98 protein-coding genes and 1 pseudogene (2 of these 99 running past the window's edge) are annotated in these 115,343 nt (G+C 61.3%); 63 read left to right on the top strand and 36 right to left on the bottom strand.

Translation table 11 applies throughout. From position 1 onward, the window contains the following. The 5 genes from IE079_RS10070 to nfsA all read left to right on the top strand — a co-directional run. Positions 1-566, top strand: the 3' portion of a protein-coding gene (locus IE079_RS10070) for an ABC transporter substrate-binding protein (protein WP_189575973.1). 370 nt of this gene lie to the left of the window's left edge; only the last 566 of its 936 coding nucleotides appear in the window; the start codon falls outside the window, past its left edge; it ends in the stop codon at positions 564-566. Positions 567-569: 3 nt separating this feature from the next. Next, positions 570-1,592 carry a FecCD family ABC transporter permease gene (locus IE079_RS10065; protein WP_189575971.1) on the top strand — a complete coding sequence of 341 codons (1,023 nt, stop codon included), beginning with the start codon at positions 570-572 and terminating at the stop codon, positions 1,590-1,592. 11 nt (positions 1,593-1,603) lie between these two features. Beyond that, positions 1,604-2,593: a FecCD family ABC transporter permease gene (locus IE079_RS10060; protein WP_189576352.1), complete on the top strand. Its 990-nt coding sequence runs from the start codon at positions 1,604-1,606 to the stop codon at positions 2,591-2,593. Further along, complete coding sequence (locus IE079_RS10055) at positions 2,590-3,390, top strand: ABC transporter ATP-binding protein (protein WP_189575968.1); 801 nt, start codon at positions 2,590-2,592, stop codon at positions 3,388-3,390. The genes IE079_RS10060 and IE079_RS10055 overlap by 4 nt, the downstream gene beginning before the upstream one ends. A gap of 181 nt (positions 3,391-3,571) precedes the next feature. Beyond that, positions 3,572-4,303, top strand: a complete 732-nt coding sequence (gene nfsA, locus IE079_RS10050; protein ID WP_189575966.1) for an oxygen-insensitive NADPH nitroreductase — start codon at positions 3,572-3,574, stop codon at positions 4,301-4,303. A 104-nt stretch (positions 4,304-4,407) separates the two neighbouring features. Here nfsA and IE079_RS10045 read toward each other — a convergent pair whose 3' ends face one another. From IE079_RS10045 to IE079_RS10020, 6 genes are all read right to left on the bottom strand, one after another. Then, the gene (locus tag IE079_RS10045; RefSeq protein ID WP_189575964.1) at positions 4,408-6,042 is read right to left on the bottom strand and encodes a long-chain-fatty-acid--CoA ligase; all 1,635 of its coding nucleotides are present in this window, start codon (positions 6,040-6,042) and stop codon (positions 4,408-4,410) included. Between the two features lie 217 nt (positions 6,043-6,259). Beyond that, entirely contained in the window at positions 6,260-7,147 is an 888-nt protein-coding gene (locus IE079_RS10040) for a crotonase/enoyl-CoA hydratase family protein (RefSeq protein WP_189575962.1), read from the bottom strand. Positions 7,148-7,291: 144 nt separating this feature from the next. Beyond that, positions 7,292-7,624 (bottom strand): hypothetical protein, encoded by a 333-nt coding sequence (locus IE079_RS10035; protein WP_189575960.1) that lies wholly within the window; start codon positions 7,622-7,624, stop codon positions 7,292-7,294. Between the two features lie 57 nt (positions 7,625-7,681). After that, positions 7,682-9,934: an ATP-dependent DNA helicase gene (locus tag IE079_RS10030; RefSeq protein ID WP_189575957.1), complete on the bottom strand. Its 2,253-nt coding sequence runs from the start codon at positions 9,932-9,934 to the stop codon at positions 7,682-7,684. After that, complete coding sequence (locus tag IE079_RS10025; RefSeq protein ID WP_189575955.1) at positions 9,931-11,631, bottom strand: VRR-NUC domain-containing protein; 1,701 nt, start codon at positions 11,629-11,631, stop codon at positions 9,931-9,933. The genes IE079_RS10030 and IE079_RS10025 overlap by 4 nt, the downstream gene beginning before the upstream one ends. A 96-nt stretch (positions 11,632-11,727) precedes the next feature. Next, positions 11,728-12,165 carry a DUF4864 domain-containing protein gene (locus IE079_RS10020; RefSeq protein ID WP_189575953.1) on the bottom strand — a complete coding sequence of 146 codons (438 nt, stop codon included), beginning with the start codon at positions 12,163-12,165 and terminating at the stop codon, positions 11,728-11,730. 238 nt (positions 12,166-12,403) lie between these two features. Between IE079_RS10020 and recC the strand changes: the two genes are divergently transcribed. Genes recC through recD form a run of 3 tightly spaced genes read left to right on the top strand, consistent with a single transcriptional unit; the run spans position 12,404 to position 21,941 of the window. Further along, entirely contained in the window at positions 12,404-15,991 is a 3,588-nt protein-coding gene (recC, locus tag IE079_RS10015; protein ID WP_189575951.1) for an exodeoxyribonuclease V subunit gamma, read from the top strand. Beyond that, the gene (gene recB, locus IE079_RS10010; RefSeq protein ID WP_189575949.1) at positions 15,988-19,695 is read left to right on the top strand and encodes an exodeoxyribonuclease V subunit beta; all 3,708 of its coding nucleotides are present in this window, start codon (positions 15,988-15,990) and stop codon (positions 19,693-19,695) included. The genes recC and recB overlap by 4 nt, the downstream gene beginning before the upstream one ends. Next, complete coding sequence (gene recD / locus IE079_RS10005; RefSeq protein WP_189575947.1) at positions 19,692-21,941, top strand: exodeoxyribonuclease V subunit alpha; 2,250 nt, start codon at positions 19,692-19,694, stop codon at positions 21,939-21,941. Before recB ends, recD begins: the two co-directional genes overlap by 4 nt. A gap of 30 nt (positions 21,942-21,971) precedes the next feature. Here recD and IE079_RS10000 read toward each other — a convergent pair whose 3' ends face one another. Next, a complete protein-coding gene (locus tag IE079_RS10000; protein ID WP_189575945.1) occupies positions 21,972-22,448 on the bottom strand; it encodes a hypothetical protein in 477 nt (158 codons plus the stop codon). Continuing rightward, positions 22,448-23,383, bottom strand: coding sequence for an Ssp4 family T6SS effector (gene ssp4 / locus IE079_RS09995; RefSeq protein WP_189575943.1), 936 nt, complete (start codon positions 23,381-23,383; stop codon positions 22,448-22,450). Before ssp4 ends, IE079_RS10000 begins: the two co-directional genes overlap by 1 nt. Positions 23,384-23,749: 366 nt before the next feature. On the opposite strand from ssp4, the gene IE079_RS09990 reads away from it, so the two are divergent. The 10 genes from IE079_RS09990 (at position 23,750) to IE079_RS09945 (ending at position 35,464) form a co-directional block, all read left to right on the top strand. Further along, positions 23,750-23,998: a helix-turn-helix domain-containing protein gene (locus IE079_RS09990; RefSeq protein ID WP_189575941.1), complete on the top strand. Its 249-nt coding sequence runs from the start codon at positions 23,750-23,752 to the stop codon at positions 23,996-23,998. Between the two features lie 3 nt (positions 23,999-24,001). Continuing rightward, positions 24,002-25,306 (top strand): type II toxin-antitoxin system HipA family toxin, encoded by a 1,305-nt coding sequence (locus IE079_RS09985; RefSeq protein ID WP_189575940.1) that lies wholly within the window; start codon positions 24,002-24,004, stop codon positions 25,304-25,306. A 77-nt stretch (positions 25,307-25,383) separates the two neighbouring features. Beyond that, positions 25,384-26,271 carry an SDR family NAD(P)-dependent oxidoreductase gene (locus IE079_RS09980; protein ID WP_189575938.1) on the top strand — a complete coding sequence of 296 codons (888 nt, stop codon included), beginning with the start codon at positions 25,384-25,386 and terminating at the stop codon, positions 26,269-26,271. A 102-nt stretch (positions 26,272-26,373) separates the two neighbouring features. Next, positions 26,374-29,589 carry a bifunctional cytochrome P450/NADPH--P450 reductase gene (locus IE079_RS09975; protein WP_189575936.1) on the top strand — a complete coding sequence of 1,072 codons (3,216 nt, stop codon included), beginning with the start codon at positions 26,374-26,376 and terminating at the stop codon, positions 29,587-29,589. A 135-nt stretch (positions 29,590-29,724) separates the two neighbouring features. Then, entirely contained in the window at positions 29,725-30,615 is an 891-nt protein-coding gene (locus IE079_RS09970; RefSeq protein WP_189575935.1) for a chemotaxis protein, read from the top strand. A gap of 100 nt (positions 30,616-30,715) precedes the next feature. Beyond that, on the top strand, positions 30,716-31,711 hold the full coding sequence (locus tag IE079_RS09965; protein WP_189575934.1) for a glycosyl transferase family 90: 996 nt from the start codon (positions 30,716-30,718) through the stop codon (positions 31,709-31,711). A gap of 86 nt (positions 31,712-31,797) precedes the next feature. After that, positions 31,798-32,736, top strand: a complete 939-nt coding sequence (locus IE079_RS09960) for a GGDEF domain-containing protein (protein WP_189575933.1) — start codon at positions 31,798-31,800, stop codon at positions 32,734-32,736. A 45-nt stretch (positions 32,737-32,781) separates the two neighbouring features. Beyond that, on the top strand, positions 32,782-33,081 hold the full coding sequence (locus IE079_RS09955) for an Rdx family protein (RefSeq protein WP_189575932.1): 300 nt from the start codon (positions 32,782-32,784) through the stop codon (positions 33,079-33,081). A 141-nt stretch (positions 33,082-33,222) separates the two neighbouring features. Continuing rightward, positions 33,223-34,860 (top strand): methyl-accepting chemotaxis protein, encoded by a 1,638-nt coding sequence (locus tag IE079_RS09950; protein WP_189575931.1) that lies wholly within the window; start codon positions 33,223-33,225, stop codon positions 34,858-34,860. 277 nt (positions 34,861-35,137) lie between these two features. Then, entirely contained in the window at positions 35,138-35,464 is a 327-nt protein-coding gene (locus tag IE079_RS09945; protein WP_189575930.1) for a high-potential iron-sulfur protein, read from the top strand. A gap of 39 nt (positions 35,465-35,503) precedes the next feature. Here the strand turns inward: IE079_RS09945 and IE079_RS09940 are convergent, their stop codons facing one another. Further along, positions 35,504-35,908 (bottom strand): PilZ domain-containing protein, encoded by a 405-nt coding sequence (locus tag IE079_RS09940; protein ID WP_189575929.1) that lies wholly within the window; start codon positions 35,906-35,908, stop codon positions 35,504-35,506. A 273-nt stretch (positions 35,909-36,181) separates the two neighbouring features. Here IE079_RS09940 and IE079_RS09935 point away from each other — a divergent pair, with 273 nt between their 5' ends. The 10 genes from IE079_RS09935 (at position 36,182) to IE079_RS09890 (ending at position 46,864) form a co-directional block, all read left to right on the top strand. Next, positions 36,182-36,970 (top strand): enoyl-CoA hydratase, encoded by a 789-nt coding sequence (locus tag IE079_RS09935; RefSeq protein WP_189575927.1) that lies wholly within the window; start codon positions 36,182-36,184, stop codon positions 36,968-36,970. A gap of 4 nt (positions 36,971-36,974) precedes the next feature. Beyond that, complete coding sequence (locus tag IE079_RS09930) at positions 36,975-38,411, top strand: DHA2 family efflux MFS transporter permease subunit (RefSeq protein WP_189575926.1); 1,437 nt, start codon at positions 36,975-36,977, stop codon at positions 38,409-38,411. 111 nt (positions 38,412-38,522) lie between these two features. Further along, positions 38,523-40,076 (top strand): class I adenylate-forming enzyme family protein, encoded by a 1,554-nt coding sequence (locus IE079_RS09925; RefSeq protein ID WP_189575924.1) that lies wholly within the window; start codon positions 38,523-38,525, stop codon positions 40,074-40,076. Positions 40,077-40,146: 70 nt separating this feature from the next. Continuing rightward, positions 40,147-41,130 carry an MBL fold metallo-hydrolase gene (locus IE079_RS09920; protein ID WP_189575923.1) on the top strand — a complete coding sequence of 328 codons (984 nt, stop codon included), beginning with the start codon at positions 40,147-40,149 and terminating at the stop codon, positions 41,128-41,130. A 138-nt stretch (positions 41,131-41,268) separates the two neighbouring features. Beyond that, positions 41,269-42,351, top strand: a complete 1,083-nt coding sequence (locus IE079_RS09915; protein ID WP_189575922.1) for a TRAP transporter substrate-binding protein — start codon at positions 41,269-41,271, stop codon at positions 42,349-42,351. A 156-nt stretch (positions 42,352-42,507) separates the two neighbouring features. Beyond that, positions 42,508-43,056, top strand: a complete 549-nt coding sequence (locus tag IE079_RS09910; RefSeq protein ID WP_189575921.1) for a TRAP transporter small permease subunit — start codon at positions 42,508-42,510, stop codon at positions 43,054-43,056. Continuing rightward, a complete protein-coding gene (locus IE079_RS09905; RefSeq protein WP_189575920.1) occupies positions 43,053-44,360 on the top strand; it encodes a TRAP transporter large permease in 1,308 nt (435 codons plus the stop codon). Before IE079_RS09910 ends, IE079_RS09905 begins: the two co-directional genes overlap by 4 nt. 218 nt (positions 44,361-44,578) lie before the next feature. Next, positions 44,579-45,361 carry an SDR family NAD(P)-dependent oxidoreductase gene (locus IE079_RS09900; RefSeq protein ID WP_189575919.1) on the top strand — a complete coding sequence of 261 codons (783 nt, stop codon included), beginning with the start codon at positions 44,579-44,581 and terminating at the stop codon, positions 45,359-45,361. Positions 45,362-45,382: 21 nt separating this feature from the next. Continuing rightward, positions 45,383-46,318: a ketopantoate reductase family protein gene (locus IE079_RS09895; RefSeq protein WP_189575917.1), complete on the top strand. Its 936-nt coding sequence runs from the start codon at positions 45,383-45,385 to the stop codon at positions 46,316-46,318. A gap of 90 nt (positions 46,319-46,408) precedes the next feature. Beyond that, entirely contained in the window at positions 46,409-46,864 is a 456-nt protein-coding gene (locus IE079_RS09890; RefSeq protein ID WP_189575916.1) for a gamma-glutamylcyclotransferase family protein, read from the top strand. A 93-nt stretch (positions 46,865-46,957) separates the two neighbouring features. Here the strand turns inward: IE079_RS09890 and IE079_RS09885 are convergent, their stop codons facing one another. After that, a complete protein-coding gene (locus tag IE079_RS09885; protein WP_189575915.1) occupies positions 46,958-47,761 on the bottom strand; it encodes an SDR family NAD(P)-dependent oxidoreductase in 804 nt (267 codons plus the stop codon). A gap of 310 nt (positions 47,762-48,071) precedes the next feature. On the opposite strand from IE079_RS09885, the gene IE079_RS09880 reads away from it, so the two are divergent. Continuing rightward, a complete protein-coding gene (locus IE079_RS09880) occupies positions 48,072-48,695 on the top strand; it encodes a PEP-CTERM sorting domain-containing protein (protein ID WP_189575914.1) in 624 nt (207 codons plus the stop codon). Between the two features lie 114 nt (positions 48,696-48,809). Here IE079_RS09880 and IE079_RS09875 read toward each other — a convergent pair whose 3' ends face one another. After that, the gene (locus tag IE079_RS09875) at positions 48,810-49,883 is read right to left on the bottom strand and encodes a TRAP transporter substrate-binding protein (protein WP_189575913.1); all 1,074 of its coding nucleotides are present in this window, start codon (positions 49,881-49,883) and stop codon (positions 48,810-48,812) included. 191 nt (positions 49,884-50,074) lie between these two features. Between IE079_RS09875 and IE079_RS09870 the strand changes: the two genes are divergently transcribed. Then, complete coding sequence (locus IE079_RS09870) at positions 50,075-51,454, top strand: CHAD domain-containing protein (protein WP_189575912.1); 1,380 nt, start codon at positions 50,075-50,077, stop codon at positions 51,452-51,454. Here the strand turns inward: IE079_RS09870 and IE079_RS09865 are convergent. Beyond that, complete coding sequence (locus IE079_RS09865) at positions 51,448-51,654, bottom strand: hypothetical protein (RefSeq protein ID WP_189575911.1); 207 nt, start codon at positions 51,652-51,654, stop codon at positions 51,448-51,450. The genes IE079_RS09870 and IE079_RS09865 overlap by 7 nt on opposite strands. 188 nt (positions 51,655-51,842) lie before the next feature. Here IE079_RS09865 and IE079_RS09860 point away from each other — a divergent pair, with 188 nt between their 5' ends. Together IE079_RS09860 and IE079_RS09855 are read left to right on the top strand one after the other, a co-directional pair. Continuing rightward, a complete protein-coding gene (locus IE079_RS09860; RefSeq protein WP_189575909.1) occupies positions 51,843-52,223 on the top strand; it encodes a thiol-disulfide oxidoreductase DCC family protein in 381 nt (126 codons plus the stop codon). 82 nt (positions 52,224-52,305) lie between these two features. Further along, positions 52,306-52,986, top strand: a complete 681-nt coding sequence (locus IE079_RS09855) for a type 1 glutamine amidotransferase domain-containing protein (protein WP_189575907.1) — start codon at positions 52,306-52,308, stop codon at positions 52,984-52,986. A 6-nt stretch (positions 52,987-52,992) separates the two neighbouring features. On the opposite strand, the gene IE079_RS09850 is transcribed toward IE079_RS09855, so the two are convergent. Both IE079_RS09850 and IE079_RS09845 read right to left on the bottom strand, forming a co-directional pair. Continuing rightward, complete coding sequence (locus tag IE079_RS09850) at positions 52,993-53,211, bottom strand: DUF3565 domain-containing protein (RefSeq protein WP_189575904.1); 219 nt, start codon at positions 53,209-53,211, stop codon at positions 52,993-52,995. 22 nt (positions 53,212-53,233) lie between these two features. After that, positions 53,234-53,680 (bottom strand): YchJ family protein, encoded by a 447-nt coding sequence (locus IE079_RS09845; RefSeq protein WP_189575902.1) that lies wholly within the window; start codon positions 53,678-53,680, stop codon positions 53,234-53,236. A gap of 125 nt (positions 53,681-53,805) precedes the next feature. Between IE079_RS09845 and IE079_RS09840 the strand changes: the two genes are divergently transcribed. Beyond that, positions 53,806-54,546: a sulfite exporter TauE/SafE family protein gene (locus IE079_RS09840; RefSeq protein ID WP_227712431.1), complete on the top strand. Its 741-nt coding sequence runs from the start codon at positions 53,806-53,808 to the stop codon at positions 54,544-54,546. Here the strand turns inward: IE079_RS09840 and yihG are convergent. Then, a complete protein-coding gene (gene yihG / locus IE079_RS09835; protein ID WP_227712430.1) occupies positions 54,530-55,423 on the bottom strand; it encodes a 1-acylglycerol-3-phosphate O-acyltransferase, YihG family in 894 nt (297 codons plus the stop codon). The genes IE079_RS09840 and yihG overlap by 17 nt on opposite strands. 182 nt (positions 55,424-55,605) lie before the next feature. Here yihG and IE079_RS09830 point away from each other — a divergent pair, with 182 nt between their 5' ends. Further along, positions 55,606-56,367: an SDR family oxidoreductase gene (locus tag IE079_RS09830; protein WP_189575900.1), complete on the top strand. Its 762-nt coding sequence runs from the start codon at positions 55,606-55,608 to the stop codon at positions 56,365-56,367. A gap of 40 nt (positions 56,368-56,407) precedes the next feature. Here IE079_RS09830 and IE079_RS09825 read toward each other — a convergent pair whose 3' ends face one another. From IE079_RS09825 to IE079_RS09805, 5 genes are all read right to left on the bottom strand, one after another. After that, positions 56,408-56,866 carry an ATPase gene (locus tag IE079_RS09825; RefSeq protein WP_189575898.1) on the bottom strand — a complete coding sequence of 153 codons (459 nt, stop codon included), beginning with the start codon at positions 56,864-56,866 and terminating at the stop codon, positions 56,408-56,410. 69 nt (positions 56,867-56,935) lie between these two features. Beyond that, complete coding sequence (locus IE079_RS09820) at positions 56,936-58,615, bottom strand: methyl-accepting chemotaxis protein (RefSeq protein WP_189575896.1); 1,680 nt, start codon at positions 58,613-58,615, stop codon at positions 56,936-56,938. A 69-nt stretch (positions 58,616-58,684) separates the two neighbouring features. Beyond that, entirely contained in the window at positions 58,685-59,779 is a 1,095-nt protein-coding gene (locus IE079_RS09815) for a lipocalin-like domain-containing protein (protein ID WP_189575894.1), read from the bottom strand. After that, a complete protein-coding gene (locus tag IE079_RS09810) occupies positions 59,776-62,013 on the bottom strand; it encodes an ABC transporter permease (protein ID WP_189575891.1) in 2,238 nt (745 codons plus the stop codon). The genes IE079_RS09815 and IE079_RS09810 overlap by 4 nt, the downstream gene beginning before the upstream one ends. After that, on the bottom strand, positions 62,010-62,666 hold the full coding sequence (locus IE079_RS09805) for an ABC transporter ATP-binding protein (RefSeq protein ID WP_227712429.1): 657 nt from the start codon (positions 62,664-62,666) through the stop codon (positions 62,010-62,012). Before IE079_RS09805 ends, IE079_RS09810 begins: the two co-directional genes overlap by 4 nt. 264 nt (positions 62,667-62,930) lie before the next feature. Here IE079_RS09805 and IE079_RS09800 point away from each other — a divergent pair, with 264 nt between their 5' ends. Both IE079_RS09800 and IE079_RS09795 read left to right on the top strand, forming a co-directional pair. Continuing rightward, a complete protein-coding gene (locus IE079_RS09800) occupies positions 62,931-64,139 on the top strand; it encodes an ammonium transporter (RefSeq protein WP_189575887.1) in 1,209 nt (402 codons plus the stop codon). A gap of 61 nt (positions 64,140-64,200) precedes the next feature. Then, complete coding sequence (locus IE079_RS09795) at positions 64,201-64,674, top strand: DUF6231 family protein (protein ID WP_189575885.1); 474 nt, start codon at positions 64,201-64,203, stop codon at positions 64,672-64,674. A 1-nt stretch (position 64,675) separates the two neighbouring features. Here IE079_RS09795 and IE079_RS09790 read toward each other — a convergent pair whose 3' ends face one another. Next, complete coding sequence (locus IE079_RS09790; RefSeq protein WP_189575883.1) at positions 64,676-65,134, bottom strand: META domain-containing protein; 459 nt, start codon at positions 65,132-65,134, stop codon at positions 64,676-64,678. A gap of 194 nt (positions 65,135-65,328) precedes the next feature. Between IE079_RS09790 and IE079_RS09785 the strand changes: the two genes are divergently transcribed. Together IE079_RS09785 and IE079_RS09780 are read left to right on the top strand one after the other, a co-directional pair. After that, positions 65,329-65,760, top strand: coding sequence for a YkvA family protein (locus IE079_RS09785; RefSeq protein WP_189575881.1), 432 nt, complete (start codon positions 65,329-65,331; stop codon positions 65,758-65,760). A gap of 91 nt (positions 65,761-65,851) precedes the next feature. Further along, positions 65,852-67,099 (top strand): acyl-CoA dehydrogenase family protein, encoded by a 1,248-nt coding sequence (locus IE079_RS09780; RefSeq protein WP_189575879.1) that lies wholly within the window; start codon positions 65,852-65,854, stop codon positions 67,097-67,099. Between the two features lie 12 nt (positions 67,100-67,111). On the opposite strand, the gene IE079_RS09775 is transcribed toward IE079_RS09780, so the two are convergent. After that, on the bottom strand, positions 67,112-69,094 hold the full coding sequence (locus IE079_RS09775; protein WP_189575877.1) for an acetoacetate--CoA ligase: 1,983 nt from the start codon (positions 69,092-69,094) through the stop codon (positions 67,112-67,114). 337 nt (positions 69,095-69,431) lie between these two features. On the opposite strand from IE079_RS09775, the gene IE079_RS09770 reads away from it, so the two are divergent. From IE079_RS09770 to IE079_RS09725, 10 genes and pseudogenes are all read left to right on the top strand, one after another. Further along, entirely contained in the window at positions 69,432-70,685 is a 1,254-nt protein-coding gene (locus IE079_RS09770) for a branched-chain amino acid ABC transporter substrate-binding protein (protein ID WP_189575875.1), read from the top strand. A 71-nt stretch (positions 70,686-70,756) separates the two neighbouring features. Next, the gene (locus IE079_RS09765; RefSeq protein WP_189575873.1) at positions 70,757-71,701 is read left to right on the top strand and encodes a branched-chain amino acid ABC transporter permease; all 945 of its coding nucleotides are present in this window, start codon (positions 70,757-70,759) and stop codon (positions 71,699-71,701) included. A gap of 35 nt (positions 71,702-71,736) precedes the next feature. Continuing rightward, entirely contained in the window at positions 71,737-73,011 is a 1,275-nt protein-coding gene (locus IE079_RS09760) for a branched-chain amino acid ABC transporter permease (protein WP_189575872.1), read from the top strand. Next, positions 73,008-73,763: an ABC transporter ATP-binding protein gene (locus IE079_RS09755; protein ID WP_189575871.1), complete on the top strand. Its 756-nt coding sequence runs from the start codon at positions 73,008-73,010 to the stop codon at positions 73,761-73,763. Before IE079_RS09760 ends, IE079_RS09755 begins: the two co-directional genes overlap by 4 nt. Continuing rightward, positions 73,763-74,461, top strand: coding sequence for an ABC transporter ATP-binding protein (locus tag IE079_RS09750; protein ID WP_189575870.1), 699 nt, complete (start codon positions 73,763-73,765; stop codon positions 74,459-74,461). The genes IE079_RS09755 and IE079_RS09750 overlap by 1 nt, the downstream gene beginning before the upstream one ends. A 54-nt stretch (positions 74,462-74,515) precedes the next feature. Continuing rightward, on the top strand, positions 74,516-76,315 hold the full coding sequence (locus tag IE079_RS09745) for an acyl-CoA dehydrogenase (protein WP_189575869.1): 1,800 nt from the start codon (positions 74,516-74,518) through the stop codon (positions 76,313-76,315). A gap of 229 nt (positions 76,316-76,544) precedes the next feature. Continuing rightward, positions 76,545-77,852, top strand: a pseudogene (locus tag IE079_RS09740) (3-hydroxyacyl-CoA dehydrogenase); the annotation flags it as partial. A gap of 110 nt (positions 77,853-77,962) precedes the next feature. Beyond that, positions 77,963-79,147, top strand: a complete 1,185-nt coding sequence (locus IE079_RS09735) for an acetyl-CoA C-acyltransferase (RefSeq protein WP_189575867.1) — start codon at positions 77,963-77,965, stop codon at positions 79,145-79,147. A gap of 214 nt (positions 79,148-79,361) precedes the next feature. Next, positions 79,362-80,543 carry an AI-2E family transporter gene (locus IE079_RS09730; RefSeq protein WP_189575866.1) on the top strand — a complete coding sequence of 394 codons (1,182 nt, stop codon included), beginning with the start codon at positions 79,362-79,364 and terminating at the stop codon, positions 80,541-80,543. A gap of 75 nt (positions 80,544-80,618) precedes the next feature. After that, positions 80,619-81,677 (top strand): GGDEF domain-containing protein, encoded by a 1,059-nt coding sequence (locus IE079_RS09725; RefSeq protein ID WP_189575865.1) that lies wholly within the window; start codon positions 80,619-80,621, stop codon positions 81,675-81,677. Here the strand turns inward: IE079_RS09725 and IE079_RS09720 are convergent. The 3 genes from IE079_RS09720 to IE079_RS18970 are packed head-to-tail and all read right to left on the bottom strand — an operon-like array spanning position 81,646 to position 86,755. Then, positions 81,646-82,404, bottom strand: a complete 759-nt coding sequence (locus IE079_RS09720; protein ID WP_189575863.1) for a ParA family protein — start codon at positions 82,402-82,404, stop codon at positions 81,646-81,648. The two genes, IE079_RS09725 and IE079_RS09720, sit on opposite strands and share 32 nt — an antisense overlap. Next, complete coding sequence (locus IE079_RS09715; protein WP_189575861.1) at positions 82,401-85,517, bottom strand: efflux RND transporter permease subunit; 3,117 nt, start codon at positions 85,515-85,517, stop codon at positions 82,401-82,403. The genes IE079_RS09720 and IE079_RS09715 overlap by 4 nt, the downstream gene beginning before the upstream one ends. Next, positions 85,514-86,755 (bottom strand): efflux RND transporter periplasmic adaptor subunit, encoded by a 1,242-nt coding sequence (locus tag IE079_RS18970; RefSeq protein ID WP_189575859.1) that lies wholly within the window; start codon positions 86,753-86,755, stop codon positions 85,514-85,516. Before IE079_RS18970 ends, IE079_RS09715 begins: the two co-directional genes overlap by 4 nt. Positions 86,756-86,902: 147 nt before the next feature. Between IE079_RS18970 and IE079_RS09705 the strand changes: the two genes are divergently transcribed. The 3 genes from IE079_RS09705 to IE079_RS09695 all read left to right on the top strand — a co-directional run bounded on the left by IE079_RS09705 (position 86,903) and on the right by IE079_RS09695 (position 89,360). Continuing rightward, on the top strand, positions 86,903-87,334 hold the full coding sequence (locus IE079_RS09705; RefSeq protein ID WP_189576346.1) for a potassium channel family protein: 432 nt from the start codon (positions 86,903-86,905) through the stop codon (positions 87,332-87,334). 246 nt (positions 87,335-87,580) lie between these two features. Continuing rightward, positions 87,581-88,837, top strand: a complete 1,257-nt coding sequence (locus IE079_RS09700) for a sensor histidine kinase (RefSeq protein ID WP_189575857.1) — start codon at positions 87,581-87,583, stop codon at positions 88,835-88,837. Next, complete coding sequence (locus IE079_RS09695; RefSeq protein ID WP_189575856.1) at positions 88,830-89,360, top strand: response regulator transcription factor; 531 nt, start codon at positions 88,830-88,832, stop codon at positions 89,358-89,360. The genes IE079_RS09700 and IE079_RS09695 overlap by 8 nt, the downstream gene beginning before the upstream one ends. A gap of 4 nt (positions 89,361-89,364) precedes the next feature. Here IE079_RS09695 and IE079_RS09690 read toward each other — a convergent pair whose 3' ends face one another. Next, positions 89,365-90,420, bottom strand: coding sequence for an NAD(P)-dependent alcohol dehydrogenase (locus tag IE079_RS09690; RefSeq protein WP_189575853.1), 1,056 nt, complete (start codon positions 90,418-90,420; stop codon positions 89,365-89,367). 142 nt (positions 90,421-90,562) lie between these two features. On the opposite strand from IE079_RS09690, the gene IE079_RS09685 reads away from it, so the two are divergent. Further along, on the top strand, positions 90,563-92,668 hold the full coding sequence (locus tag IE079_RS09685) for a putative bifunctional diguanylate cyclase/phosphodiesterase (protein ID WP_189575851.1): 2,106 nt from the start codon (positions 90,563-90,565) through the stop codon (positions 92,666-92,668). On the opposite strand, the gene IE079_RS09680 is transcribed toward IE079_RS09685, so the two are convergent. Beyond that, complete coding sequence (locus IE079_RS09680; RefSeq protein ID WP_189575849.1) at positions 92,633-93,292, bottom strand: energy-coupling factor ABC transporter permease; 660 nt, start codon at positions 93,290-93,292, stop codon at positions 92,633-92,635. The genes IE079_RS09685 and IE079_RS09680 overlap by 36 nt on opposite strands. Before the next feature lie 175 nt (positions 93,293-93,467). Here IE079_RS09680 and gdhA point away from each other — a divergent pair, with 175 nt between their 5' ends. Continuing rightward, on the top strand, positions 93,468-94,817 hold the full coding sequence (gdhA, locus tag IE079_RS09675) for an NADP-specific glutamate dehydrogenase (protein ID WP_189575847.1): 1,350 nt from the start codon (positions 93,468-93,470) through the stop codon (positions 94,815-94,817). 2 nt (positions 94,818-94,819) lie between these two features. Further along, the gene (locus tag IE079_RS09670; protein WP_189575845.1) at positions 94,820-97,429 is read left to right on the top strand and encodes a PEP/pyruvate-binding domain-containing protein; all 2,610 of its coding nucleotides are present in this window, start codon (positions 94,820-94,822) and stop codon (positions 97,427-97,429) included. Here the strand turns inward: IE079_RS09670 and IE079_RS09665 are convergent. From IE079_RS09665 to IE079_RS09630, 8 genes are all read right to left on the bottom strand, one after another. Continuing rightward, complete coding sequence (locus IE079_RS09665; protein ID WP_189575843.1) at positions 97,376-99,136, bottom strand: SulP family inorganic anion transporter; 1,761 nt, start codon at positions 99,134-99,136, stop codon at positions 97,376-97,378. The genes IE079_RS09670 and IE079_RS09665 overlap by 54 nt on opposite strands. 11 nt (positions 99,137-99,147) lie before the next feature. Further along, positions 99,148-100,014, bottom strand: a complete 867-nt coding sequence (locus IE079_RS09660) for an MBL fold metallo-hydrolase (RefSeq protein WP_189575841.1) — start codon at positions 100,012-100,014, stop codon at positions 99,148-99,150. A 75-nt stretch (positions 100,015-100,089) separates the two neighbouring features. Next, positions 100,090-101,604: a sensor domain-containing diguanylate cyclase gene (locus IE079_RS09655; protein WP_189575838.1), complete on the bottom strand. Its 1,515-nt coding sequence runs from the start codon at positions 101,602-101,604 to the stop codon at positions 100,090-100,092. Positions 101,605-101,744: 140 nt separating this feature from the next. After that, entirely contained in the window at positions 101,745-102,467 is a 723-nt protein-coding gene (gene phoU / locus IE079_RS09650) for a phosphate signaling complex protein PhoU (protein ID WP_189575836.1), read from the bottom strand. A gap of 27 nt (positions 102,468-102,494) precedes the next feature. Then, the gene (pstB, locus tag IE079_RS09645) at positions 102,495-103,394 is read right to left on the bottom strand and encodes a phosphate ABC transporter ATP-binding protein PstB (RefSeq protein ID WP_189575834.1); all 900 of its coding nucleotides are present in this window, start codon (positions 103,392-103,394) and stop codon (positions 102,495-102,497) included. Between the two features lie 11 nt (positions 103,395-103,405). Beyond that, a complete protein-coding gene (gene pstA, locus IE079_RS09640) occupies positions 103,406-104,680 on the bottom strand; it encodes a phosphate ABC transporter permease PstA (RefSeq protein WP_189575832.1) in 1,275 nt (424 codons plus the stop codon). Then, positions 104,673-106,061, bottom strand: a complete 1,389-nt coding sequence (gene pstC, locus IE079_RS09635) for a phosphate ABC transporter permease subunit PstC (protein ID WP_189575830.1) — start codon at positions 106,059-106,061, stop codon at positions 104,673-104,675. Before pstC ends, pstA begins: the two co-directional genes overlap by 8 nt. A gap of 140 nt (positions 106,062-106,201) precedes the next feature. Then, positions 106,202-107,245, bottom strand: a complete 1,044-nt coding sequence (locus IE079_RS09630) for a substrate-binding domain-containing protein (protein ID WP_265013638.1) — start codon at positions 107,243-107,245, stop codon at positions 106,202-106,204. 198 nt (positions 107,246-107,443) lie between these two features. Between IE079_RS09630 and IE079_RS09625 the strand changes: the two genes are divergently transcribed. The 7 genes from IE079_RS09625 to IE079_RS09595 all read left to right on the top strand — a co-directional run bounded on the left by IE079_RS09625 (position 107,444) and on the right by IE079_RS09595 (position 113,383). Then, positions 107,444-107,848, top strand: a complete 405-nt coding sequence (locus IE079_RS09625) for an acyl-CoA thioesterase (protein WP_189575826.1) — start codon at positions 107,444-107,446, stop codon at positions 107,846-107,848. Between the two features lie 147 nt (positions 107,849-107,995). Further along, positions 107,996-108,943 (top strand): phosphate/phosphite/phosphonate ABC transporter substrate-binding protein, encoded by a 948-nt coding sequence (gene phnD, locus IE079_RS09620; RefSeq protein WP_189575824.1) that lies wholly within the window; start codon positions 107,996-107,998, stop codon positions 108,941-108,943. 54 nt (positions 108,944-108,997) lie between these two features. Then, positions 108,998-109,813, top strand: a complete 816-nt coding sequence (phnC, locus tag IE079_RS09615; protein ID WP_189575822.1) for a phosphonate ABC transporter ATP-binding protein — start codon at positions 108,998-109,000, stop codon at positions 109,811-109,813. Then, positions 109,814-110,629, top strand: a complete 816-nt coding sequence (phnE, locus tag IE079_RS09610) for a phosphonate ABC transporter, permease protein PhnE (protein ID WP_189575819.1) — start codon at positions 109,814-109,816, stop codon at positions 110,627-110,629. Further along, positions 110,626-111,450 carry a phosphonate ABC transporter, permease protein PhnE gene (gene phnE, locus IE079_RS09605; RefSeq protein ID WP_189575817.1) on the top strand — a complete coding sequence of 275 codons (825 nt, stop codon included), beginning with the start codon at positions 110,626-110,628 and terminating at the stop codon, positions 111,448-111,450. The genes phnE (IE079_RS09610) and phnE (IE079_RS09605) overlap by 4 nt, the downstream gene beginning before the upstream one ends. Before the next feature lie 4 nt (positions 111,451-111,454). Then, complete coding sequence (locus tag IE079_RS09600) at positions 111,455-112,399, top strand: HAD-IIA family hydrolase (RefSeq protein ID WP_189575815.1); 945 nt, start codon at positions 111,455-111,457, stop codon at positions 112,397-112,399. A gap of 18 nt (positions 112,400-112,417) precedes the next feature. Beyond that, complete coding sequence (locus tag IE079_RS09595; RefSeq protein ID WP_189575813.1) at positions 112,418-113,383, top strand: arsenic resistance protein; 966 nt, start codon at positions 112,418-112,420, stop codon at positions 113,381-113,383. Positions 113,384-113,439: 56 nt separating this feature from the next. Here the strand turns inward: IE079_RS09595 and IE079_RS09590 are convergent, their stop codons facing one another. Then, entirely contained in the window at positions 113,440-113,985 is a 546-nt protein-coding gene (locus IE079_RS09590; protein ID WP_189575811.1) for a sigma-70 family RNA polymerase sigma factor, read from the bottom strand. Between the two features lie 167 nt (positions 113,986-114,152). On the opposite strand from IE079_RS09590, the gene IE079_RS09585 reads away from it, so the two are divergent. Together IE079_RS09585 and IE079_RS09580 are read left to right on the top strand one after the other, a co-directional pair. After that, a complete protein-coding gene (locus IE079_RS09585; protein WP_189575809.1) occupies positions 114,153-115,169 on the top strand; it encodes a permease in 1,017 nt (338 codons plus the stop codon). A 32-nt stretch (positions 115,170-115,201) separates the two neighbouring features. Further along, positions 115,202-115,343, top strand: partial view of a thioredoxin family protein gene (locus IE079_RS09580; RefSeq protein WP_189575807.1) — the 5' portion only. The gene runs 95 nt beyond the window's last position; the window shows 142 of its 237 coding nt (coding positions 1-142); it begins with the start codon at positions 115,202-115,204; its stop codon lies off the right edge, out of view.

Below are 115,343 nucleotides of genomic sequence, written 5' to 3'. Positions count from 1 at the left end.
TGCTGTCCCGTATTGCCCCGACCGTCGTGCTGGCTGTTACGCCCTACCAGCATGACACCTGGAAGCGCGAACTGGCCTTGTTTGCCCGCGCCCTCGGTCGTGAAGACCGTGCCCGGGACGTGATTGAGCGGGTGGAACAGCGGGCGGCGGAGGTTCGCCGTCAGGTTGAAACAGTGATTCCCGAAGACCAGCGCGACACTGCGCTGGTGCGCTGGATGCCCCAGGGCCCGCTGGTGATGGCGGAAGGCCTGTTTTCCGCCACCGTGCTGGCGTCCGCGGGCTTTGAGGTGGACGATGCCGGCCTGGTTTCCGAAGGGCGCCCCCACAGCCAGCCCCTGAGCCAGGAAAACCTGTCGCTGATGGACCGTAACTGGATCTTCCTGGCCACCCTGAACGAGGATGGCCGCGAAGCCCTGGAGGCAGCGCGACAGGCCCCGGCCTTCAAGCGGCTGGTCGCCAACGAGTCCGGTCGTATCCTTCCGGTAGACGGCACCCTGTGGACCAGCGCTTCCGGGCCCCTGGCCGCCCTGGCGATACTGGACGAGATTGAGGCTGCCCTGAAGTAATCCATGGCAGCCACTCTTTTCAGAAGCACACTTGCATCTTGTGCCTTTGCACCGCCACTTTCTGTGGCGGTTTTTTTCGTTGTGGTCACTGCCGTCGCCAGCCTGCTGTGGGGCGCCGGACCCGTTTCTGCCGCCGACGCCTTGCCGGTGCTGTTCGGTCAGGGCAGCGAGGAAGCCCGCTTTGTGGTGACCGAATTGCGCCTGCCCCGATTGGTGACCGGTATTGTCACCGGACTGTCCCTTGCCATTGCCGGCGCCCTGCTGCAGGCCCTGACCCGGAATCCGCTGGCGGAACCCGGCTTGCTGGGGGTCAGCGGCGGCAGCGCGTTTGCGGTGGCCGTTGCCATCCTGCTGGGTGCCAGTTCCGCCACCATGACCACACTGGTCTCCCAGACCGGCGCCCTGGCGGGTTGCTCACTGGTGATGCTGGCCACTCGTTCACGGGGGCTGGCCGCCGACCCGGTGCGCCTGGTGCTGGCCGGCGCCACGGTAACGGGCCTGCTGCTGTCGCTGACCTCGGTACTGATGCTGGCGGACCAGCGCGCCGCCGACGAGATCCGTTTCTGGATCACCGGCAGTATCGCCGGCACGCCACTGTCTCACCTGCGGGCCGTGCTGCCGTCACTGGTGGTGGCCGGAATACTCGTGGTCATTGTGGCGTCGCCGCTGGCGGCCCTCTCCCTGGGAGAGCGGACGGCCATGGGGCTGGGCCACAGGCCCGGTCGTATCCGCGTGCTGGTGATCGTCGCAGTGGCGTTGCTGGTGGGTGCAGCCACGGCCCTTGCCGGACCGCTGGTGTTTGTCGGCCTGGTGGTGCCCTATATCGCCCGGGCGGCGGCTGGCCCGGATATCCGCAAGACCCTCTGGCTGTGCCTGCCCATCGGTCCTGCCCTGCTGCTTCTGGCGGACACCCTGGCCCGGGTTATCGCGGCACCATCGGAACTGCCCCTTGGGGTGATCACGGCGCTGATCGGCGCCCCGGTTTTGCTGATCATCGTTCGTTCCGGGCGCATGCCGACACTATGAAAACCTTTGCCATGACCCGCCAACGCAACCTGTACGCCAACCTGGCACTCACTCTGGCCCTGGTGATCGCTGCCACCGCCTCCCTGGCCCTCGGCACGGTGGCCATACCTCCCGGAGCCATCATTGATGTACTGGCCGGCGGTGGCGACACCATCCACCAGTTCGTCATCCGGGAACTGCGACTGCCCCGGGTGCTGGCCGGGGTCCTGACCGGCGCCGCCTTTGCCCTGGCTGGCTGCATGATGCAGACCATAGCCCGCAATCGCCTGGCGACCCCTGGCATTATCGGCATCGACAACGCGGCGACGGCCTTCGCGGTGGCTTCGGTAGTAGGGGCCGGCCTCTCCATCGCCCCGTCCGCCATGGCCCTGAGCGGTGCGGCCGCTGCCACTGCCCTGGCTTTCGGGCTGGCCGGAGCCAATGGTACCCGTGGCTACCGCTTTATTATCGCCGGCCTGGGCATCGGTGCCATCGCCGGAGCCATCACCCAGGTGATGCTCAGCCGGGTGGCCATCGACGCCGCCAATGCCGCCTTCCCCTGGACCGTGGGCAGCCTGAACGCGCGGTCGCAGGACGCCGTGCAGATCCTGGCCATTGGCCTGGTAATCGGCTACGGGCTGGCCATCGCCCTGGGCCCGGCATTGAAGACCCTGCAGTTCTCCGACCCGGTAGCCATTAACCTAGGCACCCGCCTGAAGCGGATCCGCACCCTGAGCCTGGCGTGCGCGGTACTGCTGACCGGGCTGGCGGTGTCCGTCGCCGGACCGGTGGGCATGGTGGCACTGCTGGCGCCGGAGCTGGCCCGGGCCCTGAGCCGGCCCGGCAAGGTGCCGCTGACCGCCTCGGCACTGGCGGGCGCTGCCTTTATGGTGACGGCGGACCTGGCCGGCCGCCTGGTACTGTCGCCCCTGGAGCTGCCGGTGGGGCTGGTCACCGCCATTGCCGGCAGCCCCTACCTGATCTGGATTCTTGTGAAACCCTCTTCCCGGAGCCTGTCATGACTGAAACTGCCGCAACGCCCCGGCTGGAAGCACGGGAGCTGACCCTGGCGCATCGCCATACGCCAGTGATTGATCAACTGGACCTGGCACTGCCACAGGGCCAGGTCACCGCTATTGTCGGCCCCAATGGCTGCGGCAAGTCCACCCTGCTGAACGGTCTGGCGCGGGTGCACACTCCATCCGGTGGGGCGGTATTGCTGGATGGCAGCGACATTCTCAGCCAGCCCAGTCGCGAAGTCGCCCGCAAGCTGGCCCTGCTGCCCCAGGACAACTCGGCCCCGGAAGGCCTCACCGTCACCGACCTGATCCGCTTTGGCCGCCAGCCCCATCAGGGCTGGCTCAAACGCTGGACCCACGACGACCAGGCGATACTTGAGGAAGCACTGACCGCCGCGAACCTGTCCACACTGGCCGACCGCCCCCTGGATACCCTTTCCGGCGGCCAGCGGCAGCGGGCCTGGATTGCCATGAGCATTGCCCAGCAGACGCCGTTGTTGTTGCTGGACGAGCCCACCTCGGCCCTGGACCTTGGCCACCAGATCGAGGTGTTCGAACTGATCCGCCACCTGGCCACCCAGGGCAAGACCGTGGTGATGGTGGTGCACGATCTGGTCAGTGCCTGCCGCTACGCCGACCACCTGATTGCCATGGTGGGCGGCGCCATCCAGGCCCAGGGTGCACCGGCGGATATCCTCAACCAGCAACTGATCCATCGCCTGTATGGCGTTCATTGCGATGTTATACAGGATCCGGTCAGCGGCACCCCGATGCTGGTTAACCTCCGCAAAACGCCATAAGAGACTGGCTGAGGGCGCCGCAAAAACGGAACCACCTCCACCAGGCGGCTATCCACCAACCGGTGGCCCACATAAAGGTGTAGAATTCCCGCTTTACGGAACACAGTGCCGTTCTGTCCACCTGCCTGAACACGGCGGACGGAAAGGCCACATTGCCCATGTATTTCGCGAGAGAGGCACCATGAACGAGGTTATCGATCTACTCAAATCCCACCGCTCGATCCGCAAGTTCACCGACCAGGCCATCCCCCGGGACCTGCTCCTGGAGCTGATCCGCGCCGGCCAGAGCGCCGCCACCTCCAGCCATGTACAGGCCTACTCGATCATTCACGTAAAAAATCCGGAAAACCGGGAAAAGATCGCCGAACTGGCCAGTGGGCAGACCTATATCGCCACCTGTTCGGACTTCCTGGTGTTCTGTGCCGACATGAAGCGCCCCACGGACTCGGCGGAACGCACCGGGGCCGAGGTGGTGCGAGGCATGACCGAACAGTTCCTGGTGGCCAGCGTGGATACCGCGCTGATGGCGCAGAATGTGGTGGTGGCGGCGGAATCCGCCGGGCTGGGCATCTGCTACATCGGCGGTATTCGCAACAATCCTGCGGAAATCAGTGAATTGCTGAAGCTTCCCGACCATGTTTTCCCGGTGTTCGGGCTGTGCCTGGGTTACCCGGATCAGGATCCGGAAGTAAAACCCCGCCTGCCGGTGGAGAGCATCCTCATGGAGGACTACTACCGCGAGGATGAAGACTCGGTTAACCGTTTTGATGACACCATGCACACCTACTACAGCGAGCGCACGGGCGGTAACAAGGACACCAACTGGTCAGAGCAGCTCAGCCCGCTGTTCAACGCCAAGCTGCGCGCCCATATGCGGGACTTCCTGAAAAAACGGGGCTTTGAACTGAAGTAGTCGTTCACGGCCCGAAAGCTTCAAAAAAAAGCCGCTGGTGGTATTCCGGCGGCTCATTCTCATCTGAAGCGGAACAGGCGGGCCCAGGGCCCGCCCGGAACGGCTTACTCTGTCGGCAAGGTGTAGTCCTTGAAGTCCTCGCGCAATTTGGCCTTCTGCAGTTTGCCGGTAGCACCGTGAGGCAATTCCTCCACGAACACTACATCATCCGGCAGCCAGAACTTGGCAACGCGCTCTTCCAGGAACTTGAGCACATCCTCCTTGCTGACGTCGGAGTCCTTTTCGCGCACCGCTACCAGCAGTGGGCGTTCCTGCCACTTCTCGTGACGGACACCGATCACGGCTGCTTCCGCCAGACCCGGATGAGCAACCGCTTCGTTCTCCAGATCAATAGAGCTGATCCACTCGCCACCGGACTTGATCACGTCCTTGACCCGGTCAACGATCTCCATGAACCCGTCCGGTGAAATCACTGATACGTCACCGGTGTGGAACCACCCATCCTCATCGATGGCCTTCTTTGTGGCTTCCGGGTTTTCGTAGTAACCACTGATGACAGCGTTGCCGCGTACCAGCAGTTCGCCCTGGGATTCGCCATCGTGGGGCAGCTCGTTGCCCTCGGCGTCGACGATCTTCATCTCCACCCCGAACATCAGGCGGCCCTGGGTGCCACGAAGCCTGAGCTCCTCCTTCCAGTCACCACCACGCTGGCTCGGGCGCGGTGTGGCCACGGTGCCCAACGGGCTCATTTCGGTCATGCCCCAGCCCTGGATGGCCTCTACATTGTGCTTTTCCTTGAACTCCTCAATCATCGCCTTGGGCAGCGCGGAACCACCGATCAGGGTGCGCTTGAGGGAACTGAAGGTCGTGCCCTGCTTGCGCATGTGACCCAACAGGCCCAGCCATACCGTGGGTACACCCCAGGCGTCGGTGACCTGCTCGTCTTCAATCAGATTGGCGAGGTTCTCGCCGTCCAGGCCCGGTCCCGGGAACACCATTTTGACGCCAGCGATCAGGCCGAAGTACGGCACGCCCCACGCGTTGACGTGGAACATGGGCACCACCGGCAGGATGTTGGAGCGCTCATCAATGGGGACACCGGAGATGCTAAGCACGAACAGCGCGTGCAACACATTGGAGCGATGACTGTAGAGCACGCCCTTGGGGTTGCCGGTGGTACCGGAGGTGTAGCACAGGGATGACGCCGTGTTCTCGTCAAGCTCGGGCCAGTCGAAATGGTCCGATTCATCCTTGATCAGGGTCTCGTAGCAATAGACCCGGGGCAGATCCGTCTCGGGCATGTGTTCTTCATCGGTCATCACGATGAAGCCTTCCACATCCGGGAAATGCTCGTACAGCTTTTCCATCAGCGGCAGGAAGGTCAGGTCAACAAAGATGAACTTGTCTTTGGCGTGATTGACGATGTAAATGAACTGATCCGCCGGCAGGCGCGGGTTCATGGTATGACAGATCGCGCCCATGCCGGAGCTGGCGTAGTAGATTTCCAGGTGTCGGTAGGTGTTCCAGGCAATGGTACCAATCCGGTCTTCATCGGTGGCGCCCAGCTTTTTCAGGGCATTGGCCAGCTTGCGGGTGCGCTGGGCCATTTCCGGGTAGGTGTACCGGTGGATACCTCCTTCGGTAGTGCGGGATACGATTTCCTGGTCGGGGTAGTTACCCGCCGCAAATTCCAGTATCTGGGAAATCAGCAGGGGGCGTTGCATCATCAGACCATGCATCGGCGTGTCTCCTTTGTTCTTATGGTGTAAGGGGTTGAGGGTTTGGCGGCGAGCAACCGCTATATTCGTTTTACAGGTACGATATAGCCACGGATTGGATTGTGGCAAGCCAATTGGGTGCATTTCTCAGATTTTTTGTCCGCCTGAGTCCAGTGTAGTCGAGCATTCTTCGACAGGATGGTAATACCGGCCTTCGAGTGAAAGACCGGCCCATTCCTTACTCGAAAACCGGCTCATCCCACCAGGGGAAGAAAGCGGGCATATCCGTGGAAACCTTGTTGGGGAATTCCGCCGGGCGTTTCTCCAGGAACGAGGTAACACCTTCCTTGGCATCCGCTGATTCGCCGCGAGCCTGGATGGAGCGGCTGTCGATGCGGTGGGCATCCATCGGATGCGGTGCTGCCGACATGCGCCACAGCATCTGGCGAGTCAGGGCAACGGACACCGGCGCTGTGTTGTCGGCAATTTCCCGGGCCACTTCATAGACCGCCGGCAGCAGGTCGTCCGGCTCGTGCAGCGAACGCACCAGGCCTTTTTCCAGCGCTTCATCGGCACCGAAGACGCGGCCTGTCATGCACCACTCCATGGCGGTCTGCATGCCCACCAGCCGGGGCAGGAACCAGGACGAAGCTGCTTCCATGGTGATTCCGCGACGGGCAAACACAAACCCGAACTTGGCCTTGGTGGAGGCCATGCGGATATCCATGGGCAGCTGCATGGTGGCCCCGATGCCTACCGCCGGCCCATTGATGGCGCCGATAACCGGTTTGAGACTCTCAAAGATGCGCAAAGTGTTGGTGCCACCGCCATCGCGGTAGACATCACCAACCTTCAGCGACTGCCGGGACGGGTCGCCGGAGTTCGCATTGCGATCAAAGGTGGAGCCACCGGAAGACAGGTCCGCGCCGGCGCAGAAACCACGGCCGGCGCCGGTAATCACCACCACGCGCACGTTGTCATCGGCATCGGTTTCATCAAACAGCGCCAGCAGTTCCTCGCGCATCCGGGGGTTGTAGGCGTTGAGTTTGTCAGGACGATTCAGGGTAATGGTGGCAATGCCCTGATCGACACTGTAATGGGTGGTTTCAAGGGTGGGTAAAGCCATGGGGCCTCCGGGGATGTGTTGTTGGAATACGGATCAGTGGATATGGAAGACTAAGCAGCCGACCCGGATCTGACAAGTGCATGATACTGATGGGTCGTCATTCGTGCCGTGCATAGCGGGCCAGCGTCAAGGCAGGGAGCCATATCAGGCATCCGGACTGAAATAGCCCTTGATCCAGTCGATCAGCGTGCTCTGACTAACATCCTGCAGAGGCATCCGCTGGAATTCGTCGCCCATTTCGTCCTCCAGCGCAACGAACTGGTACAGCAGCATGCCGGGCTCCGCATCGTGGAGGATCAGCAGAATGCGACGGCGGGTCTGCAGGCAATCGATGGTCATGACGTCTGCCGGGATACCGCCATCGCGCATGCCCCGACGGACTTCCACTACCGGGTTGATATGCTCGTAGGTCTGCTGGATGCGGGCATGGGCATCGCTGGCCATGTCCGACAGGGTTTTCAGGGGATCTTCAGGCATGGGAACTCCTTGGCTGTCACAGTCGAAGCGTAACAGAAACCTGTGGTTGAGGCTGGTTCAATACTTAAACCACCACCCGGGCAACAGCGTCCGGTTTGCCGGTTGCAGGAAGCGGTCGTCGATCAACCAGATCACCCCTTCATCTTCCGGTGTGCGAATCACGCGGCCAGCAGCCTGGGCCACTTTCTGCAGACCGGGAATGCGGTAGGTATAGTCGTAACCGGCACCAAAGCGTTCTTCCAGCCGGGCCTTGAGTACTTCATGCCAGGGGTCGAAAGGCGGCAGACCCAGGGTGGCCACGAAGGCGCCGATCAGCTGGTCACCGGGCAGGTCGATACCTTCACTGAACACGCCGCCCAGTACCGCAAAGGCCACCGCTGGCTGTGGCTCACGGAAGCCGGCCAGGAACGCCGTGCGTCGATCATGACTCATGCCTGGTTGCTGGCAGCGCTGAGGCAGGTCCGGGGCCCGATCGGCCAGGGCCTCCGCCACCTGGCGCATGTACTGGAAGCTGCTGAAGAACGCCAGGTAGTGGCCGGGGTGCTCCCGGAACTGGGTGGCGATCAAGTCGGCAATGGCGCTCAGCGATGCCTCCCGGTCCGGCTTGCGGGTGCTGATGCGGGGCGTGAAGTGCACCTGCAGCTGACCGGCGCTGAAGGGGCTGGGCAATGAGGTGAAGCGGCTATCCTCCGGCAGCCCCAGCAGGTCCCGGTGATAGACGCCGGGGGTCAGGGTGGCGGAGAACAGCAGCACCGAGTCCGCCGCCACAAAACGATCCCGCAGGAAATCCGCCGGGATCAGGTTCTGGATAGTGACAGCCGCTCGGCCCCGCCCCGGCCGGTGGTACTCGCACAGAGAATGATCGCCGAACTGATCCGCCAGCTTCAGGAAGGCCACGCTTTCGAACAGCAATTCCTGCAGTGCCAGATCCGGCGGGTTGTCTGCCAGATAGTCGGTCAGCGCGGACACCAGCCCCTGCAGGGCCGCGGGCAGGCGGTTGGGCATTGAATCGAGGAATACCGGTTCGGTACCCGCAGCTTCCTGCTCCCGCACCACGTCCTGCCAGGCCCGGGCCGCCCGGTTCAGGGGCGATTTCAGAGGTTTTGGCGCTGCCTTCTTCACCCGTAACAACCGCTGCTGGTCCAGCCTTACCGAATACATGCTCCGGGCCCGGTCCACCAGGTTATGGGCCTCATCCACCAGCACACTGGCCTTCCACTGGTTCTGGTTGACCAGGGCATGGAGCAAGGCGCTCTGGTCAAACAGACGGTTAACGTCGGCAATCACCACATCGCACCAGCGGGCCATTTCCTGGGCCAGGAAATAGGGGCAGATATCATGGCCGGCGGCAATGGTTGCCAGCCGCTCGCGGGTCAGGGGCTCGCGCACCTGTGCCGCCTCGGCCCGGGCGTCCGGCAGGCGGTCGAAAAAGCCTTTGGCCAGCGGGCAGGATTCACCGTGACAGGCCTTGTCCGGGTGCTCGCAGGCATCGTCCTTGGAGACCAGCTCCAGGGTGCGCAGGGGCCAGTTGTTCGGCTCCGGCTGTGCCTGTCGCAGGGCATCGACAGCATCGATGGCCATCTGTCGGGTAGTGTTACGGCAGGTCAGGTAGAACAGCCGGTCCTGCTTGCCAGCGGGCAAGGCCATCAGCGCCGGGAACAGTGTGCCCAGGGTTTTGCCCAGACCGGTGGGCGCCTCCAGCAGCAAGGTGCGGGACTGCACGGCATTGCGGTAGACGGTTTCCGCCAGTTGCCGCTGGCCGGTGCGGAAGTCCGCAAACGGAAACCGCAGATGACCCAGCCGCTGGTCCCGTTCGTCCCGATGCTGTTCTTCCTGTTCCGCCCAGGCCCTGTAGGCCAGGCACAGGGCTTCCAGCTCCTGCCACAATTCGTCCGCCGTGGCAGTTTCCGTTACCGGGCTTTCCTTGTCTCTGCTGGTGTCGTAATAGACCAGCGACAGGGTCACCTTTTTCCGCTGTTCCTGCCGGCACAGCAGGGCGCCATAGGCCCGCAACTGGGCCTGGTGCATAGCCCGCTGGTGGCCGCGGATACGGGACAGGTCGCCACGGTGGGTCTTGATCTCTTCCAGCAGCCCCTTGTGGGGGTTGTACAGGTCGGCGCGGCCGGATAGCTCGAGCCCCTGGCACTCGCCGGTGAGCAGGTACTCACTCTGGTAGCCATAGCCGCGCCGGGACTGCACCGACTGGTGGCCGGCAATACCCTCTTCCGATGAGGGGGCCGGCGTGTAACGGAAGTCCAGGTCGCCACGACGGGCGGCAAATTCGCACAGGGTGCGTACCGCTACCTTCACGGGCCGTCATCCTGCCAGCGCACATAACAGACCCGCGCTGCGATGCCCTGGCGGTGGAAGAACGCCAGCCATCGCCGCTGATGGTCCTGCAGGCGGTCACCGGGGCCCTTCACCTCGATCATTTCATAGCGCCGGGCAAGGTCGGGCTCCTCCGGCAGGAAGCGGATCAGGTCCGGAAAGCCGCTGCGGTGCTCCTTCAGGTTATGGAGCAGCCGGCGGAACATCACCTCCAGATGCTCCGGCGGAATGCAGGCCAGTGCCAGCTCCAGCAGTTCATCGGTTATTACCAGCCAGTTGACGAACGGGTTGGCCAGACCCTGCTTGCGCCGGTAGGTGGCCCGTATGATATCGCCGTAATCACCATCATCCAGGCGGGCAAAGCACTGTTCCAGCAGCTCCCGGCGGCGGGGCACGAAATCTTCCCGGGTCAGGTCCGCCGGGCCCACATGGAAGGGGTGGAAGAAAGCCCCCGGCACCGGCGCGAAGATAGCATTCCAGCATAAAAGGCCGAACAGGGCATTGATCAGGGTGTTCTCCACGTAGAAGACCGGCTGATGGTCCTGCCACAGGTGCTGCTGTACCCCCATTTCCACCGGCAGACCGGTACGGGGAAGCGTGAGCAGGAAGTCATCAGTGGCTGGCTCGGCGGGCAGCTCAGGCACCGGCTCACCGACCTTGCGGGCCACACGGCGCAGAATACGGCCCAGCCCCTGGGCCTCGGCATCGCTGAGTTCGGTCGTATGCCAGTCCCGGGCGATGGCCCAGGCCTCGTCGAAGCGCTTCATCCGCTCCAGCAGTCGCAGCTGTTTCAGGCGGGATTCCCGGTGGGTGCTTTCCGCCAGGGCTTTGAGTGCCAGTTCCCGCTCGCCCTGACGTTCCGCCTGCCGGCCCAGCTCCAGCAATAGCCGGTCGCGGCGGCTGGCCAGCCAGGCGTTGCCCACGGGCTCCGGCACCTGCGACCAGACGTCGGCGGCGGAAATCCCCTCATCCAGTTGTTCCCGGCACTGGTGCATGATCAGGTAACAGTCCACTTCGTCACGGTGCTGAAAGGCCCGGGACTCGGGCGTAAAGGTCACCTGCTCATATTGCTGATAGCCCAGCTCCACCAGCACAAAGTCCGGCCAGCTCTGGCGCAGGTTACCGAAGAACATCAGGCGGATACGGTCGAACAGCGGCATGTGGGCCAGATGCATCACAGTGTCACGATGACCCGGCAGCCAGTCCACAAGCGGCACAGTATCGCCCAAATATTCCGACAGCACCGCTTTCATGCGGGCCTTGGGGAGTGCACGGGGATGGCCGAGCTCCGCCAGCACGCCGGCAAAGGCCGGGCGCAATTCCGCCAGCGTGAATAATCGGAACAGATCGTCGACCCTGAGATGCTCCGCTGCATCCACCCAGTCGCTGGCCACTAACTCCGCGAGAGCCTCGCATTCCGGCTCCGGCAATTCCGGGTAGTTCAACTTGTCCGACCGGAACAGGTCACCGGTGCGCATTACCATGCGGGTCAATAAGGCGCGGGCCGAGACGGAAAGATGGCCAAATCCGGCCAGACGCCGGTTTTCCTCGGGCGTCAGCAAATCACCGTGGTGCTGGTGGACCCAGGTCACCACCGTTTCCATGTTTTCCAGGTAGTACAGGGGATTGGCAAGGTCTGCGGCCTGCGGTCGCGGATCCTGTCTGTCGGGAGAGCTCATCACTGACGGAGGCAACCTGTGGCGGAGGACATCGAGGGGCCAACTCTACGATGAGTACCGCTACAGCTCAAGACACAGCGTCTGCCGGCGGAGCTTTCAGATACCCGTATCCGCCGGCTGCAGACTGACGCCACCTACTTTCCACTCGTATTCCCTCTGAACCATGCGATAGTAGGCGTCCCAGAGCTTGCCTTCCGGCCCCTTCAGGCGTACCACCTGGATATCGAACCGTTCGTGGGGAATGCGCTTGCCAAAGCGGATGGAAGCAGCGCGGTGAACCGCCGGATAGCTCAGGCGAACCACGTGCAGCAGCGTCTCCGGTGAGCGGAATTTTTTCTGGATGCCCCGGGAGGCATGAACCCAGGCGCCCAGCTCATCATCGTTGGCGAAGGCCTCGATCTGGCTGAGGATGACATCGCGAATGGCGGCATCCGTGTCATCGGCGCGGGGCGCCACGGTCATCATCGCGGACAGGCCGACCAACACCAGCGCGAGGATTGACCCGACAAGGATCGGACGTCGTGTTTTCGTCATCTTGAAGCCCTCCGCAGTGATCGCCGCTACCGGTACTTTACGGCGGTTCGTCGACGATGGATGGACCAGGCTGACCACTTGTCAAACAATTATAGTCCGCCGGGCCCGGGGACGCTCCCATCGATGGCGATGGTGAACAGCAGGCATCGGTATTCCGTAGGTGAATTCACCAAAAGGGACACTGGTTGCGGTAACCTGTGCAGTCTGGACCAGATGATCGACCCGCACCGGGAGCAAGATGACCACCGCCAGCCTACAACCCGGCTTCCACGCCATCCATGCCAACCACCTGGAAGACCTGCGCCGGGCGGTGGTCTACCTGTGCCGCCAGACGCCAGTGCCACCGCTGGAGAGCGAGGCCTTCCTGGTGCAGAGCAACGGTATCGCCCAGTGGCTGAAGCTGGCCCTGGCGGAAAGGCGTTCCGATGATGGCATTGACGGCGGTCTGGGCATTGCCGCCGGCATGGAATTCCTGTTCCCTGCCCGCTTTATCTGGCAGGCCTACCGGGCCGTGTTGCCGGACGGCGAAGTGCCGGAGCAGTCCCCCTTCGACAAGCGCCGGCTGGTGTGGCGACTGTACCGACTGCTGCCGGAGCTGGTACCCACCGATGAGGTGTTCGCGCCCCTGGCCCGGTTCCTGGAAGGCACCGATCCGGACCTGCGTGCCTTCCAGCTGGCCGAGAAAGTGGCCGACCTGTTCGACCAGTACCAGGTATTCCGTGCCGACTGGCTCAGTGCCTGGGAACAGGGCCGGGAGGTGATGATCACCGCCCGCCAGGAAGAAAAGCCCCTGGATGACGAGACCCGCTGGCAACCCAGGCTCTGGCAGGCGCTGGTGGCGGACGTGGGCGAGCTCTCCCAGACCAGCCGCTCCCGCATCCACACCCGTTTTGTGGAGGAAGGCCAGCGCATCGACCGCCCCGCCAACCCGGAGCGGCTGCCGCAACGCATCGTGGTATTCGGTGTGTCGTCGCTGCCCCGTCAGGCCCTGGAGGCACTGCACGTGCTGAGCTATTTCAGCCAGGTGGTGCTGTGCGTCCATAACCCCTGCCAGTTCTACTGGGCGGATATTATCAGCGACCGGGACCTGCTCAACGCCGAGCGCCGCCGAGGCAGGGATCACCCCACCCTGGCGAAGATCGCCGACCACGAGCAGCTCCACCAGCACGCCAACCCGCTGCTGGCGGCCTGGGGCAAGCAGGGGCGGGACTATATCCGGCTGCTGGATGAATTCGACAATCCGGAGGAATACCAGCACCAGTTCCAGACCCCGGACCACAAGATCGACATCTTCTCGGAGCACGGCGAGCCGGACCAGCCACGGCTGCTGCACCAGCTTCAGAACGACATCTATTACCTGACCCCGTTGCAGGAAATCCGCGACCAGCAACGGACATTGGAACTCGCCGAGGATCACTCGCTGGCCTTTCACGATGCCCACAGCCCCCAACGGGAGGTGGAGGTCCTCCACGACCAGCTGCTGGCCGCCTTCAACGCCGACAGCTCCCTGCGACCCCGTGACGTCATCGTGATGATGCCGGACATCAACGTTTACGCACCCCACATCCAGGCGGTCTTCGGTCGCTACCAGTCGGGCAGTACCCGCTATATTCCGTTCACCATTTCCGACCAGGGTCAGCGCCACCACGAGCCGGTGCTGATTGCCCTGGAAACCCTGATGGGCCTGCCCCGCAGCCGCTTTGCGGTGAGCGAGATCATCAGCCTGCTGGAGGTGCCCGGCATCCGCCAGCGCCTGGATATCAGCGAGGGTGAGATTCCCCTGGCCCGGCGCTGGGTGGAGGGCGCCAATATCCGCTGGGGCCTGCACCGCGAGCAGCGGGAAAGCCTGGAGTTGCCCGGCGACCTGACGCGCAATACCTGGCAGTCCGGCCTGCGGTCCATGCTGCTGGGCTACGGTATGGGTGACGACGAGCCCTGGTCCGGCGTCGAACCCTACGCCGAGATCGGCGGCCTGCAGGCCAGCCTGGCGGGGCGGCTGTCGGATTTTGTGTCCCGGCTCGAGTCCCTGTGGAACGACCTGCAGACACCGCGCACACCGCAGGAGTGGGAAGCCCTGTTCTCCGACATGCTGGAGCAGTTCTTCCGGGACCTGGAAGGCCAGGACCTGCTGTTACTCAGCCGCTTCCGCCGTCAGTTGGAACAGTGGCTGGATGATGCCCTGGCCGCTGGCCTTCAGGACACGCCGCTGCCCCTGAATATCGTCAAGGATGTGCTGCTGGACGGTCTGGATGAAGGCGGCCTCAACCAGCGTTTCCTGGCCGGCAAGGTCAACTTCGCCACCCTGATGCCCATGCGGGCGATTCCTTTCCGTAAGGTGTGCCTGCTGGGCATGAACGATGGTGATTACCCCCGCTCACGACCACCGGTGGACTTCGACCTGATGGCCCATGACTACCGACCCGGTGACCGTTCCCGGCGGGAAGACGACCGCTACCTGTTCCTGGAAGCCCTGCTGTCCGCCCGGGAACAGCTCTACATCAGCTGGGTGGGGCGCAGCATCAAGGATGATTCGGAACGACCACCCTCGGTGCTGGTCAGCCAGTTGCAGGACCACCTGGACAGCCTGTGGCAGGTGGCCGGCAAGCCGGATGAGGTCGTTACTCATGCCCTGACCACCCAACACCCACTGCAGCCCTTCAGCCGGGCCTACTTCCCCGGGGTCAATGGCCTGCAGCCGGAACCGGACAGCCCGCCGCGTCCTCTGGCCGACATCCTGCGGGAGCGCAATCTGTTCACCTACGAGCGGGAATGGCGCAGTGCCCACGGTGCCGGGCCGGAAACGCAGCAAAGCACGGCCCTTCCCTGGCAGCCACCTGAGGAGCCCATCACCTTCAAGGCACTGGCCAGCTTTCTCAAGCAACCCATCGAGACCTTCTTCCAGCGTCGGTTGCAGGTGCGTTTCGAGGGCGTGGAAGAGGATGACACCGACAACGAGAATTTCGACCTCAACGGCCTGGATCGCTGGCGCCTGGACAATGAGCTGATCGGCGAGGCCGTACTCAAGGCCGATGGCGATGACGAACTGCAGGAACGCATCCACACCACCCTGGACCGCATGGCCCGCCGGGGTGACCTGGGCATGGGCCTGACCGAACACCGCCTGCGCTCGGAACTGGCCGAACGACTGCCGGATCTGCACGGCCGCTACCGGACAGCCCTGGCCGAATGGCCGGAGGCGGTGGCGGAACCCATCACCTTCCAGCACAGCGTCACCAGCGAATTGGGCTCGGTGGAACTGCTGGACCTGATCGACGGGCTGCGCACCAGCCCTGACGGCGGCTTCTGCCGGGTGGTGGTGTCCCGCTCCAGCCTGCTGTCCGGCTCCGGCGGCAACCGCAAGGTGCGCTATGCCAACCTGATGACCGACTGGGTCATCCATCTGGCCGGCCAGCTCACGGAGACCCCGTTCACCACCCTGCTCCTGGGCAAGGAGGAGAAGCGGAATATTACCTTCGCGCCCCTGCCGGCGGAACAGGCCCGCAAGCATCTGGAGGCCATGCTCACCGGCTGGATGCACGCCACCACCCGCGCCCTGCCCCTGCATTGCGACGCGGCTTTCGCATGGATCTACAGCTTCTACCAGAGCAAGAAGTTCCGCGCCGACCACGACAAGGCCATCGACGATGCCCGGCAGGTCTACGAAACCGCCCTGCAGCGGGACAATGGCTACCTGCGCAGCGCCTTTGAAACGCCGGAACAACTGGTCAATGAGGCCTTCGAGGGCTGGCTGCACCAGCTTTATGTGCCCCTGTGGGAAGCCGAGCAGGACAAGTCCGCCAGCGAGCAGATCGAGGGGGCGTCATGAGCCAGCAAAGCACCACCCTGAACCCGCTGACCCTGCCCCTCAACGGCAGCACCCTGATCGAGGCCAGTGCCGGCACCGGCAAGACCTTCACCATCGCCATTCTCTATGTGCGGCTGGTACTGGGGCACGGCCAGGCGGCAGACAGCCCCCTGGGCCAGGGCATCGATCCACCCAACCTGCTGGTGGTCACTTTCACCGAAGCCGCCACCAAGGAACTGCGGGACCGCATCCGTGCCCGCCTGACCCAGGCGGCGGAGGTGTTTTCGGATGCACCGGACGACACCAGCCCGCCGCCGGAAACGGCCCTGATCTACGACTTACGGAACGAGAGCTACCCGGACCCGGCCACCTGGCCGGCCTGCCGCAAGCGCCTGCTGCTGGCGGCGGAATGGATGGACGAGGCCGCTGTGTCCACCATCCACAGCTGGTGCCACCGCATGCTCAGCGAGCACGCCTTCGACAGCGGCAGCCTGTTCCGCCTGACTCTGGAAACGGACCAGACCGAACCTCTGGACGAAGTGGTGCGGGATTACTGGCGCACCTTTGCCTACCCCCTGCCACCGGCATTGATGGAAGAGGTGCTCGACCACTGGAAGACCCCGGAAGACCTGCGCAAGTCGGTCCGCAACCTGCTGGCGGACGCGGGCAAGCAGCCCATGCCTGAGAACGACGTTCATGGGGCTATCGAAAGGGCCGTCCAGGCGCGCCGTGACCGGTCGAATCAACTCAAGGCCCTGCCCTGGTCACAGTGGAAAACCGAGGTGACCGACCTGCTGGAAGGCCTGGGCAAGCGCCTTCACGGCAGCAGCCGCAAGTCCATGGTCACCGCCTGGGACAACCTGCTGGCGTGGGCGACATCCGATGACCTGTTGCCGGAAGGGTTGGACAAGGCCGGCCTGAAAAACCAGACCCCCGACGGCCTGGAAAAGATAGTGAAAGGCGACGGCCCGCTGCCGGAACACCCGGCCTTCGCTGCCATAGCCGAGCTGATGGACTTCAGCGCGAACCAGCCCAGCGCCCGTGCGGATATCCTGCGCCATGCCAGCCACTGGATCAGCCAGCGCCTGGAATCGGAGAAACAGAAACGCTCGGAGATGGGCTTCGACGACCTGCTGACCCGCCTCGACGACGCCCTGCAGGGCCCCCGTGGCCCGCAACTGGCCGCCACCATTCGACGCCAGTTTCCGGCGGCGCTGATTGACGAGTTCCAGGACACGGACCCGGTGCAGTACCGCATCTTCGACCGGATCTACCGGGTGGCGGATGCGGATCCGGCCACCTGCCTGCTGATGATCGGCGACCCCAAGCAGGCCATCTACGCCTTTCGGGGCGCCGATATCCACACCTATCTGGAAGCCCGCCGGGGCGTGCAGGACCGCACCTATACCCTGGGCCGCAACTTCCGTTCATCACAAGCCATGGTGGATGCGGTCAACCGGGTCTTCGAGCATGGCGACCAGCATGCCCGGGACGGGGCGTTCCTTTTCGGCAAGGGGGACAGCACACCGCTACCCTTCCAGCCGGTGAAGGCCAACGGCACCGGACGGACCTGGTCGGTGCAGGGCGAGACCCAGCCCAGCCTCCGCTTCTGGACCCTGCAAAGTGACGAAGACAATGGGAAAGGTGAACCTGTGGCTCTCGCCAAAGGGAGAGCCACGGACCAGGTGGCGGACACCTGCGCCAGCGAAGTGGCCCGGTTGCTCACCCTGGGCCAGTCCGGGCAGGCCGGCTTTGCCGCCAACGACAATCCGGACGACCTGGCCCCCGTGCGGCCCGGCGATATCGCCATCCTCGTCAACAACCGCAACGAAGCCTCCGCCGTGCGTGATGCCCTGCGCCAGCGTCGTGTCCGCAGCGTCTACCTGTCAGACCGGGATTCGGTACTTGCCTCGCCGGAAGCCCAGGAAATGCTCTGCTGGCTGCGGGCCTTTGCCGAGCCCCGGCAACTGTCCCTGGCCCGGGCCGCATTGGCCACGCCCACCCTGGGGCTGCCATGGCACTATCTGGATCAGCTGCTCACTGACGAGATCGCCCTGGAGCGGGAAATCGAGCGCTTCATGGGCTATCAACAGCAATGGCAGAGCCAGGGTGTACTGCCCACCCTGCGCCGTTTCCTGATGGACTTCGAGGTGCCTGGCCGCCTGCTACAGCGCCCGGACGGTGAGCGGCGACTCACGGACATTCTCCACATCGCCGAGCTGCTGCAACAGGACAGCCTGCAGCTGGATGGCGAACACGCCCTGGTCCACCACTTCACCCAGATCCTGCGGGACGCCGACAGCGAAGACGAACACCGCACCCTGCGCCTGGAAAGCGATGCCGGGCTGGTAAAGGTGATCACCGTGCACAAGTCCAAGGGCCTGGAATACCCGCTGGTGTTCCTGCCTTTCGGCACCGCTTTCCGCGCCCAGGACCAGAAGCAGGCGTTCGTCCGCTACCACGATGACAGCGGCCAGCTGGTCACGGTGTTCGATCCGGCACCGGAGGACGTGGCCCGGGCCGACCGGGAACGTCTCGGCGAGGACATCCGCAAGCTGTATGTGGCTCTGACCCGGGCCCGCCACGCCACTTGGGTGGGGGCGGCCGCCCTGACCGACTGGCACCTGAGCGGCCTGGGTTACCTGCTGGATGGCCAGGGTGAAGCCAGCGGAGAACTGGATCGTTGCCTGCAGTCGCTGGCCGAAAACCAGCCGGCCATCACCGTCGAGCCGCTGCCCCCGGCCGAGGATACCCAATACCACGAAGACGCCCCGGAAACCCTGGGGCCAGCGCTGGTCTCCACCCGCGAGGCTCGGGAGAACTGGTGGATCGCCAGCTACTCCTCCATCGAATACACCGGCCTGACTGGCACGGGCATCACCTTTGTGGATGAAGTGGAAGACGCCGAAGCCCAGAACCTGCTGGAGGAAAGCCGCCAGACAGCGGAGCAGACCACCGCAACACCCGCGGCCCGCAACCAGCACCATTTCCCCAAAGGTGCCGGCCCCGGTACCTTCCTGCACGAACTGCTGGAATGGTGTACCGCCCAGGGCATGGGCGAGATCGCCAGTGACCCGGCACGGCTGCGGGACCAGCTTGCCCGCCGTTGTCGTACCCGGGGATGGAGTGACTGGGTCGAGCCGCTGGAGCAATGGCTGCTGGCCATTATCCGCCAGCCACTGCCCCTGGATCGTGACGGCACCGAAACCGCCAGCCTGGCATCCCTCACCACCCTGCGCCCGGAACTGGAGTTCTGGTTCGAGAGCTGTCACGTCAGCACCCGCAGGATGGATGCCCTGGTGAGCCAGCACACCCTCAACGGCGCCGATCGCCCAAGGGTGGACGAGCAGGACTTCAACGGTATGGTGAAGGGGTTTATCGACCTGGTGTTCGAGCATAACGGCCGCTATTACGTGCTGGACTACAAGTCCAACACCCTGGGCGAGGACGACAGCGCCTACACCCGCCAGGCCATGGGGGAAGCCATCCTGGAAAAACGCTACGACCTGCAGTACGTGCTCTACCTGCTCGCCCTGCACCGGCTACTCAAGGCCCGCCTACCGGACTACGACTACGATACCCATATCGGCGGCGCCGTGTATCTGTTCCTGCGGGGTATCGAAAGCCCGTCGTCGGGCGTCTTTGCTGACAAGCCACCAAGGCAACTGATTGAGTCTCTGGATGCCCTGTTCGATGGCAACACCGACCGGGGAGAAGCCGCATGAGCCGCCGGAAACCCACCCATGACCACCAGATAACCCTGGATCTGGGAGAGGCAACAGACGAGTCTCCTCCGATGGCCCCGACGCCATCCACAACAACCGTTCCAACAGTCGATGCCGCAGCGCCGTTCGCGGACCCGGACGGCATGGAACAGCTGCTGGCCGGCTGGCAGGAAGAGGGCTGGATCCGCCCCCTGGACCGGGAGTTCGCATGCCTGATCCGCAGCCTCAGCGAGGAGCAGGGCGAGCCCCCCGAACCGCTGCTGATCCTGCTGGCGGCGCTGGTGTCCCATCAGGTGGGCCGGGGCCATGTCTGCATCGACCTCGGTGCACTGCTCGGTGATGCCAGCCAGATCCTGTCGCTGCCCCCGGAAGAACCGGCAACCGCAGTGCCTACAGAGCAACCACCGGCGCTGCCCCGACCGGATCAATTGCTGGCACGGACCAGTCTGGAGGAATGCCGGCGGGTGCTGGAAGCCTCCTGTGCGGCCACTGTCAGCGATCAGGCTACCCCGCTGGTGCTGGATAACAACCGACTCTACCTGCGGCGCTTCTGGCGCTATGAGCAGCGCCTTGCCGAGGGTATCCGGCATCGGCTGGAGCAGTCGTCGCCGCTATCGGATACCGGGACCAGCGAGGCCGGAACCCTGCACTCTGCGCTGGACACCCTGTTTCCCCCGAAGGACGAGGTGGACTACCAGAAACTGGCCTGCGCCCTGGCGGCCCGCAACCGCTTTGCGGTCATCACCGGCGGCCCCGGCACCGGCAAGACCACCACCGTGGTCAACCTGCTGGCTGCCCTGCAGGCGGTGGCTGGCGTATCTCCCGAGCGCCAGGGACGCAAGTACCGCATCCGCCTGGCGGCCCCCACCGGCAAGGCGGCGGCACGACTCAACGAATCCATCGGCGGCGCCGTCAGCCGGCTACCGCTGGAAAACCTGCCTGGCCAGGTCGACCAGCAGGACATTCCCACCCGGGTCACCACTCTGCACCGGCTACTGGGTAGCCGGCCGGATTCCCGCCAGTTCCGACATAACCGGGACAACCCGCTGCTGGTGGATATTCTGGTGATCGACGAAGCCTCCATGGTGGATGTGGACCTGATGGCATCGGTCATCAACGCCCTGCCCGCGCGCGCCCAGCTGATCCTGCTGGGGGACCGGGACCAGCTGGCCTCGGTGGATGCCGGCGCAGTGCTGGGGGAACTCTGCCAGCGTGCCGGTCCGGCCCACTACACCCCTGAAACCGCGAACTGGCTGGCCACCATTACCGGTGCACAGGTACCCGGCACACTGCGGGATGACAACGGCAGCGCCATGGATCAGGCGGTGGCCATGCTGCGCAAGAGCTACCGGTTTCATCAGGACAGCGGCATCCGCAAGCTGGCGGATGCGGTAAACACCAACGCCCTGGATGACAGCCTGCTGGCGAAAGCTCGCCGGGGTGACTTTGAGGATGTGGCCATACTGTCCGCTGGTCCGGGTCTCGAGGACGCGCAGAGGCTGATCTGCCATCACACGGAAACCGGAACACCTGCAGCGTTTCACAACCATGGCGAAGGCCGGCTGGTCAATGGCCAGACCCTGCCACCACCCGTGGGCTATCGCCACTACCTGACCCGCATGCGCGACCACACCCTGAGCACCCACAGCCCACTCGCTGACTGGGACACCCTGGCCCGGCAGGTGCTGGCGGACTTCAGTGATTTCCAGGTCCTCTGCGCCCTGCGCAAGGGCCCCTGGGGCGTGGAAGTCCTCAATGACCTGATCGCCCACCAGCTGCTGGAGCAGAAACTGATCCCCCGGGCGGAGGGCTGGTACGCCGGCCGCCCCGTGCTGGTCACCGGCAACGACTACAACCTGGGCCTGATGAACGGCGACATCGGCATCACCTTCAGCCTGCCCTGGAACACCGACGAGAATGGCCAGCCCAAGCCCACCCTGCGGGTCGCTTTCCCCGCCAGCGACGGCACCGACAACATCCGCTGGATCTCCCCCAGCCGTCTGCAACAGCTGGAAACGGTCTATGCCATGACCGTGCACAAGTCCCAGGGCTCGGAGTTCACCCACACCTGCCTGGTACTGCCGGACCGCCTCAGCCCGGTACTGACCCGGGAACTGGTCTACACCGGCATCACCCGCGCCCGGCACTGGTTCAGCCTGATTGCCGGGGATGAGGCGGTGCTGAAGGAAAGCGTGGCGCAGCGGGTGGTAAGGGCTTCGGGGTTGGCGGAGCGGTTGTGGGATTAGTTGGGGGCGAGAAGGCTATGGAGCCTCTGATCACTTGCCATTTCGCAAATACTCTCTCCTTCGATACTCGTCCTGCCAAATTTGAGCAAAGTGTGCCCTCAGTTTTTCCACGGACTTTGACCTATAGCCCCAAAGCCCGACTACGCCAGCAATCAAGCCTACGAGTCCACCAACATAAATATCCCTTATATCATGGACATACGACCAGACAAGAGTGGCCAGTGTCAGCAAAATACATAACAACAAGAGCACTGACATATAAGTCAGCGGCCATTTCGCCCCCCGGGTTAACCTGAAGTTAGGGTGAACTACAAGAAAGACCCCAATAAAAAAAACCACCAAAATTATCTTCGACAAGAAGTCGCCATCCAACTCCTGGCCGAACACCAAAATAGCCAAAGCACACGCTGAAACCAGGGCAATAACAGAGCAGATTATTGAAAAAATAAGCCTGAAACTCCCGGCCGGGACAAGTGCCCGGAACAACCCACCCCCATCAGAACCCATCAGTCGTACTCCCTGTATATACCGATCATAATCTGAGAAATAACACCAGATGTAGCGCTACCAGTCAGGGACAATGTTCCAGACAACGATTCCTTTATTTTAACAAGAGCTGTTCTCGATATATCTGTGTGGCTATACCTTTTTGGCAGCAAACCGTGTCTTTGGGCATGCTTCCTCATTTTTGCCGAAATACCTGGCTGGTTCATTTCGATGAGCTCTTCGGTAAGACGCTTTCTCTGTTGACGATTAAGCTTATTATAAAGAATTTCTCTTAACGAATGCTGTTGCGACCTCAGCCTCATAACCAACCTCACTGTAACAGCACCACTTACCACCGCACCACCAACCGAAATAACATCGAGGGCGGTTTGGGTATATTGATACCATTCTTGATTATCGAATTCGTCGAGAGCCTCAGGATTCGAATGTTCAGTCCATGAGCGTGCGACACCATTCGCGCACTGAGCAGTTCCAGCAGCTGCTGCCGAATAACTTATTACAGATACGGCCGTGCTGGTGCCACCAGTAACCGGAATCGCCCCGGTTGACACGATAACAGCCGCCCACCCAAGGACCGCAGCACCGCAGGATAGGCCTGCATTCAAAAGTTCCTGGGCAAGCTTCGACTCTCTTTTACCAGCTTTGATGTCACCTATCACTTCAGCAGTTGGCCTGGTACTCATAGGTTCAATCAGAACAACTTTTACCGGCTTAATCTGACATATGGGCTCAAACTCGCGCAGCGTTACCATCGTACCTCTGGAGTCAATATAGACTACACCTGCTCCATGGAGGTCAAAATCCGAGTCAATCGCTTTGAAGAGTTTATTGAGATCGGTTTGATTATCTAACCGGGCTTTTAATCTGCGTTGAAAATAAGTGTTCTGGAACGGCGAGACAAAGGGTTGAGCGTAGAGAGGCAATGAAGCAGACATAACACATCCTTGTTTAATGTAGTGAATTGATACCCATCCGATAGTATCAAGATAGTAGATTACCCAGTTTCTTCCGCACTGGTCAACAGACACATACATGAACAGGAGGAGATTGAGGATGCCATGACACGGGAGCTAGTGTGCCCGGCACTGGTTCAGCCTGATTGCAGGGGATGAGTCCGTGCTGAAGGAAAGCGTGGCGCAGCGGGTAGTGCGGGCGTCGGGATTGGCAGAGCAGTTGTGGCAGCACTGACAACCAGGAGTCTGCGCACAGACGACTAGCACATTTTACCCCCTATAGAGGATAACATTGACTTTACCCTCTGCAGGGGATAATGTTCTGTTTATCCGCTACAGGGGGTAATTATGAAGATCACATCGCCGGAATTGCTGGCCCAGGCCATACGGAATGCCAGGGTAGACCATAACCTTAGCCAGCAGTCAGTGGCTGAGCTGGTCGGCATCAAGCAGAACACAGTGTCCAGTTTCGAAAACCACCCGGAAAAGAGCCGGGTCGAGACCCTGTTCCGGCTACTGTCCGCCCTCAATCTCGAACTGAGTATTACCGAGCGTAATCAGTCACCTGCTGGAACCGGCTGGAAACAGGAGTGGTAACGAATGGCGAGACTCACCGTTGCCATGAACGGCGTGGAGGTTGGTCACCTGACTCTCGAGAGCTCCGGCGCCATGAGCTTCCAGTATCATCCCGGTTGGCTGGAGCAGCCCGGAGCACGGGCCATCTCCCTGTCTCTGCCTCTGTCTTCCAGACTGTATAAGGGCGAACGGGTTTACAACTTCTTTGACAACCTGCTGCCGGACTCCGAGGCCATCCGGACCCGTATGCAGGCCAGGTTCCAGGCGCCCACCAGCCACCCTTTCGATCTGCTGGCCAGTGTTGGCCGTGATTGTATTGGCGCCATCCAGCTCTATCCCGAAAACCAGACAGTGCCCGACGTCACCGCTATAACGTCCGAGCCGGTCAATGACCGTGAGATTGAGCGTATCCTGAAAAGCTATCAGGGGGCCCCGCTGGGTATGGACCGGGACCACGATTTTCGTATCTCCCTGGCCGGCGCTCAGGAAAAAACGGCATTACTATGGCATAAGGGGCAATGGCATCGCCCTACTGGAAGCACACCGACCAGTCATATTTTCAAATTGCCTATCGGCTATCTGGATCACAGCAATATCGACCTGCGGGAAAGCAGCGAAAACGAGTGGCTTTGTCTCCGTCTGCTGGCCGCATTCGGCTTACGGACTACCAACTCCAACCTGGCGCAATTCGGCCAGCAGACCGTGCTGGTCGTGGAGCGCTTTGACAGACGATGGTCGACGGATGGCTCATGGTTAATACGTTTGCCCCAAGAGGACTTTTGTCAGGCCCTTGGCATTGCACCCGCATTCAAATATGAAAACGAAGGTGGTCCCGGCATTCGCGACGGCATGGAGCTCCTGCTGGGTTCCCAGCAACCCAACGGCGACCGTGCGCGGTTCTTCAAGGCACAGATCCTGTTCTGGCTGCTTGCGGCTATTGATGGTCATGCCAAAAACTTCAGCCTGTTTATTGAACCTGGCTCTTCATTCCGTATGACCCCGTTTTACGACGTCATCTCCGCTTACCCATTAATGGCCCATGGGAGCCTGCCTGCCAACAGGGCAAAAATGGCCATGTCTCTTAAGGGCCGGAATCGTCATTATCACTGGTCGCGGATCGAACCACGCCACTTCCTCAGCACCGCACGGCATGTTGGTTTCTCGGAAGTACAGGCCAGGAGACTGATGAATGAAGTCACCGAACAGACCGACCCTGCCATTGAAGCGGTGGTGGCACAATTGCCAGAGGACTTCCCGCCTCATATCAGCGAACCCATTCTGGAAGGCGTGAGAGCCCAGGCAGGGAAACTGCAAATGGCCTTCATATAAGACAGAGTCTTTTCATACCTCTATACTCGACCTTCTTTTCAACCACCCGGAAACACAACAATTCAGGAGTACCAAGCATGACCATCCAACTCAACGACCAGGTCGCCATCGTCACCGGTGCCGGCGGTGGCCTCGGTCGCTGCCACGCCCTCGCACTGGCAGCCCGTGGCGCCAAAATTGTTGTCAATGACCTGGGCGCGGAGCCCGCGGAAGCGGTGGCGGAGGAGATCCGTGCTGCTGGCGGCGAGGCCTTAAGCCACGCCTGTTCCGTGTCGGATTATGCCGCCGTGGAAACCATGGTCAGCAAGGTGATGGACCAGTGGGGCCGGGTGGATATCCTGGTGAACAACGCCGGCATCCTGAAGGACAAGACCTTTGCCAAGATGGAACTGGATGACTTCACCAAGGTGCTGGATGTGCACCTGATTGGCTCGGTGAACTGCACCAGGGCAGTGTGGGAAATCATGCGCAACCAGCAGTATGGCCGCATCGTGATGACCACGTCGTCGTCCGGCCTGTTCGGCAACTTCGGCCAGTCCAACTATGGCGCTGCCAAGCTGGCGGTAGTGGGCCTGATGCAAACGCTGGCTCTGGAAGGGCAGAAGTACAACATCCGGGTAAACTCTCTGGCTCCCACCGCCGCCACCCAGATGACCGAAGGCGTGCTGCCCCAGGAGGTGCTGGACAAGCTGAAGCCGGAGACCGTTTCGCCGGGCGTGGTCTTCCTGTGCTCCGAAGACGCACCGACCCGCACCATCCTGGCCGCGGGTGCCGGTTCCTTTGAAACCGCCCATATCACCCTGACCAAGGGTGTCTATATCGGTGATGACGAGGACGCGGCCGACCAGATCGCCGCCCGTTTTGCCGAGATTTCCGACCGCACCGGCGACCAGGTGCCTGGCATGGGCGGCGCCCAGGGCCAGCAGGAAATCACCAACCTGATGGAAGCCCAGAAAAAGGGTTGATCGTTGTCAGCCAGATCACCGCCACGCCGGTGGTCTGGATTCCTCCCGCCTCAGTAGGGTAGATTTTTCGGAACCCTGCAATGCAAAGCTACCAAAACAAACATGACACAAAGCCCGGACTGCCCCACTACAACGCCGGAAATCACTCTCCAGCCGATCCCCCACCCGCCACGCTGGCCGTTGGTGGGCAACCTGCTGCAGATTCCCACGTCCCGCATGGCCCAGTATTTTCTGGAAGTCTCCCGGGACTTTGACGGCATCTTCGAGATGGACTTTGGCGGGGTGCGCATTCCGTTCGCCTTTTCGGCGGAGCTGGTGGAGGAACTCTGTGACGAGACCCGTTTCCGCAAGGTGATCCGGCCGCCTCTCTCCCTGCTGCGGGACGTCGTGGGGGACGGCCTGTTCACCGCCAAAAGCGATGAAACTCCCTGGGGCAAGGCCCACCGTGTCCTGATGCCCGCTTTCAGCCAGCGGGCCATGAAAGGCCACTTCGATGCCATGGCCGACGTGGCCGGGCAGTTGTGCGACTACTGGGAAGCCCATCAGGGGGAAGACCTGCTGGTGGCGGATGACATGACCCGGCTGACCCTGGATACCATTTCCCTGGCCGGGTTTGACTATCGTTTCAACTCGTTCGAATCCCGTGAACTGCACCCGTTCCTGGGATCCATGGTGCGGGTGCTGGCGGCCAATATGGCCAAGCTTACCCAGCTACCGATGCTGGCCAGACTGCGCAAGGACCCGCCGGACTACCTGGCCGATATCGACACCATGAACAGCCTGGTGGACGAGGTCATCCGCCAGCGCCGGGAAAACCCCACCGACGGCAACGACCTGCTCAACCTGATGCTGACGGCGGAAGACCCGGAAACCGGTGAGCAACTGGACGACCTGAACATTCGCCAACAGGTGCTGACCTTCCTGGTGGCCGGCCATGAAACCACCAGCGGTCTGCTGACCTTCACCCTCTACTTGCTGCTGCGCCATCCTCATGTGCTGGCCCAGGCCTATGCCGAGGTGGACCGGGTGCTGCCGGGCGACACCCTGCCGCAATACCGCGACCTGGCTCAGCTGGATGTGATTGAACGGGTGTTGAAGGAATCCCTGCGCCTGTGGCCGACAGCACCCGCTTTCATGGTGGCACCCTACAAGGACGAAGTGATCGGCGGCAGGTACCGTATTCCCCGTAACCAGGGCATCTCCGTGCACCTGCCCGCCCTGCACCGGGACCCGAAAGTGTGGGACAACCCGGAGGTGTTTGATATCGACCGCTTCCTGCCGGAGAACGAGGCCAACATTCACCCCCACGGCTACAAGCCCTTCGGCAACGGCGAACGGGCCTGCATCGGGCGCCAGTTTGCGCTGACCGAGGCCAAGCTGGCGGTGGCCATGATCCTGCAGCGGTTCGCCCTGTCTGATCCCCACGATTACCAGCTGGATATCAAGGAAACCCTGACCCTCAAACCGGACAACTTCCACCTGCGGGTGCGACGCCGCCGGCCCCATGAACGACTGGTGACCACACCGGCGCCAGTTACCCGTGAACAAGGCAGCGGGCCCGCACCAGCTACGGTCAGCGGCAAGGGTGAAAGGTTCATCGTGGCCTGGGGCTCCAGCCTGGGAACGGCCCGGGATATTGCCGAGGAGCTCGGCGCCCGGGCCACCGACCTGGATTTCAACACCCGGTGTGTGCCGCTGGACGACCTGGCCGGCGAGCTGCCACAAAGTGGCATCCTGGTGGTCGTCACCGCCACCTACAACGGTTACGCCCCGGACAGCGCCAGGGCGTTCGAGGCACTGCTGGACGGTGGTGGGCTGGACGAAACGCAACGGCCGGACCTGCGGTTTGCCGTGCTGGGCTGCGGCAACAGCCAATGGCTGAACTATCAGGCCTTTCCCGGGCGCATGGACGACGCCCTGGGTGCCACCGGTGCCCGGCGTCTGCTGGCGCGCGGAACCGCGGACGGTAATGGCGACTTCGAAGGCGCCGTGGAAGACTGGCTCAGCGACTTCTGGCAAACCCTGGGGGAAGGTGAGGCAGACATCAGCACCAGTATCCATCCGGCCCTGACACGGGTGGACAGCCAGGCCACCCGCACCTCGGTACTGCCAACGGATGCCCGCTCACTGACCGTTACCGGTAACCGCGAACTGGTCTGTGACACGGCCGGGCTGGACGACTTCGCCGGCAGCCAGCCCCGCACTTCCACCCGGGAGATCACCCTGGCCCTGCCCGACGGCATGAGTTATCAGACCGGGGACCACCTGGCGATCTACCCCTCCAATGGCGAGGCGCTGATCCGGCGGGCGAGCAACGCCCTCAGCGTTCACCCCACAGACCTGGTGACCATCAACCGTGAACCTGCGCCCGCCCATCTGCCGGCGGGCGCAACCCTCAGTGTCCACCAGTTACTGGCCCACTTCCTGGAACTGCAGGAACCGGCCAGCCGCCGCGACCTGCGGGTACTGGCAAACCACAGCCCCTGCCCGCACACCCGTGACGAGCTTTTGCAGCTGGCCGGGGACAGTGACCGCTACCACCATGACATCCTGGACAAGCGCCAGTCCGTGGTGGACCTGCTGGAGCACCATCCCGCCATTCAGTTACCGCTGGAAGTCTACGCCACCCTGTGCCCACCCCTGCGGGCCCGGTTCTACTCCATCTCCTCCAGTGCCCTGGTTCACCCTGGCCAGGTTCAGCTGACGGTGGGCACGGTTCAGGCGCCGGCCTGGTCCGGTCAGGGCGAGTACCGGGGCGTGGCGTCCGGCTATCTGCGCTCGCTTGGCGAAGGTGACGAGGTGCTGGCGTATGTTCGCCGCCCCAACCCCGCTTTCGCACCACCAGCCGACCCCGGCCAGCCGATGATCCTGGTGGCGGCGGGCACGGGTATCGCCCCCTTTCGGGCCTTCCTGGAAGAGCGGGCGCATCAGACCGGACAGGACCAACCCGCCACCAGCCGGCTGTTCCCGGGTTGCCGCCATCCGCAACACGACCTGCTGTACCGGGAGGAACTGGAACACTGGCAGCAACAGGGCGTGGTGGAACTGCACCCGGCGTTTTCCGCCCTTGCCGGCTACCCCCACCGCCATGTGCAGGATGCCCTGTGGGCCGACCGCGAACAGGTGTGGCAGCTGCTGGAAAGCGGTGCGCCGGTCTACGTCTGCGGCGATGGCACCCGCATGGCGCCGGCGGTCCGTGACTGCCTGATCCACATGGCCGAAGCCTGCGGCGACATGAACCGGGAGCAGGCCTCGCAATGGCTGCAGACGCTGATGCAACAAGGCCGCTATCAGCAGGATATTTTTGGCACTGGCTAAAGAAATCCGGTCGATTACCGACAACTTGTGTGAAGGCATACCGGAGTACAAACGGAAACAAACCCGGCATGCCGTTTCGGCAGCCTGTGGGCTACCATATCCGTCTACGCTGAATACCCTTAACCCGGAAGGATCATGACTGAAGGCAGCGCTGTTCCCCAGAAACTTCTCCTGTTCCGCCTGGCCGGCAACCGGCTATCGGCGCTGGGCACCCTGAAGATCCGCGAGATCCTCACACTTCAGCGGCTGACCCAGATTCCGCATAGCCACCCGGCGGTGATCGGCACCATGAACTTCCGGGGTTCCGCCGTGCCGGTGATCGACATGGCCGCTGCCGTCGGCTACCCCCCGCTGGATGCCGAGGCACACAAAACAGCCTCCATTATCGTGACCGATATTCAGCGTCAGGAAATCGGGTTCCTGGTGCGCGGTGTGGACAGGATCGTGGAAACCGACTGGAAGCAGGTTCAGGCGCCACCCCGTGCCCTGGGTGACCAGGCCTTTGTCACCGGTCTGTTGCAGATCGACGATGGCCTGGTGCAGTTGATGGACGTGGAACTGCTGCTGGCCCGGGTGTACCCGGAATCCATGCACAGCTCCCCACCCCAGCTCACCGACCTGGAACGGGAAACCCTGCGGGAACAGCACATCCTGCTGGTGGACGATTCCCAGGTCGCCCGCCGCCAGCTCGCCGACGCCCTGGACAGGGAGAACATCCCCTACGAGGTAACCGGCAATGGCCAGACCGCCCTGGATATGATGATGCAGGCGAACCATGACCGGAAACCGGTCAGCATCCTGGTCAGCGATATCGAAATGCCAGGCATGGACGGCTATGAGCTGACGTTCCACCTGCGGGATGATCGCTCTGTACACCAGCCCTATGTGATCCTGCATACCTCCCTGAACAGCGAGATGAGCGTCAGTTACGCGCGACAGGTGGGCGCCAACGAGGCCCTGACCAAGTTTGACGCCGAGGAACTGCTGCAGGCCATGCTCCGCGGCACCCGGACCGAGGCGGTCTGACACTTTTCGGAAATTTTTGTGACAGTTTGCTGAGACACTCACTTGTAACCTTCGTCGTGTGCAATAGGGACAGATCTGGACAATCCCTGGAGACACGACGATGTTCGGCAAACTGTCCAAGCCGCTCTACAAGGCAGGCTTCTACACCCGAAACCAGCTCCGGTCGCTGGTTCCCGGGGAGTTCTGGCGGGCCCGGCGCCGGGCACTGCTTACACGTTACGAGCGCCTGGATCGGCAAAGCCAGGCCGACATCGACACCCGCGTCAGCTACTACAACCGCCTGTCCTGTCCGGCTTCGCCCTCCAGCCACTGGGAACCGGTCAAAGGGTTCAGCAACAAGGGAAAGAGCAGCGCGTACTGTGCGGATTTCCGGCATCTGATCCGGCACTTTCCCGGCTACCTACGGGCAAACTACCGCTTCGGCGATGTCACCGAAGTGCCGGCGGAACCCGCCTTTGTCAAAAGCCGTCCGATTGGTTCCGCCGCGTTCAATGCCAACAGCCTGTTGCTGAAACTCAACTCGGTGCGTCACTACCATTTCCATCAGGACCGGATCGCTTTCCGCGACAAGCGCCCCCTGGCGGTCTGGCGTGGCAAATCCAACCGCGACCACCGCATCCGGTTCGCCCAGCGGTTCATGGACCACCCCCTTTGCGACATCGGCTGCACAATACACAGGGAGAACCAGCCCGCCCCCTGGCACAAACCCTTTATGAGTATCGCGGAACAGCTGGGCTACCAGTTCGTTGTCAGCGTGGAGGGCATCGATGTGGCGACCAACCTGAAATGGATCATGGCGTCCAATTCCCTGTGCCTGATGCGTCGGCCAAGGTTCGAAACCTGGTTCATGGAGGGCACCCTGGTACCGGGCTACCACTATGTGGAACTGAAAGACGACCACTCCGACCTGCCGCAGAAAATCGACTACTATCGCCGGCATCCGGAGCAAGCCGAGGCCATTATCGCCAACGCCAAACGCCATGCCGCCAGGTTCCGCGACACCGACCGCGAAGACCTGATCGGGTTGCTGGTGATGGAACGCTTTTTCCAGCTGTCGGGCCAGCGAACCGCCCACCCGTTGGCGGTGGGCGTCTGACCGGGCAGCCATAGATCGCATACTTCCCTGTTCAAAAATGCTACTATCCGGCGAACAAAAGCGACAACGCCGGCGCCCTCACAGTCATGAACTCATCCGCCAACAATCCCGACATGCCCTCCGTCCCGGAGGATCTCAGCTACCAGGCTATCGCCACCGTCCTCAACAGTCTGGACGCCCTGGTTTATGTAGCCGATATGGAAACCCACGAGCTGATCTTCTTCAACGACTATGGCAGCAACTACTGGGGCAACCCGGGCGGCAGGAAATGCTGGCAGGTGCTGCAGAAGGACCAGGACGGTCCCTGTTCGTTCTGCACCAACCCGCAACTGGTGGATGAACATGGCCAGCCCACCGGTCCCGTAGTGTGGGAATTCCAGAATACCGCCAACCAGCGCTGGTACCAGTGCCGTGATCAGGCCATCCGCTGGATAGACGGCCGCCTCGTGCGCATGGAAATCGCCACGGACATTACCGAGCGCAAGGAGATGGAACAGGCACTGGAAATCGCCAGGGACCGGGCCGAAAAGCTGGCCGAGACCGACGAGCTGACCGGCCTCAAAAACCGCAGGTCTTTTTTCAGCCTTTCCACCCAGGCTATCCATCAGGCCATCCGTGCCGGAGATCCGATAGCGGTTATCATGTTTGACCTGGACCATTTCAAGCAGGTCAATGATCAGTGGGGCCATGCGGCGGGGGACACTGTACTGCGGGGAATGGCGGCGGCTGCACGGCGAACGGTAAGGGATTCCGACATTCTTGCCCGGCTGGGCGGTGAGGAGTTTGCCGTGCTGCTGCCGGCAACCGACCTGCCCAAGGCCCGCTACCTGGCCCAGCGACTCCAGGAGACCTTCTCGAGTCAGCTATTCCCGGTAACGGGAGGAGCCATACGCTGCACCGCCAGCTTTGGCATCGCTGCTGGCACAGGGCCTGGCATGGTTCTGGACCACCTGCTCAGACAGGCAGACGGGGCCCTGTTCCGGGCCAAGGAGGCCGGTCGCAACCAGGTTGCCAGCCGGTACTGAACAACATGACTGCACTTCGAATTTGATGACCAGCGGGATACACCGATGCACCAGGAACGCAACCACACCGTCGACATCCACTACTGTACCGGCTGCCGCTGGTTGCTTCGCTCGGCGTGGATGGCCCAGGAGCTGCTGACCACCTTCGAGGACGAGATCGGCGAGCTGACGCTGCACCCGGGCAGCGGAGGGATTTTCGAGGTCCATGTAGACGGGCAGCGAATCTGGTCCCGCAAGGATATGGGCGGGTTCCCGGACATCACCCGGCTCAAGCAACTGGTACGGGATGTGGTGTCGCCGGACCGGTCACTGGGGCACAGTGATCAAAGAAACAATAACGAGTGATATTATCATCCATTACACCCTGTCATTTTTCCATACAAAAAACGACAAATTACCTCAGTCTATCTAGTTTTACTTTCAACCTGGTTGTCTATACTCCGGATTAAAATAACAACATGTTCTACCAGAGTTCCGGAGTACCGTATGGCTGTCGGCAGGTTGCTGGGTTTCAGAACCAAAATTGCTCTTCCTTTCCTGATCACCGCCCTGGCGGTTATTATCCTGGGCGCCCTGAGCGTCATCACCGCGCGGAGTCTGGTGTCCGGCACGGACTTTCTGGCCGAAAACCTGATGCCGGCCTCCAGCGAAATACTCAACGGTGACCGAGACCTCTACCAGGCCCTGGTAGCCCAGAACAGCTATATCCGCGCCCGGGAAACCAACTCTTCGGCCGATGAATTGCTGGCGGCATTCCACGAAAACTCGGACCAGGCAAGGGACCGCATGCACTCTGCGGCCGGGCGCCTGACCGGCACCGGGTTTGGTGAGGAGATGGAAGGCTTCGATGCCGCGTTCGAACAATGGCGCACGTCCGCCGAAAAGGCCCTGGAGCGGGCCAGAATTGGCGACACCTATGGCGCCCGGGAACTCATCAGGAAGGAGACCGATGATCTGTTCGAATCCGTCCGGGGCTACTTCGATCGCACCGGCCAGGTGGCTGATACACTGGCAGGCGAACAGGCCTCGGCAGCGTCTACGGAAGCTAACCAGGCAGTCACTATCACCGCGGTGGTAACCCTGGCCTCGCTGATCATTGCCATTATTGTGTTTGTCTCTGCCCTGAAGATGATTGTCGCGTCCATTCGCGTACTGCGAGACCAGCTGGACAACATTGCCCAGGGTGAAGGTGACCTGACCCAGCGGGTACCCGTGGAAAACAACGACGACCTGGGTCAGCTGGCGGAGTCGTTCAATGCGGTGCTCGCCAACCTGCAGGGCATGATCCGCACCATTCAGGAGCTGTCCGAGCAACTGGCTGAAGGCGCCCGGGACCTGGAGCAATCCGCCGCCGAGAACCGCGATGGGGTGTCACAGCAGACCGAATCCATCACCATGGTGGCCACCGCCATCAACGAGATGCAGAGCGCCATCGAGGAGGTGGCCGGCAATGCCTCCCGCGCCGCCGAAGTCACCCGCAACGCCCAGGGCAATGCCAACAAGGGCGCCGAGATCGTCCAGGAATCTGCCAGCCAGGTGCGTCGACTGTCACAGCAGATTACCAAGGCAGTGGAGGTCATCCGCAAGCTCTCCACGGATTCCGACAACATTACTTCGGTACTTGATGTGATCCGGGGCATTGCCGAGCAGACCAACCTGCTGGCGCTGAATGCTGCCATTGAGGCCGCCAGAGCCGGGGAACAGGGCCGAGGCTTTGCCGTGGTGGCCGACGAGGTTCGAACCCTGGCACAACGCACCCAGCAGTCCACGGAAAACATTCAGGAAATGATCACCACCCTGCAGTCCGGGGTGTCGGACATTGTCTCGGTCATGGAGACCGGCAGCGAACAGGCCAGCTCCACGGAATCCCTGGCCTCGGAAGCCGAAGGCGAGCTGTCATCGATTCTGAAGGCCATGAACGATATCAGCGACGTCAACTCCAGTGTGGCGTCCGCGACCGAGGAACAGACCCAGGTCATCGACGAGATCAACCGGAGCATCACCCAGATCAATGACCTGGCCAATGAAAGCGACAAGCGGTCGGCGGACCTGAACACCATCAGCGAGTCCATGGCCGGTTACGCCGGCAGCCTGAAGGAGCAGGCCGGGCGCTTCAAAGTCTGATGCGCAAATGAAACGGCAGCCCTGATCCGAAGCCGGGGCTGCCGCCTGGCACTGTTAGCCGCTGACGAATACCGGCAAGAAATCGCTCATTTCTCTTCCTACCCGGTCATACCCCGACCATCCCGATGATCCAGATCAACACAATGTCATCTGTTCATGATTCCGGAACGAATGATCCGGTAGGGTGGTACTGCTGGCGACAACAACAAATCACATCAGCCTGAGCGCCATGAAAGGCACTATCTGAATGAAAAACAGTGATGAGAGGAGTTGACCAATGAGCGAACATAATCCAAGCCGCCGCGTTTTCCTGAGAACGGCCGCTCTCGGCCTTGCCGCCGTTCCCCTGGCACGCTTTGCGACCCATAGCAGCAGGGCACAGGCCCAGGATCTGCCCAAAGCAGAAGACGGGCATGCCCTTGACTACGTCAACAATGCTGCCGATTCGGAGCATGAGAAGTATCAGTCCGGCCAGAAGTGCGAATCCTGTGCTTTCTGGGCCGGAGAGGAAGCTGATGGCTGGGGCAAGTGTCGCCATCCCCAGTTTAGCGATGTGCTGGTGAACGCCGAGGGCTGGTGTAACACCTACGCGCCAAAAGGGTAATGCAGGAGCCGTGCAACCATAGCCCGGCTCACCCGCTCGTCAGACAACCTTACGCTCGGTACGGTGCCTGAAAATACGGGAGCTCAGCTCCTTGTAGCGTTTGACGATGCCCTCGATGCGATCAAGGCTCTCGCGGGTTGCTGTCGGGTTGTCATCGGAAAAGCGGGCGCGATAGATGCGGCGTTCTTCCAGGTCGCGAACACTGGAGATGGAAGCGTTGGCCTTCTCGACCACGAAATCGCCGGTCTCGGTGCTCAAACGCAGGCTCATCTGGAAATTGTCGCCCTGCTCCAGGGGGACGTCTCCGGTAAAGGCCACACTTCCGGTGCTGAAGTCCAGAACTCTCACAGTCAGCCAGTCCCTGCCGATAATGCCACGCCTGATGCCAACTCTGGCGGTCACGCGAATGGATGGTAATCGCTGACGACTGCGACGCTCTTGCATACCTACACCCCTGCACAGCTTTTGTCGTTATTGTGGGACCTTTCGTCCAAGGGTCTCAATTAACCAAACGGGACACTAGCCCAAATAATCAGGTTTTCACGGATACACGTCACGATTCCCGAAAGTCGCTGCAGGAACGCCCACGCACCGGGTCATGGAGCCATTGACGCAATTCCCGACTTTGCGACGGGCCGCACAAGTGGCAAACTGATCCACTTAGCATCATAACGAATGCCTGACAATCCAATAACAAACCGAACAAGGAACCACACGATGACTGATTCCGTGCTTCTGGAAAAACGCGACAACGGCGTGGCTGTGGTCACTCTCAACCGACCGGATGCCATGAATGCGTTGTCCGGCGAACTACGTCGCCGCCTGTACGATGTCATGCAGGAAGTCCGCGCTGACGACAACATTCGCGCCGTGGTCTTCACCGGCGCCGGCCAGAAAGCCTTTACCGCCGGCCTCGATCTCAAGGAACTGGGTGCCGACACCAGTGGTATGGATGCGGCTACCGACCCTGACCCCGCGTCCCACCCGGTGAACGCCATCCGCAGTTGCGGCAAGCCCGTGGTGGGTGCCATCAATGGCGTCGCCATTACCGGTGGCTTTGAAGTGGCGCTGGCCTGCGACATTCTGATCGCTTCCGAGAACGCCCGCTTTGCCGATACCCATGCCCTGGTGGGCATCATGCCGGGCTGGGGCCTGTCCCAGAAACTGCAGCGCATCATCGGCCAGTCCCGGGCCAAGGAACTGTCCTTTACCGGGCGCTTCCTGAATGCGGAAACGGCCTGTCAGTGGGGGCTGGTGAACCGCGTGGTGCCGGCGGACAAGCTGATGGACGAAGCCCTGGCCCTGGCCGACGACATCACCATGGTGGAGCCACCCTTCCTCGCCAGATACCAGCATCTGATCGAGCACGGCGCCAACCTTGCCATGGATGATGCCCTCAACTACGAAACGCTGTTTTCCACCATCGAAAACAGCGGGGTAACACCGGACGATATCAAACGTCGCCGTGACGCCGTCATGGAGCGTAGTCGCGCCCGCAAGGGATAACGCCATGACGACTTCCATGGAGCAGCTGCAGGAGCGCTACGGACAGCGCTATAAATGGTGGGTGATGATCACCGTGATGATCGGCACCATGACCATGTCGCTGTCGTCCACCATCGTCAACGTCGCGCTGCCGGACATCATGGCCACCTTTGATGTCAGCCATACCGTGGGTCAGTGGCTGGTCACCGCTTTCCTGGCCAGCATGGCCATCGGTATGCTGCTGAACGTGTGGATGGTGGACCGGTTTGGTCCGCGCACCACCTATATGGGCGCGCTGCTGATATTCATCGTGGCAGCCCTGGTCGGTGGCTTTGCCATGAATTTCGGCATGCTGGTGGTGGTGCGCATCGTGCAGGGGCTGATCGCCGGAATGGTGCAACCTCTGGCCATGCTGATGCTCTACGCCGTGTTCCCGCTCAACCAGCGCGGCCAGGCCATGGGCCTCTACGCCATGGGCGTGGTGCTGGGGCCCACGGTGGGCCCGGTGGTCGGTGGCGTGCTGGTGGACTGGTGGTCCTGGCGGGCAGTGTTCCTGGTGGTGCTGCCCTTCTGCCTGGTCGCCTTCTATATGGGCAGCACCTTCCTGTCACGGCCTGCCTCATCGCCGCCGGTTAACCGGCGGCTCGATACCCCGGGCATCCTGTTGCTGTGCGGCTGGATGGTGGCCCTGTTGTGGGGGCTCTCCGAAGGCCCGCACCAGGGCTGGACCAGCCCCGTGGTACTGGCAGCCATGGTAACCGCCATTGCGCTGTTTATCGCCTTTGCCGTACGCCAGCTCAAGAGTCGCTCGCCCCTGCTGGCGCTGGGGATCTTTCGCTACCCCGGCTTCGCTCCGGCCTTTATGGTGGCCATGCTCACCGGCGCCGGATTGTTCGGCTCGGTCTACCTGCTGCCAATGCTGGTGCAGACCGCCATGGGCAAGTCCGCCTCCGCAGCGGGCATGCTGCTGATGCCTGCGGGTCTGGCCATGGCGTTGTCGTTCCCGGTCATCGGCCGGCTCACCGACCGCATACTGCCAAAGATTCTGGTCGCCGGCGGACTGGTCATCTTCGCCATCTCCTGCCTGGTACTCAGTGAGACCGGAGCCGGCACCTCATTGGTCCTGGTGGCGCTGATGGCCGCCCTCGGCCGGGTCGGCCTTGCCATGACCATGCCGCCGGTGGTGATCGGAGCGGTCAGCATCGTGCCACCGGAACTGGTCAACCAGGCCACCGGGCTGGTCAGTTTCGCCCGCCAGTTCGGCGGTTCCCTGGGGGTTACCCTGTCTGCGGTCCTGCTGCAGGAAAGCACCCACTGGACCGCCAATCTGGGCATTCCGCTGACCTTTCCCGGATTCCAGGACGCGTTCATGCTGATGGCGCTGTTCTACCTGCTGGGGCTCTATCCCATGGCACGAATGAAGTCACCGCCGGAGGAACACCATCAGCCCGAGCCGGCCTGATACCGGTATCAGGCATGGTTCCGTATCAGGGAAGCTTTATTGTAAGGTTGCAAAACAGATTTCAAAAACGACTCAAAAAATCGCCTCATTCTTCATGAAGGAACAATAACAATGATCCTCACTGATCTGCCTGAAAAAAGCCTCGAACGCTTTGGCGAGTACCCCATGCTCTATGCCGGTGACCGGCAAGTCACCAACCTCGAGCTGCAGGACAGTGCCAACCGGCTCGCCAACGGCCTGCGCGACCTGGGCGTGGAGCCCGGCGACCGGGTGGTGGTGTGCATGCCCAACTGCCCGGAAGTCTTCATAGCCTACCAGGGCATCCTGCGAGCGGAAGCCATAGTGCTGCCGGTGATGTCTGTGCTGCACCCGCGGGAGATCGGCTATATCCTGCAGGCCTCCGGCGCCAGCGCCATCATTACCAGCGAGGCGCTGCTACCCGCCATGGAGCAGGCCACCTCCGGCATGGAGACACCACCGAAACTGGTGGTGGCCGGTATCGCCCAGAACCAGCCCAGCCCCAACGCCGGCATTCCCTGCCAGAGCCTTTGCTCGCTGATGGCTGCAGCCGACCCCGAGGCTCCCGGCCCCCGACTCCGGGAAGACGATATCGCCGTCATCCTGTTCACCTCGGGCACCACCGGGCAGCCCAAAGGGGTCACACTGACCCACCGCAACCTGTACAGCAACGCCGCTTCCGCCGTGCAGCTTGCGGAGGCCTCCGGTGACGAACCCGGCACCACCCTTGGGGTACTGCCGCTGGCCCATATCTATGGCTTCACCATGGCCAACACTCTGTTCCTCCGTGGTGGCAGCATGGTCATTCTTCCCAGGTTCGACGTACGGGAAGTGTGTGAAGCCATCCAGAAGTACCGGGTGGAAGCCTTCAGCGCTGTACCCGCCATGATCTACGCCCTGACCATGTCACCGGAGGTGGACGAATACGACGTCTCATCGCTGGAATCGGTGGGGTCCGGCTCCGCCCCTCTGCCGGTGTCGCTGATCGAGGCATTCCGCAAGCGCTTCAACGCCGAGATCTACGAGGGTTATGGGCTCTCCGAGGCGGCGCCGACAGTCTCGGCTCACCGCAAGAATGAAACCATCAAACCGGGCTCTGTCGGTCGCGCCTTCCCCGGTGTCGAATTGCGGATTGCCGACGACGCCGGCAATCCGCTTGCCACCGGCGAAGTGGGCGAACTGCTGGTGCGGGGCGAGAACATTACCCCCGGCTACTACAACAATGAGGAAGCCACCAGAGCGGCACTGAGGGATGGCTGGCTGCACACGGGCGATGTCGCCAGGCTCGACGAGGATGGCTACCTCTATATTGTTGACCGCAAGAAAGACCTGATCCTGCGGGGTGGCTTCAACATCTACCCCCGGGATCTGGAAGAGCTGATTTCCCGGCACCCCGCTGTGGCCGAGGTGGCTGTGGTGGGCGTACCGTCCGAGCGCATGGGCGAGGAAGTGGTGGCTGTGGTGGTCCGCAACCCGGACTCGGAGATCAGCGAGGAAGAACTGCTGGCGTTCTGCCAGGAACGCCTTGCCAAATACAAGACGCCACGCCGGGTGGTGTTCATGGAGGCCATGCCCCGCAATGGCGTCGGCAAGATCCTCAAGAAATCCCTGCGGGACCAGGTTGCGGAACAGGTGGAGATCGAGTAAACCATAACCGTGACGCCCCTGCTGCCGTCATGGCAGGAGCCATTATCAAGAACAATAAGCGGACAGTCCCATGAGTACCGAAACCCCCACCATCATTCCCTTTGATAACGGCGTATACGCCATCGATACCGAATTCGCCGGCACCACCCTGATGGATGCCAGCCACCTGATTGTGGACAATGGCGAAGCCGCCTTCGTGGATGTGGGCAGCAATTTCTCAATACCGGTGTTGCTGAGCGCCCTCGACCGCTTGGGCATCGACCGCGAGCAGGTGCGTTACGTGTGTATCACCCATGTTCACCTGGACCATGCCGGTGGCGCCGGGCAGATCATGCAGGACCTGCCCCGGGCCATGTTGGTGGTCCACCCCCGGGGCACGCGGCACATGATCGACCCCAGCGCCCTCTACGAAGGTGCCCGACAGGTCTATGGCACCGAAACCATGAAACAGCACTACGGCGAGCTGATCCCGGTACCGGCGGACAGGATCCTGGAAGTTCACGACGGTGACACCCTGACTCTTGGCAACCGTACCCTCACGTTTCTGGACACCCCGGGGCACGCCCTGCACCACTACTGCATCCATGACGGCACCGCCGGGGTGGTGTTTGCCGGCGATACCTTCGGCATTTCCTATCGCTCACTCGACACCGACAAGGGGCCGTTCATCTTCCCTGCGGCGACGCCGGTACAGTTTGATCCCGACGCGGCCCATGAGTCCGTCGACCGCCTGAGCGCCCTGAAACCCAACGCCGTCTACCTGACCCATTTCAGCCGGGTAACCGGGCTCGACAGGCTGGTTCCCCAGCTCCACGCCGACCTGGACGCCTATGCCGACATCGGGCGCCGCCACATGGCGGAAAAGCCGGACCCGGAGTCGATTCGACGGGACCTCAAGGCACTGTTCTCCAGGCGACTCGCAGACCATGGCCACGCCCTGGACGACAAGGCCCTGGAGCAACAACTGGGCATGGATATCTCCCTGAACACCCAGGGCATTGCGGTCTGGTCCGCGAGGCAGTTTCGGCAATCGCCGTCTACGACCAAAGTCTAGGTAGGTTACTGAACTAATTCACCCTTTCGTCAATCCATGCTACGTTATCAGCGTAAGAATCGTTGTGCCCCGTGTCAGAGCTGACCCGTGGCAACGAATCCGTATTCTGAACAACAACAAGACAGAGGAAAGCGCACTATGAAACGTCGTTCGTTATTCAAACGTGCCGCTACCGCGGTTACCCTCTCGGCGCTGATTGCCTCCCCGCTGGCATCGGCCCAGGAAAACTTCACCCTCCGTCTGGCGGAAACCTGGGGACCCAATTTCCCGATTTTTGGTGAAGCCACCAAAAACATGGCCAAGATGGCCAAGGAAATGTCCGACGGCCGCCTGCGTATCCGCATCGATTCCGCCAACAAGCACAAGGCCCCCTTCGGCGTCTTCGACATGGTCAAGGCCGGCCAGTACGACATGGGGCACTCTGCTTCCTACTACTGGAAGGGCAAGGTTCCCAATACCCTGTTCTTTACCAGCATGCCCTTTGGCATGACCGCTCAGGAGCAGTACGCCTGGTTCTACTACGGCGACGGCATGGACCTGATGCAGGAAGTCTACGAGCCTCACAACATGCTCTCCTTCCCCGGCGGCAACACCGGCATCCAGATGGGTGGCTGGTTCCGTGACGAGATCACTTCACTGGAAGACCTGGAAGGCCTGAAGATGCGGATTCCCGGCTTTGCCGGCGAGGTATTCGCGGAAGTGGGCGTGAACCCCACCAACATTCCGCCGGGTGAGCTCTATACCGCCCTGGAGCGTGGCACCATCGACGCCGTGGAGTGGGTGGGCCCGGCCCTGGACCTGCGCCTGGGCTTCCAGCAGATTGCCGACTACTATTACACCGGCTGGCATGAACCCGCCACCGAGCTGCAGTTCCTGGTCAACCAGGACACCTGGGACGAACTGCCGGCAGACCTGCAGCAGATCCTCCGCATATCCATGCGTACCGCTGCCTACGATATGCTGATCCAGTCTGTTCACGAGAACGCCAAGGCCTGGGCCTCCATCAAGGAGGAACACCCCAATATCGAGGTCAAGAACTTCCCGGACGAAGTGTTCAGGGCCATGGTGGAAGCCAACGAAAAACTGTTGGAAGAAGCCGCCGAGGGTGATGAACTGGCCGCGAAGATCATCGAATCCCAGGAAAAATACCTGGAGAATGCCCGCGCCTATATCAACATTGCCGACCGGGCCTATCTGAACAACATGGCCGAAGTCGAATAATCCTTAACCGCAACGATCCGCGCCGGAGCTCCTGACGGGGGGCTCCGGCGCTTCTATCTGCGGGAAGCTTGTGAAAAAAACACCGCATTCGAGTACACTGGCGGCGTTTTTTCCACAGGCTTGCCCTGAACCGCAACACCAGACCGGGGACTCACCATGCGATGGCTCAGATTGATCGATAACGGGCTGGGACGCATTTCCTATTTCTGTGGCTGGATAGCCAGCGTGGCATTTCTTCTTTTGACGCTGAATGTCTTCTACGACGTGATGGCACGCTACGTGTTCAGCGATGTTTCCATCGGCATGCAGGAAATGGAATGGCACCTGTATTCGGTGGTGTTCCTCATGGGCATCCCCTTTGCCCTGCGCACTGACGGGCATGTGCGGGTGGATGTGTTTTACGCCCGCTGGAGCGAAACCTTCAAGGCCTGGGTCAACCTTATCGGCGCGCTGGTGCTGGTTATTCCCTTTGCAGCCTTCATTGCCTGGCTGGGCATTGATTTCGCCAGAGAATCCTGGGAACTCGGTGAAAGCAGCGGCGACCCGGGCGGCCTGCCCTTCCGCTGGATTATCAAAAGCCTGATTTCCTTCTCCTCCTTCTTCACCGCCATTGCCGGAATCAACATGGTCACCTACGCCATTCGCGTCATCAAGAAGGACGCCCACTATCTGAACAGCGAGCACAGCGCCGGAGGCCTGGCATGATCGGTATCTGGATGTTCGGAGTCTGCCTGCTGATGCTGCTGTGGGGCTTCCCCGTGGCTTTCACTTTTGGCGGCGTGGCATTGATTTTCGGCCTGATCGCCGAGGGGCCACAGCTTTTTGCGTTCATGCCGTACCGCATCTGGAGCATCATGACCAACACCACGCTGATGGCAGTTCCGCTGTTCATCTTCATGGGGTTGGTACTGCAGCGCACCAAACTGGCGGAACAGTTACTGGAGTCCATGGGCAAACTGTTCGGCGGTGTCCGTGGCGGCCTGGCCATCTCCACCATCCTGGTAGGCGCGCTGCTGGCGGCCTCCACTGGCGTGGTGGGCGCCAGCGTGGTCGCCATGGGGCTGATTTCCCTGCCCGTCATGTTGCACCACGGCTACAAAACGGAACTGGCCACCGGAACCATCTGCGCCTCGGGCACCCTCGGGCAGATCATCCCGCCTTCCATCATCCTGATTATTCTGGGTGACGTGATCGGGTTACCGGTGGGCGACCTGTTCCGGGCCGCCGTGATTCCGGGGCTTGTGCTGATTGGCCTGTATGTAGGCTATATTCTTATCGTGGCCTTCCTCAAGCCGGAGGTTGCACCGGCCATGCCCTCGGACGACAGCCAGACCCGGGGCCAGGAGATACGCCGGGCGTTGCTTGCGGTCATACCGCCGCTGGCGCTGATCATTGTGGTACTGGGATCCATCTTCACCGGTATCGCGACCCCCACCGAGTCATCCGCCCTGGGCGGCGTTGGCTCGGTGATTCTGGCGCTGCTCTACCGCCAGTTCTCCTGGCAGGTCATCTGGGAGTCGGCCAGGGATACCGTCAAGGTCACCGCCATGGTCTTTGCCATCCTGGTAGGCGCTACCGCCTTCTCCATGGTGTTCAGTTACACCGGCGGTGACTACCTGCTGGAAGAGTGGATGATGGCCCTGCCCGGCGAGAAATGGGGCTTCCTGATCCTGTCGATGCTGATCATCCTGTTTCTGGGCTTCTTCATCGACTTCGTGGAAATATCCTTCATCGTGGTGCCCATCCTGGCGCCGATTGCCGAACTGCTGGGCATCAACATGCTGTGGTTCGCGATCCTGATTGCCATGAACCTGCAGACCAGCTTCCTGACGCCACCCTTCGGCTTCAGTCTGTTCTACCTCAAGGGGGTGGCACCACCGGGCGTGGCCACCACGCAGATCTACAAGGGGGTAATACCCTTTATCCTGATTCAGGCTGCGGTGGTGATTACCCTGCTGGTGATGCCGGAGTGGTTCGGGCTCTCGGCTACAGGCTCACCCGGATATTGACCCGTTGCCACTATACAAGGGCCGGCACCTCGCCGGTCCTTGGCGTTCTGGCTCCTTCCTGTACTGCCCCGGGGCCGGGCACCCGCAAACGGATCGGCCGCGATCGGGCCACAATGATTGATGTGTTCCGCAGGACGGGAGAAGATACCGAATTCAGCCGTCAGGGATGAGGCTCGTTATCCTCAGTTCAAGCCAACAATCACAAGAAGGGCCATTCCATGAAGCTAAAAGATTCCGTCGCCATTGTTACCGGCTCCTCCTCCGGTATTGGCGCTGCCATCGCGCGCCTGTTTGCCGAACACGGCTGTCATGTTGTCATCAACTATAGCAACAATGAAGACGGCGCCCGGGCCGTGGCCGCCGAGTGCGAGAAGCACGGTGTGAACACCCTGGTGATGCGGGCCAACGTGGCGGAAGATGCCGACTGCCGAGCCCTGGTGGACGCGACCCTGGACCAGTTCGGCCGTGTCGATATCCTGGTGAACAACGCCGGCACCACCAAATTCTGTGATCATGCCAACCTCGACGGCCTCGACAAGCAGGACTTCCTGGACCTTTACGCGGTCAACACCGTGGGCCCCTACCAGATGACTCGCGCCGCCGAGAAAGCCCTGAAAGCCAATGGCTCCGGGCATATCATCAACATGGCCTCCATCGCCGGTCTCGCCGGTATTGGCAGCTCCATCGCCTATGCGGCGTCCAAGGGCGCCCTGGTGACCATGACCCGCTCCCTCGCCCGCATCATGGGTCCCGAGGTGCGGGTCAATGCGGTCTGTCCCGGTTTTGTCCAGGGCGAATGGCTGAAGAAAGGCCTGGGCGAGGACAAGTACGACGCCTTGCTGGAGAAGACCAGGGCCGCCTCGCCGCTGCACGACGCCGCCTCCCCGGAAACCGTTGCCGACGTCTGCCTGGGCCTGATTGTCGGTGGTGACCTGACCACCGGGGAAACCATTCTCATCGATGGCGGCGCCCACCTGGGCATGGCCCCGGTCCGTCGTTGATCGCAAGGAGAAACAACTGATATGAGCAACAAACCCAGCATCCTGATCGTCGGCGCCGGTGCCATTGGCAGCTTCTATGGCGCCATCCTGAAAAAGGCCGGGTGCAGCGTCAGCACCGTGCTGCGCTCCGAGTATGATGCGGTGAAAGCCAACGGCATAAAGATCTCCAGCCCCCTGGGGGACCTGTCCTACCGGCCAGACCAGGTCTACCGTGACGATGACACCCCCACAGAAGAGCCGGATTACCTGATCCTCTGCGTGAAGGTACTGCCCGGGGTGGACCGCGCTGCCCTGGTAAAACCCTGGATGGGCCGCAACACCCGCCTGGTACTGATCGAGAACGGCCTGGACATCGAACGGGAGCTGGCCGACGCCTACCCTGACAACCCGATTATCAGTTGCCTTGCGTTCATCGCCGCCAGCCGCACCGAACCAGGCGTGGTGGAGCACAAGGCCTATGGCAAGCTGGTGATGGGTCGTTACCCGGAAGGCATCGATGACAACTGCAGGGAGCTGTCACAGCTGTTCATCGACGGCGGCATCAACATCGACCTGACCGAACAGGTGGTGGCTGAGCGCTGGCGCAAGTGCCTGTGGAACACCCCGTTCAACCCCCTGTCGGTCATCGCCAACGGTGCCGACACCCGGACCATCCTTGACACCGACGGGGGCGAGGAACTGATTCGCGCCATGATCCGGGAAGTCATGGACGTGGCCGCTGCCGAGGGCTACCCCATGGAGGAGAAGGTGATCGAGCAGAACATTGCCGGCACCCGCAAGATGCCGCCCTACAAGAACAGCATGGCCCTGGACTATCTCAATGGCCGGCCCATTGAGCGCGATGCCGTGCTGGGCAATGTGGTGGCCATCGCAAAGCGCCATGGCATTCCCTTGCCTCACCTGAACACCGTGCTGGTGACACTGAAGATGCGGGCAACCCTCGAAGGCAGGGACTGACCGCTACTTGCCGGTCCCACCTCTACCGGGTGCGGGGTTCGCCGTCGTGTTATGGTCACGGCGGTTCCGATAACTCTGGCAGGGCAGACCATGGCGACACCACGCACAACAGCTCAGCGCCTGAAACTGGTCCTGCTGGCCGTTCTTGCCACGCTGCTGGTCAGTTTCACCGCGCTGCTGTTCTACCTCTGGTTCGCCCTGCTAAGCCCGTACGGCTACGAGCGACCCGAAACCCTGTCACCGATAGACCCTTCCCGGGATCACGAGCTCTTTGTTTTCGGCACCCTGCAGCAACCCTGGATTCGCTATATCGTCATGGGGCGCGCCGGTGATACCGAGCCGGCGGTACTCGAAGACTACCGGAAGGAAGCGCTGGATATCGAACCCGAGAAGGGAGCGGAAGTGGAAGGAAAGCTTCTTCAGGTCACCCCGGAAGAACTGGCACGGCTCGACCGCTATGAACGGCTGGGAATCCGCTATGAACGGGTAAGAATGACGCTGGCGGATGGCACCAGCGCCTGGGTCTACCGGCTTCTGCCTCCATAGCGGCCTCCCCGGCCGCCCACAAAATAACTGTCCGAATTCTTTACACAGCTATAACGGAAGGCCCCGGCCTTCCCGTTCCCTTTCATCTGCTGGTCAGCCTGACTTTTCATTGAACATGGATATCCGGCCGCCATCCACCACCAGGTCATGGCTGTTGATAAAGGAGCCTTCGTCGCTGGCCAGGAATACGGCCGCGTTGGCAATATCCAGCGCCAGCCCCGCCCGGGGCAGCGGCGTCGCCTTCGCCAGGTTCTTCTCGAGCTTTTCCAGCTTGGCCTGATTTTCCTCTTCACTCAGGGTGTTGGCCCGCTCGGAACCACCCCAGAAGATGGGCGTGGCCACGGCGCCCGGTGAAATGGCATTCACCCGGATGCCATCAGCCCCCAGCTCGACACCGGCGAGCCGGGTCAGGTGGCTGACCGCCGCCTTGGCACCGGAATAGAGATAGCCGCCCTGCCCCAGGCGATGGGCCGCAATGCTGGAATTGTTGATGATGCAACCGGAGCCCTGCTCCCGCATCACCCGGGCGGCATGTTTGATACCAAACACCACACTGCCGGTCAGCAGGCGCATGATATGGCCGAACTCGTCTTCGGTAACCGAGTCCAGGGTGGTGCGATCGCCGGCACCGGCGTTGTTGAACAGGCAGTCCAGGCGACCGAACTTCTCAACGGCCCCGTCCACCAGGGCCGCAATGTCAGCCTCGTTCATGACGTCCGCTTGCTGGAAAACGGCGTTCGACCCCAGATCTGCCGCCAGCTTCTCGCCCTTGTCCACACTGCGACCCGCGATGATCACCGTGGCGCCTTCTTCCACGAAACGGCGGGCCGTGGCTTCGCCGATGCCACTGGTGCCACCGGTAATTATGGCGATTTTTCCATTTAGGCGATCAGACATGGTTTTGCTCCCATTGTGATTATTGGTGAAGCATAACCCGGGACCATAGACCGGCAAAAGCTCACAGGCCTCCTTCCTTATTGCCTGAATTTTCTACAAGCCTTGAATCGAGGCGTCGCCCTATCACCGGAGTCGGCCGAAAAACGTCGATATTCTTTACATTCCAAGCATTCTAAGCATCTTTTACCCTTTAAAATTCAATAAAATACACCGATGGCATGAACCATGCTTATAAAGATGTCAGATAGTCTGCGCAAATGGAGCGTAGCACGCGACATCCGATGTCAATGTACATCGTCAGGAGAGAAAAATGAGAATACACAGGAATAAAGCAACAGCATTGATATCCGGAAGCATTCTGATGGCTGCCTCCATGGCCGTGCAGGCAGCTCCGGTGGCTTGCATCAACGGTGGTGTCAACGATACTTACAGTGCGAGTGCCAATGGTGCTTACGCCGATGCCTGTCATTATTTTGCAAGCAACATCGCCGACTCTAGCGTTATCACCGCCCATACTAACGGCTTGTGGGGTAGCCCCGGTAATGATTTTACCTATGTAGGCAAGGATAGTGAGGCAGGCGAAATCTCCGGTATTGAGTTGATGGTCTCAGGCTCGGATGATGAGTTCAAATATCTCTACCAGTTGATCGTACCCCAAGCCTGGGAAGGCACCACAGTAGACTGGGTACTGGGCGTCAAACAGGCCAGCAACAGCTACACGAGCTATCTGTTTGAAGACGTCACTCTCGGTATCGACGGCGGTTTCAACAGCTTCTGGCTAAATCCCCAAGGCAAAGAAGGTAATGATTTTTCCTTTGCCGCCGGCTTTATCCGGGTTGTTGATGTGCCAGTCCCCGAACCCGGCTCACTAGCCCTTCTCGGCCTTGGCCTGATCGGTCTCCGGTTTGCCCGCCAGCACAGCAAGTCTGCCTGATTCGGTCATGCTCCGAACAGAAGTGCCCTTTAAGAAACAACAAACCCCGCTCAAGGCGGGGTTTGTTGTTTACGGGAACCGGTCAGTTAACCAGTTCCCTGCGAACACTCAGACTTATTCAATATCCGAGTTATTCAGATAAGCCCGATCAGAAATATTGGTCCACGGGCGGATCTGTTCCAGGTATTCACGCTGGGAATCGATGATTTCCTTGGTCAGCGGATCATCCTCGGCCATCTCCGCCAGCAGCTTCTTGGTGGAAGCACGCAGGGCGTCCATGACTTCATCCGGGAAGGTACGGAACTTCACGTTCGGATAATCTTCCTGAATGCTGCTCCAGGCCTTGCCGCTTTCATGCATGGTCTGGATATACATGTCATAGGCGGCGGTGCGCATGGCCACCCGCAGCACTTCCTGCAGATCTTCCGGCAGCTCGTTCCAGGTATCCTTGTTGATCAGCCACTGCAGTTCCGCGGACGGCTCCTGCCAGCCACCGTAGTAGTAGTCGGCGATCTGGTGGAAGCCCATGGGCAGATCGAGAGCGGGCCCCACCCACTCCAGGGCATCAATGGTGCCGCGCTCCAGGGCGGTATACAGCTCACCCGGGGGCAGGTTGGTAACCGCAACGCCGATGTCTGACATGACCTCACCGGCAAACCCGGGCGTGCGCATCTTCAGGCCCTGCAGGTCTTCCAGGGAAGTGATTTCCTCCCGGAACCAGCCGCCCATCTGCACGCCGGTGTTACCACCGGGGAACGACAGCATGTTGTGTTCACCGTAGACTTTCTGTGCCAGGTCGAAGCCTTCACCATAATAGAACCAGGCGTACTGTTCCGGCGCAGTCATGCCGAATGGTACGGTAGTGAAGAACATGCTGTTGGGAATCTTGCCCTTGTAGTAGTAGGAGGCAGTGTGCCCCATGTCGTACTGGCCTGCCTTGACCATATCAAAGATGCCAAACGGCGCCTTGTGCTTGTTGGAGGAGTCGATACGTATCTTCAGCCGGCCCTCCGACATCTTTTCCACCATGGCCTTCAGGCTGCGGTTGGTATCACCGAGAATGGGATAGTTGGGGCCCCAGGTTTCAGCCAGTTTCAGAGTGTAGGTTTCGTCGGCCAGGGCCGAGGTACTTGCGAAGGAAAGCGTCAACAGCAGCGTTGCTGCCTTGAGCTTGGAGCGTAATGTCATGATGATTACTTCCCGCTTTGGTTTTATTGTTGGGAGCTCGAACCCGCGCTGGCCCGCAAGCTCCTGGAGTGGATTGGGTGGCCGCTATGTTCAAGCGATTCGCATTAAACCGGCTCCACCGGCGACATGATAACTGCCCGCCACCAACGATGCACAGGGGAAAGCTGCAGATTGCACAGAGGATGTCCGCGATGAAAGACCTGTTTCTGATCCGACACGCCAAGTCCAGCTGGACCGACGACTCCCTGCGGGATATGGACCGGCCCCTCAATAATCGCGGTAAACGCCAGGTGGACGCCATGGCCCGGGCCCTGCTCGAGCTGGGCGCGCTGGATGGCCCGGTCCATGCCAGCCATGCCTTCCGGGCCCGTCAGACCATTGAGGGGGTGATGGAACAGTTACCGGAACGGAACCTGGCCTCCCGGGTTCACTTCGACCCGGAACTGTACACCTTCCGCTGGAAGCGACTGTTCAGATGGTTGAAGCACCTGAACAGTGATGCCCCTTCCATCACGGTGATCGGACACAACCCGGCGCTGACGGACCTGGCCGGCATTCTGACCGGCGACGAGGTGCCGGAGCTGGTCACGGGCGCCGTCATGCACCTGAAAATCCCGGTAACGTCCTGGCACCAGCTTGCCAGGGGAAGGGCAAAGCTGGTGCACCACCTGCCCCCGGCGGAAGCCAGCTACCAGCTGTTCCGCCGCAAGGCGCCAAAGGCACCGGAAGCCGGGGATGACCTGCAACAGCAGGTACCCGCGGCGCTGCATCACCAACTGGAGACCATCCGTGCCCTGCAGCCTGGCGTGGCACAGGGCATGGACCCGGAATTCCTGCATCGGTTCAGGGTCAACCTCAGGCGCACCCGGGCCGTTACCGACGCCATCGTCACCATTACCGGCGAGAACGCCCTCCGCAAGGGGATGAAGCCGCTCAAGCGCATGGCCGAGCAGACCAGCCTGTTGCGGGATCTGGACGTATTCCTGCTCTATCTTGAAGGTCAGTCGGCCGCCAACCCACGATTACGCCGCTCCCTGAAAGCCTCCGGCGCCCTGGAGACATACCGCCAGTGGCAGGAGGAGGAACGACAGTCACTGTGCCGGCAAATGGACAGCAAGGCATGGCACAAGGGGCTGAAAAAATGGCAGGCGACGGTTACCGGCAAACCGTTGCAGCGGGCACTGAAGAAAACCACACCCGCGGCCATACACGACACCGTGCAACAGCGTGGCAACCGGTGTCTCGAGCTTTTCCGGGGCCTCTCTCACCAGGCTGCGGACGACGATTTCCATGAGCTGCGCAAGGCACTCAAGCGCCTGCGATATCTGGCGGAACTGGACAAGCCGCACTACCAGACACTGCTGAAGGAACTGAAGGGCCAGCAGTCGCTGTACGGGGAATTCCAGGATCGTCACCAGCAGCTTTCACTACTGGCTTCACTGGCCGACACCAGAAGGGGCCAGCACCTGCCGCCAGCACTGAAGGAGCTGGCGCAACAGGTGGAAAATGAAAAGTACGTCGCCCGTGAAGCCATCCTGGCCCAGCCGCCGTGGATAGTCGGGCGTCAGTAAAACACCCAACCGCCAACGGCCAGAGCCACCACCCCCAGCCCAAGGACGATAAACAGGCCTTTCGGGGAACCGGGGCCATTCTGGCGGCTCGCTTCTTTCCTGGCCCGGGCAATTTCGGCCCAGGTATGCTGGCCCATGTAGGAGACATCAGCGTCCTGCATACCTGGTGCCCAGGTACATTCCTTTTCCTTGTGTTTCATGTACACCCTCCTTGCAAAGTCGGGTATCAGCTTACCGGCTACAGACCCCGATAACCAACCACCATCGCGGAACCGGCACACAGTCCAGTGATCCGGCAGCCGCTGTTGCCGTACATCTTCCACCTGGTGCCCTTGACTGACTCGTCAACCTGTCGCAAACGGACACCACATTACCGGGGAGAGAAGGTATGGATATGCTTTTCTACGATGGCCAGTGCCCGCTCTGCCGTCGTGAAGTCAACACCCTCAGGCGCCTGGAACGGGGCGGGCTCGGCTTTGTCGATATTCACCGGCAACCTGACGACGGCCCACTGGCCCCGGGGCGTGAAGCCCTGCTCCGCAGGCTCCACCTGGTGACCGCCGATGGCACCTGGCACATCGGCCTGGATGCCACGGTTCGTGCCTGGTCCCATACCCCTGCCGGCTGGCTGTTCCGCCCCCTGACCTGGCCTTTGTTCAGGCCTTTGGCACAGGTGGTCTACGAACGCTGGGCCGACCGACGCTATCGGCGTCGGTACGCCTGCGAGTCCTGCGGCCCGGGGGAAGACCGTAAGCCGACAGGGTTGTAATTGACCCCGATCGCACCAACAACTGGTAATAACGGGCGGTGAAAGCGCTCACACTTATTTCGTACCCAAGGGAGGCAATCACATGAAAGTACTGATGGTACTGACATCTCACGATCAGATGGGCGATACCGGCCATAAAACCGGTTTCTGGCTGGAGGAGTTCACCGCTCCCTACTACGTGTTCCGCGACGCCGGCGCCGATATCACCCTGGCCTCCCCCAAAGGCGGGCAGCCGCCGGTCGACCCCAACAGTGAAGCGGAGGACGCCCTGACCGACAGCACCCGCCGGTTCAGTGAAGATGACCAGGCACGACAGGCGCTGGCCAGCACCAAGAAGCTCGGTGATGTAAACATCCATGAGTTTGACGCAGTGTTCTACCCGGGCGGCCATGGTCCGCTGTGGGACCTGGCCGACGATGCCGACTCCATCAAACTGCTGGAAGAAGCCAACAAGGCGGATAAGGTCATTGGCGCGGTCTGTCATGCGCCTGCCATTTTCCGGCACCCGGAATCACCCAACGGCGACTATTTCGTGCGGGGCCGTACGGTGACCGGTTTCACCAACAGTGAGGAAGAAGCGGCAGGCCTGACCAGCGTCGTGCCCTTCCTGGTGGAGGACATGCTGAAAGAAAATGGCGGCAACTACAGCCGTGGTGATGACTGGGCGCCCCATATCGTGGTGGACGGCAACCTGATCACCGGCCAGAACCCGGCCTCCTCCGAAGGCGCCGCCAAGGCGGTTCTGCAGGCGCTACAGGACTGAACCGCTTCAGACGGATCGGGGGCGCTCGTCTTCCGGGGCGCCCTCATCACACTTCACACAATTCAGCTCGAACCCGAGCATGGCACGCCGGCCCTCACAGGACTCCACCCAGGGCCGGTTGACCCAGGGTGGCTGGTGCCGCACATGCTGGTTGTGGCCACAGGCCAGCTGAGCGACCCAGTGATCTTCTTCATCTTTGTGATAGCCGGTGATCGGTTGTTTCATAAACCTCGGTCCTCTACCAAGCTCATACCCGACAGCAGGCCTTGAATTTCTTCCCGCTGCCGCAGGGACAACGGTCATTCCTGCCCGGACTAAGCCGGCCTTCCGTAGTCTTGCCACGGAGGTAGTACCAGCGTCCCTCGTCTTGAACGAAGTCCGACTCCTCTTCCAGGTAGCCGAATCCATCCGGCATACGGTAAAGGGCCCGGAAGTGTACGTGCCCCCGATCGCCCTCAGACCCGGACAACAATACCTGAAGGCCGACCCACTCCGGGGAATCCGCCAGAACCAGCGTGGCGGGCCGGGTATCCGGGTGCCAGGTGGCCAGCAGATAATCCGTCAGGCCCAGCACAAAAGCGCTGTAGCGGGAACGCATCAGGGCTTCGGGGGTCCGGGCAACCGCCTCCTGGCGATGGTATGGCTGGCAGCATTGCGGGTAGGACTGACTGCTGCCACAAGGGCATGAAGACATGGCATAACTCCACTGGAATCCGGGACGTCAATTTACCACATGGCCACAGATAGCAACCTATCAAGCTGTGTGTTATAAATTATTGCCTCAAAGCTGTTATCACTCCACCCGACAAGGCCCGTACCGTGCCGGCAGACATCACCATCTATCACCTTCTTCTGGCCAACCTGGTGGTGCTGGCCGGGTCCTGCCTGCAGGGTGTGGCAGGCTATGGTATCGGCACCCTGGCGGCGCCGTTGCTGTTCCTGATTTCGCCGGTGTTTATCCCGGCGCCACTGACCCTGAACGCGGGGGTGCTGACGGTGCTGATGCTGGTTCGCAACCGAACCAGCCTGCAGGTGCGGGAAGTGCGCTACGCCATTGGCGGTGGCCTGATCGGCGCCGTGCTGGCGGGATTCACGTTGACGGTCATAACCGCCCAGGGCTTTGAGCTGATCTTTGGAGCCTTGATCCTGCTGGCGGTGGTGCTCAGCGTTGCCGGCCTGAAACCCCGCCTCAACCCGCGCAACAGCGTGATTGCCGGCACGGCGTCCGCCTACATGGGCACCATTACCGCCGTTGGCGGCCCGCCCATAGCCATGATCTACCAGAACGAGAAGGGCCCGCTGGTACGCGCCAACATGTCGGCCTTCTTCCTGTTCGCCAATGTCTTCGTACTGGCCACGCTGGTGCTATCGGGGTACCTGGGCGTCACCGAGTTATGGCTGTTCGTGGCCACCATGCCCGGGGTATTCATTGGCTTCTGGCTCTCTGCTGGCCTGGTAAACCGGCTGCCCTTCGAGGCCCTGCGCCCCATCATTCTTGGAATTGCCGCAGTGGCCGGGCTGGCGGCACTGATTCGCGGCCTGATCAACCTTGGCGCCTGATCTCTTCGATGCGGGCATCTTTCTGTTCCCAGAGTTGCCGGACCCAGGCCTGGAAGGTCTCCCGGAAGTCGGGGTCGTTGGCGTAATCCCCCATGAACAGTTCCGGCGGCACGGTGCGGCTGCGAATATCCACAATCACCCGGGACACCTGGCCGCTGAGCAGCTCCCAGAATCCGGGGATCCGCCCCTCCGGGTAGACGATGGTGACATCCAGCAGGTAACGCATCTGCTTGCCAAGGGCGGCCATCACGAAGGCAATGCCACCGGACTTGGGCTTGAGAAGATGCCGGTAGGGTGAAGCCTGCTGGCGATGCTTGGCCGACGTACAGCGAGTGCCCTCCAGGAAGTTCACCACGGTCACCGGCAGGTCATGGAACTTCTCGCAGGCGCGCTGGGTGATCTCCAGGTCCTTGCCCCGGTCTTCCGGGTGCTTTGCCAGATGCTCCTTGCTGTAGCGCTTCATGAAGGGATAGTCCAGCGCCCAGAAGGCCAGCCCCACCAGCGGCACCCAGATCAGCTCCCTCTTGAGGAAGAACTTGAAGAACGGCGCCCGTCGGTTGAACACTTCCACCAGCGCGGGAATATCCACCCAGGACTGGTGATTGCTGATCACCAGGTAGGGTTGGTCCCGCTCCAGGGTGACGTCACTGCGGATATCCCAGACTGTAGGCGTCATCACCCTGAAGATGATTTTCAGGCCCTCGGCCCAGGTTTCGGCGATCCACATCACCCCCAGGGAGCAAAGCTTCTGCAGCCATTTGATGGGCACCAGCACCTTGACCAGCCCCATCAGCATCATCGGGCCAATACCGATCAGCGTCATCGCCAGAATCAGCAGGCAGATAATAATTGCCCTGGCAACCTGTACAACCAGCACCACTAGTGTCCCGTTTGGTTAATTCGTTAATAACGGTTTGCCGGCAGATCATAGCGTTTCACGGCTGGCCCTTCACCTTTTGCCGCCGTTGCGCCGGTACGCCTGACAATGGCCAGCTTCTTCCACTCGCGGAAAAAGGATACCATTGCCCGCCAATACCAATGACAACAGAGGAACAACAAATGACTCAGCCGTTTGAAGGAAAGGTGGCCCTGGTCACCGGTGCCGCCGCGGGTATCGGTGAGGCCACCGCCCGGGCATTTGCCGACGCCGGCGCCAGCGTGATGCTGTCGGACATCAACCAGGAAGCGGGCGAGCAGGTGGCAGCGGCGATCAACGAGGCCGGCGGCAAGGCTGCTTTCATACGCTGTGATGTCATCAAGGCGGGCGACGTGAAACACCTGGTAGACCAGACCGTCGAGCAATTCGGCCGCCTGGACTTTGCCTTCAACAACGCCGGTGTGGAACTGGAGCGCAACAAGCTGGCCGACGGCAACGAGGACGTCTTTGATGCCATCATGGATGTCAACGTCAAGGGTGTCTGGCAATGCATGCGACACGAGATTCCGGTAATGGTGGATGCCGGCAGTGGTGTGATTGTGAACACCGCATCGGTGGCAGGCCTCGGCGCCGCCCCGGCAATGAGCATCTACAGTGCCAGCAAGCATGCCGTGGTCGGTCTGACCAAGTCCGCGGCGGTGGAGTACGGCCGCCGGGGTGTGCGGGTGAACGCCGTCTGCCCCGCCATCATCGACACCGACATGCTGCGCCGGGCCATCGAGGAAGACCCCCGCAAGGAAGAGGTCCACAAGAACATGCACCCCATCGGCCGCATTGGCCAGCCACAGGAAGTGGCCGCCGCCGTGCTGTACCTCTGCTCGGAAGGTGCCGGCTTTACTACCGGCGTCGCCCTGCCCCTGGATGGTGGGTACACCGCCATTTGAGGCAGGGTAATCTCCGGTGGCCGGCCCTCCGGTCGCCGGCTCACATGTCCCGGGTGCTGGCGACCTGCCGCGCCAGGCGCATGGCTTCGTTTTCTTCCATCTTCTTCAGGGAATCCATCAGGTCCTTGGCTTCCATAATTTCCGCCTTGCCCGCCAGGCTGTCATACAGGTCGATAACCTGGTCGTGGAAGCGGAAAATTTCCGCGCAAATTTCCTCAAACCCCAGCGATGCAAAGTGGGTGTCCGCAGGATCGTTCACCTTCACCGGTTTGTGCTTCATATAATCGTACAGCCGGGTTTTCAGCGTCTTTTGCTCCGCCTGACGCTCGAACTCGTCGGTGATACGCACCAGTTCCTGCTCGTGATCCGCCAGGTAGGTGAGCAGCGCACTGGCCTGTTCATCGGTATTGCCGTCCGCGCTTTCATGCATGCTGCGGGCGAGAAACCGGTGCATGTCCCGCACCCAGTCAATAAGGTCTTCAAATGTCTTGATTTCCATCGGCTTTCCTTATTTCAGGATCAGTCTTTGTTGGTTTGTCGGCCATCCTCGGTCTGGTGCCGGTGAACACTATACCCTGAACTGGGATACCAACTCCCGCAGACGCTCGCCGAGACGGGCCAATTCCTGACTGGCCTCGTTGGTTTGCGTAACACCGGTATCACTATTGTGGGCTGCTTCCACAATGCGCACCACATTCTTGTTGATTTCCTCAGCCACCTGACTTTGCTGTTCAGACGCCGTGGCGATCTGGGTGACCTGATCATGGATGTGTTCCACCGACTGCTCGATCGTACTCAAGGCGGAGCTGGCGTGGTTGATTCGCTCCACCGTCTCGTCAGAAAGGCCCTGAGACGACCGCATTCGTTCGACGGCACTGCGGGTTTCACTGGTAAATCCGTCGATCATTTCCCGGATCTGCCCGGCTGATTCACCACTGCGCTTGGCCAACTGTCGCACTTCATCGGCCACTACCGCAAAACCACGACCATGCTCGCCGGCCCGGGCGGCCTCGATAGCCGCATTGAGCGCCAGCAGGTTGGTCTGGTCGGTTACCTCATGGATGACATCCAGCACCTTCTGAATATCATCACTGCGGGCGGCCAGCGATTCAATAGCAGTAGCGCTCTCCAGGATATTCTTCGACAGCTGACCCACCGACTGCTGGGACCCCGCCATGGTCTGCCCCCCGTCCCTGGCCAGCCGGTCGGCATCGGCTCCCGCCTGCTGCACCTCGTTGGCATTTTTCGAAATCTGGTGAATCGTAGCAGCCATTTCGTTAATGGCCGATGCAATCTGGTCGGTTTCCGAGCCCTGGACCTGGACCGACGCCCGGGTTTCTGCGGCAACACGACTCAGTTCCTCCGCCGCCGATGCGACCTGATGGGTGGTTTCATCCACCTCACGGATGGTGCCGTGGATCTTGCCAATAAACGCATTGAAGCGCTGGCAAAGCTCCGCCAGCTCATCATCGCCCTCGTCCGGCAGCCGGTGGGTCAGGTCACCGTCACCTTCCGCCACTTCCCGCATCATGTCACTGACCCGGGCCAGCGGACGGGTCACCGTGCGCCCCACCAGTCCACCCAGTACGGCAGCCAGCACGATCACAACCACGGTAGCCATCAGGATAAACGCCAGCGCCTGGCCGATGTTTTCGTCAATCTCGGCCCTGGCCTCTGCCAGAGTCGCCTCGATGTCAGTAATGTAGACGCCGGCACCAATCATCCAGTCCCAGTCTTCAATCAAGGTGGCATAGGACAGCTTGGGCTCGACGTCACCACCTGCCGCCGGGTTGGGCCAGTCATACGCGTAAAAACCGTTGCCGGCTGCAGCTTCGAACAGGTCACCGATCAGCTCGCGGACTTGCGGGTCTCCGGAAGGACCTTCACTGTCAGGGTCTGGCCGGTAAGCCAGGTTGAACATGTCCCGACGCCAGGCAAACACATAGTTGTTATTGCCGAACTTGATGGACCTGATGCGGCTGCGGGCTTCCTGCCGGGCTTCCTCGTCGCTCAGGGCAGGATCACTCCGGGCTTCACTGATTATTGATTGGGCGGTTTGCACCAGGTCTTTCAGGCCCTCCTTGCGGGCCTCGGTGAGATTCCTCTCCAACCGCTGCAACTCCGCTTCACCGCTCGCCTTCAGTTGCGATGCCGTAAGCCATGCGATGGTAGCGCCAGTCAGGATCACCGGCACCAGAACGGCCAGCAACAGCCGGCTGCGGATTTTCAAACGAGTCAGGATAGTCATGATCGGTACTGCCTTGGCCAGGGACGTAATTCGCCCCGTCACTATAGGCCATGGTCGACATCCATACAGTTACTGAGTGTAGCCGGTAAGTTCCATGTAGCCCTCCCCGTTGGCCGTTCCGGTAACGGTCACCGGGCTTTCCCAGTATGGATACAAACCGGCGTTCCAGTAGTCGCCTTGCGGCGCATTCACAACAAGATCCAGCGCCCGGGACGGCACCTCGATCCGCCAGGTCACCGGAATGTCCCCCCGCTCTGTTTCCCGGTAGCTCTCGGCCGCTAACCGGATCTGGCCCCGGGTAAGGCTGTGTACGCTGCCATCGGCATTTACCAGGGTGCCGGAACGAAAAGCGTCCTCCCCACGACCAACGCGGAACACCATCAGCCTGCTGCCGTCATCCAGCCGCAGGGCAAACCAGTCCCAGCCCTGCTGGTCGGAGCGCAGGAACTGGCTGCTCCACTCCCGGTCCAGCCAGCCGGTACCGGTCACCTGGTGGCCCACGCCATCCACGGTAACGGTACCGCTAATGGCGATGTCAGTGAGGCTGAAATACATGGAACCCTGCCCATTGTCCGCCTTGGCACTGAAGCCCTGGTCACCGTGGCGAATGATCCTGTCATCAGGGACAAGCTCCAATTGGTAGGACCAGCTTTCCCCCGAAGCGGTCAGTTGCCACCGGCCCGGTTCAACCGCTTCCAGTTGCCAGTGGTCCAGCCAGACCTGCAGGGGCTCGGCCCGGGCACCGGCCTGGCCGATATTGCCCCTGGCAAACCGTTCCGAGAACCAGTGATTGCCCTGGAAAGACACCGCCCCGTGAGCCATCCATGCGGACTGCAGCGGCCAGCGGGAGGCCGGAGGTGGTTCTTCAGCCTCCGGCCGCGGCTCCAGCCCCTGCCGGAACTGGGTCCACTGGATGCCCATGGGCTCGCCTTCCGCCGTTTCCAGGTTGGCGGTCAGGTACCACCACTCGATCCGGTGTTCGGGGTGGGGGCCCCAGTCTTCAGGCAACTCTATCCGGTCTTCCGGCGAGGGCTGATGAAAGTCGGACTCCGGTGCCGAGTCCGCCAGGCCGGCAAAGCCCTCCGGTTCCGGCGTCTCTGTGCAACCGGCGGCCATCACCAGCCAGATAGCGGCCAGGGCGTAACGGATCAATGTTCTGGTCATCGTTCCTGCCCTCCATCCAGGCGTGGTGCCTGCACAGGTGCCTCTGTCCGACCGCTGCTGGCCAGCCAGCCCACCACCACCGCAGCCAGGCCAAACAGGAGCAGCAATTCCAGCCAGTACCCGGGGTAGATAGCCATGGGCAGCGTCCAGCCAAAGGCCACCGGGTTGATGCGGTCCACCAGGACCCAGGTCAGGGCGATGCCCACCGGCAATGCCGCCACCCAGATGGCCACCATGAATTCCGCAGTCAGCATGGTGATGGTTTGCCGACGTTGGCGGTGAGTCAGCCCCCACGCAGAGAGCAGACCGAAATACCAGGCCCGGGAGCGCAGCACCACCCAGCCGGTCATCAGCAGGGCCACGCCCGCCAGCAGCAGGGTCAGGTAGCTGATCGACCGGGTCAGGGCGAAGGTCTGGTCGAATATCCGGGTGGCCAGCCGATGGATGGTCTCATTGTCCCGCACCTGCAGGGATCCGACCTGCCAGGCCGCTTCCAGCCCGGCAACCAGATCGCTACGGGAGACACCGCCGCTGCCATCGGCGAGATCAATGGTCAGGGAGCGGAAACCGGACACAAAGCCGTCGGGCAGATGGCGTGTATCCACCAGGACCTCTCCGGCGGGCCGGCCGTAGTCGGCATACACCCCGACGACCTCCACCACTCTCTCTTTATCAGCGATAACCAGTGTCAGCTGGCTGCCCGGTTTCAAATCCTGTCGGCGGGCCAGTTGCTCGTTGACCAGCACATCGCCGTCAGCCAAGGCCTGCCAGGGTTGAGAGACAGAGGCCAGCAGGGACCACTGGCGGATCAGGGTCGATGTTGTGTCTGTTGCCATCAGGTCTACTTGCCGGTTCTCACCGTTCATGCCCAGGCCGGCGGCTCCCCGCAGTACCGGATGCCATTGCGCCACGCCGTCCTGCGACTCCAGCCAGGTAGCCGCCGGCGCCAGAGGCTTGCCCTCCGGAACTTCCACAAACACATCACCGGCCAGTCGCTGGTCAAGCCACTCATGAAAGGTGCCCTCGAAGGTAGACACCAGCGCATGGACCGCAATCACCGTTCCGGCAGCCAGCTGCAGGGCCACCAGTGGCAATGCCAGGCGACCGGCCAGAACACCGAGCTCCCGACGACGCCAGAGTTTCAGGGGTGGCATATGAGGCGACGGTGAAAGACACCAGCCCAGCAACGCCGGCGTCATCAGGCCAGCCCCCGCCAGCACCAGACCCGTTCCCAGAAATACGGTCACCAGGCTCTGCGCCGGCACGACGAGGACCATGCCGGCCAGGATGAGGACCGCTCCCATTACCGGGTGGGCCTTTGAGCGGGTACGGCCTGCATTTCCCCTGAGCAGGTCCAGCCCACACCAGAGCACCACCAGGATCATCATTACCAGCGTCACCAGGAACCCGGTGAGCGACTCGCCGGTGGCCAGCAGGTCGGTTTCAAACAGGTTGCCGAGGGCGGCACCAAAGCCGCCAGCAAGAACATCCGCCAGCCCCTGCCCCAGCAGGTAGCCGGGCACCACACCCAGAGCAGCCAGCACCATCAGTTCCAGCAACAGATGTAACCGTAATCGCCGGCGGGTTACCCCGTAACGCTCCAGCAGGCCCAGGCTCTCCCGGCGCTGGGCCAGACCCAGGGTATAGACACTGCGAATCAGCAATGCCGACACCAGCACCACCAGAAGCCCCAGTGCATCCAGGTTCAGCAGGAAGCTGTCAGACAGCTCACCGGTACTCAGGCCGCCCGGGTCGCCCTGTCGCTGCCAGCCTTCAGGCAACGAGGCGTCTCCCTTGGTGACATACAGACGAAGGGTGGCAGAGTGACCCGAGGCGGCCCGTTCCGCTGCCTCGGCAATATCCACGAACGGCTGGCCATCCATGCTAAATCCGGAGCCCGTGGCCGCCCCCCGGGAGCAGGCCATGGCCAGGGGATCAATGCCCACCACCTGCCCCCTGGCGTCGTCGGTCGCCACCTGCAGCCAGGGGAACACGCAAAGCCCGTGACGCCGCAGGCTGGCAAAGTCGGCCACCGTGACCGGGGCACCATCGCTGCGTACTACCTGCTGACGACCGGACAGCTGGCTGTCACCCGCCGTCATGCTGTCCCGGGCCTGACCAGTGAGGGACCAAACCCCGGACCAGAGCGCTGTTGCCAGGGTCAGGATCAGCCACAGGGCCAGCAATTGCAGCGGGTGGCGCCGGTAATGGCTGAGTACGGCCCGGAGTATCACCCCTGCCCCCCTTCCGCCAGATCAAGGCGCCGGTCGCATCGTTCCGCCAGCGCAAGGTCATGCGTCGCCAGAATCAGGCCGCACCCCTGTGTCCGCTGCCAGTGGAACAACGCATCGGCAACATCGCGGGCTGTGTGCCGGTCCAGGCTGCCGGTGGGCTCGTCCGCCAGCACCAGATCCGGCCCCATGGCAAACACCATGGCCAGGGCCGCCCGCTGCCTCTGCCCGCCGGACACCTGATCCGGATACCGCTGCTCCAACCCCGCCAGGCCCAGGCGCGCCAGCCAGTCCCGGACCGGGCCGAACGACCGGCCAGCCAGGTCGGCACGCAGTTTCACGTTTTCTTCCAGTGTCATGGCAGGCATCAGGTTGCTGTCCTGGAACACCACGCCCACCCGTCGACGGCGCAGACCCGCCCATTGGTCGGCGGTCAGGGTGGCACCGTCGCGGCCAAGCACCTGCATACTGCCGTCATCCACGCCCTCCACCCCACACAGGATATTCAGCAAGGTACTCTTGCCGGACCCCGACGGGCCGGTCAGGGCCAGGGATTCCCCGGCTGCAAGCTGAAAGGACAAATCCAGGAATACCGGCACTGCACCGCTACCGGTGTTGTAGGACTTGCTTAACCCCGACACATTGACACTGGTCACCACTGATCCTCCTGACAGATACCAAGAAAGCTCCACAAACGTGCACAACGAATGTATTTGCACACTTCCTGTGCATATATTCTTCAGGGGCACATAGCCTGAAGGCCTTTCGCACCATCTGAAACCACCTAACCGACCAATAATAAGGCATACGCACCAAATCGGACCGATTATTGCTTAGAAACCCGCCAGGTCGAGCCCGGGACGTGCACCAGCGTGATCCATCGGGCTTATCAAGTCACTAAACCGGGAGCACTCCTGTCCGTGGATATTCCATCAGCCATTCATACCCTGACCGACAGTGCGAACACACTCTTCCTGCTGATCGGTGCCGTCATGGTACTGGCCATGCACGCCGGCTTTGCCTTCCTGGAAGTGGGCACGGTAAGACACAAGAACCAGGTCAACGCACTGGTCAAGATCATGACCGACTTCGGCATTTCCGCCATCGCCTACTTCTTCATCGGCTACTACATCGCCTACGGCAATCATTTCTTCAGTAATGCTACGGCCCTGACACAAAATCAGGGCTACGAACTGGTCAAGTTCTTTTTCCTGCTGACCTTTGCCGCCGCCATACCGGCCATTGTATCCGGTGGCATTGCCGAGCGTGCGCGCTTCTACCCCATGCTGGTGGCTTCGGCACTGGTGGTGGCCTTCCTGTATCCGTTCTTCGAAGGCCTGGTCTGGAACGGCAACCATGGCTTCCAGGCCTGGCTTGAAAACAGCTTTGGCGCGCCTTTCCATGATTTCGCGGGCTCCGTGGTGGTCCATAGTGTTGGTGGCTGGATCGCCCTGGCGGCAGTGCTGCTGCTGGGCGCCCGCCACGGTCGCTATCGTCAGGGCAAGGTGGTAGCGTTCGCCCCCTCCAATATTCCTTTCCTGGGCCTGGGTGCCTGGATTCTTACCGTCGGCTGGTTTGGCTTCAACGTCATGTCCGCCCAGACCCTGGACGGAATCAGCGGGCTGGTGGCGGTCAACAGCCTGATGGCCATGGTGGGCGGCACTATCGTTGCGATGGTGGTGGGGCGTAAGGACCCCGGCTTTATCCACAACGGCCCCCTGGCTGGACTGGTGGCGGTGTGCGCCGGCTCCGACCTGATGCACCCGATCGGCGCCCTGATTACCGGCGGTATTGCCGGCGCCGTCTTCGTATACCTGTTCGAATGGGCCCAGAACCGCATCGAACGGCTGGACGATGTGCTGGGTGTCTGGCCCCTGCACGGGGTCTGCGGGCTGTGGGGCGGTGTGGCCGCCGGGATCTTCGGCCAGGCCTCCCTTGGTGGCCTGGGCGGTGTCAGCCTGATGTCGCAGCTGATTGGCTCCCTCGCGGGCATGATCATCGCCTTTGTGGGCGGCCTGGTGATCTACGGTATCGTGCGACAGTTGGCCGGCCTGCGCCTGAGCCAGGAAGAGGAGTTCAATGGCGCGGATGTGAGCATCCACCGTATTGGCGCCACCTCCTTTGAGTGACAGACCAAACAGCCCCAAAGGGCGTATCATGGTGGAAACTTTTTATCCACAAGGAGCGACCATGGACGCCCGGTCTCTGTTCACATCTGTTATCGAGGACTGCCGGCCAGGCTCACTCCTGGTGGCGGGAGACGCCGCCAGACAGGCTGCCGATAGCTGGCAGGCCGCCCATCCCGACGTTATCGTTGAAGCTCTGGACCCCGGCGCCGGTGAACTGTCGGGCGCCAGTGCCCAACCCCACGACCTGGCCCTTGTCACAGACACCCTGGAGAGCCTGCCCCTGGAGACTGGCCGGATACTGCTCGGGCAGCTTCGCAACCTGGGCAACCACCAGATTGCCGTGCTCGTCAGCAATGCCAGTGAATGGGTCTTCAACGACTTCATCGCCCTGGGCTTCGTGCGCCAGGCCAGTACCGATGGCGACCAGGGCCATACCCTGTACACCTATAACATCAACACCTACAACCACAAACGCACCTGGAACAACCCGAAGTACTGGGCCAATCCCGAAATGTGGGACAAGGCCAGGTGGTAAGTCAGGGCAATGCCACCGCCTCGAAACGCGCCAGCTCGTGGCCCTTCTCGTTCAGCAGTTTCAGCACCTTGCCTTCCAGGAACACGCCGGCGGTTTGCGAGAACACCTCGTACAGGACCGTTTCGTAATCATCGTCGGGACAGGCCATTCTGGTGCTCGCCATGGAGTCGAACAGCAGGTTGGCGCCACTGACGGTGTATTCGCCCACAAACCGGTTACAGCCGCTGAACCCGTTTACCTTGCCATCGTCACGGAAAATCATGTGGGGTTCGCCCTGCGCCCCACGCGGTACGTCGACCCCGGTACCCTGCAGGGACATCAGCTTCCAGTAGGTGTTGGTCAGCGGTGCGGTGGGAATCGGGCCGCCGGACGACTGAGGGCCTGGCGCTGCGCAAGCGCTCAGCATCACAGCGAAGGCCATCAGATAAATGGCCCGGAAAACGGTTGGTGCTCCTTTCATCTCGTAATCTCCCTGGGTCAGTCGCGGCCCGTGGCCGCGGATTGTCGGCAAAGCAGGCCCGTTATCATACCAGTTGCATTTCCCGGCAGCAGGACAGGCTTTATGAAAGTGCGTACAGATTGCCATTGCAGGCCTGTGTTTCCCTCGGGGTTTGATATGCTTCGGGTACATCCCATAGACCAAGGGGGCAGACCATGAGTGCCATCAGCGAACGTCGGGCCGGGCAGGCACTGGACCAGGAAAGCAGCAACGTCCGGGAGGACGACCTGGAACCGCTGCTGGAACGGCAGAAGAAAGTGGAAGAGAAGGTCCAGTCCAGCAGCAAGCTCAGCCGATTTTCCACCGATATCCGTCTGATGTTCTCGCTGCTGCGGGACTTCTGGAACGGCCGCTACCGTCAGATTCCGTGGAAGAGTGTGGCCGCCATTGCCGGCGCCCTGCTCTACGTGCTCAACCCGCTGGACCTGATACCCGACCTGATCGTGGGTGTTGGTCTGCTGGACGATGCCGCAGTGGTGGGTCTTTGCCTGCGGCTGGTGGAATCGGACCTGCACCGTTACGCCGCCTGGAAGGAGCTGGACGACGAAGCCGCCGACCGGGCCCGCGCCGCCCCTGACGGGGCTTGACCTGCATCAACGCCCGGCAAGCGCGGGTGCAGTAGGCTGGCGGCAGACCCGTTCACCGGAACTTTCACCGGACGCCAAGGCCCATCCCATCATGGATTTTGATTATTCGGAAGACTCCCATCAGGTCCAGAACCTGATGCGGCGTTTCATGAAACAACACGTCCTGCCCCGTAACAGCGACTGGCTGAACACCGCCGCATCCGGCCACTATCCCCTCGAAATCGTTGAGCCGCTGAAGACCCAGGCGCGGGAGGATGGCCTGTGGAACCTGTTCCTGCCAGAGCTGAAGGAACAAGAACCCGGCACCCCCATGAGCAACCTGGACTATGCGCCCCTGGCAGAGATCATGGGCCGCCTGCCCTGGGCTGCCGAGATTTTCAACTGCAGTGCGCCGGACACCGGCAACATGGAGTTGCTGCACCGGTTTGCGACGGAGGATCAATACGAAAGCTGGCTGAAACCCCAGCTGGAAGGCACCACCCGCTCCTGCTTTGCCATGAGTGAGCCTGATGCCGCCTCCTCCGATGCCACCAACATCAACACCACCATCCGCCGGGACGGCGATGACTACGTGGTGGACGGCCGCAAGTGGTTCATTACCGGCGCCAACCATCCCAACTGCCGCTTTGCCATCGTGCTGGGGCGCTGCGACGACGGCCATGGGGACAACCGCCATCAGCAGCACTCCATGGTCATCGTGCCCATGGACACACCGGGCCTGGAGGTGGTGCGCAACATTCCCATCATGCAGCACCATTCGCCGGAAGGGCACTGCGAGATCGCCTTCCGCAACGTGCGGGTGCCGGCGGAGAACCTGCTGGGCCAGCCCGGTGAAGGCTTTGCCATGGCCCAGGCACGACTGGGTCCGGGCCGGGTCCACCACTGCATGCGCACCATCGGCCAGTGTGAACTGGCCCTGGAGATGATGACCGAACGGTCGCTGGAGCGCCGCACCTTCGGAAAATTCCTCAGTGAGTATGAAAACGTGCGGGACTGGATCGCCGAATCCCGCCTGGAGATCGACCAGGCCCGTCTGCTGGTGCTGCAGGCGGCCTGGAAGATGGACACCCATGGCAATGCCTCCGCCCGGGTGGACGTATCCGCCATCAAACTGGTGGCCGCCCGGCTGCAGACCCGGGTGGTGGACCGGGCCATGCAGGTGTTTGGCGCCATGGGCCTGACCCCGGATACCCCGCTGGCGTATCTGTGGACCTGGGGGCGGGCGCTGCGCTTCCTCGACGGGCCGGACGAGGTGCATCTGCGCACCGTCGCCCGGGCAGAAATCGAGCGGGCCAAACAGCAGCGAGGATCAACGGCGGCCTACTATAACCTCCGCTGATCTCGCAGGCAGCTATTCAGCCGGGGCCGTCCCCCGCTCTTCGGCAAAGTGGATATAGAACTCCAGGCTGTCCGGATTGGCCATGGCATCCGGACTGGCCACCTGCGCCAGGGGCTGGCCCAGCAGCAGTTTGCGGATCGGCAGCTCCATTTTCTTGCCGGTGAGTGTGTAGGGTATGGCTGCCGTGGGGATGATCTCGTTGGGCACATGGCGGGCCGACAGATTGTCCCGGATGGCGGCACGGATACGACCCTTGAGGTCGTCATCCAGGGTCACCCCTTCACGCAGTACCACGAACAGCGGCATCCAGGACTCCCGTCCGAGATACTCCAGATCCACAATCAGTGAATCCATCACTTCGGGAACCTCTTCCACCACACGGTAGATCTCACCGGTGCCCATACGAACACCCTGGCGGTTGATGGTGGTGTCGGAGCGCCCGTAGATAATAGCGCCACCCCGTGGCGTGATACGGATCCAGTCACCATGGCGCCAGACGCCCGGGTAGGTGTCGAAGTAACTGTCGTGATAACGCTGACCGTCCTCGTCACCCCAGAAGTACAGTGGCATGGAGGGCATGGGTTTGGTGACCACCAGTTCGCCCACCTCGTCGTCCAGCGCGTTCCCTTGCTCATCAAACGCATAGACCGCTGTGCCCAGAGTTCGGCACTGCATCTCGCCGGCGTAAACCGGCATGATGGGGTTGCAGCCCACATAAGACGCCGCCACATCGGTTCCCCCGCTGATGGGGGCCACCAGAACATCGTCCCCGATCTCATTCATGATCCATTTGTAGCCCTCATCCGGCAACGGCGAGCCGGTGGAACCCACGGAATGGATGGCGCTGACATCCGCGTACTCCCGGGGATGGATCTCCGCCTTCTTGCAGTTGAGGAAATAGGCGGCGCCGGCGCCGAAGAAAGTCACCCCGGCCTCACCGGCAAATCGCCACAGGGTGCCCAGATCCGGATAACCCGGGTTGCCGTCGTAGATGCAGATCGTACTGCCCACCAGCAGGCCGGCAATCTGGGCGTTCCACATGATCCAGCCGGTGGTGGTGAACCACAGATAGCGGTCGTCCGGCTGCAGGTCCATATGCAGCCCCTGCCCTTGCAGGCCCTCCAGCATGGCGCCGCCATGGCCGTGCACGATAGGCTTGGGCATGCCGGTGGTGCCCGAGGAGTAAACCACCCACAGGGGATGATCGAACGGCACCTGCTCGAAGGTCATGGGCACATCATGGGTGAGCATGTCGGACCAGGCCGTGCTCCCGTCGAGAGAGGCGCCAGCATCCAGATAGGGCAGCAAAACCACCTGCTCGAGAGTCGGCAGCTCGTCGCGCAACTGGTTTACCACTTCCATGCGACTGAAATCCTTGCCGCCATAGCGATAGCCGTCCACCGCGATCATCACCTTGGGATCAATCTGATGAAAGCGGTCAATCACGCTACGGGTGCCCATATCCGGCGAGCAGCTGGACCAGATCGCGCCGATACTGGCACAGGCGTAAAACGCCACCACGGCTTCCGGAATATTGGGCAGATAGGCAACCACCCGATCGCCGGGCCTGACCCCCATCTGTTGCAAGCTGTGGGCGAAGGATGCCACCTGCGTCTTCATGTCACCCCAGGACAGCGTCTGCAACGGGCGAAGTTCAGAGCGGGAGATAATCGCGGGGCGAGCGGGATTGTCGTCATGGAAGCGCAGGGCCTGCTCGATCATGTTCAGGCGGGTGCCCTCGAACCATTTCGCCCCTGGCATATGATGGCCATCCAGCACACGGCTGTAAGGAACTGAGTAGCGTATCTCGAAGTAGTCCCAGAAAGCGGCCCAGAAGTCTTCCAGCTGGTCCACGGACCACTGCCAGAGGGCGTTGTAGTCCCGGAATTCCAGGCCGCGATGCAACTTCAGCCACTGCATGAAGTCGTGCATGCGGCTGCGCTCAATCCGGTCCTGATCGGGTTGCCAGAGGCACTCGGGGGTCGGGTCTGTCATGTGGGGACTCCGTTTGTTGTTGATTGTCGGACAATGCCTGCATGGGGCCAGGATTGCATTAAGCGGTAACGTGCAAATCCGGCCTTAGCAGCTACAGTAAAAATCCGGTAAACGTGAATTTACCGGTTGAACTGGATGAGTAATTCAACTATACCTTTGATTCGTGGGACGAAACTCAACCAGCTGAATTCACCCAATTTCAGGAGGCAGATCCATAGCAAAAAATTATCGCTCGTCACATTGAATAGAACAAGCGCTCGCTATACAGTTCGAGGCGTTGTCAAACAATTACAAGAAGTCCGTTGCCACAAAAAGCAACGACAATCAGGAGAAAACCATGCAACTAAACAAGAAGGCCGGATTGTTCACCGGCACCATGATTGGTCTTTCCATGGCAGTTTCCACCGTCACCTGGGCAGACAATCATCCGATTCGCATTTCCTACATCGAGCCTCTGTCCGGACCCTTCGCCAACGTGGGTGACGCCGGCCTGAAGCACTTCCGCTTTGCCGCCGAGAAGCTCAACAACGAAGGCGGCATCCTCGGCCGTGATGTGGAAATCGTGGCCATGGACAACAAACAGAGCCCGTCCGAATCCGTATCGCTGGTCCAGCGGTCGGTCGATAATGGCATCAACTTCGTCACCCAGGGTAACGGCTCCAACGTCGCCGGTGCCATCGTCGAGGCGGTGGATCGCAACAACCGCCGCAATGACGACAAGGTGCTCTACCTCAACTACGCCGCCGTAGACCCGGCCCTGACCAATGAGCGTTGCAGCTTCTACCACTTCCGTTTTGATGCCAACAGCGCTATCAAGCTGGAAGCGCTGTCCAACTTCATGACGACCCGGGACGACGAGATCGACAAGATCTTCCTGATCAACCAGGACTATTCCCATGGCCAGTTCATCTCCAAGCGCATGAAGGCACTGGTTGATGAGAAGCTGGACGCCGAAGTGGTTGGTGATGTACTGCACCCGATCGCCCAGGTACGTGACTTCTCGCCCTATGTTTCGCGTATTGAGCAGTCCGGTGCCGACACAGTGGTAACCGGCAACTGGGGCAACGACCTGTCATTGCTGGTCCGCGCTATCGACAGTGCAGGCCTGGATGTCAACACCTACACCTACTACGGTGGCGGTCTGGGCACCCCGGCAGCGGTCGGTCCGCGCGGTGAAGATATTCTGTTCCAGGTTTCCGAATGGCATGCCGACGTGAACGTGGATGAAGGCCTGGAGGAATACGAGAAGTGGTTTGTCGAGTTCAAGGAACGTTACCCGGAAATCGACTGGTACTACCACCGCATCTATAACCAGATGCACATGCTGAAGAACGCCATTGAGGAAGTGGGTGATGCTGACGACGTCGTTGCCATCGCCAAGGCAATGGAAGGTATGGAATTCCAGTCACCCACCGGTACGGTGACCATGCGCGCCAAGGATCACCAGATCCTGCAGCCCATGTACATCTCCGTAATGGATGCCGATGCCAAGTACGATGCTGATAACTCCGGCGTTGGCTTCCGCACCGTGGCCAATATTCCCGTCGAAGAGGCTACGGATACTACAAGCTGCGACATGAGACGTCCGTAAGTCCGAAACAAACTCCGGCGGCGCAACGCCGCCGGAGCCTTTCAGAACAATAACCAGGAATTCGTCTCACCATGTTCGAAACCATCGCTTATTCCATTCTGAATGGCGTGCTGTACGGCACGCTGCTGTTCATGATGTCCAGCGGCCTGACCCTCATTTTCGGGATGATGGGCGTCTTGAACTTCGCCCACGCCAGCTTCTACATGCTGGGCGCCTATTTTGCCTACACTCTTGGCCTGGCTACAGGCTTCTGGGTGGCACTGTTTCTCGCACCAATCCTTGTCGGCGCGGCTGGCGCTTTAGTGGAGCGCTACGGATTGCGACGCGTGCATCAATATGGCCACGTGCCAGAACTATTGTTTACCTTCGGTCTCGCCTACGTGATCGAAGAACTGGTCGCCCTGTTCTGGGGCACCGTACCAGTCCCCTACAAGGCACCTGCCTCACTCGACTTCACGGCATTCAGCCTGATGGGCCTGGACTATTCCATGTTCAAGGTCTTTATCCTCCTGGTGGCCATTGTCATGTTCGTGGGTCTGTGGCTTCTGCTGAAAAAGACCCGGGCCGGCCTGGTTATCCAGGGCGCTCTGTCGCGCCCCGATATGGTTGGTGCACTGGGCCATAATGTGCCAATGGTCTTTACCTTCGTGTTCGCCTTTGGCTGTGCCCTGGCCGGTCTCGGTGGCGTTGTTGGTGGTATTCAGTTTGTGACGGATCCCGGTATGGCCTTCATGATGGGCCCGATCGTGTTCGTAGTGGTGGTACTCGGTGGTCTGGGCTCTGTGCCCGGGGCCCTGGTGGCGTCACTGATCATCGGCATCCTGCAGACATTCTTCCTGTCGATCAATTTCTCCCTGGCGGGTGCCATTGGCTCCCTCGGCATTGAGGATTCCGGCTTCTTCGGGGTGCTCTGGCATATGGAGACCACTCGAATTGCCGCCGTGCTTCCATATCTGCTGCTGGTGCTGACCCTGATCTTCAGACCACGTGGCCTGTTCGGGAAGCGTGAAGCATGACAACCACTACAAAAACGCAACAGGACAACAACTCTATGGCTACTAACACTGCTGCGGGAGGTGCCAGCAACCTGCTGAGGTTCTGGCCCTGGGTCGTGATTCCGCTGTTGGCACTGATACTGCCGCAGATCTTCGACTCACGTCATGGCATCACGCTGCTGAGCCATATGGGCATCGCCATCATTTTCGCGCTGTCCTACAACATGTTGCTGGGCAACACCGGTCTGCTCTCGTTCGGCCACGCGGTCTATTACGGCCTGGGCGCCTATGTCGCCATGCACGTACTGAGAATGGTTAACGATGCCGGCGGGGAAGGCCTGCCACTCGAGTTGATTCCTGTGGTGGGGGCCGCCGCAGGGCTTTTCTTTGGCGTCATCTTTGGCAGCTTTTCGGTACGCCGGGCGGGTGTTGTCTTCGCCATGATCACACTGGGCCTTGGCGCGCTGGTTCACTCCAGCTCGTTGATGTTCAGCGACTTCTTCGGTGGGGAGGCCGGCCTGTTCGGCAACCGTGTCGCCGCGCCGTCATTGTTCGGCGTCGATTACGGCTCCAATACCAACACCTACTACCTGGTGGTCGCCTGGGCACTGATTGCCGCCATCTTCATCTACCTGCTTCGGAAAACGCCTCTGGGCTGGATGGCCAACGCGGTGCGGGACAACCCCGAAAGGGCACAGTTCGTGGGCTACAACCCGACCATCGTGCGTTTTATCCAGTTCGCCCTGGCGGCAATGTTCGCCGGCCTGGCGGGCGGGCTGTTCGTAATCACCGATGAAATCGTCAACGATGAATCCGTCGGCCAGATCCAGTCAGGTATTGTTCTGCTGGGCACCTACATCGGTGGTATCGGTTACTTCATTGGGCCGATGGTTGGCGCCGCACTGGTCACCGTTCTGGAAAGCTCACTGTCTTCCTACACGGAAGCCTGGGTGCTTTACTTCGGCCTGCTGTTCATCTCCATCGTAATGTTCGCGCCCATGGGCCTTGTGGGCATTGTCCATACCCAGTATCTCACCTGGAAAGCCGGCGGCTGGAAAGGCAACACCGGCATCCGCCTGTACATGCTCCTGGCGGGCCTGGTCGGTATTTTCGGTGCCATCTGCGTCATCGAACTGTCCTACCATTATTTCCGCAGCTGGGATCCGAGTGCGCCATTCGGGCTCATGGGCTTCACCGTAAATGCCACCACTGCATTACCCTGGCTGGTCTCCTTCGGTATTGCCATCATCGGCTTCGGCCTGATGTTGTTCCATGGCAAGCCAATGCTCGCCCGTCGTATCAGCGCCACGTCTGAAGGAGGTAACGCATGACCAAGCGCAACGCACTGGAACTCAAGGCCGTCAAGAAAAACTTCGGGCGCGCGGAGATCATTCGGGGGGTCAACCTCGATGTCCATGAACACGAACGTCACGTCATCATCGGCCCCAACGGGGCCGGCAAGTCGACACTGTTCAACCTGATCAGTGGCCGGCTCAAGGTGTCCGACGGCTCCATCAAACTGTTCGACAAAAACATCCACAACATGCCGGCCCACAAGGTCAACCGTATGGGGCTGAGCCGCAGTTTCCAGGTCACCAACCTGTTCCAGAACATGACAGTGATGCAGAACCTGCGCTGCTCCCTGCTCTGGTCGGAAGGGCACAAGTACGCGTTCTGGAAAAGCGTGATGAAGCAGGACAGGGTCACCGAGCACGCCCTGGCCCTGGCAGAAGAGCTTAACCTCTCCAGCCAGGCGGACACACCGGCATCGCTGCTCACCTACGCCGAACAGCGGGCCCTGGAAGTGGGCTGCACGGTGGCGTCCGGCGCCGAGGTGATCCTGTTGGACGAGCCCACGGCGGGCATGAGCCGTACCGAGGCCAACGATGCCATCCAGTTGATCCAGCGTATGACTGGCAAAAACACCCTGGTGGTGGTCGAACACGACCTGAGTGTGGTTTTCGAACTGGCGGACCGTATCTCCGTGCTGGTGTATGGCGAGATCATCGCTACCGGTACGCCGGATGAAATCCGCAATAACGCGGCGGTCCAGGAAGCCTATCTCGGTACGGAGGTCCACTGATGCTCAAGATTCACGATTTGCATGCCTACTATGGCAAGAGTCACGTTCTCCGGGGCGTCAACATGTCTGTCGAGCGCGGCGAGGTGGTCAGCCTGCTGGGCCGCAACGGGGTAGGTCGATCCACTCTCTGCAAGGCGGTAATGGGACTGTTGCCGCCAGTGGGCCACGTGGAATTCGATGGCAAGACCCTCAGCGGGCAGGAGCCCCACCAGATAGCGCACGCCGGCATTGGCTATGTACCGGAAGACCGCGCTATTTTCCCGGGCCTGACGGTCGCCCAGAACCTTGAACTGGGCATGAAGAAAAAAGGTCAGACCGGCGAGAAGTGGACTCTGGAAAAGGTGTTCGAGTGGTTCCCTCGCCTCAAGGAACGTGAGCATACACCAGCGGAGGTACTGTCCGGCGGCGAGCAGCAGATGCTCAGCATGTTCCGGGCCCTGATGGGCGACCCCCAGTGCATCCTGGTGGATGAGCCCACGGAAGGTCTGGCGCCGAAGGTGGTCGCCGATGTGGCTGCCATCCTCAAGCAGATGGCAAACGATGGCCTGGCGGTGTTGCTGGTGGAGCAGAAGCTCTCCATCGCACTGGACGTCGCCGACCGCATCTACATCATGGGTGAGGGGAACATTGTCTTTGAAGGCACCCCCGAAGACCTGCGAAACAACCCTGAAATCCGCAAAGAATGGCTGGAGGTCTAGGAATCAGCCGGCCCGGAGCTTCTTGCTCCGGGCCTTCTGCCCCGGAAACTGTCAATGGCAAAACTGCTTAACGATCGCGATCTCGAATTCCAACTCTACGAAGTCCTCGACACAGAATCCCTGCTGCAACGGCCACGCTACAGCGAGCATGACCGGGCGATTTTCGACGCCACACTGAACACCGCACGGGATATCGCCGCCGAGTACTTTGCCCCCCATAACCAGAAGGGTGACGCCAACGAGCCCACCTTTGATGGCGAAAAGGTCACCCTGATACCGGAAACCCAACCGGCCTGGAATGCCTTTGCCGAAGCCGGCTTTCTGGCGTCGCACCACGATTTCGACGACGGCGGGTCACAACTGCCGGAAGTGGTGCTGCGGGCCAGCATGTCGTATTTTAACGCTGCCAATGTGTCCAGCACCGCCTATTCATTCCTCACCATCGGCGCCGCCAACCTGCTCAGGAGCTTTGGCCGCGACGAATTGAAGGACAAGTATCTGCCAGCCATGCTGGATGGCCGTTTCAGCGGCACCATGGCGCTGACCGAACCGGGCCAGGGCTCTGCCCTGGGCGACCTTCGCACCCTGGCGAAACCGGCGGACGATGGCAGCTACCGTCTGTTCGGCAACAAGATGTACATCTCCGGTGGTGATCACGAGCTGACCGAGAACATTGTGCACATGGTACTGGCCCGCATCGAAGGCGCCCCTGCCGGCGTGAGGGGCATCTCCCTCTTTCTGGTGCCCAAGTTCCACGTCAACGACGACGGCACCCGGGGCGAGCGCAATGACGTCGCCCTGGCCGGCCTGCTCCACAAGATGGGCTACCGCAACACCACCTCCACCGTGCTCAACTTCGGTGAGAAAGATGGCGCTGTCGGCTATCTGGTTGGCGAGGCCAACAAGGGCCTCGGCTATATGTTCCAGATGATGAACGAAGCCCGCATCGGCGTCGGCCTTGGCGCCGCCGCCATGGGCTATCAGAGCTATCTGGAAGCCCTGGACTACGCCCGTGACCGCCCCCAGGGTCGTCTGGTCAGCAACAAACATCCAGAAACACCGCAGGTGAAAATCATCCAGCACGCGGATGTCCGCCGTATGCTGCTGATGCAGAAAGCCTACGCCGAAGGCAGCCTGGCCCTGTGCCTCTACGCCAGCACCCTGGTGGAAGACGCCAACACCGCACCAGACGAAAGTGAACGCAAGGCGGCAGCCGAGCTGCTGGACCTGATCACTCCGATGGTAAAAACCTGGCCATCGAAATACGGCGTCATCGCCTCGGACCTGGGCATCCAGGTACTCGGTGGCGCCGGCTATACCCGTGACTACCCGCTGGAGCAGCTCTACCGGGACAACCGCCTGAATCCAATCCACGAAGGCACCGAAGGCATCCAGGGCATCGACCTGCTGGGCCGGAAACTGGGCCCGAAAGGCGGAGACGGCTACGCCGAATTCCAGCGCCGTATCGTGGCAACCCTGGACGAGGCCGCCGCCATGGATGTCTGCGGGCCGCTGGCGAGTCAGCTCAGAAGCGCGCTGGAGGTACTCCGGACAGCCACCACAGACCTGCAGGAGCAACTGGCGCACGATCCGGACCATGGCCTGTCCAACGCCACCATGTACCTGGACCTGTTTGGCAAGGTACTGGTGGGCTGGATCTGGCTGAAACAGGCCATGGCCGCCGAGCGGGCCCTGTCGTCCGGAGCCTCCGGTTCCGAGGAACAGTTCTACAGGGGCAAGGTTCATACCGCCCGGTATTTCATGGACTGGGAGCTGGCGCCCCTGGAGGGCTACGCCCGACTGCTCAGCGCCGGAAACCGCGACAACCTGGATATGCAGAACGACTGGTTCTGACAGTTGTCTATGGTCTGCCGGAGCCAGGGGGCGGGTAGGTCTTTCCGGGACACACCGTAAATACGTCCATGTAGGCTCGTCGAAAAGGTCCCTCTTTTCGACGGTCCCGGAAAGACCTACCCGCCCCCTGGCTCTCGACCTTGTGCAAGCCTCATCATCGCTCAAGCGTCCCCGCTCGCATATTAAAGGAAAAATCATGACCAGCCCCCAAGACCACTACACTCCCGAACAGCAACAAGCCCTGGAACACGTAAAACAGGCTGAAAAAGAAGCCAGCAACATCCCCGGCATCAGCCCGGACATCCAGCTGCGCCCCATCAACAAGGTGGCCGTCATCGGCGCCGGCACCATGGGCGGTGGCATCGCCATGAACTACGCCAATGCCGGCATCCCGGTTGTAATGCTGGAACTCAAGCAGGAAGCCCTGGACAAGGGGCTGGACATTATTCGCAAGAATTACCAGCGCACGGTCAGCAAGGGCAAGCTCAGCCAGGAGGATATGGACAAGCGCATGGCTCTGCTTTCCGGCACCCTCAGCTACGATGACCTGGGTGACGTCGACCTGGTGATCGAAGCCGTGTTCGAAAGCATGAATGTCAAGCGACAGGTCTTCGGCACCCTCGACAAGGTTTGTAAGCCCGGCGCCATTCTGGCATCCAATACCTCCACCCTGGACGTGGACGAAATCGCTGCCTCCACCAATCGCCCCCAGGACGTTATCGGCCTCCACTTCTTCAGCCCCGCCAACGTGATGCGGCTGCTGGAAATAGTCCGGGGAGAAAAGACCGCTGACGATGCACTGGCCACGTGCCTCAATATGGCCAAAAACATCAAAAAGGTGGCAGTGGTATCCGGTGTCTGTTTCGGCTTTATTGGCAACCGCATGCTCGAACCCTATGCCCGGGAAGCCCACCGCCTGATACTCGAGGGCGCCACGCCGGCCCAGGTGGACGGTGTCATGACCGCCACCGGTCTGGCCATGGGCGTACTGTCCATGTACGACCTGGCCGGCATCGATGTGGGCTACATGGTACGGGAGTCCCGTCGTGACGAAATCAACCACGACCCGGGTTATTGCAGGCTGGCTGACGAGCTTTACCATCTGGGTCGTTATGGCCAGAAGACCGGCCGTGGCTTCTATATCTACGAAGACCGGGAGAAGAAGGAAGACCCGGAAGTAAACCAGTTGGCCGAAAAGATTGCTGCCGACCTGGGCATCCAGCGCCGGGAAATCAGCAACGAGGAAATTCACGACCGCTGTCTGTACATGCTGATCAACGAAGGCATCCAGATCCTCGATGAAGGCATTGCTCTGCGCAGTGGCGACATCGATCTTGTGTGGATCAATGGCTATGGCTTCCCCGCCTGGCTGGGTGGTCCCATGCACTACGCCGAGCAGATCGGCCTGAAAAAGATCCTCGACAGCATCCGCCACTATCGCGATACCCTGGGCGAATACGGCACAATGTGGTTTGAGCCGGCGCCCCTGCTGGAAAAGCTGGTGGCCGAGGGCAAGACCCGAATCGAGAAAATCTGACACGGGTCCGACCCGTTTTTTTCACAGCCAGACACCATTCAAGACCAGGAAACTGGGGTCTGACCCCAATTTCACAGCCACCCATACGTTTACACCAAGAGGAATAGATCATGAGAGAAGCAGTCATTGTATCCACCGCCCGCACGCCCATCGGCAAGGCGTTCAAGGGTCTGTTCAACAACACCAAGTCCCCCACCATGGCCTCCTTCGCCATCCGCGCCGCCGTAGAGCGCGCCAAGGTCGACCCTGCGGAAATCGAAGACCTGGTGATGGGTACCGCCATGCCCGCCGGTACCGCCGGCATGAACCTGGGCCGCCTGTCCGCCCTGGCCTCCGGCCTGCCAGAGAGCGTCAGCGGCATGACCATGGACCGCCAGTGCGCCTCCGGCCTGATGGCTATCGCCACCGCCGCCAAGCAGATCATGCACGACGGCCAGGACGTTGCCATTGGCGCCGGCCACGAGAACATCTCCCGCGTCCAGCAGAAGAACTTCGAATGGATGGCCGCCGAGCGTGACGAAACCGTGATCAAGCACGCGCCCCACGCCTACATGCCGATGCTGGAAACCGCCGAGAACGTCGCCAAGGTCTACGGTATCAGCCGTGACGTGCAGGACGAATACGCCCTGCAGTCCCAGCAGCGCACCGCCGCCGCCCAGGAAAAAGGCCTGTTCGACGACGAAATCGTACCGGTTACCACCACCAAGGCGGTGATGAACAAGGAAACCAAGGAAGTCACCTACGAGGAAGCCACCCTCGACAAGGACGAAGGCAACCGCCCCTCTACCCAGCTCGAAGGCCTGTCCGGGCTCAACCCGGTCATCGAAGGCGGCTGCATCACCGCCGGTAACGCCAGCCAGCTCTCCGACGGCGCCAGCGCCTGTGTACTGATGGACTCCAAGCTGGCCGAACAGCGTGGCCTTCAGCCTCTGGGCGCCTATCGAGGCATGGCCGTGGCCGGCCTGAAACCGGAAGAAATGGGCATCGGTCCTGTCTACGCGGTACCCAAGCTGCTCAAGCAGCATGGCCTGAAAGTTGAAGACATCGGCCTGTGGGAACTCAACGAAGCCTTCGCCGTGCAGGTACTCTACTGCCGCGACAAGCTGGGCATCCCCAATGACCGCCTGAACGTCAACGGCGGTGCCATCTCCATCGGCCATCCCTATGGCATGAGCGGTTCGCGGATGGTCGGCCACGCCCTGCTGGAAGGCAAGCGCCGTGGCGTGAAGTACGTGGTGGTCACCATGTGTGTCGGCGGCGGCATGGGTGCCGCCGGCCTGTTCGAAGTACTGTAAACCCTGCCCCCGGCGACAGTGCCGGCAACGCTGATGCGGGGAGATCAACCTCATCGCATCAGCCGGCATAATCGCTCCCTGCCGGTCGCCCTGCCCCGGGTGACCGGCGCCCTCCAATTCTTACCAAACCATTAATCCGCCACCACCTTCCTGTACCCGACAGCCCCTGATTGCCATCATGTAGGAATAAGACACTCAACGGAGCAGGGATGGAATGACCCGTCGCACGGACAGACGCCACACAAACAGGCGTGATACTGACAGGCACCCCCCTTCCGCTGACCGCCAGCCAGCTTCGCAGGTTGCCACCAGCCCCATCAATTTTCGCTACATCGCCCCCATTGCCATTGCCGGCATGGGCTTTATCGTGTTCCTGGACTGGGCCCAGGCCATATTGCTGCCACTGGTCGCCGGGGTAATGATCAGCTACGCACTGGACCCACTGGTCAGCGGCCTCGACCGGCTGCGTGTTCCCCGCCCCATCAGCGCCGCGCTGGTCCTCAGCGTCCTGGTGGCGATACTGGCCCTGGCGGTCATGCCCCTGCAGAGTGAAGCCGTGAAAATGCTCGAGCGCATTCCCGCCGCCTTACACCAGTTTGAGCGGGAGCAGACCCGCAGCCCCCAGACCGAAGAAGGTATGGTGGAAAAGGCCGATGAAGCCGCCAAGGAAATCCAGCAAAGTGCCAGCCCCGAGGAGGATCAGACGGACGAGCTCAGAGCAACCCGGGTGCAAATTGTGAGAGAGCCCTTCAGCGTCCGTGAATACCTGATAAACCGGGCCGGCGGCGGCATCGTAGTGGTCAGTCAGTTGTTCTCGGTACTGTTCCTGGTGTATTTCGTACTGGCCACTGGCACGCTCTACAAACGCAAGATCGTGCGAATGTCCGGCCCGGGCTTCCACGGTATGCGCAAGGCTGCCCGCATGCTGAAAGAGTTCCACAGCCAGATGCGTCGGTTTATCTTTGTCATGTTCCTGGGCGCCGTGTTTGTCGGGGTACTGACCTGGCTCGCCTTTGTTCTGCTCGGGGTCGAACAGTCGTTGCTGTGGGGGGTTATCGCCGGGGTCGCCAGCGCCATTCCCTACCTGGGGCCCTTCCTGGTGCTGCTGGGCTCCGGTGCCGCCGCCTTTATCCAGTTCGGCTCCGTCGACATGGCCATTCTGGTGTCCGGAACCACCCTGGTCATCACCACTATCCAGGGCAACCTGCTCACTCCCTGGCTGACCAGCCGGGTATCAAGCCTCAATGCCGTGGTCATCTTTATCGGTCTGTTGTTCTGGGGCTGGCTCTGGGGGCCGGTGGGGCTGATTCTGGCAACGCCCCTGCTGATGATGACCAAGACCCTCTGTGATCATGTGGAGAATCTTCAGGGCGTCGGCGAATTGCTGGGGAAATAATCAATCCGGTTATTCAAACGACACGTATTTTGTGATCCAATTCTAACATCGAAATGGAATCAATCAGGTTGTTGTATGGACACTCATCCCGACACGTTGACCCAGCTGGCCAGACCACACCGCAAGGCGGTTTTGGTGGCCCTGTTATGGATCACCATCCTCGCCGGCATCCTGTTCGGCATACTCAATGCCACCAAAGGCGCCCTGGCCCTGTCGATTCTGGAATGGGGCATGAGCCTCTATTCCGTGTTCCTGCTGCTGGCCGTGCGCCGGACCCAGCACCTGGAACGATGGATTCTGGCCTATATCTTCCCGTTCTTTACCGCCATGATGATAGCCATTGCCACACCCACCGCCAGTGTGACGGTGTTCGGCTGGGTGCTGCTGATCCCCCTGGTGAGTCACCTGCTGCTTGGCCGTCGCCTCGGCCTGGGCATTTCCCTGTTCTTTATTGGCGTGGCGCTGGTGATCTTCCTGTACCGTTTCGACGCGGGCGACGCCGTGATGGATGTTCGCTCCGTGGCCAACATGGTGATCCTGACCGCCTGCATCACCGTCTTCTCTCACGTCTACGAGGTCAGCCGGGAACGCAGTGAAATACAGTTGCTGCAAATGGCCCAGACCGACTTCCTGACCGGGCTGCCCAACCGCTCCCGGATCAAGGTCTTCTTCGAACGGGAGAAAAGCCGCGCCGCGCGGGAACAACAGCCCCTGTCTCTGCTGATCATCGACCTGGATCACTTCAAGAAGGTGAATGACCGCTTCGGGCATGAAGCCGGCGACCGGGCCCTGGTGTTCTTCGCCGATCTGCTCAGACAGCGGCTGCGGGCCACCGACCTCGCCGGTCGGCTCGGGGGTGAGGAGTTTGGCGTGATACTGGTGAACACCGCCACCAATACCGCCAGCCAGGTCGCTGAGGATCTTCGCCGGGCGCTGGAAAGCGCCGACCTGCAACACGATGGGCAATCCATACCGCTGTCCATGAGCGTCGGCGTGTCGGAACTGGGGGTGGATGGCCACAACCTCCAGGACCTTCTGGCAGCCGCCGACCAGCGACTCTATGCGGCCAAGGACAATGGCCGCAACCAGGTGGTGCCGGACCCTACAACTTTAGCGACCGCTTCCCTTTGCTGAGGCTGCGCCACAGCAGGCGATAGGCAATGGCAGCCGATGACCGGGGGGCAAACCAGTGAACCGGCTGGCGCTTCTCGCCCATTCTTTCCACGTCGCTGGCATAGGGAATGTACCCGGGCATCAGCTGTTTCAGCTCCCGGGGCGGTGACTCCAGCAGCTCCCGGTGCAGGGTTTTGCGCCGATCCGCCATGGTCCAGAAGGGGTAGAACTTGCTGCTATCAAGCTTCTTGTCGGCAATGAACGCCTGCATCTGGTGCCAGCTGTTCAGTGACAGCCAGGTCGGCACCAATGGCACCAGCACCCGGTCCGCCACCCGGAATACCTGCTCCGCTAGCCTCGACATGGACGGCGGACAGTCCAGCACCACCAGAGCGTAATCCTCCCCCAGCGGCTCCAGCCACTCGGCCAGGGTGTTGTTGTCGCCATGCTTTTCCAGCTGCAGGTCAATATTGCGAAAGCTGACATCCGCCGGAATCAGGTCCAGGTTATCAATTCCCGTGGGCACTATGGTCTTGCCGATGGGGGTTTTTCCCTTCACCAGCCTGCCCGCCTTGGGCGCCCGGGCACCCGACCCGGTGTTGGCGAAATACCAGCTCACGGCACCCTGGGGGTCCAGGTCCCAGAGCAGGGTGGGAATGCCCGCTTCTGCTGCCAGGGCTGCAATGTTGGCCGCAGCGGCGGTCTTGCCCACGCCGCCCTTGAGGTTATGGAACGCGACAATCTTCAAGTCTTACTCCTTTCCATTCGCCACTCATGGAACTGCTCCAGCAGGGACAGTAACGCGGGGATGACCACAAGCACCAGCAGTGTGGCCAGTGCCAGGCCAAAGGTAATAGACGCCGCCATGGGTATCAGGAACTGGGCCTGCAGGGACGTTTCGAACATCAATGGCAGCAGACCGCCAATGGTGGTCAGCGAGGTCAGTATAACCGCCCGCACCCGCTGCACCACAGCTTCATTCAGGGCATCGTTCACCGCCAGGCCCTTGCGCCGCTCGGCCTGGTAGAAGGACACCAGGATAATGGCATTGTTCACCACGATGCCGGACAGACCGAACAGGCCGAACAGCGACAGTACCGTAAGCTTCAGCCCCATCAGCCAGTGCCCCAGCAGGGCACCGATCAGCGCAAAGGGAATGATGCACATGACGATCAGTGGTGTGCTCCAGGACGAGAACACCCATACCAGCACCACATACATCAGGGCGATGCCGGCAATGGCGCCCACCTTCATGTCGTCCAGGGTCTGTCGCTGGTCGGCGGAGCGCCCCTCGAAACTGTAGCGGATGCCCCGGGTATCGGCCAGCTCTGGCAGTACGTCCCGTGACAGCGACGCCAGCACCTCGCCTGCGGTGGTTTGCGCCGTGTCAAGTTGCGCGGTGACTTCCACCGCCAGCTGTCCGTCGGCATGGCGCAGGGCATCAAAGCCCTGCCTCGGGGTCAGCTTGACCACCTGTTCCAGGGGCACGAAGTGCCCGTCCGGCAGGCGGATCGTCAGTTGGGACAGGGTGGCGATGCGCTCGCGCTGCTCGCGGGGCAGCTGAACGCGTACTTCGATCTCGTCGCGGTCGTCCTGGTAGATCTGCACCACGCGCCCGTCAAACGCGGCCCGCAGCTGCCCGCCCACCGCCAGGGTGGTGAGACCCAGGCTTTCACCCCGGGGTGACACCTCGTAGATCAGCTGCTCGCGCCCCCAGGGCAGGTCATCCTCTGCGTCCATGACTCCGGGCAGGGAACGCATGGCCTCAGCCAGGGATTCCGCAGCCCGCTTCAGGTTGACGGTATCCGTCCCGGTCAGGCGCACATTGACATCACGCCCTGGTGGTCCGGCCTGGCGTTCGGTAATGGTGAGGTTCTCCATGCCAGCAGGTGTGTTGATCCGATCCCGCCAGGCCCGCACGAAGTCGGCATTGCGTACCTCACGCTCGTCCGGATCGGCAAGCTCGACCATGATCGAGCCCACGTCATCGCCGCTGCGGGTCGAGCCATCCCCCGCCCGGGCACTGCCGTGGCTGGTGACGGCATGCAGGATCAGGTCGCCGCCGAGGGCCTGGTTGGTGTCGTTAAGGGTCTGCTCCAGGTGGCCGAGAAACCGGTCCACGGTGCCACTGTCAGTGCCCGCCACAAAATTGGCATTGGCATAGAGCACGCTTGGTTCCGGCGTGGGGAAGAAACTGAACCCGATCCGGTCGCCCTTCAACAGGCCATAGGTGCCCGCTGTCAGCGCCACCAGAGTTGCCAGCACCACCGCCCGGTGGGCCAGGGTCCAGCGGGACAGGCGCCGGCAGGGGCCCTGCCGGAAACGCTCGAAGCCCTGGTCGAAGCGCTGCCTGACACGATCCAGGCGCTGCCAGCGGGAGTCGGTCCGCGCCGGTTTGAAGGCATTGCGGAGGTGCGCGGGCAAAACAATGAAACACTCCAGCAACGAGGCCACCAGCACGCAGATCATCACCACGGGGATATCCCCGAGGATATTGCCAATCACACCGCTGACCACCAGCAGCGGCATGAACGCCGCCACCGTGGTCAGCGACGATGCCACCACCGGCCAGACCATGCGCTTTGCAGCACCTTCGGAAGCATAGATCGAATCTTCCCCCAGACGGGCGTGGGCATCGGCGTCCTCCCCCACCACGATGGCATCATCGACAATCACCCCCAGTGCCATGATCAGCGCGAACAGGGAAATCATGTTGATGGAACCGCCATACAGCCAGAGCACACCCAGGGCCCCGAGAAACGCCGTGGGAATACCCACCGCCACCCAGAGGGCCACCCGTCCGGGCAGGAACAGGTACAGCAGGACCAACACCAGTGCCAGGCCACCCAGGCCGTTGCTGATCAGCAAGGTGATGCGCTGATCAATCAGGCTCCAGGTCTCGTCGTAAACCTCCAATTCCACCGTGGAAGGCAGCGTGGGCCGGGTTTCATCCAGCCAGTTTTCCAGTACCTCGGCGGCCCGCAGCGAATGGCCCTGCTCCGCCCTCAGCAGTTGCAACTCCACCGCCGGCCGGCCATCCCGGGTGAGGGTGACCTGGCGGTCCCTGGCTTCCTGCCGGATGATGGCGATGTCCCCCAGGCGTACCCGTTCACGGTTGTCCGCAAGTACCGACAGCTCGGCGAAATCCTGTTCCGAGCGGCCCTGGCTTGTGGCCCGTAATTCGCGAGTGGAATCCTGCTGCCCCATGAGTCCGGCAGGCAGGTCCCGGGACAGGGCCTGTACCCGGTCGGCAATATCGTCCAGCGACAGGCCCAGCGCCTGCAAGCGTTCCGCCGGCACGGCGATACTCATCTGCAGCTCGGGCATGCCACGGATCTCCACCCGGTCGATACCCGCCCGCAGCAACTCGTCCTCATAGCGATAGGCCAGCCGGCGCAGTTCATCTGCTGCCAGGTCGCCGTGGATCAGCAACCGGGCCACCGGCTCATAGCGACCGATCCGGGTCACCCGCGGGGTTTCCGCATCCACCGGCAGATTGCGGAATTCCTCCACCTGCTGACGCACATCATCCACCGCCTGAATGGGCTCGGTGCCCTCACGGAATTCCAGGGTGATGCTGGCCACCCCCTGGGCGGAGGTGGAGGTCATTTTCTTGAGACCGTTGATACTGCGGAAGCGCTGCTCCAGCGGGTCGGTGATGCCCTGTTCCACGTCCTCTGCGGCGGCACCACTCCACACCACCTGAACACTCACCACGTCCAGCTCAAAACTGGGGAAGAACTGGATGTTCATGCGGCTCAGGCCCAAGGCGCCGGCCAGCAACATCAGAATCATCACCAGATGGGCCGCCACCCGGTGATGCACGAAGAACCCGATGACGCCCCGCTGACGATCACTCATTCAGCCAGCGCCTCCGGGGCCTTGGCCACCGAGACCCTGAGGCCCTCGATGGCATTGGGCAGGTGGGTGGTGATGATCCGGACACCCTCGTTCAGGCGATCGCTGCGCACCAGGGCGTCATAGTCGCCGTTCTCACGCAACACCTGGCCAACGCGATCGACCGTCACCCGGTGCATGCGCTTCTCGTCGGTCATCACATAAAGGCTATCGCTACCGTAAAGCGCGCTGTAGGGCACAGCGATCACATCCTCCAGCCGGGGCCGGAACACCACCACCGGCACCATGTCTCCGGGCCTGAGGCCGGCGGCATCATCCTGCAACCGGAAGATGCCCAGCGGCCCCCGGGGATCGCTCTCGCCGGCAAACCGCACCAGCCGAAAACGGTTGCGGCCATCCTCCGATACCGCTTCTACCGATTCGCCCGCTGCCAGGGCGGCTTCCAGGTCCCGTGCAAAGGGCGAAGGAATGCGGGCGCGGATTTCCACGGCCGCGGGCTGGTACAGGGACAGCAGGGGCGTTCCCGCCGTAACCCGGTCGCCCGCCGCAACCTCGACCCGGACAACAATACCGGTAAAGGGCGCCGTAGCCGAGGCCCGCTCAGCATCCCGCCGGGCGGCCGCCAGCGCAGCCTCCGCACGCTGGAGGCGGGCTTCCAGGCTGGCCAGGGTCGCCGGGCGCCCGGCAATCGCCTGCTGCCGCAGGATCACCGCCAGCTCTGCCTGCTCCAGTGCATCCCGGGCATTGTCCACCTCCCGCCGGGAGGTCAGATTATTGCCCTGCAGCGAACGGGTGCGCTCCAGCTGGCGCCGGGCGCTGTCCCGTACCGCCTGTTCCCGGGCCAGGGCCTGGCGGTCGGTTTCCGCACGGATCTGTTCACTGCGGATCTGGGCCTCGATATCGGCCACTTCCGCCCGGGCCTGCTTTAACGGCGGCTGGACATCCGCCGCTGCCATGGCCACCAGCAGGTCACCTTCATTAACGGCCTGCCCCTCGCCCACGGGTCTTTCAGCCACCTGTCCGGATACCGATGCCGTCACCGTCATCAGATCCGGTGCCGTCACCTCGCCGTAGACCGGCAGTGCCGGACGCAGCGAAGCGGGGGCCGCCGCCATGACCTGCACCGGCCAGGCCCGTTCGGTCTGTTCAACGGAGTCAGGTTCCGGGCTGGTCATGCGCAGCAGCTGAAAAACCCCCAGCCCCAAAACAATAATCAGGACAGGTACCAGACGTCTGATCATGATGGCAAGACCTCGCCAGCGCCAAAAAGATGTGGCAGATCACCGGACAAGGGCGCGACCATGGCATTATCATGTTTCATCGGTGACACTTCCTCATAACCTTACCACCGGGAGCGATATACGTTGGAGATCAGCGAACACGCCAGCCTGCTGAACGTGACCATGCTGAATACCCTGATGATCATTGCGGCGGTTCTGATACACCATGAGAGCCTGATCCGCCTCAGTGGTTGGCTGGGACGCATCCCCCATGGCTACAGCGGTCACTTCCGGCTGATCATCGCGGTATTCTGTATCCTGATCGCCCACACCATCGAAGTCTGGCTGTTTGCCAGCGCCTTTTACTTCATGCATCACACCGAGGGCTGGGGCGAGCTGGCCGGGAATTACAGCGGCGAGTTCCTCGACACCGTCTACTTCTCCTTCACCACTTTCACCACCGTGGGCTATGGCGATATCGAACCCCTGGGCGTGCTGCGGTATTTGACCGGCCTTGAGGGCCTGACCGGACTGGTGCTGATTACCTGGAGCGCGTCATTCCTGTTCGTGGAAATGCAGCGTTACTGGCCCACTCGTTAGTGCATCCTTACACGGGACAATAGCAAAGGGCACTGCGGAAATCAGGGTTCGGCCAACACAAGCGGGGAGGGTTTGACGCCGGTCATAAAAAGGCCCCGCGAGGAAATCCTCCCGGGGCCAAAAGGGATGCCTGCCAGCTATGAGGGCGGGCAACCGCCAGAGCCCTCAGTGTACCCGTGGCCGCGCCGGGAGGAATGAGACAGAATGTCGCGCCAACCCAACCTCTGATACAACTATAATCACGACATGAAACTGCACACCATCTCCCAGGCCGGATTTCGCCAGGCTGCCCGCTACCTGTTACTGATGCGGCTGTCCATCGTCAGCATGGAGTGGCTGGCCCTGGCGGCACTGTCGTTCCTGGCCCCGCCCCTGACCGGCCCGGCGCCGTTACTGGTCACCCTGGCCCATGCCCTGTTCGCCGCGGCAAGCTGGCTGTGGCTGACCCGCCATCCACCCCGCAGGGCGTTGCCGGTCACCGTCTCCCTGGGGGCGGACGTGGTGGCTCTGGGCATCTGGCTGGCACTGACCGGCGGCTTCACCAACCCGCTGGTATCATTGCTGCTGTTACCCCTGGTGACCGGCCTGGTGCTGATCCCCCTGAAACACAGTGTGTTCGTGACCCTGCTGGCCATTGCTACCTATACCCTGCTGATCCTGTTCCCTATCCCACCGCCGCAAGGCCTTTCCCGGGCTGACTATGTACATCTGCACCTGATGGGTATGTGGGGCACCTTTGCGCTCACCGCCGCCATCATGCTGGTGGTGGTGGGTTCCCTGGCGGTGCGCTTGAAAGAACAGCAACAGACGCTGGCCCGCAGCCGCGAGGACCGCCTGCGGGATGAACAGGTGATCGCCCTCGGCCTGTCCGCCGCCAACGTGGCCCACCGTCTGGGTACGCCCCTGAACACCATGACGCTGGTGGTGGACGACCTCAGGCACGAGCCCGGTGCGGAACCCTTCCGTGACGACCTGGTGTTGCTGGAACAGCAACTCGGAATCTGCCGTAGCCAGCTGCAGACCATGACCGAAGCAGCGGCCCAGTGCCGCGAGGCGGTAACGGAAGAGGTTCCACTGGACCAGTGGCTGCAACGTTTGCGGGAGTCCGCCACTCTGCTGTGGCCAAACGCTCCCATTCGCTGGCCCTCGCGCCCGCCGACCATTGCCGTGCAGGTGGATGCCATCCTCGACCAGGCGGTTCTGAACCTGCTGGCAAACGCCCTGCGCGCCAGCCCGCAGGGCGTGTCGGTCGGCGCGGTCACGGAGCAGGACCGGGCCCGCTTGCAGATCGTCGACCAGGGCAGCGGTATCGGGGATACACTCCCCGGTCAGCAGCCGGTACCCTCCGAACAGGGTCTCGGTGTGGGCCTGTTCCTGTCCAACGCCACCATCCAGCGCCTCGGTGGCCAGCTCAGTGCGGAATCCCGTGGCGACGGGCCGGACCGGGGCACCACCATGACCATCGACCTTCCCGTTTCCCGTCAGGAGCGACACCATGACTGAACCCTGTTGGCTACTGATTGACGACGACGAGACCTTTGCCAGCACCCTGGCCCGGTCCCTGGCCCGCCGGGGAATCCATACCGAGATCGCCCATACGCCGGCCCGGGCCCTGGAACTGGCTTCCGGTACCAGGGTGACGCGGTGCGTGCTGGATCTTAACCTGGCCGGCGAAAGCGGGCTGCAGCTGTTGCCCGAACTGCTGGCGGCAAAGCCGGAGCTGGACGTGGTCGTACTCACCGGTTATGGCAGCATTGCCACGGCGGTGGAAGCCATGCGAAAAGGCGCGGTGAACTACCTGTGCAAGCCGGTCACAGCGGGTCAGATCATTGAGGGATTCGAGCCCGACCGTCACCAGCCGGCGCTGCGCAGCCAGCCTCCGTCCGTGGAAGAGCTGGAGTGGGAGCATATCCAGCGGGTGCTGGCCGAGCATGACGGCAACATTTCCGCCACCGCCCGGGCCCTGAACATGCACCGCAGGACCCTGCAGCGCAAACTGGGCAAGCACTCCCGCTGGCGGGAGTGACCGGTTAGTCGTTGCTGAGGGTCTGCATATCGATCACGAAGCGGTACTTCACGTCGCCTTTTTTCATGCGCTCGTAGGCTTCGTTGATGTTGTGGATATCCAGCATTTCGATGTCACAGGTGATGTCATGCTCGGCGCAGAAGTCCAGAACTTCCTGGGTTTCCGGCATGCCGCCGATCAGTGACCCGGTGAGAACGCGGCGCCTGCCGATCAGGTTGCGGGAATGCACGGGCGGCTCGATCGGCTCGATCATACCCACCAGGATATGGGTGCCAGCCACTTTCAGGGTGCCCAGATAGGGATTCAGGTCGTGCTGCACCGGAATGGTGTCCAGCAGGAAGTCAAAACTCTCGGCAGCGGCCGCCATCTGTTCCGGGTCGCTGGAGATGATCACGTGGTCGGCCCCCTGCTTGCGGGCCTCCGCCACCTTGGCCTCGGAACGGGTAAAAATGGTGACCTCGGCGCCCATGGCACGGGCGAACTTGACGCCCATGTGGCCCAGGCCGCCCATGCCCAACACCCCCACCTTGTGACCCTTGCCCACGCCGAAGTGCTTCAGGGGCGAATAGGTGGTGATACCGGCGCACAGGATGGGTGCGGCGGCGGCCGGGTCCAGCTTGTCCGGCACCCGTACCACGAAACGCTCGCTGACCACGATGCGCTCGGAATAGCCGCCGTAGGTCCGCAGGCCGTCGATGCGGTCGTCGCCATTGTAGGTGGGTGTCATGCCTTCCCGGCAATACTGCTCCAGGCCCTGCTCGCAGGACCCGCATTTGCGGCAGGAATCCACCATGCAACCCACACCGACACGCTCTCCGACTGTGAATTGATTCACATCATTCCCAACTGCGGTCACACGGCCGATAATCTCGTGCCCCGGAACCACCGGGTATTGTGTGCGCCCCCAGTCGTTCTCGGCAAAGTGAATGTCGGTATGACAAACGCCGCAGTACTCGATCTCGATGGACACATCATCCGGCCGGGGATCACGGCGATGAAAACTGAATGGTGCCAGCCCGGCATTCTCCGATCTGGCTGCGAAACCCTTTACTTCAGACATGGTTTTTACGCCTCACACATTTGGTTATTGTTTCAGTTAGCATACTCAAATATAATCAGCTAACTACCCATTTCAGCAGGGATGTCGTTACTGATCGCAGGGCAGCAATTCAATTGACAGCTTAAAAGCCCGAGCCCCGAGTATGGACCACAGCCCGATACATAACCACAGCTTCCCCGATACCGACCTGCTGGCAGAAGTGGCCCACCAGACCAGTAACGGCGTGGTAATAACCGACAGCGAGCGCCGGGTCCGCTGGGTCAACCGTGCCTTCGAGAGCATGACCGGCCATACCCTGGCCGAGATCGTCGGAAGAAAGCCGGGAGAGCTGCTGCAGGGGCCCGAGACCGACCCGGACACCGTCAGTGACATCCACCAGGCCCTTGTCAGGGGCGAGGGCTTCGACAAGGATATCCTGAACTACCGCAAGGACGGCACTCCACACTGGGTGCGGATCGTGTGCAACCCCATCGATCGCCAGACCGCCCCCGAAGGTGGATTCATGGCCATACAGCTCGATATCACCAAGCGCAAGGAGCTGGAAAAGCGCCTGAAAATCACGTCCAGCGTTTTCGAACGCAGTCAGGACGCCATCATCATTTCCGACGCCAACAACCGGATCATTGACGTCAACCCGGCCTTCACCCGCATCACCGGCTACAGCCGCGAAGAAGCCATCGGCAACACCCCGAGCATGCTGAGCTCGGGACGGCAGGGGCCGGAATTCTACCGCGCCATGTGGCGATCCCTCCAGGAGCAGAATTTCTGGCGGGGCGAAATCTGGAACCGTCGCCGTGACGGCGAGGAGTATCCCGAATTCCTGTCCATTGCCCGCATCCAGATGGACGAACCCGGCGAGTTCTATTTTGTTGCCAGCTTTTCCGACATCACCGCGCTCAAGAGTCATGCCGAAGAGTTGGAACGGGCTGCCTACTACGACGACCTCACCGGCCTGCCCAACCGCCAACTGATGATTGCTCGACTTGAACGGGACATGAGCCATAGCGACATCAGCCAGCAGCCACTGGCTATCTGCTACCTGGACCTGGACGGGTTCAAGGCCATTAACGACCAGGTCGGACAGGGCCTGGGTGACCGGGCCCTGGTCACCATTGCCACCCGCTTGCGGCTGGCGGTGCGCAGTGATGATACGGTGGCCCGGGTTGGTGGTGACGAATTCGTGCTGCTGCTGCGCAATGTCGAGGACGAGCGGGTTTATCAGCGTATCCTCAACGCCGTGCGCGACCCGCTCTCGGTGGGCCCCACCACCGCCAACATCACCGGCAGCATGGGCATTACCCTCTACCCCACCGACACCTCCGATGCCGAGCGTCTGGTCCGCCATGCTGACCAGGCGCTGTATTCCGCCAAGGAGAAAGGACGCAACAACTATCACTTTTTCGACCCGAGTCTGGACAAGCACCTGCAGCAGCGACGCCAGCATCTGACCGAACTGGCACAGGCACTGCGGAACGATGAGTTTCAGCTGTACTATCAGCCCCAGATACAGCTTGATGACTCGTCGGTGATCGGCGCGGAGGCCCTGGTGCGCTGGCAGCACCCGGACAAGGGGCTGCTGGCCCCGGGGCAGTTTCTGCCCTACATCGAAGGCAGCCACCTGGAAGAGAGGTTCGGGCAATGGGTGCTGAGGCACGCCCTGGCACAACAGGCCCAATGGACAGCCGCCGGCCTGACACTGGGCATCAGCATCAATATCAGCGCAGCCCACCTGCTGGCGCCTGGCTTTTCACGCTTCCTGAAACGCTATCTGAAGGAGCATCCCGATCTGAATCCGGCCATGATCACCCTGGAGATTCTGGAATCCACCGCCCTGGATGACATGCAGCGAGCCAGCCAGGTGATCAACGAATGCCGTGAGCTGGGCATCCAGATAGCCCTGGATGACTTTGGCACCGGGTTCTCTTCCCTGAGCTATTTCCGCAGCCTGCCGGTGGATGTGATCAAGATCGACAAGAGTTTCATCTTCCGCATGCTGGAGGATGACAGCGACCGGGCGATAGTCGAGAGCGTGATCTACATGGCCCGGCGCTTCAACCGCACCGTGCTTGCCGAAGGCGTGGAAACCGCCCGTCACGGGGGGGTACTGAAGTCTCTCGAATGCGACCAGATCCAGGGTTTCGGCATAGCCCGCCCCATGCCTGCAGGAGAGCTCAACGACTGGGTTCGCCAGTGGCAGAGTGAACATTCACTACTACCGGTATCGACGTTCGTCCAGCGTGGCCAGTAATTCAGGATGGAACACCATCAGGCCGGTGACCACCACACCGTTGACGAAGCCTTCCGGCAGCAGGAACAGCGGCAGGTAGCGCAGGTAATCGTGCACCAGGTGGTACCAGTCATAGACACCGGTCAGCCACAGCAGCCCCACCATGGTCAGGCCCGCCGCGGCCACCGACGCCCCGGCGCCGAAAAAACCGCAAAAGAAGATGTAGGCGAAGAAGTTGCGGAAATTCACCCACCGCTCCCAGCGCATGATGCCATGGGTCACCAGGGCCGGCACCATCACCGTGATCAGACCGTTGACAGCAAACAGCGAGAGCGGCTCCCGGCCAGTGATGACGACAATCACCAGCGCCAGCAGACCGCTGAATACCGCCAGAGGCCATCCCAGCATCAGCGTGACCGCGGTCATCCCGAAAATATGAATGCTGAGCCCCGGCGAAAGTCCTGCCCGCAGCTGCCAGAGAAACCCCAGCACTACCGCTGCTCCGAACAGGCAGTGCTGGATCCGCTGCTCCGAGCGCAGCCATTGCCAGTCCGTCTGACGGATTGCCCGCAGCAGGACGCCCGCAAACAGCAGCGCCGTCAGCAACAGCAACCAACGCGGAAACAGATCGTTGGTCAGTCCCATACACGGACTCCGATTGATATCTGACAGGAGGCTGGCAATGGCTGCCACGACCTCCCGTCGAAGCGAATTCGCCCGTGACTTCGATCAACCACAAATTGCGTATTCCGCCCTATCATGGTGCAATAGCCGGTTCCCATAAGTATTACCCACGATCCAAGCCCATCAGGAGACATTCATGGCGGCACGCCTAGACGAAAAGCTTGAACCCATTTTCCAGGACGTCCTGCACCGGAACCCCGGCGAATCCGAGTTCCACCAGGCTGTCCATGAGGTACTGGAGACCCTCGGTCCGGTACTGGTGAAATATCCGGAGTTCGCGGAGAAAAAGATCATACAGCGCATCTGCGAACCGGAACGCCAGATTATCTTCCGGGTTCCGTGGCAGGACGACAAGGGCGAGATCCATATCAACCGGGCATTCCGCGTGGAATTTAACAGCGCCCTGGGTCCCTATAAGGGCGGCATGCGTTTCCACCCGTCCGTCTACCTGGGCATTATCAAGTTCCTGGGCTTCGAGCAGATCTTCAAGAACGCCCTCACCGGCCTGCCCATCGGCGGCGGCAAGGGCGGCAGCGACTTCGACCCCAAGGGCCGTTCCGACGACGAAATCATGCGCTTCTGCCAGAGCCTGATGACCGAGCTGTACCGTCACCTGGGTGAGTACACCGACGTGCCCGCCGGCGATATCGGTGTTGGCGGCCGCGAGATCGGGTATCTGTTCGGCCAGTACAAGCGCATCACCAACCGTTATGAATCCGGCGTGCTGACCGGCAAGGGCCTGGGCTGGGGCGGCAGCCGTGCCCGCACCGAAGCCACCGGCTTTGGCACCGTCTTCTTTGCCCAGGAAATGCTCAAGGCCAGGGGCGACTCGCTGGACGGCAAGACCGTCGTAGTGTCCGGCTCCGGCAATGTGGCCATTTACGCCATTGCCAAGGCCCACAAACTGGGCGCCAGGGTCATCGCCTGCTCCGACTCCGGCGGCATCATCGTTGACGAGCAAGGCATCGACCTGGCTGCCGTCAAGCGAATCAAGGAAGTGGAGCGCCGCCGCATCAGTGCCTATACCGAAGTCCACAAACACGCCCGGTACGTGGAAGACGGCAATATCTGGAGCGTACCCTGTGATGTGGCCCTGCCCTGCGCCACCCAGAACGAACTCAATGGCTCCGACGCCAAAACCCTGGTGGAGAACGGCTGCATTGCCGTGGCCGAAGGCGCCAACATGCCCACCACGCCTGAAGGTGTGCAGATCTTCCAGGACGCCAACCTGTGCTATGGCCCGGGCAAGGCCGCCAACGCCGGTGGGGTCGCCACCAGCGCCCTGGAAATGCAACAAAACGCCAGTCGCGATTCCTGGAGCCTGGACTACACTGAAAAGCGCCTGGAGGAGATCATGATCAACATCCACAAGAACTGCTATGAAACCGCCGGTGAGTTTGGCAAGCCCGACAACTATGTACTCGGCGCCAATGTTACCGGCTTTATCAAGGTCGCCCGGGCCATGGACGCCATGGGCCTGATCTGATTATGGCCCATGTCACCGACGGAGGATACGGCCCGGCGGTATCCACCGGCATAGCGGGCCTTGACCGTGTACTGGACGGCCTGCGGATCGGTGACAATGTAGTCTGGCGGGTCACCGACCTAGACGACTACCGGCGTTTCGTCACGCCTTTCGTGGCCTCGGCCACCGACGCCGGCCGCCAGATCATCTACCTGCGTTTTGGCCAGCACCCCCCGTTGCTGGCCGCCGGGCCCGGCGTCCGCGTTATCGAGGTGGACGCCCGGGACGGCTTCGAATCCTTCACTGCCCGCATCTGGGAGCTGGTGGAAACCTGGGGCCGGGGCGCCTTCTATGTGTGCGACTGCCTCAGCGACCTGCTCAACGCCTGGGCCACCGACACCATGGTGGGCTATTTCTTCCGGGTGATCTGCCCGTTCCTGTACGAGCTGGACACCGTGGCCTGGTTTGCACTGCTGCCACAACGGCATTCCCGCCGCACTCTGGACCGCATTCGCGCCACCACTCAAGTGATGATCGACGTGTACCGGGCCGAGGACGATATGCAGGTGCAACCGGTCAAGGTCTGGCAGCGGCAGTCACCCACCATGTTCCTGCCCCACCGCTACCGCGACGGGGAGTTCATACCGGTGACCGACAGCTCCAGCGCCACCCGCCTGCAGGCCGCCATCGAGCAGCAGGCGCACGCCAGCCAACAGCTGCTGGACGGCTGGGACCGGCTGTTTCTCGAGGCCGAGGAGCACGCCGGGCGGGCCGATGACGAGAACGGCCATGCCCTGGCACAACGCATCCTCAGAGTTCTGATCAGCCGGGACCCGCGTATCCTTGACGTGGCGCAAGCGTACCTGAGCCTCGATGACCTGACTGCCATTCATTCCCGCACCATTGGCAGTGGCTTTATCGGTGGCAAGGCGGTGGGCATGTTGCTGGCAAGGGCGATCCTGATGCGGGACGAGCCGGACACCTGGCACAGCGCCCTGGACCCCCACGACTCCATGTTTCTGGCCTCGGACGTATGGTACGCCTTCCTGGTGCACAACGGGCTCTGGCCCAGCGTGATGAAACACCGCACCCGGGAAGGCTTCTTCGATGAGGCGCCGGCACTGCGAGAGGCCATACTGGCCGGCGAATTCCCACCGGAAGTACGGCCGGAGCTGGCCCGCACCCTTGACCATTTCGGCCAGTATCCGATCCTGGTGCGTTCCAGCAGCCTGCTGGAGGACGGTTTCGGCAACGCCTTCGCCGGCAAATACGAGAGCGTGTTCCTGGTCAATCAGGGTGATCCGGAACAAAGGCTGACGGCCCTGGAAAACGCCATCCGTCAGGTCTATGCATCCACCCTCGGCAACGACGCCCTCAGCTATCGTCGCAGCCGTGGCCTGGAGGAGCAGGAAGAACCCATGGCCCTGCTGATCCAGCGGGTAAACGGTCGCTTCCATGACCACTGGTACCTGCCGGATGCCGCCGCCGTGGGGGTCTCCCGCAATACCTTTGTGTGGGCCCCCGGAATGGATCCCGGGGCTGGCATGCTGCGGCTGGTCATGGGTCTGGGTACCCGGGCCGTGGACCGGATCGAGGGTGATCATGCCCTGGTGGTGGCGCTGGACCAGCCCCTGAAACAACCCTTCCGCAGCCTGGAGGAGAATTATCGCTTCAGCCAGCATCTGGTGGACACCCTGGACGTAACCGGTCCCGGCCTGACCACCACCGACCTGACAACGCTGGCCCGGGAGACACCGGACCTGCCCTTGTCCAGGCTGGGGGAAGTCGACCGGGCGGCGTCTGAAAGGGCCCGGGAACTGGGCCTGGACCACCCGGTGTGGCGGCTGACCTTTCGGCCGCTGATCCGCCAGGGTGAGTTCATCCGGCTCGCGGGCGACATGCTGTCGACCCTGGAAGCCGCCTATAACCATCCGGTGGATGTGGAGTTCACCGTGCACCTGGGTCAAGAGGGCGAATGCCCGCGGCTGAACCTGGTGCAGTGCCGGCCCCTGGCCACCATCGGTGATGCAACCGCTGTGTCATTGCCGGAGCAGCCCGATCCACGTCGGCTGCTGATGGCCACCCGGGGCCACTTCATGGGCGGAAATATCAACCTGCCCATCCACCGGATCATCCAGGTGAATGCCGCCGCTTACAGTGCCCTGGATGTTCACAGCAAGTATCAGGTGGCCACCCTGGTGGGTCGGCTGGCCCGGCAGACGCCGGAACGCTTCAACCTGATGCTGGCGGGCCCGGGCCGATGGGGTACCAGCAGCCCGGAGCTGGGCGTGCCGGTGGGGTTTGCAGATATCAGCCAGGTATCGGTACTGGTGGAAATCGCCGATATGGGCAACGGCATGGTCCCGGACCTGTCCTACGGCTCCCACTTTTTCCAGGATCTGGTGGAAACCGGCATTGCCTATGTCGCCCTGTTTCCCGGTGAACGGGACTCCCTGTGGAATCCGCACGGGCTGGAGCAGCATACCGACCGCCGAAACATCGACTGCCTGTTGGAGAATGACCTGCCTGCAGACGCCATTCAGGACTGCGTGGAGGTACGGGAGTGTGAGGCCTCGCCGTTACGCATTCTTGCCGATGTCACTCGCCAGCGCCTGCTCGGTGGACATCCGTGAATCTTGCCCCAGCGCCTGCCAGGCCTGGAAATTGGTCAGGTAGATCTGACCGGTCAGCCGCTCCAGAAAACTGGTCCCCTGCAGACGGTCCATGACCGGCCCCTTCACCTCAGACAGATGCAATCGCACGCCACTGTTTTCAAGGCGCTCGTTGATCACCTCCAGGCTCTCCAGGGCCGAGGCGTCGATCAGATTCACGGCCGGGCATACCAGCACCAGATGCTTCAGTTCCGGCCGGCTGCTGACCAGATCCAGCACGCAGTCTTCCAGAAAACGGGCATTGGCGAAATAAAGACTCTCATCCACCCGCAGCATGACCAGCTCCGGACGGGTTTCCACCTGATGGCGGCGTACATTGCGGAAATGCTCGGTGCCCGGCACCCGGCCCAGCACCGCGCTGTGGGGCCGGCTGGTGCGGTAGAGGAACAGCCCCAGAGAGAGCCCCACCCCGGCGAGGATGCCGGCTTCCACACTATAGACCAGGGTCAGCACAATGGTGGCCAGCATGGCCAGGAAGTCCGCCCGGGAATAACGCCAGGTGCGGACCACGGCACGAAAATCAATCAGGCTGGACACCGCCACGATAATGGTGGCGGCCAGGGTGGCCACCGGCAGCATGGCGATGGCGGGGGTCAGCAGCAGCGTGGCCAGGGCAATGCCCACTGCGGTAAAGGCACCGGCCGCCGGGGTTTCTGCTCCGGCGTCAAAGTTCACCACGGAGCGGGAGAAGCCACCGGTCACCGGCATGCCCCCCGAGAAACCCGCCCCCAGATTGGCGGCCCCCAGCCCTACCAGCTCCTGGTCCGGGTCGATCCGCTGGCGGCGCTTGGCGGCCAGGGTCTGACCCACCGACACCGACTCCACAAACCCCACCACACTGATCAGCAGTGCGCTCATGAACAGCTGCTGCCAAAGTGTGATATCCAGTGACGGCATCACCAGCGCCGGCAGGCCGCCGGGAATGTCTCCCACCACCGCAACGCCGGTCTGATCCAGGCGCAGCCACCAGGTCACCAGCGTGGTCACCACCACTGCAAGTATCGGTGCAGTCTTTGTGAGCATGGCGGCAGTTGACGTGGAGAGCCCCAGGCGTACCAGCAAGGGTTGCAGATAACGCCGGGCCGCCAGCAGAAACACCAGGGCACCGGCCCCGATGATCACTGTGGGCCAGTGACTTTGGCCCAGCTGTCCGTAAAGTCCTCTGACCAACTCCAGCAGGTTGTGCCCACCGCCATTCACCCCCAGCAGGTGCCTGAGCTGACTGGCGGCGATCACCAGTCCCGAGGCGGTAATAAAGCCGGAAATGACCGGATGGCTGAGGAAATTGGCCAGGAATCCCAGCCGGAACACACCCATCAGCACCAGCATCAGGCCCGACATCACCGCCAGCAGTACGGCACCGGCAATGTAGTCACCAGAGCCGGGCTCGAACAGCTTGCCCAGGGCTGCCGCCGTCATCAACGAGGCAACCGCGACCGGGCCCACCGACAGGGTGCGACTGGAGCCGAAGATCGCGTACAGCAGCAGTGGCAGCATGCTGGCGTAGAGCCCCACCTGCGGCGGCAGCCCGGCCAGCATGGCGTAAGCCAGCGACTGGGGTATCAGCATGACGGTGACGATCACCGCCGCCAGCAGGTCGCGGGCCAGGACAGCCCGACTGTACCGCGGCAGCCAGTCCAGTAGCGGCAGGAAACGGGTCAGCTTCACGTGGGCCGGCCTCAGAACCGGTTGACGGGCACTTTCAGGTAAACCTGACCGTTATCCTCCGCCGGCGGCATGTGTCCGGCCCTCATATTCACCTGCACCGAAGGCAGGATCAGCCGGGGCATACCGAGAGTGGCATCCCGTTCCGTGCGCATCTTCACGAATTCGTCTTCACTGACACCTTCATGAACATGAACATTGGCTTCCCGCTGTTCCGCCACCGTGGTCATGTGATGGTAGGTTTTGCGGCCCGGTGACTGGTAGTCGTGGCAAAGAAAGATGCGGGTTTGCGGCGGCAGGCTCAATACCTTCTGGATGGACCGGTACAGGGTGCGGGCATCGCCACCGGGGAAATCACAGCGGGCAGTTCCGTAGTCCGGCATGAACAGGGTATCGCCTACAAAAGCAGCGTCACCAATGACGTAGGTCAGGCAGGCCGGGGTGTGGCCCGGGGTGTGCAATACCCGCCCTTCGAGACCGCCAATAGAGAAGGTGTCCCCTTCCTCGAACAGGCGGTCGAACTGACTGCCGTCGCGGGCAAAGTCGGTACCGGCATTGAAGGCCTTGCCAAAGATATCCTGCACATCGGTAATACGGGCGCCAATGCCGGTACGCCCGCCGAGCTCCTCGTGCAGGTAGGGGGCCGCGGACAGGTGGTCCGCATGAACATGGGTTTCCAGCACCCATTCCACGGACAGGCCCTCGCCCCGCACATAGTCGATGATTTCGTTCGCCGAGCGCACATCGGTTCTACCCGCCGCGTAGTCGAAGTCGAGAACCGAATCGAGAATGGCGCAGGCGTTGCTGTCAGGATCACGGACCACATAACTGAAGGTGTTGGTGGGCTCGTCGAAGAAGTGCTGAACGATGGGACTGGACATGGTATTACCTCCCGGGAACTATGCGTTGGTTCTAAGCATATACTGGAAGGTAATATAAAGTGAAATACGGTTTTCTTATAGTCGTGATGATGCTGATGCATCAACCAGACAGTTCCTGCCGGCCGCCTTGGCCCGGTACAGGCGACGATCAGCCTCGGTGATCAGTGAATCCGGGCTGAGGCTTGTCGGAGAAAGCTCGGTGACATGCACCAGGCCCGCGCTGGCGGTGACCCTGATGGCCTGACCGTGGAAGGTGACCTCGAGCGCCCGGACCAGCTCCAGTACCCGCGCCAATCCACTGGAGGCACTCTCCGGCGATACATCCGCCAGCGCCACCACGAACTCCTCGCCCCCATAGCGGGCAGCGATATCCGTGCCACGACACTGATCCTGCAGCAGGCCGGCGAAACGCTGCAGAACATGATCACCCGCGAGATGACCAAAAACATCGTTAACCTGCTTGAAGTGATCGATATCCAGCATGGCCAGGGCAAAGCCTTCACCAGTGCGCTGGTAATGGGCCAGCATTTCTTCCACCCGGGGTTCAAGGTAACGACGGTTGTGAATACCGGTAAGCGGGTCAAGAATGGACTGGTTGAGCAGTTCCTGCTCCAGGCGGTAGCGTTCCAGGGCCTGGGAAAGCAGGTTGGCCACCAGAATCAGCAGGTCGGAGAGATCACGTCGCCAGCTTCTCACGGTCAGCGAGTCCATGCCGAAGAAGCCTTCCACACGGCCAAGGACCACAATGGGAATGCAGAACATGGCAGCCACATTCTGCTCCGCCAGCAATTGCCGTTCCGCCATCGCATGTTCCGGCAGCTGACGGACATCCTCGATAAACACCACCCGGTTTTGCTGCAGCACATCGTGGGTCTGCTGTTGCCACCACTGAAAGCCGGTGATATCCACATCCTGCTGAGTGCCCCTGACTTCGTCAACTCCTTGCCGACACCATTCGTGGGTGTTGGTCATGCGGGTCAGATCCTCGGAAAACCGGTACACATAGACCCGGTCCACCTCGAAGAAGCCCCCGATACGGGCCAGGAAGCGACTGATCTCATGATCGATATCGCCGATGGCCGAATTGATGAAATCCGAAGACAGACTGGCAATCAGCTTGTGGAACCGAAGCTGGTAGTCCGCTTCCGCTTCACTTTCGCGGAGCCCGAACTCCAGCTCTTTGTGCTGCTGGATGTCCGTGAACTGGCCGAACCAGAGGGTGCTACCATCGTCCAGCCGCCGGGGTAACGAGTGCCCTTCAAACCAGCGGTAAGTACCGTCCCTGAGCCGGATCCGGGCCTGGTAGTGCCAGGGCTCCAGAGTGCGGGCGGACTCGAGCAGGGAGGGCAACAGACCGCTGACTTCCTCGGGATGCAGTAACGAGGACATGGCCCTGGCATCATGCTTCAGCGTCTGCACAGAGACACCTAACAGATCGTTGACCCGGCTGCTGATAAACGGAAAACTGCGCCGGGTTGTGTCTGCACTCAGCCAGTAGCTGAACAGGATACCGGGCACACCGGCGGCCAGCTCCTCGAGCAGCCCCGGCGAATTCTCAATGTCCTGTGGGGAAGCAGAGTCCGGAGCCATATCCAGGATCCAATGGAATTTCTCCAAGATTAGACCATTGTGCCGGTCACCGCTAAGTCAGCGGCAACGATCGCAAATCCGTGCCAGAATCATCAACCTGGCAGTGCTCACCCGAGACGGCTAACGAACCCGCCGGCGCTTTACGGCCCGACGATCTTGGCCGCCTCCTCCACCGGGGTATGGCGCACATCCTCGCCCTCCACCATGTAGATGACGTTCTCGGCAATGTTGCAGGCATGGTCACCCACCCGCTCCAGAGCACGCAGTACCCACATTACCGACATACAGCGGGAGATATTGCGACTATCCTCCATCATGAACGTGAGCAGTGTGCGGGTTGCGGCCTGGTATTCCTCGTCCACGCGCTTGTCTTCGCGGATGATCTTCAGCGCCTGGGTTGAATCCAGCCGAGAGAAGGCATCCAGTGCCTCGTTCAGCATGGTGGTTACGTGATTGGCAATATGGCGGACTTCCACGTAGCCCCGTGGCGCATGGCCTTCCTCGGCGAGGGTCAGGGCAAACTTGGCAATTTTTTTCGCCTCGTCACCCACACGTTCCAGGTCCGACACCATCTTGATCACGGCGATCACCAGGCGCAGGTCCCGGGCCGCGGGCTGGCGGCGGGCGATAAGCTGGGTGGCCTCCTCGTCCAAATCCTTTTCCATATTGTCGACGATCCGGTCCCGGGCGCGGATCTCGTCCGCGGCCCAGCCGTCACCGTCAATCAGCGCGTTGACCGCGTCGATGGTCTGTTGTTCAACCAGGCCGCCCATCTTGAGGAAATCGTTCTTCAGGTTGGCCAGGTCGTCATTGAACTGATGGGAAATGTGATCCCCATACATATCGTCTTTGCTCTTGGGCATGTTCTTCTCCTCGAAATCGCGACCTGTTTAGCCAAAGCGACCAGTAATGTACGACTCGGTCAGTTCATGTTCGGGCGCTGTAAACACCTTGTTGGTCTCGTTAACTTCCACCAGGTGGCCCATATGGAAGTAGGCGGTGCGATGAGACACGCGGGCGGCCTGCTGCATCGAGTGGGTCACAATAACAATAGTATAGCTTTCCGACATTTCCGAGATGAGTTCCTCCACTTTCGCGGTAGCGATGGGATCCAGCGCAGAACAGGGCTCATCCATCAGGATCACCTCGGGGCTGACGGCAATGGCCCGCGCAATGCACAAACGCTGTTGCTGGCCGCCGGACATACCGGTTGCCACAGCATCCAGGCGGTCCTTCACCTCATCCCAGAGACCCGCCTTGCGAAGGCTGTTTTCGACAATCTCGTCCAGCTCTGACTTGCGGTTTGCAAGGCCGTGAATCTTGGGGCCATAAGCCACGTTGTCATAGATGGACTTGGGGAACGGGTTCGGCTTCTGGAACACCATGCCCACGCGAGCTCGAAGCTCGACGACATCCTTCTTCGACTGGTAGATATCCTCGCCGTCCAGCATCAGCTTGCCGGTGACACGACAGATCTCGATGCTGTCGTTCATGCGATTCAGACAGCGCAGGAACGTCGTTTTGCCGCAGCCGGACGGACCAATAAAGGAGATAACCTCATTTCGGCGAATATCGAGACTGATATCCTTGATGGCGCGGTCATTGCCATAGGAAACACTGACGTTACGGAGCTTGAATTTGGGACTGTCAGCATCGCCGGCAAACGGCTTTCCCACCGTCTTGCCTTCCTCGATCACCGTATCCTCTGGCCTGCTTTCGGGTACCGCAATCGCTGGTTCCTGCTCCCCGGCGCCAGCTTTCGCTGCAATACTCGGATTCATCGTGTTCATGTCAATTCTCCTTACCAGCGACGCTCAAGCCGCTTGCGCAGCCAGATCGCCAGTGCGTTCATACTCATCAGGAAGGCCAGCAGCACCATGATGGCTGCGGACGCCCGTTCAATAAAGGCCAGCTCCGGGCTACCCGCCCACAGAAACACCTGCACCGGCAACACCGTGGAAGCATCGAAAAAGCCAGTGGGCGGGTCAACAATAAATGCCACCATGCCAATCAACAGCAGGGGCGCTGTCTCGCCCAGGGCCTGGGCCATACCGATGATCGACCCTGTCATCATGCCAGGTAGCGCCAGCGGCAACACATGGTGCAGAACCACCTGCATCTTGGAAGCGCCAACCCCTTCGGCGGCTTCACGAATCGAGGGCGGCACACTCTGGATGGCAGCACGGCTGGAGATAATGATGGTCGGCAGCGTCATCAGGGTCAGTACCAGACCGCCGACAAACGGAACGGAACGGGGCATGCCAAACAGATTGATGAATACTGCCAGACCCAGCAGACCGAAGATAATCGATGGCACCGCGGCCAGGTTGTTGATGTTGACCTCAATAAAATCAGTGATCTTGTTCCTCGGGGCAAACTCTTCCAGATAAATGGCGGCCGCAACGCCAATCGGGAAAGACAGCAGCAGCGTGATGATCATGGTCAACAAGGAACCAACGATGGCACCGAGCACACCGGCCTTGGCGGGATCCCGGGAATCGCCATTGGTGAAAAACACGTCATTGAAACTGGTGTCGACCAGACCACGCTCGACAAGGTCATCCACCCAGGCCTGCTGCTGCTCCGACAATTTGATGGAGTACGCAGCGTCATCCTCGTGTTTCACATAGACGTCGACGTTGCTATGGGCCAGGAACGTCATGGTCCGGGTGGTGCCCATCCACTCCGGGTTCTGCTCCAGTGCAGCACGAAGTTCGGTGGAGGCGTAAGGGTTGATCAGCCGGCGCAGGGCATCCTGATCTTCCTCGGTGGCACCCGGCAGCGCATCATCCGCCGCAGCCACAAGCGGCGCCACAAAGTCGGCCATACGCACCTGCTTGGGATCCGTCGGATCATCCAGGTACATCACTTCCGGATCCAGGTCCACCTCGAGGGTGATCGTGGTTTTCAGGAAGCCGGCATAGCCCTTGCCAATGATATCGGCAAACAGGACTGCCAGGGCACCAAGGGCAATGGCGATGGCCAGCATGCCATAGGCCCGGAAACGGCTTTCCTTGCGATAGCGACGCTTGAGCGAACGGCGTACCCGCTCTGCTTGTTGAGTTTGATCAGTCATACTGTTCCCGATATTTGCGGACAATTTTCAGGGCAACCACGTTGAGCAGCAGTGTCGAGAGGAAGAGCATGGCACCCAGCGCGAACGCGGCCAGGGTCTTGGCACTGTCAAACTCCTGGTCACCGGTCAGCAGGGTGACAATCTGCACCGTGACCGTGGTAACCGTTTCCAGCGGGTTCGCGGTCAGGTTGGCCGCCAGGCCCGCCGCCATCACCACAATCATGGTTTCGCCAATCGCCCGGGAAGCCGCCAGCAGGATACCCCCCATAATGCCGGGCAGGGCCGCCGGGAAGATCACCTTGACCATGGTCTCGGACTGGGTAGCCCCCAGGGCAAGCGACCCGTCTCTCATGGTCTGTGGCACGGCATTGATAACATCGTCTGACAACGAGGACACAAACGGGATAATCATGATCCCCATTACCAGTCCGGCCGCAAGGGCGCTCTGGGACGAGGCCTCAAGGCCGATGGCTGGCGCCAGGTCGGCAATAAACGGCGCCACGGTCAGAGCCGCAAAGAAGCCGTAAACAACCGTCGGAATACCCGCCAGCATCTCCAGTAACGGCTTGGCCACGCTGCGCACATGTTTGTTGGCATATTCAGACAGGTAAATAGCCGACAGCAGCCCCACCGGGACAGCTACCAGTAACGCAATGGCGGAAATCAACAGTGTGCCGGTAAACAGGGGGACCATACCGAAAGCTCCCTCGGCGGCCACCTGATCCGTCCGTAACGCTGTCTGCGGGCTCCAGGACGTGCCGAAGAAAAACTCCAGAAACGGCACCCTCTCGAAAAACCGGAACGTTTCAAAGGCCACCGAGAAGACAATGCCAGCAGTGGTCAGAATGGCCACACCCGCGCAGGTAAAGAAAAACCCGCGAAGAACCGCTTCCACCTGCTTACGGGCATTGAGCCGGGGCCGAATACGGATCCAGCCAAGAAAACCCGCGAGCAACGCCACGGAAATAACCAGCCCCGTCATATACGTCCGGCTCTGGGCCTGGAGCGATTTAAGCAAATCCGCCGCCCCGGCAACCGGCCCGTCAACCATGGCCGGTGGTAGCGACCCGTTAGCGACGTTCTGGATCCTGCTCATCAGCAGGCTGGCCTCGCCGGCCGAGTCGGGCACCACGTCTGCTGGCAGTGAACCAATCACCATCATCTGAATCACCTTGCCTTCAAAGACGGCCCACAAGGCGAGAATGATCAGCGCCGGAAGGCCGCACCAGACGGCCGCGCGAACGCCATAGTAGCCAGGCAACGACTTCAGGTGGCGCACACCACCAAGCGGCGCGGCCAGGGCCCGGGAACGGGCATAGCCCAGACCGTAGGCGACCATCGCCAGCACAATCGTCAATAAAAGCAGGTTTGCCGGTTGCATGAGAATTCCTGTCTTTCACTACAAATTTGAGCGAAGTTTACTGGTTTCGAAACTGCAATTCACTTCAACTGTCTATACAAACGCAGAAGAGTGCAGGCCCCGGAAGACCTGCACTCTGCTTAAACCGAAGTGTTCCCGGTTTACTTCAGTTCGTCCAGAGTCAGGTTGGGCATGTTGTCAACCTTGTCCTGGAGAGCCATCAGCGAATCTCGAGTCGGCACGATCAGACCAACGTCTTTCAGGTACCCGTTCGGGCCCATAGCGCGGGGGCTGACAAACTCGGCAACATAGTCGTCGATGCCCGGCACCACACCCAGATGGGCCTTCTTTACATAGAAGAACATGGAACGTGCAATCGGGTACTTGTCCTGGGCAATCAGCTCGGGCTCCGGCTCAACACCGTTGATCGCAGCAGCCTGCAGACGGTCGGCGTTTTCTTCCAGGAAGCTGTAACCGAAGACGCCGTACATGTCCTTGTCGCCGATCAGCTTCTGAACGATCAGGTTGTCGTTCTCACCGGCTTCAATGAAGGCACCGTCTTCACGAATGCTTTCACAGATAGCGCCATGCTCGTCTTCGCTGAGGTCGGCAGCTTCCGGAAGCTCGTCACAACCACCGGCCAGCGCCAGCTCGTTGAAAGAGTCACGGGTACCAGAAGTCGGGGGCGGACCCATTACGCGGATCGGCTTGTTCGGCAGGCTGGAATCGACATCGCTCCAGGTCTTGTGCGGGTTCATAACCCACTCACCATCCTGGGGAACTTTCTCGCCCAGGGCCAGGAACAGTTGCTCCAGGGTCAGGTCCATGTGCTCAGCTTCTGCGGAACTGGCAAGTACGATACCGTCGGAACCGATACGGAACTCGGTGATTTCCTCAACGCCGTTGCCCTGGCAGAGTTCAAACTCTGAAGGTTTCATGCGACGGGAAGCGTTGGTGATATCCGGATGCTGGGTACCGATACCCTGGCAGAAGATCTTCAGGCCGCCACCGGAACCGGTGGACTCGATCTTCGGAGTAGGGAATTCTGAGCTGGTACCGAAACGCTCAGCAACAACCGTCGCGAACGGGTAAACCGTGGAAGAACCCACGATGCTGATGGTGTCGCGGGCCATGGCCGGTGCGGACATGGCGGCTACGGCGCCGGCCAGCGTGACAGTTGCGAGTGTCTTGTTCAGTTTCATCACGTCATATCTCCATTTCTTGGTTGGACGTTTCGTCGGATGTGTTCCACCGATGACTGCATCCTAGGGGTCCTCTGTGACAACTTTGTTACACCCGCAGGATAAATTTCCACTTATCTGTCACTTTCACTTGCACGCGTCGGTATGATGAATACCATGCTCAGCAAATAATCAGATTAATAAGAACATAGGTAGCGCCCAATGACTGACTATGACGACGACAGGCCCGAGCCCCGCGGCGAACTGATGATTCAGCTGGTTCCCCTGCCCGCTGATACCAACGCCAACGGCGACGTTTATGCCGGCTGGCTGGTGCAACAGATGGATACTGCCGCCGGCACCCTGGCGGGCCGGATATCACAGGGCCGCAATGCCACCGTAGCCATGGATCGCATGGAATTTCTCTCGCCCCTGCGCATTGGCGCCCAGGTGGGCTGCTATTGCGAGCTGGTGGATATTGGCCGCAGTTCCATGAAGATTCATGTCGAAGTCTGGACACGTGACCGTCACAACAAGGGCTCCCGCAAGGTGACCGAGGGCCTGTTCGTGTACGTGGCCATTGACGAACATGGCCGCATCCGTGAGGTGCCCGAGCAGGCACACTGACCCCCGGCTGTTTACAGCGCCCCTCTATATTACTGGCAGCACAGGAAAGTCAGAACTGTAGCCTTACAGTTCTGACTGTCATAAAACCATCATCGGATTGCCTTACTTTCGGGACTGTATCTTCCCGAAACCACAAGGAGTCCGACGATGAACAAGCTCAAGTTAGTGACCTGTCTTTCCCTGTTGCTGCCCATCGCTGCCCAGGCGGATTTCACGCTCGACAGCCGTTACCAGGACAGCGATGGTGACCTGGTCGCCGACATTCCTGCTGACGAGTCAAAGCACGTTGACCCCTCCACCCTGATCTTTGCCTACACCCCGGTGGAAGACCCGGCCGTTTACCGGGAAGTCTGGTCCGAGTTCCTGGACCATCTGTCCGATGCCACCGGCAAGAAAGTCCAGTTCTTCCCGGTCCAGTCCAACGCGGCGCAGATCGAGGCCATGCGCGCCGGGCGCCTGCACATTGCCGGCTTCAACACCGGTTCCAACCCTCTGGCAGTGGCCTGTGCCGGTTTGCGGCCCTTCGCCATGATGGCGGCGGAAGACGGCTCCTTCGGCTACGAGATGGAAATCATCACCCATCCGGATTCCGGCATCGATGAGGTAAAAGATATAAAGGGTGGGGAACTCGCCTTTACCTCCCAGACCTCCAACTCCGGCTTCAAGGCCCCCTCTGCCATCCTCAAGGCAGATTACAACATGGTCCCGGGGGAAGACTTCGAGCCGGTGTTCTCCGGCAAGCATGACAACTCCATCCTGGGTGTGGCCAACCAGGACTATCAGGCCGCCGCCATTGCCAACTCGGTTCTCAACCGCATGCTGAGCCGCGACGTGGTCAGCGAAGACCAGATCAATACCATTTATACATCCCAGACCTTCCCGACTACTGCCTATGGTCTGGCCTACAACCTGAAGCCGGAACTGCAGGAAGACATCAAGGACGCGTTCTTCTCCTTCGACTGGGAGGGTACCGCTCTGGAGGAAGAGTTCTCCAAGTCCGGCGAGGCACAGTTCATTCCCATTACCTTCAAGGAACACTGGGAAGTCATCCGCAAGATCGACGCTGCCAACGGCGTTGAATACGCCTGCCAATAAGCGGTGAGGCCATCGTCTCGCAGTAGGTCAACGAATTAACCCAAAGGGACACTAGTGCTTAAACTCGACAAACTGTCCAAAACCTACGCCACCGGCGACACCGCCCTGAGCCAGGTCAGCTTCGAGGTACCGGCTGGCCAAGTGGTGGGGCTGATCGGCCCTTCCGGGGCGGGAAAGTCCACCCTGATCCGCTGCATCAACCGGCTGGTGGAGCCTACCGAAGGCACCATCACCCTGGGTGACACGGACCTTGCCCGGCTCCAGGGCCGGGCATTGCGCCGCGCCCGCCGGCGGATCGGCATGATTTTCCAGGAATACGCCCTGGTGGAGCGTTTGACGGTGATGGAGAACGTACTGTCCGGCCGGCTCGGCTACGTGCCGGCCTGGCGTTCGTTCCTGCGCCGCTATTCGCCGGAGGACGTGTCCAGGGCGCTCGCGCTGCTGGAGCAGGTGGGCCTGTCGCAACACTTCAACAAACGGGCCGATGCCCTGTCCGGTGGCCAGCGCCAGCGGGTGGGTATTGCCCGGGCGCTGGAACAGGACCCGGAGCTGTTGCTGGTGGACGAACCCACTGCCTCCCTGGATCCGAAAACCTCCCGCCAGATCATGCGCCTGATCGGCACTGCCTGCCGTGAGCGCAACCTGCCGGCCATTATCAACATTCACGATGTGATGCTGGCCCAGCAGTTCACCGACCGGATCATCGGCCTGCAGGCCGGCAAGGTGGTCTATGACGGCCCGCCGACCGGCCTCACCGATGCGGTGCTGACCCGTATCTACGGCGACGAGGACTGGAACCAGATGCGGGGCGAAGAGGCGACCGATGAAGCGCCCCGGACCCCGGAAGTGGACCTGGCGGAGGGCATCTAGATGCAGGCGCAGCACGCTCAACCGTTCCCCACCCGCTGGAAGCGCCCGCCGGTACTGTTCACCCACACCGTATGGCGCCGGGTGATCTATACGGGTGCACTGATCTACCTGGTGCTTGCCATGCAAAGCATCGAGATTGACTGGCAGCGGGTGTACATGGGGCTGGACCGGGGCTGGAAATTTGTAGAAGGCTTTCTGCTTCCGGATTTCACCACCCGCTGGCACGACATTCGGGCGGGGCTGATCGAAAGCCTGACCATGACACTCACGTCAACGGTCGCCGGCGTTCTGGTATCTGTGCCTATCGGCATCGGTGCCGCCCGCAACCTGGCACCGGCGCCGGTCTATCTCGCCTGCCGAGGCATTATTACCCTGTCCCGGTCGTTTCAGGAAATCATCATCGCCATTCTGCTGGTGGCCATGTTCGGGTTCGGGCCCTTTGCCGGCTTCCTGACCCTGGCCTTTGCCAGTATCGGTTTCCTGTCGAAACTGCTGGCCGAGGATATCGAAGCCTGCGACGGCAGCCAGATCGAGGCCATTCGCGCGACTGGCGCCAGCTGGTGGCAAGTGGTCAACTATGCGGTTCAGCCGCAGGTCATGCCAAGACTGGTGGGGCTGTCCCTGTACCGGCTGGATATCAACTTCCGGGAGTCGGCGGTGATCGGCATTGTCGGCGCCGGCGGTATCGGCGCCACCCTGAATACCGCCATCGACCGTTACGAGTATGACTCGGCGGGCGCCATTCTGATCATCATCATCGCCATCGTGCTGGTGGTGGAATACTCCTCTTCCTACATTCGCAGGTGGGTTCAGTGACTGGCACTCTCTCTACGGACACTACCTCCGGCCCGGCATGGCAGTACCGCACCCCCAGACAGAGCCTGCTGCAATGGCTGGGCTGGTTCCTGCTGGTGGTACTGACCGTCTTCTGCTGGCAGCTGATGAACGAGAACACCATCTGGGCCTTTGTCAGCGACGCCCCGGACCAGGCCATGGATATCGGCAGCCGCATGTTTCCGCCTGCCTGGGGTTACATTGGCCAGCTCTGGGAGCCGCTGTGGGACACCATCAATATAGCCACCCTCGGCACCCTGATCGGGGTGGCCATCGCGGTGCCCGTGGCCTTCCTGGCGGCCAGCAACACCACCCCCAGCACCCGGTTTGTGCGCCCTCTGGCCCTGCTGCTGATTGTCACCTCCCGTTCCATCAACTCGCTGATCTGGGCTCTGCTGCTGGTGGCGATTATCGGACCCGGCCTGCTGGCGGGGGTGATTGCCATCGGCCTGCGATCCATCGGCTTCGTCGCCAAGCTGCTTTATGAAGCCATAGAAGAAATCGACTTCAACCAGGTAGAGGCTGTTCGCGCCACCGGTGCCAGCGGTGCCCAGGTGATCGACTATGCCATCGTGCCGCAGATACTGCCGGCCTTCTGGGGCATCAGCGTGTTCCGCTGGGACATCAATATCCGCGAATCCACCATTCTGGGCCTGGTGGGTGCCGGCGGTCTGGGTATTCAGCTCAGTGCCTCACTGGCGACCCTGGCCTGGAATCAGGTGGCAATGATCTTCGTGGTGATCCTGGTGACGGTGGTTATTTCCGAGTGGGTATCGGCCCGGGTGCGTCAGGCGGTAATCTGAGCCCATGACAGACAGGCATCCGATTACCTTCGATGGGGTTACCCCGACGCCCGCCTGGGCGTTCGACCAGTACCAGCGTCTGCGCGATCAGCTACCGGAGTCCGGGGCCGGCCATGGCGGCGCCCAATGGCTGGCGTCGCTGGAACCGCTGTTTTCCCGCTTCGACGCCTTTGTGTTTGATGCCTTTGGTGTGCTGAACACCGGGCCGGCGGTGATTCCCGGTGCGGTGGAGCGACTGAACTCCCTGCAGGCCGGTGGCAGGGCGGCGCTGATACTGTCCAACGCCGCCACCGCCAGCCAGCAGGCGCTGACCGGAAAATACCGGGGCATGGGGTTTGATCTCTCCGAACGCCAGATCATCTCCAGCCGCTGGCTGCTGGAAGACTCCCTGGCCCGTGAACCCCGGCAAGGCACCTGGGGCGTGATTGCCCCGCAGGGGTCCGACAGCCACTCCCTGCCGTCTGTCACGCAGCAACCCGTGCGCCCCGGAGTCACCGATCACGAACTGGACGCATGCGACGGCTTTATTTTTCTGAGCAGCGAAGACTGGGACGAAACCCGGCAGGCGCAACTGACCGCCAGCCTGAGACGACGCAAACGCCCCCTGGAGGTGGCCAACCCTGACCTGGTGGCACCCCGGGGCGACTGCCTGACCCTGGAACCCGGTTTCTTTGCCCACAAACTCCGGGTGGACTGCGGTATCAGCCCCCACTTTTACGGCAAGCCCTATGGGCCTGCCTTTGCCGCCGTACTTGAGCGCCTGGCCGGCATTCCCGCGCACCGTGTACTCATGGTCGGCGATACCCTGCACACGGATATCCTTGGCGCCCGTGCCGCCGGTATGGCAACCTTGCTGGTGACGGACCACGGCGCCCTGGCAGGAATGGACATCCACTCCTGCATCGAGCGCTCCGGCATCTCACCGGATTTCATCACGCCTTCCATCTGAACCGATTGCGGCACCCTCATGCGAGACGCCCTGGAAAAGTATCAGGTCTGGCTGTATCTGACGGCCATCCTGGCCGGCATGGCCGTCGGTTGGGCCTGGCCCGTCGTGACAACCTCTTTCGAGACCCTGCTCTGGCCGGTGCTGGGGGTGCTGCTCTACGCCACCTTCACGCAGGTGCCGCTCACCCACCTGGGCACCGCCTTCCGGGACGGGCGGTTCAACCTGGCCCTGGTACTGGGCAACTTCATCATCATGCCCGGCATCGTCTGGCTGCTGCTGTTAATGGCACCGCCGGACCCGGCCATACGTCTGGGCATTCTGCTGGTGTTGCTGGTGCCCTGCACCGACTGGTTTATCAGCTTTACCCATCTCGGCGGCGGTGACAGCGCCCGGGCCATTGCCGCCAGCCCGATCCTGCTGATGCTTCAGATTGTGATGCTGCCGCTGTATCTCTGGCTGTTTCTCGGGGAGGACATGGTCAGTGCCAACCTGACCGGGCATCTGCTGCCGGTGTTTTTCGGGCTGATTCTGACGCCATTGTTGTTGGCCTGGCTGACGGAGAAGGCCGTGGATAAAAAGCCGGCGTTTACGGGGTTTGTCCAGGCTCTGGGCTGGCTACCGGTGCCCGTGCTGACACTGGTGGTGTTCCTGATTGCGGCCTCACAGATCAGCCTGGTGCTGGAAACCGGGCGCATGCTGCCTCTGCTACTGCTGATTTTTTCAGCCTACCTGGTGGCTGCCGCGCTGGTGGGGAGGCTGCTGAGCATGGCCTTCCACTTGCCCGGCGCACGGGGGCGCACCCTGGCGTTCAGTTTTGGCACCCGCAACTCCTTCGTGGTTCTGCCCTTTGCCATCGCCCTGCCCGACCTGTGGGCGACGGCTGTCGTGGTGATCGTGTTCCAGTCGCTGGTGGAGCTGTTCGGCATGACGGCCTATCTGAAATGGCTGCCAGCGCTGTTCGGCACAAAGGAAAGCTCTTCCTGAATCCGGACAGGGAGATCGTGGACAGCCCCGGGGATGCGTGATCATGCCCGTGGCACTCAGCATCCGCGACCACCCGACCCGGCATGACAGCAGACGCTGCCGGAGTCATCCAGCACCACTTCGCAACGTTGGGCCAAGGCCTCCCGCAGGCGCTCTCTTGCGCGCCGGATCCTGGCCTTGGTGGCGGGCAGCGAGAGATCCCGGGATTGCGCGTAGGCTTCCTGCGACATGGGCCCCAGGTCGCAGGCCCGGAGTATGTCGCGGTCGCTTTCGGCCAACTCCGGCAAGGTGGCATTGATGCAGGCATCCAGTTCATCCACCGGTGCCCGCTCCAGCGCACGATCATCAGGCAGATGATCCGTCACCGGCACCCAGTGCTTGCGAAGGCGATGGCTGTCGGTCAGAGCGTTACGGGAGACCCGGAACAGCCAGGCCCGGGGATTCTGCAGGTCACAGAAACCCTGCCCCTCGCGCATGGCTTTGAAGAACACGTCCTGCAACAAATCATCCGCCTGCGCCGGCTCTTTCACCTGAGACAGCAGGAAGTTCCGCAGTTCACCCTGGTGGTCGTGCCAGGCTCCAAGGACGCAATCAAAAGCCATGTGATGTCTTACTCCTGACTCAATAGCAACAGGTTCAAAGGATAACCGAAGGCAGCGGACCTGTGCCATCGACCGGAAGTATCCTTTTGCCGGCCGGCTCGTCTACCTCAGCAGACGGATCTTTTATTCCAACTTCCTTTATTTATTTGCCTGGACTAACAACCGCCATGCTGGATCTTTTTACGCAACTGGCCGACTGGCTTGCCTATAACCTGATTGGGCTCAGCCCGGATACCCGACTGGGCACTGCGATCCATTTTTTCATCGAGGACACCACCAAAATCCTGTTTCTGCTGGTGGTGATGATCTACGTGATCGCCCTGGCCCGCGCATCGCTGAACCTGGAGCGAGTGCGAGCCTATATCCAGCAGAAGCATCGCCTGAAAGGCTATTTCTTCGGCTCCGGTTTTGGCGCCATTACTCCATTCTGCTCCTGTTCCAGCATTCCGCTGTTTCTGGGCTTTACCAGCGCCGGCATCCCGCTGGGTATCACCATGGCCTTCCTGTTCACTTCACCAATCATCAACGAGGTAGCGGTGATTATGCTGTGGAGCCTGCTGGGCTGGAAGTTCACCGTGGCCTACATCGTGATTGGCATGGCCGTGGGCATTATTGGCGGCATGATTCTGGATCTGGTCAAGGGTGAGCGCTGGCTGAAGGACTTTGCCGCCAAGGCCTACCAGAAGGCCGCCGTGGAGGCTGACAATCACGAGAACGACATCGAAGTACCGGAGGCGCCGAAGCTGACCATGGCGGAAAGACACCAGTTCGCCAAGGACGAGCTTAAAGAGATCGTCGGCCGCATCTGGAAGTGGGTGTTGATTGGTGTTGGCCTGGGCGCGGCCCTGCACGGCTTTGTACCCGACGGCTGGTTTGCCGAGAATCTGGGCTCCGGCCAGTGGTGGAGTGTACCGGCCGCCGTGTTTGCCGGCCTGCCCCTCTACTCCAACGCCACCGGCGTGATACCGGTGATGGAAAGCCTGATCATGAAAGGCCTGCCGGTGGGCACCACCCTGGCCTTCTGCATGAGCACTGTGGCTGCGAGTTTTCCGGAATTCATCATGCTCAAGCAGGTTATGACATTCCGCCTGCTGGCCATAATCTTCGTCATCCTGCTGGCCAACTTCATGGTGGTCGGCTGGGTGATCAACGCCATCGGTCCCTGGCTGTTTGCCGGGTTCTGATCAAAACTGAAACAATCCGACAGGAGAATGCTATGAAACATTTCGAAGTACTTGGCACCGGCTGCAAGAAATGCGTCAACACCGCCGAGAGTATCGAGCGTGTCGCCCGGGAGTTGGGTCAGTCCGTCGAGGTAGTCAAGGTGACCGAACCGGCGAAAATCATGGAATATCAGG

It is taken from the genome of Marinobacter zhanjiangensis (assembly GCF_014651935.1).
Lineage (GTDB): Bacteria > Pseudomonadota > Gammaproteobacteria > Pseudomonadales > Oleiphilaceae > Marinobacter > Marinobacter zhanjiangensis.
This window is presented reverse-complemented; position numbering and strand designations above follow the sequence as displayed.

Coding starts and splice junctions, on each gene's coding strand:
- nfsA (WP_189575966.1), top strand. CDS start 3,572: ATGAACGAGGTTATCGATCTACTCAAATCCCACCGCTCGATCCGCAAG.
- IE079_RS09990 (WP_189575941.1), top strand. CDS start 23,750: ATGAAGATCACATCGCCGGAATTGCTGGCCCAGGCCATACGGAATGCC.
- IE079_RS09970 (WP_189575935.1), top strand. CDS start 29,725: ATGACTGAAGGCAGCGCTGTTCCCCAGAAACTTCTCCTGTTCCGCCTG.
- IE079_RS09680 (WP_189575849.1), bottom strand. CDS start 93,292: ATGGGACTGACCAACGATCTGTTTCCGCGTTGGTTGCTGTTGCTGACG.
- IE079_RS09900 (WP_189575919.1), top strand. CDS start 44,579: ATGAAGCTAAAAGATTCCGTCGCCATTGTTACCGGCTCCTCCTCCGGT.
- IE079_RS09945 (WP_189575930.1), top strand. CDS start 35,138: ATGAGCGAACATAATCCAAGCCGCCGCGTTTTCCTGAGAACGGCCGCT.
- IE079_RS09870 (WP_189575912.1), top strand. CDS start 50,075: ATGAAAGACCTGTTTCTGATCCGACACGCCAAGTCCAGCTGGACCGAC.
- phnD (WP_189575824.1), top strand. CDS start 107,996: ATGAACAAGCTCAAGTTAGTGACCTGTCTTTCCCTGTTGCTGCCCATC.
- IE079_RS09865 (WP_189575911.1), bottom strand. CDS start 51,654: ATGAAACACAAGGAAAAGGAATGTACCTGGGCACCAGGTATGCAGGAC.
- IE079_RS09880 (WP_189575914.1), top strand. CDS start 48,072: ATGAGAATACACAGGAATAAAGCAACAGCATTGATATCCGGAAGCATT.
- IE079_RS09965 (WP_189575934.1), top strand. CDS start 30,716: ATGTTCGGCAAACTGTCCAAGCCGCTCTACAAGGCAGGCTTCTACACC.
- IE079_RS09885 (WP_189575915.1), bottom strand. CDS start 47,761: ATGTCTGATCGCCTAAATGGAAAAATCGCCATAATTACCGGTGGCACC.
- IE079_RS09875 (WP_189575913.1), bottom strand. CDS start 49,883: ATGACATTACGCTCCAAGCTCAAGGCAGCAACGCTGCTGTTGACGCTT.
- IE079_RS09910 (WP_189575921.1), top strand. CDS start 42,508: ATGCGATGGCTCAGATTGATCGATAACGGGCTGGGACGCATTTCCTAT.
- IE079_RS10060 (WP_189576352.1), top strand. CDS start 1,604: ATGACCCGCCAACGCAACCTGTACGCCAACCTGGCACTCACTCTGGCC.
- IE079_RS09850 (WP_189575904.1), bottom strand. CDS start 53,211: ATGAAACAACCGATCACCGGCTATCACAAAGATGAAGAAGATCACTGG.
- recD (WP_189575947.1), top strand. CDS start 19,692: ATGAGCCGCCGGAAACCCACCCATGACCACCAGATAACCCTGGATCTG.
- IE079_RS09760 (WP_189575872.1), top strand. CDS start 71,737: ATGGCTACTAACACTGCTGCGGGAGGTGCCAGCAACCTGCTGAGGTTC.
- IE079_RS09935 (WP_189575927.1), top strand. CDS start 36,182: ATGACTGATTCCGTGCTTCTGGAAAAACGCGACAACGGCGTGGCTGTG.
- IE079_RS10035 (WP_189575960.1), bottom strand. CDS start 7,624: ATGCCTGAAGATCCCCTGAAAACCCTGTCGGACATGGCCAGCGATGCC.
- IE079_RS09670 (WP_189575845.1), top strand. CDS start 94,820: ATGGCCCATGTCACCGACGGAGGATACGGCCCGGCGGTATCCACCGGC.
- IE079_RS09700 (WP_189575857.1), top strand. CDS start 87,581: ATGAAACTGCACACCATCTCCCAGGCCGGATTTCGCCAGGCTGCCCGC.
- IE079_RS09845 (WP_189575902.1), bottom strand. CDS start 53,680: ATGTCTTCATGCCCTTGTGGCAGCAGTCAGTCCTACCCGCAATGCTGC.
- IE079_RS09780 (WP_189575879.1), top strand. CDS start 65,852: ATGGATTTTGATTATTCGGAAGACTCCCATCAGGTCCAGAACCTGATG.
- IE079_RS09590 (WP_189575811.1), bottom strand. CDS start 113,985: ATGGCTTTTGATTGCGTCCTTGGAGCCTGGCACGACCACCAGGGTGAA.
- gdhA (WP_189575847.1), top strand. CDS start 93,468: ATGGCGGCACGCCTAGACGAAAAGCTTGAACCCATTTTCCAGGACGTC.
- IE079_RS10040 (WP_189575962.1), bottom strand. CDS start 7,147: ATGGCTTTACCCACCCTTGAAACCACCCATTACAGTGTCGATCAGGGC.
- phnE (WP_189575819.1), top strand. CDS start 109,814: ATGCAGGCGCAGCACGCTCAACCGTTCCCCACCCGCTGGAAGCGCCCG.
- IE079_RS09905 (WP_189575920.1), top strand. CDS start 43,053: ATGATCGGTATCTGGATGTTCGGAGTCTGCCTGCTGATGCTGCTGTGG.
- IE079_RS09685 (WP_189575851.1), top strand. CDS start 90,563: ATGGACCACAGCCCGATACATAACCACAGCTTCCCCGATACCGACCTG.
- IE079_RS10025 (WP_189575955.1), bottom strand. CDS start 11,631: ATGAGCTCTCCCGACAGACAGGATCCGCGACCGCAGGCCGCAGACCTT.
- IE079_RS09925 (WP_189575924.1), top strand. CDS start 38,523: ATGATCCTCACTGATCTGCCTGAAAAAAGCCTCGAACGCTTTGGCGAG.
- IE079_RS09820 (WP_189575896.1), bottom strand. CDS start 58,615: ATGACTATCCTGACTCGTTTGAAAATCCGCAGCCGGCTGTTGCTGGCC.
- phoU (WP_189575836.1), bottom strand. CDS start 102,467: ATGCCCAAGAGCAAAGACGATATGTATGGGGATCACATTTCCCATCAG.
- IE079_RS09725 (WP_189575865.1), top strand. CDS start 80,619: ATGGACACTCATCCCGACACGTTGACCCAGCTGGCCAGACCACACCGC.
- IE079_RS09755 (WP_189575871.1), top strand. CDS start 73,008: ATGACCAAGCGCAACGCACTGGAACTCAAGGCCGTCAAGAAAAACTTC.
- recC (WP_189575951.1), top strand. CDS start 12,404: ATGACCACCGCCAGCCTACAACCCGGCTTCCACGCCATCCATGCCAAC.
- IE079_RS09655 (WP_189575838.1), bottom strand. CDS start 101,604: ATGGCTCCGGACTCTGCTTCCCCACAGGACATTGAGAATTCGCCGGGG.
- IE079_RS09795 (WP_189575885.1), top strand. CDS start 64,201: ATGGACGCCCGGTCTCTGTTCACATCTGTTATCGAGGACTGCCGGCCA.
- IE079_RS09895 (WP_189575917.1), top strand. CDS start 45,383: ATGAGCAACAAACCCAGCATCCTGATCGTCGGCGCCGGTGCCATTGGC.
- IE079_RS18970 (WP_189575859.1), bottom strand. CDS start 86,755: ATGATCAGACGTCTGGTACCTGTCCTGATTATTGTTTTGGGGCTGGGG.
- IE079_RS09940 (WP_189575929.1), bottom strand. CDS start 35,908: ATGCAAGAGCGTCGCAGTCGTCAGCGATTACCATCCATTCGCGTGACC.
- IE079_RS09955 (WP_189575932.1), top strand. CDS start 32,782: ATGCACCAGGAACGCAACCACACCGTCGACATCCACTACTGTACCGGC.
- IE079_RS09600 (WP_189575815.1), top strand. CDS start 111,455: ATGACAGACAGGCATCCGATTACCTTCGATGGGGTTACCCCGACGCCC.
- IE079_RS09660 (WP_189575841.1), bottom strand. CDS start 100,014: ATGTCCAGTCCCATCGTTCAGCACTTCTTCGACGAGCCCACCAACACC.
- recB (WP_189575949.1), top strand. CDS start 15,988: ATGAGCCAGCAAAGCACCACCCTGAACCCGCTGACCCTGCCCCTCAAC.
- IE079_RS09750 (WP_189575870.1), top strand. CDS start 73,763: ATGCTCAAGATTCACGATTTGCATGCCTACTATGGCAAGAGTCACGTT.
- IE079_RS09920 (WP_189575923.1), top strand. CDS start 40,147: ATGAGTACCGAAACCCCCACCATCATTCCCTTTGATAACGGCGTATAC.
- ssp4 (WP_189575943.1), bottom strand. CDS start 23,383: ATGTCTGCTTCATTGCCTCTCTACGCTCAACCCTTTGTCTCGCCGTTC.
- IE079_RS09695 (WP_189575856.1), top strand. CDS start 88,830: ATGACTGAACCCTGTTGGCTACTGATTGACGACGACGAGACCTTTGCC.
- IE079_RS10020 (WP_189575953.1), bottom strand. CDS start 12,165: ATGACGAAAACACGACGTCCGATCCTTGTCGGGTCAATCCTCGCGCTG.
- IE079_RS09770 (WP_189575875.1), top strand. CDS start 69,432: ATGCAACTAAACAAGAAGGCCGGATTGTTCACCGGCACCATGATTGGT.
- IE079_RS09950 (WP_189575931.1), top strand. CDS start 33,223: ATGGCTGTCGGCAGGTTGCTGGGTTTCAGAACCAAAATTGCTCTTCCT.
- IE079_RS09735 (WP_189575867.1), top strand. CDS start 77,963: ATGAGAGAAGCAGTCATTGTATCCACCGCCCGCACGCCCATCGGCAAG.
- IE079_RS09595 (WP_189575813.1), top strand. CDS start 112,418: ATGCGAGACGCCCTGGAAAAGTATCAGGTCTGGCTGTATCTGACGGCC.
- IE079_RS09775 (WP_189575877.1), bottom strand. CDS start 69,094: ATGACAGACCCGACCCCCGAGTGCCTCTGGCAACCCGATCAGGACCGG.
- IE079_RS09790 (WP_189575883.1), bottom strand. CDS start 65,134: ATGAAAGGAGCACCAACCGTTTTCCGGGCCATTTATCTGATGGCCTTC.
- IE079_RS09825 (WP_189575898.1), bottom strand. CDS start 56,866: ATGGAAATCAAGACATTTGAAGACCTTATTGACTGGGTGCGGGACATG.
- IE079_RS09785 (WP_189575881.1), top strand. CDS start 65,329: ATGAGTGCCATCAGCGAACGTCGGGCCGGGCAGGCACTGGACCAGGAA.
- IE079_RS09625 (WP_189575826.1), top strand. CDS start 107,444: ATGACTGACTATGACGACGACAGGCCCGAGCCCCGCGGCGAACTGATG.
- IE079_RS09855 (WP_189575907.1), top strand. CDS start 52,306: ATGAAAGTACTGATGGTACTGACATCTCACGATCAGATGGGCGATACC.
- IE079_RS09765 (WP_189575873.1), top strand. CDS start 70,757: ATGTTCGAAACCATCGCTTATTCCATTCTGAATGGCGTGCTGTACGGC.
- IE079_RS09975 (WP_189575936.1), top strand. CDS start 26,374: ATGACACAAAGCCCGGACTGCCCCACTACAACGCCGGAAATCACTCTC.
- IE079_RS09860 (WP_189575909.1), top strand. CDS start 51,843: ATGGATATGCTTTTCTACGATGGCCAGTGCCCGCTCTGCCGTCGTGAA.
- IE079_RS09830 (WP_189575900.1), top strand. CDS start 55,606: ATGACTCAGCCGTTTGAAGGAAAGGTGGCCCTGGTCACCGGTGCCGCC.
- IE079_RS09980 (WP_189575938.1), top strand. CDS start 25,384: ATGACCATCCAACTCAACGACCAGGTCGCCATCGTCACCGGTGCCGGC.
- IE079_RS09690 (WP_189575853.1), bottom strand. CDS start 90,420: ATGTCTGAAGTAAAGGGTTTCGCAGCCAGATCGGAGAATGCCGGGCTG.
- IE079_RS09815 (WP_189575894.1), bottom strand. CDS start 59,779: ATGACCAGAACATTGATCCGTTACGCCCTGGCCGCTATCTGGCTGGTG.
- IE079_RS09730 (WP_189575866.1), top strand. CDS start 79,362: ATGACCCGTCGCACGGACAGACGCCACACAAACAGGCGTGATACTGAC.
- IE079_RS09890 (WP_189575916.1), top strand. CDS start 46,409: ATGGCGACACCACGCACAACAGCTCAGCGCCTGAAACTGGTCCTGCTG.
- IE079_RS09930 (WP_189575926.1), top strand. CDS start 36,975: ATGACGACTTCCATGGAGCAGCTGCAGGAGCGCTACGGACAGCGCTAT.
- IE079_RS09915 (WP_189575922.1), top strand. CDS start 41,269: ATGAAACGTCGTTCGTTATTCAAACGTGCCGCTACCGCGGTTACCCTC.
- IE079_RS09985 (WP_189575940.1), top strand. CDS start 24,002: ATGGCGAGACTCACCGTTGCCATGAACGGCGTGGAGGTTGGTCACCTG.
- pstA (WP_189575832.1), bottom strand. CDS start 104,680: ATGACTGATCAAACTCAACAAGCAGAGCGGGTACGCCGTTCGCTCAAG.
- IE079_RS10045 (WP_189575964.1), bottom strand. CDS start 6,042: ATGCATGGTCTGATGATGCAACGCCCCCTGCTGATTTCCCAGATACTG.
- IE079_RS09745 (WP_189575869.1), top strand. CDS start 74,516: ATGGCAAAACTGCTTAACGATCGCGATCTCGAATTCCAACTCTACGAA.
- pstC (WP_189575830.1), bottom strand. CDS start 106,061: ATGCAACCGGCAAACCTGCTTTTATTGACGATTGTGCTGGCGATGGTC.
- IE079_RS09715 (WP_189575861.1), bottom strand. CDS start 85,517: ATGAGTGATCGTCAGCGGGGCGTCATCGGGTTCTTCGTGCATCACCGG.
- IE079_RS10055 (WP_189575968.1), top strand. CDS start 2,590: ATGACTGAAACTGCCGCAACGCCCCGGCTGGAAGCACGGGAGCTGACC.
- IE079_RS09960 (WP_189575933.1), top strand. CDS start 31,798: ATGAACTCATCCGCCAACAATCCCGACATGCCCTCCGTCCCGGAGGAT.
- IE079_RS10000 (WP_189575945.1), bottom strand. CDS start 22,448: ATGGGTTCTGATGGGGGTGGGTTGTTCCGGGCACTTGTCCCGGCCGGG.
- IE079_RS09585 (WP_189575809.1), top strand. CDS start 114,153: ATGCTGGATCTTTTTACGCAACTGGCCGACTGGCTTGCCTATAACCTG.
- IE079_RS10065 (WP_189575971.1), top strand. CDS start 570: ATGGCAGCCACTCTTTTCAGAAGCACACTTGCATCTTGTGCCTTTGCA.
- pstB (WP_189575834.1), bottom strand. CDS start 103,394: ATGAACACGATGAATCCGAGTATTGCAGCGAAAGCTGGCGCCGGGGAG.